A 112,440-nucleotide genomic window follows, 5' to 3' on the forward strand; every position below is an offset into this window, starting at 1 on the left:
GTGACGAAGTGGCAAGGATCTGTGACGCACGCGACCGAGGCCGAGAAGGCCTGGGCGCGCGTGCGGACGTCCCTGCGCGAGTCGGCCGGCACGCGACTGTTCGAGCAGTGGCTGAAACCGATCGAGCTGATCCCAGGCGAGGACCGCGACACGATCCGTCTGGCGCTGCCATCCGCGTTCATGACGAATTGGGTCCGCAATCACTACGCCGACCGACTCGTGCTCGAATTCAAACAGATCCTGCCCAACGTCCGCACCGTCCAGATCGAGACCCGGGCGCCGGGTCGCGCGCCGGTCGTGCTCGCGATCGAGACCGTGCCGGTTCCGGCGGACGTCGTCGCGGCGTTGGCGGTCGAGCCCGCTCCGCAGCCCGTCCAGACGTCGATGAAGTTCGGTGTCGATCCGTCGTTGAAGCCTGCGCCGGCGGTGGTCGCCGCGCCAGCGCCCGTGCCGGTCGGCGTGCCAGCCGAACGGCCGCCGCTCGATCCGCGCTATACCTTTGCGCGATTCGTCGTCGATCCGTCGAACAAGGTCGCGTTCAACGCGGCCAAGGTCCTCGCCGAGCCTGGCCCGGTCCGGTTCAGCCCGCTGTTCCTCCACAGCGGCACGGGGCAGGGCAAGACCCACCTCATGCACGCGATCGGCCATGCGTTCCTCGAGCACAACCCGCACGCGATCGTGCTGTGCATGTCCGCCGAGCGCTTCATGTATGATTTCGTCGCGTCGATGCGCGCGCGCGATACGCATGCCTTCAAGCAGCGACTGCGCGGCGCCGACCTGCTGTTGATCGACGACCTCCAGTTCATCGCCGGCAAGGACGCGACGCAGGAAGAATTCTTCCACACCGTCAACGAGATCATGGCGGCGGGCAAGCGGCTGGTGATCTCCGCCGATCGCTGCCCCCAGGCGCTGGAAGGCGTCGAGGCGCGGATCGTCAGCCGGATGTCGGTGGGGCTCGTCGCGGACATCAAGGCACCGGATCTGGTGCTGCGCCGGACGATCCTCGACCGGAAGCTGGTCGACCTGCCCGATATGCGCGTGCCGACCGATGTGCTCGATCTGCTCGCGAGCCGTATCCATGCGAACATCCGCGAGCTCGAAGGCGCGCTGAACCGCGTCGTGGCCTATGCCCAGCTGACCGGCGATACGATCGATCTCGACTTCGCGGTGGCGACGTTGGGTGAGGTTCTCCGCGGGGCGCAGAAGCGTGTGACGATCGACGAGATCCAGAAGCTGGTATCGGCGCATTTCGAGCTGAAGCCGCTCGACCTGATCTCGGCGCGGCGGGCTCGGGCGGTGGCACGGCCGCGGCAGATCGCGATGTATCTGGCAAAGCGCCTGACGACGCGGTCGTTGCCGGAGATCGGACGGAAGTTCGGCGGGCGTGATCACTCGACGGTGATCCATGCGGTGCGGAAGATCGAGGAGCTGCGCGACTCGGATCGTGACATCGATGCCGCGGTGCGCGTGCTGATGCGCGAGCTGGAAGGCTAGGCGGGCTCTCCCTTCCATGTTCTCCCGCGAAGGCGGGAGCCCAGACTGGACCCCCGCCTTCGCGGGGGAACAAGCTTTCTAGCTGAAACACACCCCCAAACCTTCATCCCCGTGGAAGCTGGGAACTTTCCGTTCGGCAGGTTCAGCGTGCAACGAGAGAGACCCTAGCTCAGCTGGGGTGACGGTAAGTCTACGCGTGGCGATGCGTGGAGCAGATCTCCGTCATGCCGGGCTTGTTCCGGCATCCAGGCTTCCGCAAAATCGAGAGACGTGAGATCGCGGAACGGTGGACCCCGGAACACGTCCGGGGTGACGGAGCGGCAGGCGGCTTAAACCTGCAACCCCATCGCGTCCTGCGTCTGCTTCAACACCGGTGCAGCCAGCGCACGCGCCTTCTCGGCCCCCGCCTGCAACACCGCGGTCACCGCGCCGCGGTCATCCAGCAACCGCACCATCTCGTCGCGAATCGGGCCCAGCTTCGCCACCGCCAGATCGGCCAGCGCAGGCTTGAACGCGCCGAAACCCTTGCCGCCAAACTCGCCCAGCACCGTCGCCACATCGCTGTCCGCCAGTGCCGCATAGATCGTCAGCAAATTACGCGCTTCCACCCGATCGCCCAGCTCCTCGACCGTCGCGGGCAACACGTCGGGATCGGTCTTCGCTTTGCGGAACTTGTCGGCGATGGTGTCGTCGCTGTCGATCAGCTTGACCACCGACTGCTCGGACGGGTTCGACTTCGACATCTTCGCCGACGCATCGCGCAGCGACATGATCCGCGGCGCGGCCTTGCTGATCAACGGGGCCGGCAGCGTGAACAGGTCGACCGCGTAGTCGCCGTTGAACTTGGTAGCGATGTCGCGCGCGAGTTCGAGGTGCTGCTTCTGGTCCTCGCCGACCGGCACGTGTGTCGCGTTGTAGAGCAGCACGTCGGCGGCCATCAGCACGGGGTAGTCGTACAACCCGACGCTCGCGCCTTCGCGGTTCTTGCCCGCCTTGTCCTTGAACTGCGTCATCCGGTTCAGCCAGCCAACGCGGGCGACGGTGTTGAGCAGCCACGCCATCTCGCTGTGCGCCGGCACGCGCGCCTGATTGAACAGGATCGACTTCGCCGGATCGATCCCCGCGGCGATCATCGTCGCGGCGACCTCGATCGTGTGCGACGACAGCTCGGCGGGCGCGATCCACTCGGTCGGCGCGTGGAGATCGGCGATGAAGAACATCGACTCGCCACCCTGTGCGGCGACGTCGTCCTGTAGCGTCACCCACTGCTTCACCGCCCCCAGGTAATTGCCGAGATGGAGATTACCGGTGGGCTTGATGCCGGAGACGACGCGCATAGTGAAACCTATCTGGAACGACGCAGAAGCGTGGAAATGTCGCCCAGCCGGAACGCGCCGGTGAGCAATGTCGCGATCGCATAGACCACGCCGCCGGTTGTCGCCAGCACCAGCATGGCGCCCCAACGCTGGACGCTGGTGCCGGTCACGAACGGCTGGAACAGGTCGTTCAGAAAATACATCACGACGCCCATGATCAGCGCGGCGATCAGCAGCCGCCACGTCCGCCGGCGAAGGCGCGCGTCTGCGACGAAATGTCCCCGTCGGGCGAGCGTTCGGTACAGCATCGCGACGTTGACGGTGCTTGCGATCGCGGTGGCGAGCGGTGGGCCCATGTGACCGAGCGGCTTGATGAAGGCGAGGTTGAGGACGAGGTTCACGACCATCGACATCGTCGCATAGCGCACCGGCGTGCGCGTGTCAGAGCGCGCGTAATAGCCCGGCGTCAGGACCTTCACGAGGATATACGACGGCAGGCCGATCGAGAAGGCGGCCAAGGCCTGCGCGGTCAGCACGCTGTCGTCGAGCGCGAACTTGCCGTGCTGGAACAGTGCACCGACGATCGGCACCCCGCACACGATCAGCGCGACCGTCGCGGGCAGCGTCAGGAACAGCGCGAGCTCCATGCCGCGGTTCTGAGTCACCATCGCCTCGGCATCCTCGCCGCGGCCGAGCTGACGCGAGATGGTCGGAAGCAGGACGGTACCGAGACCGATGCCGATCAGCCCGAGGGGAAGCTGGTTCAGTCGGTCGGCGAAATAGATGTACGAGACCGAGCCCGCTGGGAGCAATGCGGCGGCGAGCGCGGTCGAGACGACGAGGTTGATCTGCACCGCGCCTGCCCCGGCGGCGGCGGGCCAGATCAGCGACATGAGTTTCTTTACGTCGGGATTGAGTTGCGGACGCTTCAGCCGGAGCTTCACGCCGGACGCGCGGCATGCCCAGATCAGCCACAGAAGCTGCAACGCACCCGAGACCGTCACCGCGATCGCCTGGTTGCGCGCGGTCAGCAGCGGCTGGTGCTCGTGGAACAGCAGCAGTGCCGCGATCAGCGTCGCGTTAAGCAGGATCGGCGCCGCGGCGTTGATCCAGAACTTGTGCAGCGAATTGAGGATGCCACCGAGCAGCGACACGAGGCTGATCAGCAGCAGATAGGGCAGCGTGATCCGCGAGAGGTGGACGACATAGTCGAACCGCTCAGCGCTCGCGCCGTTGAACCCGAACGTCAGCAGCCACGTCATCGGCCACGCCGCGAGTTCGAAGATGGCGGTCATCAGGATCAGCGTCGGCAGCAGCACCGACAGCGCATCCTCGGCGAACGCGATCCCGTCCGGCAGCCCGCGGCCTTCCTTGTCGCCGACCTTTCGATTGAACATCGGGATGAACGCGGCGGAGAACGCGCCCTCCGCGAAGAGGGCGCGAAACATGTTGGGGAGGCGGAACGCGATCAGGAACGCGTCCGACGCGAACCCGGCGCCGACGAACCGCGCGAACAGCGAGTCGCGCACCAACCCCAGGATACGGCTGGCGAGCGTCAGCCCGCCGACCGATCCCAGCGCCTTGGCAAGGTTCATCTATTCCGCCCCCCGCGTCCTTCGATCAGGCCTGACCGAAATCGCCGACGTTCGGCTGGATGTCCTGCTGCTCCGACTGCTGGATATAGAGCTGCGAGAAATCGATCGGCTCGAGCAGCAGCGGCGGGAAACCACCGTCACGCACTGCATCCGACAGCACGCGGCGCGCGAACGGGAACAGCAGGCGGGGTGCCTCGCCCAGCAAAAACGGCTGGACATGCTCCGCCGGGATGTTGCGGAGCCCGAACAGGCCTGCGTACGACAGGTCGACGATGAACGCGACCTGGCCGTCGGTCTCGGCGCGGACGTCGATCTTCAGTACGACTTCGTGAACCTCGTCGCCGACCTGCGCCGCGCCGATGTTGAACTGCACGTCGATCGCGGGTGGGGTCTGGTTCTGGTAGACGGCGGGGGCGTTCGGGTTCTCGAACGACAGATCCTTGACGTATTGCGAGATCAGGCCGGCGGCCGGGATCGTATCCTCGCCGTTCGCGAGCGGCTGGTCGCCAAACTGGCCGGGGGCCGTCACGCCATTGTCCTGGTCATCCATTCGTCATGTCCTTGAAGATATACGTAAGGGGAAGATTAGCGCAAAGAGGGGACCGAAGCGGAACGCTCGCGCGTTCTGGTTGGTCGAGGCGGTGCGATTAGCAGTGCCGACGGGGCGTTTCAACGGGCGCGGGTTTGAATAAGCGCAGCTTTGGCCTATGTTAGCCCGAAGATCGGAGGCACGGTTGTTTTACGTAGTTCTTCTCGCGATGGTGGCAGGCTTTCTCGCCATGCGCCTGTACAGCGTGCTCGGTAAGCGGACCGGCCATGAACAGCCGTTGCCGCGCGCGGCCGAAGACCGCCCCGCGCTTGCCGTCGTTCCACGAACGGTCGACGCCGTCGCCGAACCGCGCGAGGTCGCCAACCGCAACATCGAGCCTCAGGCGGAGGCAGGGCTTCGTGCCATCGTTGCGGGCGAACCCGGTTTCGACGTCGGTCGTTTCCTCGAAGGCTCGCATGCGGCCTATCGCATGATCCTCGAAGCCTTTTGGAAGGGTGACGAAGACGCGCTGGCCGATCTCGCGGTCGACGACGTTCGTGCCGCGTTCGTCGAGGCGATTGTCGCCCGCCGCGAGGCTGGCGAAGTGCTCGACAACCGTCTGGTATCGATCGAGCGCGCGATCATCGCCGATGCGAGCGTGTCGGGTCGCGATGCGCGGATCACCGTGCGCTTCGATGCCGACATTGCTGCCGTGACGCGTGACGCAGAGGGCAACGTCCTCGCTGGCTCGCTGACCGACGCGGTCGAAACGCACGACGTGTGGACCTTCGCCCGGACGCTCAAGAGCAGCGATCCGAACTGGAAGCTTGCGGACACCGACGAAGCCTGATGCGGCAGTTCAGGGGGGCAGGGCTTGGCGGCGTAGGGCTCGCGCTGCTGTTGAGCGCGTGTGTCGGCGGCGTCGAGCCACCACGTAGCGGTCCGGCACCGATCGATCGCGACACGCGTCCGGCTGAGCCGGTGCGCGTGCATCCGTCGCGGGATACCGGTGCCTCTCCCAACATCCGCGGCATTCAGGCGCCCGCTCGCATCGTTGGCGCGGTGCCTTTGCTGCCCGCGCCGGTGGTGCCTGCGATCGAGCCCTTGAATGCGGCGGCGGCCGGCGTGATCCCTGGGCCGTCGCTAGCGAGTCTGCCGATCGACGATGCGCAGGCTCAAGCCGCGCTTACCGCTTTCGTGACAAGTTGCCCTTCCCTAGTGCGCCGGACCGATACGTCGGGCCTCACTCGCGGCACGGATTGGCAGCCCGCGTGCACGGCGGCGGCCTCGACCGATCGCCGCGATGCGCGCACGTTCTTCGCGCAGTGGTTCGAGACGGCGCAGATCGGCGACGGCAAGGCGTTCGCGACGGGCTATTACGAGCCGGAGATCGCCGGCTCGATCGAGCGTCGCGACGGGTATGCGCCGATCTATGGCCGGCCGAACGACCTGATCGACGTCGACCTGGGCGCGTTCTCGACGGCGCTCAAGGGCAAGAAGGTGCGCGGGCGGGTCGATCGCAGCAACCTCGTTCCCTATTACGACCGGACCGCGATCGAGCAGGGTGCGCTGTCGGGCAAGGCGCCGATCCTCGCCTGGGCACGCGATCCGATCGAGCTGTTCTTCCTGCAGATCCAGGGTTCGGGGCGGCTGCGGCTGCCCGATGGCGAGATCCTGCGGATCGGCTACGCGACGCAGAACGGCCGCGACTACACGGGTATCGGGGCGCTGATGAAGTCGCGCGGATTGCTGCAGCCGGGGCAAACCTCGATGCAGGGCATCGTCGCCTGGCTCCATGCGCATCCCACCGAAGGGCAGGCGATCATGCGCGAGAACAAGAGCTTCGTGTTCTTCCGCGAACTGGAGGGAGCACCCTTGGGCGCACTGGGGTTGCCGGTTACCGGCCAAGTCAGCGCAGCGGCGGATGTCAAATTCGTGCCGCTCGGCGCGCCCGTGTTTCTGTCGCTCGATCGCCAGGATGCGAGTGGGCTATGGGTCGCCCAGGATACCGGCGGCGCGATCAAGGGTAGCAACCGCTTCGACACCTTCTGGGGTGCGGGTGCTGCGGCTGAGGCGACGGCCGGTGGCATGGCCGGGCGCGGCACCGCGTATCTTCTGCTGCCGATCGGTACCGTGGCTCGTCTAAGTGGAGCGCGATATGGCGGGCCGTCCGCTCAACCCTGACGAGGCGCAACTCTGGGCGCGCGTGATGGCGAGCGTCCGGCCGATGCGCACAGTCGCGGTCCGCATCCCCGAGCGCGCGCCGCCGCTGCCGCCCCCGCCCAAGCCGGTGATCGGTCCCAACGGAAAGGCCGTTCCGCCTCCCCCTGCGCCGATGGGACGCGTGAAGCCGCTCGTCCGCACCGTCATCACGCCCTTCGCCAGTCGACCGGGTGCGAAACCGGTGGCACCGCCACGGCCGGTGGCAAAGCCGATTACCGCCAACACGCTCGACGGCGGCTGGGACAAGAGGCTGACGCGCGGTGTAGTCAGTCCCGACAGTTCGATCGATCTGCACGGGCATACGCTGGCATCGGCGCATACGATGCTCGACCTGGGCCTGGGACGGGCGATCGCACGCGGCGACCGCGTGCTGCTGCTGGTGACAGGCAAGCCGCCGCGCCCCGAAAGCGAACGCCCGCACGCGCGCGGCGCGATCCGGTCTGCGGTGACGGACTGGCTGGCCGGGTCGCGACACGCGGACTCGATCGCGGCGGTGCGCGGCGCGCATCCGCGGCATGGCGGGCTGGGGGCGTTGTATATCGTCTTGCGGCGTGGGCGGGATGGGTAACCGGTTCAACCGTTCGTCCCGAGTAGCGATCGAGTAGATCCAACGGAGCGGATCGAGACGGCGTATCGAGGGATGGGTCGGTGCAGAGGACCTGTACCTCGATACGAGCTTGATACGTCCGAATGGGCTACTTGGCCTCTACTTGGCACGAACGGGGGGATGGGGGAGAAGGGGACCCTGTCCAACTTCCCCCGTCATCCCAGCGAAAGCTGGGATATCACGCGGTCCCGCGCGCCGCCCGCCAAACGGGGATACCCCAGCTTTCGCTGGGGTGACGAATTTGGACGGACGTGCAGATTTGGACGGGTCGGAAATTTTAGATGAGTTGTCGGACGTGTGTTGGAATGCGCTGGCGGACGCAGCGCTGCCGTATCTACCTCAGCGCGCGCTCGATCACGTCGGCATAGATATCCGCCAGCGTCAGCAGGTCCTCGACCGCGACCGCCTCGTCGACCTTGTGCATCGTCGCGTTGATCAGGCCGAACTCGACCACTGGGCACAGCTTCGACAGGAAGCGCGCATCCGATGTGCCGCCGGTGGTCGACAGTTCGGGCACGATCCCGGTTGCCGCATGGATGGCGTCCGACAGCAGCGTCGAGAACGCACCCGGCTCCGTCAGGAACGCTTCGCCCGAAACCTTGCCCATCACGATCGCCCCAGCGTCGTGACGTCCGGCGATCGTCCGGATACGCTCGATCAACGCGGCGCCCCGGTGCTGGTCGTTGAAGCGGATGCTCAGCCGCGCCGACGCCCGGGCCGGGATCACATTGTGCGCAGGGTTGCCGACCGCGATGTCGGTCACCTCGATGTTCGAGGGCTGGAACCAGTCGGTCCCCTCGTCCAGCACGACCGTCTCGATCTCCGCGAGGATCGCGATCAGCCGCGGGATCGGGTTGTCGGCCAGATGCGGGTAGGCGACGTGACCCTGCCGCCCCGGCACGTCGATCCATATGTTCACCGAACCGCGCCGGCCGATCTTTACCATATCGCCTAGCCGCGCGGTCGAGGTCGGCTCACCGACCAGGCACAAATCCGGCACGATCCCGCGCGCGGCCATCCGCTCCATCAACGCGACGGTGCCGTAGGTCGCAGGCCCTTCCTCGTCGCCGGTGATGATCAGCGACACCGTCCCCGCATCGCTCCGGCTGGCGGCAGCGACGAACGCGGCCACCGCGCCCTTCATGTCGACTGCACCGCGCCCATAGAGCAATGCGTCGCGCAGCTCGCCAGACCATGGCGATCCGGTCCAGCCCTCACCCGGTGGAACGACGTCCAGATGTCCGGCGAAGACGAGATGGCGTGGACCCGCGCCGCGCGTCGCCAGCAGATTCTCGACCGGACCGTCGGGCACCTCGCCGACAGTGAACCGGTCGACGGCGAAGCCGATCGGCACCAGAGCTGCCTCCAGCACGTCGAACACAGTGCCACGCGCAGGCGTTACGCTGTCGGCTTGGAGCAGCGCCTGCGCCAGCGCGACCGGATCGATTCCTTCACTCATGCAGGCGTTACGACCGGCTGCTCATATTGCTCGAGCACCCATTCCTCTTCCTGTGCCGCGGCGATCCAGTCCTGCATGAACGGATGTTCGAACATCGCCTGCATATAGCCCGCCGCAAAGCGTGCGATCGGCAGCTGGTAGGTGACGATCCGCGTGACGACCGGCGCGAACATGATGTCCGCCGCGCCGAACTGGCCGAACAGGAAATCGCCACCGCCGCCGAAGCGCGCGCGCGCCTGTGCCCAGATTTCCATGATCCGCTGTAGCTCGGCGAGCACGTCGTCGTCGGGCGTCCGTGCGGGGAACACTTGGCGGACGTTCATGCTGTGCTTGCGGCGCAGCGCCTGGAAACTCGAATGCATCTCCGCCGCCATCGAGCGCGCCATCGCGCGTGCCGCGTTGTCCTCGGGCCAGAACCGGTCGCGTCCGACCTTGTCGGCGAGGTAGTCGACGATGGCGAGGCTGTCCCACACCACCGCATCGCCGTCCCACAGGATCGGCACCTTACCCGACGACGGCGCGAACTCGTCGCCCGAGCGGCGCTTTTCCCAATCGGCGTCGTACATCGGCACGACCACCTCCTCGAACGGCAGCCCCGACTGCTTGCAGGCGAGCCAGCCGCGCAGCGACCAGGAGGAATAGGCCTTGTTGCCGATGATCAGTTTCATGACGCGAGGACTAGCGGTGTGCGTGCGCTGCGGCAACGCCACTTATCTCGCGCGGCATGATCCGGTGCAGCGTGGCGATCGCCCCCAGCGCGACCATCGTGCCGAGCAGGATGTCGATCAGGTAATGCGTACCCTCCACCGGCGTCGACAACAGCATCGCGGCGTTCATCGCGAGTACCGGCCAGCGCAGTCGCGGCATCCGCCAGGCGGCATTGATGTAGAGCGTCGCGGCGGCGGCATGGAAGCTCGGCGCCGACACGATCCCGCGCAGATGGCCGAGATCGACCACCCGGACGCTATGGTCGCGCAGCGCGGGGATCAGTCCCTGCTGCCATTGTTCGCTCTCCGGCATGTAGGCGATCGGATGGTGCCACAGATACGAGAACGGGCCGACCGCCGGCATGAAGGTATAGAGGATCAACGTACCGACAGCGGTCAGCCAGAAGATTGCGAGAAAGCGGTGCGCTGCTACCCGGTCGCCCGTGAAGGCGAAGATCGCGAACAGGATGGCCGGGGTCAGGTAGATGCTCCGATAGGCGGCGAGGCCCAGCGTCTGGAGCACCGGGGTCGCCGCGACGAGCCGGTACCAGGCGAGCCAGTCGAAATGCAGCATCAGGTCGATCCGCTGAAGCGCGGCATCGTGGAAGCCCGCGGTCATCGCAGCGATCGGGTAGCTCGCAATGGCACCCATCAGCGCGAGCATCGTGAAGACGCCGTAATATTCCGCGCAGTCGGCAACCGCACGTGCATGACGCCACGGTCGGTTTCGCAGGCCGAACCGCAGCGCCAGCAGGATCACGCCGGCAACGTAGAACGGCGTGACGTCCACGTTCGTCGGATCGATCGACAGACCCGCGACACGCATCAGCAGCGCCAGTGCGGCAAGGCTCGCGATCATGCCGCCACCGATCCACCAGCCATAATCGGGCAGGACGGCGTGCGCGGTTTCGCGGTGGACATCAGCGATTGGTGGGCGCGCTGTACTCGAAACGTCAATCATGGTCGGGGTTGGCGCATCACACTGTAGGAAACAATCCGGGGTCGTCGGCCGAACCGGCTTTCGCTGAGCTGAACGGTGGGGCGCTACGCCTTTGGTCGCCATATCCGATAAGACGACCGTGGCGTTGGCCGTATCATCTCGCGAAGGCGGGAGCTCGGTCTCAATTCCTGCAGATGCGGGAAACGCATAGAGACGCGCCGCCCTTCACCTAGAACGATCCGGGGACCATCCGCTGAGCCGTACTTGGTGCTGCGGGCATCAGCAGGTCCTGGCGCACCACTGCAGTCCGCGCCAGTTGCGCGCTCGCCGTCCCGCCGATCGCGGTGCACGAACGCCCCGCCAGGAAGTCCAACGCCTGGCGCGTGGAGGCCTCGCGAGGATCGCCGAGCGGATAACCGATATCGTCATTGGCCCGGCAGCTCGCCTCGACCGTGGTCGCCAAACCGTCGAAATACGCGCCCTGCCGCGCCGCGTTCTGCGTTGCAAAGGCGATCACCCGCAGGCGATCGTCGCATTCGGCCTTGTCGAGCGCGATCTGACCGACCGGCTTGCCGTAGGTGTTGGTGCCGATCAACGCCGCGTTGGTATGCAAATACGGGATGAAGGCGTTGATCACGAACTCGCTGGCGGATGCAGTGCCGCCGGTGCCGATGAACGCGATCTTGGTCGGTGCGATCGATTCGGGCTGCGGCGCGAAATAGCGCGTGGTGTTGTTCGATGACTTTTCGGTGCGGAACGTCGTGTAGTCGACCACCTCCGAGGTAGACCGGTTCGCCCCCATCAAATCGCTCATCAGTTCGGCGGTCGCGACCAGCCCGCCGCCATTGTAGCGCAGATCGACGATGACGTTGGTGATGCCCTGCGCACGGAATCGCGCGAACGCCTGGCGCAATGCCGGGTCGGCGGTCGAGATGAAGGTGCGGAGGTTGACATAGCCGACGCTGCGCCCGCCGTCGTTGATGATCTGCGCACCATAGCGCGGCGAGATCGGCTGCAGCGTGAAGTCGGACTTGGCGACTGTCACGGTGCGCGTGCCGGTGGCATCGGCGATCTGGAAAACACGCGCCGTGCCGACGGTATCCGGCCCCAGCGCGGTGGTCAGGCCGGCATTGCCTTCCGCCGAAATGATCGCGCTGATCGTCCGCAGGTTCGAGGAGGTGGTGCCGACCGCGACGATCTCAGTTCCGCGATCGAGCCCGGCCGCCAGCGCCGGTGCCCCCTCGAACGACTCGATCACATACAGGCGATTGGTCGAATCGATCCCGAGGCGGAAGCCGAAGCCCGCGCTCGATCCGGAGTTATAATACGCGTTCTCTTCCTTGATCGACGTCAGATAGGTGAAATACCGATCGCGCCGCTGCGATCGTGCGGTGGCGGTCAGCGCGTCGATATAGCCATCGACCGTCGTGAACGGCGTGGGGTCGAGGCTGGGGGGCAGCGTCTCGGGGAACAGATACCATTCGCGCAGCTGCGCGGCGGCCCAGTCCTGGCGACTGCGCAGCGAACAGGCCGCGGTCGGGGTAGGCGTGGTGGAAGGGGTGGGGGTCGGCGTTCCGGAGAACCCGCCATCGCTGTCGCTGCCGCCGCACGCCGACAGCATGGCCGCCACGCTCAACATCGCTCCCAGACGCGTACGCTTCATTGTGGCTCTCCCCCGTTTGTAGCGAGGGTAGATCGAGATGATCGAGCTGTCAGCCGCAATCGCCCGACTTCGGCGCAATCTACATCAAGCTTGGGAACGGCACGCCCGTTCAGCTCACCGCTTCGACCACCGCCGCGCGGAGTTCGGGGATGCCCATGCCGTATTCGCTCGACGTGACGAGGATATCTGGATGCGCAGCAGGACGCTTGCGCGCCTCGATCGCGGTACGTTCGGTGACTTCGACCAGTTCGGACGCCTTGATCTTGTCCGCCTTGGTCAGGACCATGCGGTAGCTGACCGCGGCCTTGTCGAGCATCTCGAGGATCTCGCGGTCGACGTCCTTGATGCCATGCCGCGAGTCGATCAGCACGAGCGCGCGCTTGAGAACATCACGGCCGCGCAGGAAATCGTTGATCAGGAAACGCCATTTCTTGACCACGTCCTTGGGCGCCTTGGCGAACCCGTAGCCGGGCATGTCGACGAGCCGGAACGCGAGCGGCGCCCCGACGTCGAAGAAGTTCAGTTCCTGCGTACGGCCCGGCGTGTTCGACGTGCGTGCCATCGAGTTGCGCCCGGTGAGTGCGTTCAACAGCGACGACTTGCCGACGTTCGAGCGGCCGGCAAACGCCACTTCCGGCACCGACGCGTCGGGCAGGAACTCCAGCGTCGGTGCCGACTTCAGGAAGCCGACATGCCCGGCGAACAGCTTGCGCGCATGCTCGAGCATCTCGGGCGTGAACGGCGCGTCGGTCTGCTCGAGATCTGGACCTAAGTTAGGGACGTCGTTCACTTGGTCACCGGCACTTTCAGGCCCGGATGGCGGGCGTACAACAGCTTCTGCTGGATGATCGTCAGGCAGTTCGACGTGATCCAGTACACCTGGAGGCCAACCGCGAACGGCGCCATCACGAACATCAGCACCCATGGCAGCAGCTTGAAGACCTGCTTCTGCGTGTCGTCCATCGGCGTCGGGTTCAGCTTGAACTGGAAGTACATGCTGATGCCCAGGATGATCGGCACGACGCCGATCGCGATCATGTGCGGCGGCGTGAACGGCAGCAGGCCGAACAGGTTGAGCGGCGTCAGCGGATCGGGCGCGGACAGATCCTTGATCCACGCGACGAATGGCTGGTGACGCATCTCGATCGTCAGCATCAGCACCTTGTACAGAGCGTACATGATCGGGATCTGGAGCAGCGTCGGTGCGCAACCGGCGAGCGGATTGACGCCCTCGGCCTTGTACAGCGCCATGGTCTCCTGCTGCAGGCGGACCTTGTCGTCCTTGTGCTTTTCCTGGAGCAGCTTCGCCTTGGGCTGGACCGCGCGCATCGCCGCCATCGACTTGAACTGGCGCTGGGCGATCGGGAACAGCAGGCCGCGGATCGTTACCGTCAGCAGGATGATCGCGACGCCGAAGTTGCCGATCACACGGAACAGCCAGTCGAGATAATAGAAGATCGGCTTCTCGACGATCCGGAACCAGCCCCAGTCGATCGCATAATCGAGCTTGGCTACGCCGCCGGCCTGATCGGTGTAGCGATCGAGCAGGCGGACTTCCTTGGCGCCGGCGAAGAAGCGCGAGACCTGGGTGATCGCCTGGCCGGGCGCGACCTGCTTGGGCTGGAGCGCGTAGTCGGCCTGGTACGCCTTGTTGGCGCCGGCGCGGAACTGGCCGTCGAACGTCTGGCCCTGGTCCGGGATGATCGCGGTCAGCCAATATTTGTCGGTGAAGCCGAGCCAGCCGCCGGTGGTCGTAAACTTCTGCGCGGCCTCGTCGATGTCCTTGTAGTTTGGACGGTAATGCGCGCCGCCATTGTCGACCGACATCGGCCCGACATGGATCGTCATCGACGACGGATCCTTCGAGATCCCGACCCGGTTGACGAGGCCATAGGTGGCGACGGGGACGGGTGCGGTGCCGGCGTTGAGGACGGTCTGGCGGACCGTGAACATGTAATCCTGGTCGACCGCGATCTGGATGCGGAAGCGCTGGCCGGTGGCGTTGGTCGCGTCGAGCGTGACCGGCGTGGTCGGCGTCAGCGTGGTCGCGCCCGAGGGCGTCCAGACGGCGTCGGCGGCGGGCGGGGCCAAGCCCTGCGCGCGCCAGCCGAAGCTCGCGAAATACGCGTCGGGCGCACCGGCGGGCGAGAGCAGGCGGATCGGCGGCGAGTTCTTCGCGACGGTCTCGTCATAACCCTTGAGCACGAGATCATCGATCCGCGCGCCCTTCAGGTTGATCGAACCGGACACGCGGGGGGTCTCGATGCGGATGCGCGGGGTGCTGGCGATCACCGCGTTGCGATCGCCGACTGCGGCGGCACCGTCGGCGGCGGGATCGGCTGCGGGGTTCGCCACTGCCGTGGTCTTGCCGCCTTGGATCTTCGTGACCGGTGGATTCGCGGTCGGGAAGAACTTGCCCTGGATCAGCGGCCATCCGAACAGGATCAGCGCCGCGATCACCGCGAACAGCACGAAATTCTGCTTGTCGTCTTTCACAGGGCGGCGTCTTTCAATTTCTTGTCGATATCTGGGACCGGATCGGGGCCGTACCCGCCCCACGGATGGCAACGCGCGATACGCTTCGCCGCCAACCAGCCCCCCTTGAGCGCGCCATAGCGCCCAACGGCCTCTATTGCATAGGCTGAACAGGAAGGATCGTAGCGGCAACTCGATGGCAGGACGAGCGAGGGCCCGAGTTGCCAGCCGCGTGCGAGAAGGATGAGGAAGCGGGCTAGCATGATGCAGCCGAGCCTCGGAGACCCTTAGATTGTTTCCCCGCGAAGGCGGGGACCCAGACTGGGCTCTCGCCTTCGCGGGAGAACAAGGGGGAAGAGAACCGCTTCGAGTGAGACATTTCCACCCCGGCGAAGGCCGGGGCCCAATTGGGGAACAGAGGTAACGAGCCGCAGCCAGTCATCACGGCCGCTTTCCCAATTGGGCCCCGGCCTTCGCCGGGGTGGTGGCCTGTGCTGGGGTGGTGGTTTCTGCTGAGGTGTTAGAAGCAGCTTGCGGCGTGACCTTGCGGAACGCCTTACCAAGCTCGCTCCGCAACAAAGCGAAATCCCGCTCGACCCCGCCATTACGCCCGATCAAAACATGGTCGGCCCCGGCAACGCCGCGCTCCGCCAACAGCTCACGCGCCAACGCTCGCAACCGCCGTTTCATGCGGTTCCGGACGACGGCGTTGCCGATCTTCTTGGTGACGGTGAAGCCGATTCGCATCGTCTCGTCACCGTCATCGCGGGGGCGCATGAGCAGGACGAATCCCGGCATCGGTGCACGCTTCCCCGCATTCGCCGCGAGAAAATCGCGGCGTTTGTCGAGTATGGTTAGGCCGACAGCTTCTTGCGACCGCGGGCGCGGCGTGCGTGGATCACTGCCCGGCCGCCGACCGTCGCCATCCGTGCGCGGAAGCCGTGACGGCGTGCGCGTACCAGGTTGCTCGGCTGAAAGGTCCGCTTCATTGGTCATTCCCTAGGTCATCAAATAGAAAACGGCCGCCACGGGGACGGCCTTGATGGCTGGGCGCTTACGGAAAGGGCGGCGGTAAGTCAATTCGCACCCGTCGCGACGGGCGCGTTTTTGGCGACCTTGGCGCGCTCATGCCGACGCATGGCACTCTGCCGCCGCATCATCCGATCGACGAAATGCCCCGTTCTCGGCCAGCGCCGCTTCAACCGAGCCCATTTCAGCCGCGCCCACCGCGAGTTGCGAAGGATCAGCACCATCCCGCCAGCGAACAAGAAGATTCCCGCCGGCCCCGGGAGCGGCGCGAGGAGCGGCGCGGCAATGACCAACAGCACACCGATCACCAACTGACCGATACGGAGGAGGGGGGAGCGGACTGCTTTCACGGAAGGCATGTGGGTCCGGTGTATTAGGTTGGCAAGACGGCGATCTGCCGCTTGCCATTGCAGGCATGGCAAATCGGGTATGAATAAGGCGTGACGTCGTGTCGCGGGGGAGCGGGCATGGCGGCGATCGTTGCGACGGTGGCGTATCTCGGGCTGGAAGCGCGCGCGGTCGAGGTGCAAGTCCAACTGATTCCAGGACTTCCCGCATTCAACGTGGTCGGACTGGCGGACAAGGCGGTCGGCGAAAGCCGCGAACGCGTGCGCGGTGCAATTGCCGGCATGGGACTTTCTTTGCCGCCGAAACGCATCGCAGTGAACCTGTCGCCGGCCGATCTTCCGAAAGAAGGATCGCATTTCGATCTTCCTATCGCGCTGGCGTTGCTGGCGGCGATGGGGGTGGTCGATGCCGAAGCGTTGGCGGACTATGTGATCGTCGGCGAACTCGGGCTCGACGCGCGGATCACTGCGTCGCCGGGCGTCCTGTTGGCGGCGCTGCATGCGTCGGAAATAGGGAAGGGGCTCGTCTGCCCGGCGGCGCAGGGCTCGGAGGCGGCCTGGGCCGGCGAGATCGAGGTCATCGCCGCGCCCGACCTGCTGTCGCTGCTCAACCACTTCAAAGGCCACGGCCTGCTCAGCCCACCCAAGCCTGGCATAGCGGACCAGGCCGAGCACGGTCCCGATCTGCGTCAGGTGAAAGGCCAAGAGACGGCGAAGCGCGCGCTCGAGATTGCCGCGGCGGGCGCGCATAATCTGCTGATGGTCGGCCCTCCCGGCTCCGGAAAGTCGCTGATGGCCTCATGCCTGCCCGGCATCCTGCCTCCGCTCGACCCGGCCGAGGCGCTGGAAGTATCGATGGTCCAGTCGGTCGCCGGCACGCTCTCGGGCGGTCGCATGACCCGCACGCGCCCGTTCCGCGCCCCGCATCACTCGGCATCGATGGCGGCGCTGACCGGCGGCGGTCTCAAGGTCAAGCCCGGCGAAGTCAGTCTCGCGCATCTCGGCGTGCTGTTCCTCGACGAACTCCCCGAGTTCCAGCGTGCCGTCCTCGATTCGCTGCGCCAGCCGTTGGAGACAGGCACGGTCAGCGTCGCCCGTGCCAACGCGCACGTCACGTTCCCTGCGCGCGTGCAGTTGATCGCCGCGATGAACCCGTGTCGCTGCGGCCATCTCGGCGATGCGAGCTTGGCGTGTGCGAGAGCCCCAAAATGCGCCGCCGATTATCAGGCAAAGGTCTCCGGCCCGCTACTCGACCGTAAAGAGCACCTTTCAAGCATTTTTACCGTACTCGTGCTGCGTAGGGCGTTGGGGTAAAACCCGGCAGGAAATACCGAAAACCCCCAGAATTAGCGTCACAGCGCGCTAGAATTGAGGATCACATGGTATTTCACAACGCCCTTGTAGCGATCGTGAAAAGCGTACCTCCAGAGCGTCGATACCACGCGGCGATGTTCGCGATTGCCGTTATCGGGCTTCCAACGCTCGCGAGTTGCATCGTGATGGTCGTAAGAGCGATCTAGCCGCGAAGTTTCCTCTATAAGCGTTTCCACTGCCGTTCATCTCGACCATAATTCGGGAAGGATGGCAGTGAAGGCGTTGGTCGTATCCACTTTGGCCTCCCGCCGCAGGCTGAACATCGCAAGTATCCGGGCAGGCATTCCGCCGCCATATTCTTACGCTTAAAGTAGCACCATCGCGCCAGCACGAGCCGATGTACGACCCCCTTACGACCACACCCGGAGCATGTGCATTCGAGGTTAGCTTCGTGAGTAGTGTAGTCGCCAAGAGTTTTAAAACGAACGTTGCCCATCTGGTTAGAGAGAACATGAGGAGAACAAAAGCAATCTGATTCGTGATCGTTTTGCGAGGCATGCGCTCAGAACTGGGCCGTTTGCGGTAGTTTAAACCGTCCGTAAATAATTTTCCGTTCCCGACTCGTTCTCTTGCAAAGCTTGCACCCCGCTAAGGTCCACGCGTCGTCAATTAGGCGTTCGGCCAACCACGGCGTAAACGCGACGAACTGAGTCCCTTGAGGACCTTGCGTCACTCGGGGATTTGGCACAATCTCTTGGGGTTGCATTCGGGGGCGGACCCAATCGCTGGTTGATAAACCCTCGATGTGACTTCCGTGAAAGCGGAGACGGTAGGAAGGGCCTTGCAAGGGGCACAGCGGTATCGACTACCACGATGCGCGCATGTCTTGGGTGTGGAGCCTCACCCTTCCTACCGTCGTAAGTTGTAGTCCCGAATTCTGGAAAACGGCAAGCGGGATTTTCAACGAATACGACCTAACGCGATGGTCACTTTCTGTTCTCCCGTTAGAAGCGGCCATCTGTCAGGAAACTCAGGAAGGGCCTCGCAAGCGGCAAAGCGGCATCGATTACCACGATGCGCGCATGTTAGGGGTACAGCCCCGCCCTTCCGATTTCGTATCCGCTCTAGTCGTATATTCCGCGCTCACGCATCGCCTGCGCTAAGGCATCCAACCAAGGTACGCCGGGAACGCCGTCACTGGCCAGATACGCAGTCCGGATGGCTTTATCCGACATAGTTGCGATCCGTTCTTGGAAATCCAACGCCGTGGCTTCGGTCTCGTGGTCGTCCATCGCGGTTCCTCTATGATTGGGAACGACGCTTATCGATCTGTTGGGTTCCGAACCAAGGAACATCAACGCCGCCACCATTCCAGATTTAAAGTTCGTCATCATAGCCGGTATTTATCACCGGCTATAAGTTGGCGTGGTCCCGGTTACGAAGGTTTGTACGGACGGTTGTTCGTAGTCTGGTGATATACGAACCAATCCACACCCGCCGCGTTTGGACCCTTCGCCGTTTCAGCAACAAGTTTCTGTTGGAAGCGCTGTTCCGCCAACGTCACCGCGTTATCAAGATCGGTACCGGTCATCCCCATATCCTTGAGTAGGGCAGGACCCGCAAGAATCTGATCCATAGCTTGACCGTCGCGGGACTTGGTTGCGCCACCGCTGGTGAACGTATCCCGACTTGGTGCGGGATGTGCCGCCGCTACCGCTGCGAAGTCCTGCGGCAAGCTTGCCACGTTTCCGCCAGCCGCCTTAATCTCGGCAACACGCCAGTAGGGTGTCAGATAATCCGCATCACCGGCTATGTTGATCAGCGCGCCAGCCGTGACGCGTCCAACGATACGCTTGCGATGCATGGCCAAAAGCCATTCAATTACCGCCTTCGTTTTCGCCGTAGAACCCTTCAAGGCGTCGATGAAGCCAATCTTACTCGCAGCGTGAAGCGCGCTCAACCAATATCCGCTGTAGAAGTCGTGGCAGTGAACGCCGTCTTCCGTCAACTGAACCGGACCGAAGCGCGATGCGCCCGCGAAGACCGCCAATCGCTGATCGATATCACCACCCTGCATGATGTTTGCTGGCGGGTTCAAGAACCCCGGTGTCGCGTCATACCAAAGGTCGTAGAACCGTTCGAAGTCGAACGTGATGAAGTCCATCACTTCCGCACGGCTGTACAGACGATCAGAATTGGCCGATGCCGTCTTCCACGCCATGGCCGTTTGGAAGAACTTCCAAGCCGCGCCGCGCTCATAAAACTCGCTGTTCGAATCGTCCTTACCAAGGATCGCGTTGTCGTAAAGTTTGACCTGATCGAAGAACCGGTGACCCAAGAACGCAAACTCTGGCGTCTGGAACAGCAATGAACCCCAGTGTGGCAACTGGTGACCATGGGCTTCATCGATCATGTTGGTACCGAAGATCGGGCGATCCGAAGTCAGACCGAAGCCGGGAACCTTGACGCGCAACGGGCTGTTCGATTGCTGCCACTCATATGCGCGGCCACCTTGGACGTAATACGCTTGGCTTGCTGGCGTAGCTGCCTGTCCCGGTCCATAATAATGGTTTCGGGCCGTGATGTTGCGGCGCATGTTACCTTTGTAAAGCGGGCGGTTGCGTCCGTTCTCGAAGGTATGAAACGGATCGCTTACATAGCCGGTCAAGTAATCCAGCGCGATCTTCTTCATTGATAGGCCATCATGCGGACGCGTTGTGGCTACGTCGCGCGCATACTGTGCGACCATTTCCGGCATGATCTGGCGATCGTCACGAGTGCCGCCCGGTCCGGTGATTGGCGAACGACCCATTTGGTTGAACGGGGTGTAGCGCAACCAGATACCCGCGTTGGGGGATGCGCCTGAGTCGTTGTAGACGCCACCCTTCCAAGGGTCCTTCGTTGCTGAACCCTGTGCGATAATGTCGGTGTAGGTCGTAGGCTCGTAAGACATGACGCGGTAATTAGCGAAGCCGTTCGCCTGTCCATCACCGAACACACGAGCATCGCCACCGTTGACCGAGAACCCGGTCTTGGAAGCGAAGGGGACGCGCATGTCGTAAACCGGTACGTTGGCGTAAATTTGCGCCTGAGAGTAAGCAACCGGATCGTGGCTACGCCAGATGATACCCGAACGAGTTGTTCCGAACGGATGCCACTGGTTCGTGGCGGTGATGATCGCCACGCCACGACCGTCGTACGAACCCAGCGAAACGACTGGTTTCGATGTCGAGTTGAGCGGTTCACCGTTCGGCTTCTCGATACGCGCAAGGACCGTCCCCGCGCTGTCTTCGATGCGCCATTTGTGTGGGACCATGTACGAATCTTTGTTGGTCGGATCGCCAAACGGATTATTTGGCATCGTTGCAGCGTCCCAGTCGTAGCCGAACTGAAACTGGACATAAGTCCCGATACGAATGCCTTCGCAATAATAGTTGATGCCACCGATGTTTGGCACGGGACCTTGCGGAAGGACTTCCGTCCATGTCGCCTGTGATGCGTAAAGGCTTGCGTCTTCAAACTTACAGTTTTGCGCGCTTGGCTTGGTCATCACCAGATGGTTTGGATGTTCAACAGCGCTACCGCTGCTCCATTGCTACAAGCTTGAGAGACGACCGGGACACCCGATCATTTCTATTTAAGCTTGGGCAACGATTTCGATCGGATCGGAGTTCAGACATGGAAAAGGGGACAGCGTTTCCGCCATCCCCTCGGGTAAATTATTGAGTGCTAGAAGCGCACTGTTTGGCTGCTTCGGCAAACTCTTTGCCATGGAAGCTGCTAACCATCGATCCCGTACCTTGAGCCTTTATCAGGATCATAGACCGGCTTGCGGCATTTCCCGGATAGTTGATGTAGGTTTCGGTCGCGGTCTTGTAGACCTGTGGTCTACTATCAATGCCGGATTCGAATAGTACACATCGTTCTACGTCAGCAACCGTTCTTTGACTGGTAATCGTTGCTTCGGCTCCATCGTTAAGCGTCCTCTGTAGGAACGTTGGTCCGATCAAGAGTAGGGCCGCTGCGAGGATCATGCGCCTTTGGCCGCTTTCCGCGCTTCGATCGATTGGGCGAATTTGGCGCGACGTTCTTCGCTCCAACCCTTACCACCGCCAGCCGACGCAGTGCGTGGAGTCTTGATCTTCACCGTGTGGCCGCTTGTCGTCTCGCTGGACAACTCTTTGTCAAACTCACCCGCGTTGACCGCTTCGATCATGTGATTGATGAACGTCACGAAATGCTCGCTCGGGATGAAGAGCGTGGTCTGGCCGTTCACGACCAAGGGGGCGGAGTCCTTGCGTACCGGCGAAAACGAAACCACGCCATTGGCCAGCCGCCACCACTTCGCCCCACCACCGCGAGTGCTCTCCGTGGCGGAAAATTGCGTCTTGGTCGTTTCTAGCCGACCGACAACCCACGCGCGATCGCGGGCGGGGTCATATTCTTTGCGGTCAAACGTCTCTTTCAACTTTGGATCGATCAACGCGTTCAGCTTTTCGAGAAACGACATTCCGACTACCTTTCTAAAAAGTGGTAGGTCCGCCCCTGATCGGGAACTTAAAGCTTGTCAAATGGAACTTAACCGTCATCTTCATCGGAGGTTAGCTCCGCTGCAACAATAGCCGCCGCCGTCGTTGCACCTACAATCGCAATGCCAGTGGAATCATCGTCCCCATCTTGGTCACAATGATGATGGTGATGGTGATGATGAACCACGTCTTGTGTACGTGTCGTTCTTCCACGCATCGATAGCGAGGGCGGTCTTCCGAGGTTCAGCGGCTTATTCGGCTTCCCCATACTCCAGCGCATCAGCCGGTAAATCAAGATGATTGGCCACGCGATAACGCCAACCACAATGGCAACGCAGAAGATGGCGAGTAGAACGACGATCGCGTGCCAGATGAACCATAGAATGGTTGTCACTGAAAGAATCTCCTTGCAACCGGTATCGCAGCCCCACCACATACCAACAATGATAAATTAATGTGATTAGGGCAATGGGACCCAATGATTCTCGCTCTGTTACTGCAATCCGCTTCGGTCGCCGTTATGCCCGCCGATCGCCCCGGCTACCTATCCGCCGCCCTAAATCGATGTGAAGACGACCCGAGAGTCCGCGCTGCGAGTATCGCGGAATTGCCCGAGCGGGACCGTCCCGTTGTGACGATGCTTTGTGAGGCCTACGACGCCGGTTCACGTTCCAAGGAACTAGACCACGCGGTAGACATGATGAACGCGGCTGCGGACGGAGTACAGGAAGCAGTTGATTGCAAAATTCGCGATTTTGACAGCAGTCAGAAACCGTAAAGCCGCGCCTCGGCTGCACGACGACGGGTAAGGCCGGGAAGGGCTCGACCAGCAGCCTTGTTCCAACGTGCGAACTCAGCTTTCGCCGCTACGGTCTGGCCAGAAAGGTGTTTCTTCAACAACGTGGACGATTGAAGATTTCCAAGGCCGACGTTGTACGCGAACGACACTAGCGCATCAAACTGGCTTTGCGTTGTCGGTGCTTTCACGATCAGCGCACGGACACCAAGCGCGAAGCTTGCAATATCCTGTTTCAACCGGGCATCGGCCTGCGCGAGGGTCCAAACGACGCCTCGCTTGATATCCTTGCCGGTCGAGCCGTAGCCGATGGTCCATGGATCGCCACCGGAGCCGGGATCGGGATAGGCCTTGAGGGATAGGCCCTCGAAGGATTTGATTAGGTCGTAGCAGGCTTGCGAGGGGATTAATGGTGTGGATGATTGCGTCATCACTATTTAATCAAAGACGATTTTGCCGATCGGTAGGTTGGTTACAATGAACTTGTGGTTCGCTGTGGTTAGTTTCGCTGTTCTTGCATTAAAACAACAGTCCGGTTAACAGTCGTACTAAGGAGACTGATTAATGTTAACCGACCAAGAAATAGAAGCGGCCAAGCTTCGGTTGAAGCCCACTGCTGACATATTTCACGAGCACAATGACTGCATTCGGCTCGCGTATGAATGGCTCGATGCGCAAAAAACGATCGCGTCGCCGAACGGGAAATTTCGCGCACTTAAGCACATCATTGAGAAATGGGCCGGGCGCTACGTTAGTCAGTCTGATGTCGAAGTTGCAGCTATTCTGCATCCCCGTATCTCTGGTAAGTATGCAGACTTCAACTTAAGCGCTCGGTTGGTTCTGCCGAACGATCGCCGCTTGGCGGGCATTGGCGAGGCGCTGACGCAAGGTCAGCGCGACCGCATCGACCTGAGCGTCTATGGTGACGTGGAAAAGTAGATTGCTACACCGGGAAGGTCGTATCACTACGATCTTCCCGGCGCTGTCCATCTATCCGCCTATCGACGGTTAGTCGTCGAGATGCTTTGCGCAGTAGCCGCACATCTCGGCAGCGCTATTTTCCTCGAACTCCTCATTAATGATAGCGGAGAATTCGGCGCGGTCGAACATGCCAAGGTCTATATCGCCTTGGGTGATCTTGTAGTTGCCAAGCTTGTAAGCCCCTTCGACATCGCCGTTGCCTTCGAAGAGGTCTCCGTGAATAGGACACGACTTCAGTGCGCCAGACTGAACAAGAATTCCACGGGCCACGCCCGCCAAGTCCTCACGTTCCATCATCATTCTCTTTGCGCCGCCCATAAAAAACCCTTTGTGCAAAAATTTTAGTGAACAAATGCAGATGGCGATGCTCGAAAACATTTCAAGCTCGTCAGTATGATTAAAACTGGGTGGCAGGCGACACCGGGTTGCGGTAGCCTCTGGCCTCAACCGTAAGGAACGCACCTATGTTCATCGTCGGCACCGGGTATCAGCTTACGTTCGGCAACGATCAGGACGCTGAATACAAATACGGATACGTGAAAAGCTACAACCATCCGCTCATTCTCTTCCTCGACAACCACTCCCGGAAAGAGGTCATCTACAATCTTGGATCGTCCTACTTTCTGAAGGCGGAGGTTTGGAATGGTTGAACGTATCGTGGCATCCGTTACCCATTCGGGGCAAGGGCGTTAAAATGAGAGTAGATTGGGATGCGGTAAGCACGGAATTGTCCACTGCGCAGGTTGAGTCCGCCTATTCGCCGGTAGGGCGCTTCGTTCTAATTCACACTCAGTTTGATTTACTTATTGGGCGGCTGGTGACCGCATTTTCGGGGTTGGGTGACAATCAGGTTGCTCAGCACTTAGTCCATGCTTTGGATGCTATCACAAAAAAGAAAATCGTTGAAAGTGTCGCCAGTATATATGGAAGTGACCCCAACGGATTGGTCCCCGACTACAAACCCATGCCGGAACTTCGAGCGCGCCTGAAAAAAGTGGCGCAGGCTTTCAACGATGCTTCCAAAATTCGGAACGTTCTTGCGCATGGTACTTTGGGACGGCTGGATGAACGTGTTTTCATAGGCTCGATGTCCGCCGCATCGTTCTTCAAGAACACTGGTGGCGCGGAGTCATGGGTTTTTATCGACGCGATTGATGATCATGTTTTGAAAATGCTGTCTGCGATGGATGAAGGTCGCGATATGCAACGCGACTTTAAACGTGCCCATGCACTCGCTGTGGCAGGCCAAGAGCAAGATAGGTAAATTGAGTGCCAATCTGCTTTAGTTTGTATTCGTAAGATGGAGGTTTAATCGATATTTTATTGAGATGCGTAGTTTACCAGATTATGTGGACGAAATGACGGCCATGCTTGGCCTGACGCTTGAACTCTTTAATGTGTTCGTCAACCAACTTGGAAATACGTTCTTCTTTGGCCCAAAAGTTTGTGCGCTGTTTCAGATTCGCTAACATAACCATGGGGTCATCATCGAAGCACGACGCTGCAAACCGACACCAAGCATTGTCGGCGACGATCTGGTCGCGGCCATAGCGATCGGACTCTCTCAAATCACTCACCTCGTTGGTAAGGCGGTCGAGGTAAGTTTGTGCGGTGATAATCTCATTTGTCATGATCAACCTACGATCCTCCAACCATGCTGGTTCTAAGCCCTGATCAGCGACGTGAGGGGGCAAGGGTGGGCAACCGCCGCGATGGGTCCTATCGTGACTTAAGAAGCTCGGGGGCGCTAATGGATTTTCCTGAATTTACCGATCTAGGCGCGCTGGCGGACGAACTGGCCAAGCGAGGGGATGTCAAGCTTCGCGCATTTATGACGCAAGCTTGGCGGGTTCAGTCATGCCTTGGGGACATTCGGCAGGCTATCGATTGCATGGACGCCTTAACGGCGCTGGTTGACCGCCCGAAAAGTGAGGATACGGCGGCGCGATTGGCAACTGAACGCGCTCTGATGACTACGATAATCATGCTCTACGCGCGTGCCACCTCGACAAGCACTAGCAAAGGCGAACGTGGGTCCATCCAACTAGATAAGGACCGGCTTAGTGAATCTGAGTGGGCGGACCATACGGCAATCGTAGATGTGCGGAATCAAGCGATGGCACACGTTTACACCTCGCGCTCACTGAGCGACCACGATTGGCACCGTGAGAAGTTTTTTGCGATCCACATTGGCGGCGGTGTTTGGAAGCCCGCATCGGCGACCAACCAAACTGGATACCATCAAGCCACCGCCGACCGTCTGTCGCGGATGTTGCCAATTGCCCAGCGCGAATTGAAGGCGAAGTTCGATAAGCGAATGAATGCCGTATCTAAATTGATCAACGACGACGTGAAAGGCGGGGCGTTGTTCAAACACGTGTTCAACCCTGTCCCCGTGTTCGGTAGTGAAGAGGGTGTTCGATTGGTTCTTGGCGGTGCGCCGCAGGGGGAGTCTGCGTTCTGGATCAATGAAGGGGATCGACGGGCGGGATAGGTTTGGCCGTGGATGCGGAATATCATGGCGTCGCGGGGCTCCGGGGGGGTGCGATTTGGGGTGGTTAGGTGACGTCGAATGGGCGGCGTGGGCTCAGGCGGGGGCGGCGCTCGTTGCGTTAAGTTTCGGTCCGACAGCGCTGCAATCTATCTGGAACCGGTTCTACTACAGTTTCACGGCGGTATCGAAACCGCTGGATATCAAGGTAAAGGACGGCGCTGATCGATGGACAATTACGATCCGCAATCGATCCGAGCGAATGCGCTCACTGGAAACTTTGATCTATCCAAGGCGTCCCGGTAATCTCATTGCCTATGCCGCAGTAGAAACCGGGAACGACGGCGGGCTGCAAATAGATAGCGCGGTGTTGGAGAGCGGGGCGTTGCGCCTCAAGACATCGAGGTTTGGGCCTAAGCGCGAAATAGGAATCGTGATAACATTCGTCGGCGCGGACATTCCCCGGTTTGACCAGAAGCCGGGAATGCTCAAGGCCAAGCTCGACGTAATAACCTATCGCGGACGGGCTGAGAAAAGCGGCGTCGTTCTCTTGGGGCATACCCGCTTGATGATGTTGATGATGAATTTCATTGCCGCAACGGCCATCGTCGTTGGGCATATGATCTACGTTGAATTGTTCGGCTGACCGGGCTTCCGGCTCCGAGCTTCGTGCAGTGCCAATGCGGTCTTGAGGGTTGCGCGGGAGGTGTTGCGCGGTATCGTGATCTGTCGAGGGCAGGGGAGGCACCATGACTGGTAAAAAGCTATTTTGGATCATATTCGGGGCGATCGTTGCTGCGCAACTGTTCGTTGCGGTCGTATCAGCCGGGGTCACGATGCTTTTCGCCAAGGGCATAATCAACATTGACGAAACGCGACCATCCAGCATCGAAGCGCCACGGTTCAGGTCTGAACAGGCTGCGCCAAACAATTGAATAGGAATGGGGGAAATTGTGGAAAGCTACATTCTCGTAAGCGCGGTTATCAGCATCATATTGGCGATCTGCGTCATTGCCACTGCGACAAACACGTCCAGAACGAACGATTACCTAAAGGCCATTCTTGAGGAGTTGCGCAAGCGGCCAATGTAACTGGCGCGGACCGGGATCACAGTCCCGGTCCATTCTCCCGAGCAAACCGCTTCACCGACGACAGCGATATGTCGAAGTGCTGCGCAGTGTCCGCGATCGACGCATGGTTGGCCTTGCGCCACGCCACGACTGCCGCCCCATCGGTCTCGGATGGCCGTCCAAGCGATGCCTTGCCACGATGGGTCTTACCGGTCTTCTCAAGGCTTTCCTTGGCCAGTGCACGACCACCGGCCGCACGAGCGATGATACGGTTCCGCTCCATCTGCGCAAACTGCGCGAGCAACGTGAGGATAAGCTCGCCAGTCTCACCCTCGGTATAGCCCAGACCGTGGACGTAGAGGCGTACACCTTTCGTTTTGAAGTGATCCCGGTAGGTTTGCTGAACATCGATGCTGTCACGTCCAAGGCGGTCAATGGCGGTCACATAGACCGTATCCCCCTCACGCATAAACTCCACCATCTTGGCAAAGCCGGGACGCTTGGTGGCGATCACCGAGCCCGACGTGGCCGCGTCGTGGTACTCCCGATCGAACGTCTGTCCGAGCGTATGGCGTTGAGATTCGATCGATTGATCTGCCGTGCTAACCCTGAAGTATGCGATGTTGGCCATGATGGTCCCCTTGGTCTATAAGTTACAGGGGTATTTATGCGCCATGGTCCAAAACCATGTCAACTATCTTATGAACCATGCGGGGCGATCGTAATCGGCATGGTCCACAACTAGTAAGTTTTAGACCAACGCGCACCAGCTTCACCGGCAACGCCAGCGATACCGCTGTCTTTACGGTCACCCTTTGGTCCTTGGATGCCATCGGGGCCGGTAGGTCCACGATCACCACGAGGTCCGATTTCACCCCGGTCACCACGTGGGCCGGTGTCACCAGTACGGCCATCACTACCCGGAAGGCCACGATCGCCGGTCGGACCGATCAGACCTTGGATACCGATGTCGCCCTTCGGTCCCTCGGTACCCGGCAAACCGTCTAGGCCACGGTCGCCCGCATCACCCTTCGGTCCAATCGGACCAATAGGTCCGGCATCGCCTTCAACGCCGTCGAGACCGGGAAGACCGTCCAGACCGTTGCGACCGTCTAGGCCGGGAGGTCCCATCGGTCCCGTGTCGCCACGATCGCCTTTGTCACCCTTCACACCGATGGTGGACGGCTGCGCTTCCAAGATCAGGACGTTGGGGAGGGGAGGGGTTACGAAGAACACGTCATCCGTGTTGTCGGACGCGCTCACTTGGGTTCACCCTTGTAGCCGTCCCGCTGGATCGCTCCACGCTTCAACACAGTCGGAAGGCCGGTTTCGTCCACAAGCGCGAACTGAGATGGCACGGTCGGAAGCTTTTCAACGTCCGAGCGCGTCAATGTCAGACGCAATGACGTTGCTTCGATTGGATCGGCAGGAAGTAGGAGGCGCAAGCCTGCGGCGGGTACTTCGAAGTAAACCGTGGCGGCAGAAAGATCGATGATCGATCCGTCCACGATAGATTTGATCAGCGCGGAATATCCCTCGCGACCATGAATTGTGATGTTGGTGTCCATCCGTTATTTATGACGGGGGACGAACCAGCCATCCGCTTGGCACGATGGTGGCGTAGGTCGGTTTTAAGCCCGTACAGCGCGTCAATTGCGTGCCGTGCCACGTCCATGCCCTCCGGGGGTATGTTAGCGCCTGCGGCGAGCATTCATGGCGGTTTGAAATCGATTTCATTCGGTTGGTGGAGCCGAAGGCGATGGAGATCGATCCAACATTAAGTTTTCGATATGGCTACCACTTCACCGAAGCCATCGAAGATATCGCTGCGCGATCTATTCGCCGCCATCGGTTCGTGAAGAAAACGATTCATCTTGTTGGCAGCGCACTCCCGCAGGTCGCTTGCAACCATCAATCTGGAATCGCTTTCTTGATTTGGAATTCCTTTTCGGATTGAAAAACGAAGTCGAGAAACGCGTAACACGACACCTATTATAGATTTCTATTGTTACGGGATTAAACCGGCACGGCACGGGTTAAAATCGGCGGGAAACTGCCATTCTTAAACTGCACGAGATCAAAACCGTGGCGATCTTATCGCGGCGGGTTTGGTCGATTGCCCGTGGGCGCTTGCCGCACGCGGATGACACTTTCAAAGATATTGACACGGATTGTACGACTATGACTAAATACCCGTAACAAGAGTTAAACGAACCTTGTATCAACTGTTACGGAGAAACATGCGGATTCAATATTACACAGCGCCTTGCGGGGCAGGAAAGAGTTTTCAAGCTGCCCAACGTATGATCAATTGTTCGGGGCGCTATCTTGTCGTTCGGGACCGTGTTGCGGCTATCGGGGAATACGCTGGTCTACTGTCCAACATGGCAGCGAATGCCGGTGTGTCGATCCCCATCGCGGTCATCACCAACAAGCGTGGCGCGAGCGTACGGCTACAGGTCGAGGATATTCCGAACGACTACGGTTGCTTGGATCATGTCATCGTCCTGATCACCCATCGCGCCATGATGATGTCTGATTTTACCGGGTTTGCCGGGTGGTCCATCATCATCGATGAAACTCCAGTCGTCTTGGATCGCCAAGATTTGCAGACCAGCCAATCGAGCGCGTTCTTCGAGCGCAACTACGATTTGGAACCTATCCACAAGTCGTGGGCAAGCGTGACGTTGAGCCGGGAGGGATGGGAGACCACACCAGCGGATTTGGAGCGTGATGATTGCTTCCGTCTGTTGCGCACGTTCCACGAACGCGTCACCGCTGCCACTGCGCTGCCCGAAGACTGCAACCAGTCCATGGTACGTCGATCGCACAAGCATGAACCGAGCCGTCGAGCCGTGGTTGGCAATCTCATGGACTGGAGTGAGATGGAAGATGGTCGGCGTTGGACGTGGTGGTCGTTGTGGTCGCCCCATCAACTGGACGCCTTTTCGACTGTCGAGTTCATGGCGAACGGGTTTGACCAGAGCCTTACGTTCCAGATGCTGCGTAATCTGAATCCGGACATCCAGTGGGTAGAGGTCCCCCTGACATCATCGCGGACGTTTGCCGAGCGCACGGTCCGTATCGAGTTCTTCGCGAAACAGCACGAGGCGTCACAGTCGCTGTTCGATACCGAGGAAGGCAAGGCCAACCTGAACGCCATCGCAAAGTATCTTCGGAACCGTGACCAAGTGTGGATGTGCAACGATCGCCATGCATCCGATCTGATTGGAACCGGTGGCGTAAAGCTTAGTCCGCTACAGGCTGGATCGAACCAGTACGCGGGATACCACGCCGCCACGATGCTGTATTGCGCGAAGCCCAACGCCGAAGCGCGATCGGTGATGAACTTGCTTGGCGTCAACTCGGACGTGTGGACGCACTCCAACGAGTACGAACCCATCCTTCAATTCGCGTGTCGCACGAGCGTCCGTGATCCAGCGTCCACGGAAACCGTCACGTTGACCGTCTATGACAGTGGCCAAGCCGACTATCTGGCCAACTACTTCGCTGCCCAGCCTCATTGCGTGGTCGAGATGGAGTACGTTGACCTTGGCATCACGGACGAAGAGCGGAACCGTGGGCCGAAGGCCGTGGACCTGTCTGTCGAGGAAGCCGACGCCAAGGCGGTGGCGGACCGGGCCAAGCGTGCTGCTGCTGCTGTTGCCCGTCGCGCCAAAGAGCGTGCCGAACGTGAAGCCAAGGGTGATGTTAGGAAGCCGGGTCGTCCGAAGGCGGTGAAGTGATGGCGCGCTTCACCAACACGTTCCCGGTCAATCCCGCGTATGTCCTGATCCCTATCCATCCTCTGAAGCCGATATTCACCGGGATCATGGCCACCGCGCTCGCCCATCTCGGGATATCCTCCACGAAGTACGAATTGACGATCGACGCAGATGGTACGCCGCAATTGTCGATGAAGCGCATCTCGGACGTGGTGCGGGTTGCGTCGTATCTGCACAACCATGATGCGAGGAAGCGCCGGAAGCGATGATCAGTACGATGACCATCAGCACGATCACCGCAATCGTCGTACCGAACGCGTTGCCGAATACGCCGCAACGAGTTGCCGACCAGTCAACGTATTAGCCAACGAGTTGTTGAAGGAGTAGCCGCAGACCAAGCCGAACCTTTGCCAACCAACTTGCACCATGTAAGCAACCTTCACGCAACATCATGCAACGTCCTCGCAACGCCAACGAAAAGTAGGATGAAGCCGCCAATAATACGCGCAGAGCGAATTGACGCAGCGTTTAAACGCAGTTGTTACGAACGCAGTTTGACAGTCGAACGGACTGTTTTGTTTCCGACTAAGGCGGAAAAGCGCGTCATAGTTGACGCGACGGTCAACAAAAAACACTGCCACCATGGCAGTTCTTGCACTTTACGCTTGCGGTCGGTCCGGTTTGGGAGGTAGGTGGACTAATCCGGGGCCGGTTAAACCGAAACCCCGGATCGTCGGAGGGTAGGGCTGCAACCCGATCCCCTCGATGTTCAATCTTTATACCACGGGCCGTGGAGAAAGAGAGAAACCCATGTGGCAAGCCGCCTTATTAGTCGGTGCCGGATGACTGGCCTATAAGCAAGGTGGAGGCGTGCGTCTAGTAATAGATTGCACGCCTTCATTCGTTTTCACGGTCAACGATAGAAACATATGGCCTTAACTGTTGCCGATCCTGTATAAATAGAATGTGCGCGGTTGATGTTCTCCTAACCCGTCCTGCGCGCTGATCGACCCAAAGGGTTGATGTCGAAGCCCGGTTGTGCCGGGACGTGGCCACACTCTTGTCCAGCCTATCCACCCCGGCTTCCCGCAATCTTCCAAAGAAAAAGTGGTAGAAGATTCTTCTTGTACCGGTCATAGAATCGTGTAGAAGCGGCGTTGCAAGTTCGGCGCGCTTCGGTCGAACTTTTTATGGGGCGCTCTCTGAGCGTGTACGAAAAGCAAGCGTGGCCTGAAAGAATGGTCGACAAGCCGGGTAATCCCGGTGTGGGTTTTACCCGCCATGCTGAGCCGGACGCCGGGTATCGTCTTAGAAAGCCGTATGGCTTCTCGAAAATAGACGCGGGCGGATTTTTGATTTTTTCAGAAACCCGAACCCGAGGACCGTCCAGTGACCGAATTTCTGTACAACGATTTTATCACCGACCGCATTCTGGCTGTCGCCGAAGCCAATGTGAATGGCGGAGGCTTGCCGCATGATTGGTCGCTTCGCGTCAAGTTTGATCTTCCACGTTCGAGGAAGACGTTTTCCTTCGTTCGCGAAGACGCAAAGGTGACCGTGCTACTGGACTGGACCGATCCAGACCCGGCAACGCACAACTTTAAGTTCTCCAGTAATCTGCATGACCACGAGAAATCGTCATTTCAGGCGATGTTGTCGGAAGCTTTGCACGAAGATGCTGCCGAACCCGCGACCTTCGCCGGGGAGATGGACCAGTGACCGTCTCCACGGACCTTGCCGAGATGCTCCACACGGAGTTGGAGTATCTTCACGAGGATCGCGCGCGGACCGATGCCAAGATCGAAGCCATCACGCTGTTGTTGGACACCTATACCCGACCAACCACGACGTTCACCGCCGATGCTGCGCTTGAGCATGATGCCCGCAAGCATGACGCCGAGAACGTACCGTCCAAGCCACGGAAGGCACGATCGACGCGCAAGAGCCTTCGGGTTGGCCTGAGTGCTGCCGAACTGTCCATCATCCGGTCCAGAGCGGCGGAAGGGGAAAGCTACGAGGAACTTGCCGGGGAGTTCTCAGTGTCGAGGTCCACGATTGGAAACATTGTGACGCGGCAGGGGTGCTACTCATGAAGACGTACAGCGAAGACGTAGTGGTCAACACCATCGCGGAGTTGTCCGATTTCTCCGAACTGCAACAGGAAGAAATGGTCGCGACCACGATCATGATGCTGGTGAACGATCGGGAGAGAATGCGGGATTACGGCCATGCCGACTGTCTCGCTTGTCGCACCAAGCTTTCCGTGATCGACCAAACAATCAGCGAACTGAAAGCGATGTTTGAAGACGAGTAGTTCGGCAAGTTTCTTTCGGAAGGGTATTGCGGACAGGTAGTTTGGGGTTGATGTGGTGCGTGTCTCAAGGAGTTAGACATGTCCAAGTTTCCCCAAGCTACCCCCACCGAAGTATTCTATGAAGACTACCGGGAAATCTACGGTCCGCCTCTCATCGTGTTCAGCTTGCCCGATGGTCGTTCGTACCAGTGGTATCCGAAGCGTGGCGAGGAAACGCCCGCCGTCGTTCTCAACGTCTACGACGATGGGACACGGACGGCTTCCGAGCGGACGGTTTTGCGCGACTAAGAAAGGCCGAAAGTGGCAGTTATTCGAAAAGATTTGCCTATGTAACTTAAATATCATCGGAGGGCGTCACTATGACATTTCATGACAAAGCTGCTGCAACCGATTCTTTGCAGACCATCTACCAACCACGGTACCGAATTCGACCGCCTGTTGAAGGCCTTGGACGCTTCTATGGATGAAGTGAAGAAACAGGATGCCATACCCATTCCCGCCAAGCGTGGGATCGTTCGTTGGTTCCTGCGATGATGCCCGCATTCTTGGGCTTCCCGGACCAGCCCGACTACGATGACCCTAACGACGAAGGTCCCCACGAGTCTGCGGTACCGCGTTTGTTTTCAGAGTTGTGGAGTGAGGGAGACGACTAAGATCGCGAGTGGATCGATTCGTGTCTACGTGCTGCGAAGCGTGAGGCGGAACGTAATTTTGCTCGGGACCATCAACGCATGACGTTCGGTCACAGTCTGATTTTCACGACTTGGTAGGCTTCGTGGAAATGAGGGGATTGAAAAAGTTGATCAACTCTTCGGTTGATCGTCGCGCCCAGAATGGCGGGTAGGGGATGGCCAAGCCCGGATCGACATTGGAGTCTTTCCAATTGTACCCGTGATCAACGCCACGTCGCTCAAGTTCGGGTGGCGTGGCCATCATCGCTCTCCTCCAGACAAGCCGCCGCTGGTCGATAGGGTCTTTGACTTTCTCCCATCCACGGTTGGTTTCGAAGTCGCGCAACGCGTCGGCAAGTAGGTCGAGTTGGATATCTATCAGGGTCAAGGATTACTTATGCCAAGGCGCAAAATTCGTGGCATCATCATTTTTGGCTGTTTGGCGGTCTCCCCATCTTAATCGGCATCGACCGGAATACGGTAAGATCGCTGGCGTCAACGTTGCCCGTGAAGACGAAATGCCATCTCCCAAAATACGTCTTCATCGTTTCTTGATAGATGCGTAGTAAGTCGGAGGACTTTTCGACCCCTTCCGCAACTAATTCGATCAGACTATCAAGTAGGGAATCGAGCATGTTGGCATACGGTTCAATCTTATCGTGTTCCTCTTGGGTTAGATGGTGCGTCATTAGCGTACCGTTCGTTGAAGTAGGTGTCGGCATGAGTTCATAGAGCGCTTCATGTCTGATACGATATTCGTTCATAGCAAACTTGATCGAGTCATACCGCGCTAACGCATCCTGCAAATCCATCAGAATGCCCGCACCTTTAACCTTTATCAGAAGACTGATTTCACCCTGAGTAAGATATTCGGTCGGCCTATCCGGTATCCCGAGAGGACGGACGCGCGCAAACTTATGACTCATGAAGCTAACGTGGCCATCGTCCTCCAAGCTTTCCCTAAGATGCTTTGCGACGGTCGCTGTATCGTTGAAAACTTGCAGGGCTTTCCACCCGACCGTTTCCGCCGTTGTTTTCTCGCGTTCCTTCGCGTCCGCGATCCGTTGCCCATGGACGACCCAATAACCATAGAGAGCGGCAACTACCGCCGCAAAGGACATGGTTCCAGCGAACCAGTCCGCCCAACTCCCGGCATCTAGCGACAGGCCTAACAAGATGTAGTTGTGATCCATCAAACCCGTCTCTGACGTGACCGATGCCGCCATGAGTGGAGAGTCATGGTTAGCGGGCAGGCGGTTAACGAGGTGAAAGGGGGCGGCATTGCCGCCCCCTCCTTGGAACTATTTGTAACTCGACAGGACCTCGACGGCCAACATCGAGAAGAGGGCAGCGCCCACGAGGTAACAGAGATATCCAGTCAACATTCACATCACCTCCCTTCGAACGTCACTATTAGACCCGTGTAGTACCGCGAATGAAAGCCCCCCTTCGAGAGCGGAAGTCGTTTTTGTTCGGCGCGGTCGGTGCAGGAAGGCGTTCACTCCCGCACAGCACCATCAGGTCATCCGACGCTCCATGTATGCCCGGATGGTCTCTTTCTCGTCTGTAGAGGCGTTACGGAGCGCCGCGTCCACGTTTCCGCGCTGCACGTCCGCTCGTTCATAGAACATCGCTGGTCGCTCTGGTCCCCGGCCATATGGCTGTGGTGCCGGGATCATGACCATCCCAAGCCCTCGGATCAACTCCGCCCATACCGTACCGTCTTCGGGTTCGAATACGATCCGATCCAAGATATTCGCCAGCGCAAGCTTGACCATGGATCGCGCCTGATAGCGTTCTTCATCGTCATCGCTCTGCATCTGCTCCCGCAATTCTGAGACCCGTACGACATGCTCGGCAGGGGACGCTTGGCCCTTCGCATCAGCCAACGCGGACGAAGCTTCTCCTAACTCTTCTTTGGTCTTCGTGACGCGTTCGCGGGACCCGTGGTAAGCTTCCATCCCAATGTCGTCTCCGTCATCTCCCCCTATCGCGGCCAAGATGCGTTTGGATGCATTCTGTTGGTTGATAAGCTGGCGGGACAGGATGGCCACGCGGCCTTCCAGCCGTGCGGTTAGGTCATCATCGGTTTGGAAATATTGGTCATCCATCGCCCGCGTCATCAGCTTGTCGAGGATGGGCGTTTCGATCTTGGAATACGGCCATCCGCGTGCATTCGTGCAGGATGCTCCCTTCGAAAGTTTGTTGGTCTGGCAGTACAGGAAATAGTGCTGCGTCAAGGACCCATCCTTGCAGACCTTCGTCCGCGCCGATCCCATCGCAGCCATGATCCCGTTGCACGTTCCGCACCGTGCCAATGGACCCAAAAGGTTGGATACCGCACGCCCGCGACCTTGGACGCGCAACTGGTTGGTCAAACGTTTGTCGTTCGCCCGCGCAAATGTCTCGGCGGAAATGACTACCGGGAATACCTTTACGAGATCGCCAATCGGAGTCCGATCCTTCCCGCGTGGTGAATGCGAGAATTGAAGATATCCGGTAACCGCAGGGTCCTGCACGATCCGACCCACAGCGCTGACGGTCCACCGCTCCGGCTGTTTCTTGGTTGTTGACACCCACACCCGGTATTCGTCCTGTCCCTTCGCCGCACGTTCGTTGAACAGCTTCGTAATCGCTGCCTTCCCATGACCGGCGAGCCGCAGCCGAAACATTTCTTCTATTACCGCCACGCGCGCCGGGATGGGATCGAATCGCTTTTCCTCTGCATTCCAAGCCAGCCATTTCCGGCCACGCATCCGGGCAAGGGCGATTCCGTCCTCTTCATAACTGCGGCGACGCATCGCCCACGATCCGTTCCCACGTTCGCGCTGTTTTCTCGAAAACTCGTATGCGGAGAACGCCTGCGACATCAGCGTGACGAACCCACCGAAATCTTCGTTCATCATTTTGAGCGTGACGATTTGCCCGGTGTTCGCAATCGCTACCGTCAGCCCGGACGCCAGTAGCGGCATGATCCATGCGGACATTTCACCCGGTGGACGACGCGATAATCTGTCCAATTCCTCCACGACCAAGATTGTCTCAGATGGATCGATCGCGTTCGATAGCAGCCGTTTCGTTAGCTTTCCGAGTTCGCCCTTGGTCAGATTTTCACCGGTAAACGCAGACCGTCCGGAGTCGATTAGAGGCTTCCCGGCAACCTCCCAACCCTGACGATCGCAAAAGCCGGTGGTGGCGATGATCTGGCGTTCTTCGCTGGACCGATCGCTATTCCCTTGCTCCAAGGTGGACCAACGTGCGTAAATGATTGCCTTTTCCGTCATGATGCGCCTCGTAGCGGAAAGCTTGATTAATAACCACTACTAGACCGAATCGACCTCCACATCGATGTGCAGGCCGTTAGCGCCGCCGATCTGATCCTTCCGCCGCCAACCGAAGGTTCGGCGGAAGTCGCCGCCCGCGTCGCGGCAGCGCGTGCGATCCAGTCTGACCGCTACCGTGACTACCCGGCCCGCACCAACGCCGAGGCTGATGGTCCGCTACTGGACGCGGTTGCCACCCCGGACGAAATGGGACGAAAACTGATGGCCCAAGCAGCCGAAGCGATGCGCCTCACCGCCCGCGGCTACACGCGTATCCTTCGTGTGAGCCGCACCATCGCCGACCTCGCCAGCAGCGAAACCGTTGGCCGCATCCACATCGCTGAAGCGCTAAGCTACCGCCGCCAACCGCCACGGAACTGAACGGCCATAATTCCGCATCAAGCGGGCTTGCGGCGGACGAACGCTTCGTCTAGCCAACCCGCCGCTGCCCCTGTGGCGAAATTGGTAGACGCGACCGACTCAAAATCGGTTGCCGCAAGGCATGCTGGTTCGATTCCGGCCAGGGGCACCATATTTTTGAACGGCGTCAGTCGATCCGGTACTGGATCGGCTTGAAGCTCCCCCCGTTCGATTGCAGCGCCGAGCAGGCAGTCATCCCGATCACCAGGTCCATCGCCGCGCGGAACACGATCGTGTCGCCGGCCTTGCTCAGCGGCGGCTCGACGGTAAACGCACCCGTGGCGCCATCGATCGGCACGTTCATGAAGCAGTTGAACGCGACCGGAATCTGGTCCGGTTCGATGCCCCAGGGTGCCAGCGCCGCGGCAAGGTTGCCGAAACAGCCGCGATGCGGATCGGTGTCGCCATAGATGATTGCGAACGTTTCCTTCGAACACGGCGTCAGCAGGAAATCATGGCGGCCGACATCGTCCGCGACGATCTCCAGCATGACGTTGCTGCGGTTCGAATACAGTATGTCGCCCGTGGTGAGGTACAGCCGGCTCGCATAATCGAGCGTCCGCCCCGACGAGATCGCCTCGCGCACGTCGGCGCGGTTGTACGCAAGCAAATCCGATACCTGCCGCCCCTCGGGATCGATCACGGTCAGCGTCTGCCCCTTGTCGAGCGTGAAGCCGGCGCCCGAGCGTGGCGGGATCGTCTTGATATCAGCCACGTGCTTCACCTCGTTTGAAAGGACATTTCCAGGACTCGTCGACCGCGCGCCCACTGTACTGCCGCGCTTCGCTCGACTCACCATGCCGCGCGAGCATCGGATTCATCGAACCGGCATATTCCAGATCGCGTGCCAGGATCGACGAGCGCAGCTTGTCGTAGCGCTGCTGGGTACGGAGTACCTCGAACTGGTCGTGCAGGTTGAACACCATCGCGGGCGTTTCGAATTGCCTCGCCGGACGGCTCGCATTCGGATGAAGGCCCACCACGAAGAAAGCCTCGCCGGCAAAGCTCAACGAGAAATGCGGGTCGTCGGGATCGCTGCTGACGGAGGGATCGGGGCGGTAGCCGAGCCATTCGTCCTTGTCCGACAGCGACTGCGCGCGCGCCCAGAGATGCGCCTCGAACTGTTCCTCGGACAATAAGGCAGGTGCTTCGAACAGCACGATCAGCGTGCGGAATATGGCGCGATCGGCGCGGTATTTGCGGACCGTTTCGGCCAGCGCCGGCGAAATCCGCATGTCGTCCCATGCCGACCGTACGTCGCGCGCAACCAGGATATCCATCTGCCCGCGGGCCAGCGCGGATTTCGCGCCGACGCAGGGGAATTGGGGCGCCTGCACGGTCGCGATGAAATTGCGGGCCAGGGGGTGGTCGTTTTGGAATATGGGCTGGTACATGGTCGGGACGGAACCCACGAGCGCGCGCAATGTTTCGCTTGCGGTACGAGGTTTGATGTGGATCAGTACGAAAGCAGATCGGTTCTTCTACGCCCGTTGCGGAGCGGGATCGAACGGGGAAGAGACATGAATGATCTCGGGTAAATTTTTGCTGGGGCGCGGTCGCGACGAGCTGAGCGACGACGAAAAACAGGTCCTCGAAGACAGCATCGCATCGGTTCGGGCGGAACCGGCGCGCAAGCAGATCGTCCGCGCCGGTGAACGCGTCGAGATCAGCACGCTCCTGCTGGAGGGGTTCATCTGCCGCTATATGGATGACCGCGAGGGGCAGCGACAGCTTGTGGCGGTGCACGTACCCGGCGATTTCGTCGACCTGCACGCGTTCCCGATGAAGCGGCTCGATCACGACGTCGCCACCCTCGGCCCGGTCAAGATCGCGACCTTCGAACATCGCACGCTGCAGACGATTACCGAGCGTTTTCCGCACCTGACGCGGATGCTGTGGTTCAGCACGCTGCTCGATGCGGCAATGCACCGCGAATGGATTTTCCGTTTGGGTCGGTTGAGCGCGGAGGGGCGGATCGCGCATCTGTTCTGCGAACTCAACGCCCGGCTGGAGATGGTCGGTCTCGCTCAGGACGGCAGCTTCGCGTTGCCGATGACGCAGCCCGACATCGCCGAGACCAGCGGCTTGACGGGGGTCCATGTCAACCGCGTCCTGCGCGCGCTCCGCGAACGTAACCTGCTGACTTTCAAAGGAGGAATCGCGAAAATTCTGGATCCGAAAAGCCTTGCGGCCGTTGCAGAGTTCGAACCGCAATATCTGTACGGTACTCGCGACTGACGACGCGGTGGTCGTCGAGCGGTTGTACGGCACGGGTTTGGAAGGACGCATCATGGTAAAGCCGGAGACCATGCCGGGCACCGCGACAGCCGAATGCGGCCAGGTGACGCTCGACGGACCGAAGGACGTCGCGGTTGCGATGACCCCCGAAGCGGCGGAGGAAACCGGCCGTCGGCTGATCGCCGCCGCGGCCGAGGCACAGACGCAATCGCCGGAAGACCCGCCACTCGACGAGGGATGACAGCTGGCCATTGGCGGGCGCGCCGTTCGCTGCTTTAACACGCTCATGCGTAACCAAGTCCTGATGGCGCTTGCCGCCACGTCGCTCACCTCGCCCCTCGCTGCCGGGACACCGGCACGATCCTCCACGCCGCAACCAGCGATTCCTGGCCAGTCGAAGTCGACGCCATACGAGGCGGTCGATCCGTTCATCGGTACGGGTGGTGAGGGCCACACCTTCCCCGGTGCCAGCGCGCCGTTCGGGATGGTGCAACTCAGCCCCGACACCGATACGTCGTGCGAGATCCGCAAATGCTACGGCCATGCGGCGGGCTATCGCTATGACGATCCGACCATCCAAGGCTTCAGCCACACGCATTTTTCGGGGGCGGGGCATTCCGATCTGGGCGACATACTGGTGATGCCGGTGTCGGGGCCGAGCGTGTCGCTCGATCCGGGCGACGTGGCGCGGCCGGGCTCGGGTTATCGCTCGCGGTTCACGCATGCGACCGAGGTTGCGCATCCCGGCTATTATGCGGTGACGCTCGACGATGCGAAAGTCCGCGCGGAGATGACCGCAGGAGCGCGGATCGGCGTCCACCGCTACACGTTCGGCGCGGGAGCTGACGCGCATCTGGTTCTCGACCTGCGCAGTTCGCTGTACAACTATCCCGGCAAGATATCCTGGTCGTCGCTGCGGCTGATGCCCGACGGTACGCTTACGGGCATGCGCGAGACGCGGGGCTGGGCACCGGGGCGGAAGCTGTTCTTCGCGATGCGGTTCTCGTCGCCGATCACTGGCCACGCGTTCGTCAACCGTGAGACGGACGTGCCGTACAAGGGTTTCCAGGGACCCAGCCGGGGGTCGGATGCGGTCGCCGAGAAACTCGGCCGCGCGCTCGAGGCGCGGCTCGATTTCGGCAAGCTCGCCAAGCCGCTGGAGGTGCGCGTGGCGCTGTCGGGCGTCGACGAGGCGGGCGCGATCGCCAATCTGGCCAGCGAGCCGGGCGATTTCGACGCGGTTCGCGGGGCGACGCGGTCGGCGTGGGACACGGCGCTGGGCGCGGTCGCGATCGATGCCGCCAAGCCGATGCGGACGACCGTCTACACCGCGCTGTATCATACGCTGCTCGCGCCGAGCGTCTGGGGTGATGCCGATGGCCGGTTCCGCGGGCCCGACGACCAGGTGCACATGGCGGACGGTTATACCTTTCGCTCGACGTTCTCGCTGTGGGACACGTTCCGCGCCGAGCATCCGCTGCTGACGCTGATCCAGCCCGAGCGCACCACCGATGACGTCGTCCGCTCGCTCGTCGCCAGCCGGCAGTATAGCCCCTACGGCATCCTGCCGGTGTGGCAGTTCGCCGGGCGCGAGACGTGGACGATGATCGGCTATCACGCGGTGCCGGTGATCGCCGATGCGTATATGAAGGGCGTGCGGGGGTACGACGCGAACGCTGCGCTCGACGCGATGATCGCGAGTGCGGACTACAAGCCCTATGGCGGGCTCGGCGAGTATATCGCGCGTGGCTATGTGCCGATCGACAAGGAGCCGGAGGCGGCGTCGAAGACGGTCGAATACGCCTATGACGACTGGACGATCGCACGGATGGCGCGGTCGCTCGGGCGGATCGACGTCGCGGTGCGGTTCGAGAAGCGCGCGGCGAACTGGCGCAACAGCTTCGACGTGAAGACCGGTTTCCTGCGCGCGCGGAAGGCCGATGGCAGTTTCCGCGTGCCGTTCGATCCGACCGCGATCAACTATGGCTCGGATTATACCGAGGGCAATGCGTGGCAATATTCGTGGTTCATGCCGCACGACCAGGGCGGTCTGTTCCGTTTGCTCGGTGGCGATGCGAAGGTGGTCGCCAAGCTCGACGCGATGTTCGACTTCGACAATTCGAAGGTGGACTACAGCCATGCCGAGGACATTGCCGGGCTGATCGGGCAATATATCCACGGCAACGAGCCGAGCCACCACGTCGCGTATCTTTATGATTTCGCAGGCAAACCTTGGCGGACGCAGGAGCGGCTCAAGCAGATCGTCGATAGCCAGTATAAGCCGACCCCGGACGGCCTGTCGGGTAACGACGACCTCGGCCAGATGTCGGCGTGGCTCGTGTTCACGTCGCTCGGTTTCTATCCGGTCGCGCCGGGGACGGGCGAATATGTGATCGGCCGGCCGTTCGTCGACCGTGCTGCGATGACGTTGCCCAATGGGAAGGTTTTTACGGTGATTGCGGACGGGCTGTCGGACACCAATCGCTATGTCGGGCGGGTGACGCTGAACGGCGAGGCGCTGGCGAAGAGCGTCGTTACGCATGCGCAGATCCTCGGGGGTGGCGAACTGCGGTTTACGATGCAGGCGACCCCGAATACGCGTTGGGCGACGGGGAAGGCTGCGCGGCCGTATTCGATAACGCCGTATTGAGGGGGGTGCGTGCACGCTCTTGCACCACCCCGGCGGAGGCCGGGGCCCAATTGGGAAACGATTGTGGCTGCGGACGATCCTCCGTTACGTTGGCAACGCCAATTGGGCCCCGGCCTGCGCCGGGGTGGTGACTTGGATTGGGAGCCGTCCCGACACAGGGTTCCGCCACGCAACTTTATGTCTATGATGCGGGGCACATCGACCGGGAGTTCCATGTGCAATTTCATTACCTCGCCACCAGTGCAGCCGCGCTGATGGCGTCTACCTCGACCGCCGCGCAGACCGCACCCGCTGCGTCACCCGCCGTGTCACCCGCCGTGTCACCCGCCGTGTCACCCACCGCCAATCCATTGCTCGCCGACTGGACTGGCCCGCTGGGTGGCGTGCCGCCCTGGGACAAGGTTCGCCCCGAGCTGTTCCCGCAGGCGTTCGAGACGATGCTTGCCGAGCGCGCCGCGGAGTATCGTACGATCGCGGACAATCCGGCCAAGCCGAGTTTCGCCAATACGATCGTGCCGATGCAGTTGGCCGGCCAGCGTTTTGGCCGCGTTATGACGCTGTTCGGTGTGATGACCGGCAACATGAACACGCCGGCCTATCAGAAGCTCGATCGCGAATGGTCGCCGAAATTCTCGGCAGCGTCGGATGCAATCACGTTCGACAAGCCGCTGTTTGCCCGTATCCAGGCGATCTACGCGAGCCGCAATTCGAGTGGGCTGGACGCGCAGCAAATCCGGCTCGTAACGCGGATCTACGACAGCTATGTGCGTCAGGGCGCCAAGCTGAACGACGCGCAGAAGACGCAGCTTTCGCAATATAACCAGCAGCTTGCGACCGCGTTCTCGACCTTTGGCGAGAAATTACTGGCCGACGAGAGCAAGGCGATCTCGGTTACGGACGAAACCTATTTGGACGGTGTACCCGACACCGTGAAGGCGGTCGCCAAGGCCGCCGCCGTCGAGCGCAAGATGCCCGGCTGGGCGATCGTCAACACGCGTAGCGCGGTTGATCCGATCCTGACTTATGCCACCGATCGTGCGGTGCGCGAGAAGGTGTGGCGCGCGTTCGTCAATCGCGGCGACAATGGCGATGCGAACGACACGAACGCGACGATCGCGCAGATCGTGAAGCTACGCGCCGATCGCGCGCACCTGCTCGGGTTCAAGACGCATGCCGACTGGCGGATGCAGGATACGATGGCCAAGACGCCCGCCGCGGCGATGGACCTGATGATGCGCGTCTGGCCTGCCGCGAAGGCGCGCGTGGCCGAGGAAGTGGCGGACATGCAGAAGGTCGCCGGCACTTCGCTGACGATCGAGCCGTGGGATTACCGCTTCTACCAGGAAAAGGTCCGCAAAGCCCGGTACGACCTGGATCAGGCGCAGCTGAAGCCGTATTTCGAGCTCGGCAACATCATCCAGGGTTCGCTGTACGCCGCCAACCGGCTGTACGGGCTGAACTTCAAGGAGATCACCGGCACCGTTCCCGTGTTCGAGCCGAACATGCGGGTTTGGAGCGTGACGGACAAGACCGGCAAGGATGTCGGGCTGTTCTACAGGGATGACTTCGCGCGGACGGGTAAGCGGTCCGGCGCGTGGGCGAACACCTATCGTGGCCAGCGCGGCCTCGCGCCGGCACAGCTCGTGCTGTCGTCGAACAACAACAATTTCGCCAAGGGTGCGCCCGGCGAGCCGATCCTGATCAGCCTCGACGATGCGCAGACGCTGTTCCACGAGTTCGGCCATGCGATCCACGCGATGCTCCAGACCGTCTATTATCCGGGGCTCGCCGGCACGCCGCGCGACTTCGTGGAATATCCGAGCCAGGTGAACGAGCATTGGCTGCTCACCCGCGACGTGCTCGACAAATATGCGCGGCATTACCAGACCAAGGCCGCGATGCCGCAGGACCTGCTCGACAAGATCGAGAAGTCGCGGACCTTCAACCAGGGCTTCGCGACCACGGAGTATCTCTCGTCGGCGATCGTCGACATGAAGATCCACACAGTGCCCGACGGCGTGATCGATCCGGACAAGTTCGAGGCGGCGACGCTCGCCGAGATCGGCATGCCGAAGCAACTGGTGATGCGTCACCGCGTGCCGCAGTTCCAGCATCTGTTCGCGTCGGACAGCTATTCGGCGGGCTATTACAGTTATCTGTGGTCCGAGACGATGGACGCCGACACCTTCGCGGCCTTCGAGGAAGCCGGCAGCCCGTGGGACAAGGCGACCGCGGAAAAGTTCGCGCGCGTGCTCCTGTCGACGGGTAACGAGACCGATCGCGCCGAGGCGTATCGCGCCTTCCGCGGCCGCGATCCGGATGTGAACGCGCTGCTCAAGAAGCGCGGGTTTGCCACGACACCAGCGGCGCAGGGAGCTAAATGATGGCGAGCAGCACACTTCCGCCCGAGAAGAACCACCGCCTCAAATCCATCCTCGGCGGGTCGGCGGGCAACCTCGTCGAGTGGTTCGACTGGTACGTCTATTCGGCGTTCGGCCTGTATTTCGCACCGGTGTTCTTCCCCAAGGGCAATTCGACGGCGCAGTTGATGAGCGTCGCCGCGGTGTTCGCGGTCGGCTTCCTGATGCGGCCGATCGGCGCGTGGGTGATGGGCATCTATGCCGATCGCCACGGGCGCAAATCGGGGCTGACGCTGTCGGTGACGCTGATGTGCGCAGGTTCGTTCCTGATCGCGATCACGCCGGGCTTCGCGACGATCGGCTGGATCGCGCCGGCGTTGCTGATCCTCGCGCGCCTGATGCAGGGTCTCAGCGTCGGCGGCGAATATGGCGCCAGTGCGGTGTACCTGTCGGAAATGGCGGGCAAGTCGCGGCGTGGCTTCTTCTCCAGCTTCCAGTACGTCACGTTGATCGCGGGGCAGTTGCTCGCGCTCGGCGTGCTGCTGCTGTTGCAGTCGACGCTGGACACGGCCCAGCTCGACGCCTGGGGCTGGCGCATCCCGTTCGCGATCGGCGGCGTGCTCGCGCTGGTCGTGTTCCGCATCCGTCGCGGTCTGCTCGAGACCGAGAGCTATCAGAACGCCAAGGCCGACGGCACGCCGAAATCGAGCGGGTGGCTGTTGTTCAGCAAATACCCGCGCGAGGCGTTCACCGTGCTGCTGCTCACCGCCGGCGGTACGCTCGCCTTCTATGCGTACACCACGTACATGCAGAAGTTCCTGGTCAACACGAGCGGGTTCAGCCGGGAATCCGCGACGCTGATCATGACCGCGGCGCTGGCGTTGTACGCGGCGTTCCAACCGGCGGCGGGGGCGTTGTCGGATCGCATCGGGCGGAAACCGCTGATGGTCGGGTTCGGGATCGCCGGCGTGCTGTGCACGGTGCCGATCTTCACTGTCCTGGAAACCGCGACCAACCCCTATTTGGCGTTCGGCCTGGTGGTGGCGTCGCTGTTCATCGTGACCGGCTACACCGCGATCAACGCGGTGGTGAAGGCGGAACTGTTCCCCGCGCACGTCCGCGCGCTGGGCGTGGCGTTGCCGTATGCGCTGGCGAACACGATGTTCGGCGGGACGGCAGAGTATGTCGCGCTGTGGCTCAAGAACGAGGGCATGGAGCGCGGCTTCTATTGGTACGTGACCGCGATGATCGGCGTGTCGCTGATCGTCTACCTCCGCATGAAGGACACGCGCACGCACAGCCAGATCGTCGAGGACTGATCTGACTACTCCCTCTCCCCTGCGGGGAGAGGGCTAGGGTGAGGGGCTGCCAAGTAGCGCATCGCCCGGAACTGCCCCACCCCGACGCTCTTCCCGGAGGGGAAAGGGACCAGAACTAGCGCGGCAATTCGATGATCGCGTCGAGGCCGCCGCCAGCCTGATCGGACGGGGCACGATTAACCAGGCGGATCTCGCCGCCAGCCTCCCTCACGATCGCGCGCGCCAAGGCCAGCCCAAGCCCGATCCCTCCGGTCTCCCGGTTGCGCGAACTCTCCAGCCGCGTGAAGGCGTCGAAGACGTCGGTCATACGGTCCTCGGGAATGCCCGGGCCCTGATCGGCGACTATGATGGCCACGCAGCGCGCGTCCGCCTCGACGCGCACCTCTGCCGTCGACCCGTATTTCACCGCATTCTCGATCAGGTTGCGGACCGCGCGGCGGATCAGCGATGGGCGTAGCCGCATCCGCAACCGGTCCGCCTCGACGAAGGTCACGTTGCTGCCGATGTCGCGGAAATCCTCGACCACTGCGTCGACCAGTGCGGACAGATCCACGTCGGTAAGCGGTTCGCTCGGGCGACCGAGCCGCGCCAACGACAGGATGTCGTCGAGTGTCCGGTTCATCTCCGCCACGGTGTCGATCATCCGCGCACGATCCGTATCGTCATCGACCGACTCGATCCGGACGCGCAGTGCAGCGAGCGGCGTGCGCAGGTCATGGCCGATCGCGCCGAGCATCCGATCCTTCTCGTCGAGCATCGCTGTCACGCGCAGCCGGAGCGCATTGAACGCCACGATCAGCGCGACCACGTCGTCGGGGCCGTGCGGCGTCATCGGCGTACCCGGATCGCCCGGACGGAAGCTCTCGGCGGCCCGCCGCAGATCCTGCAGCGGGCGGGACATCCGCCGGACGATCCACAACACGGGGAGGAGCACGGCGATATACAGGATCGCGGTCTGGCTGAGCAGCGCGACGATCAGCCGCCAGCCGGGTTGCGGCCAGGGCGCGGTGATCACCAGCCAGCCACGGCCAGGCTGTTCGACCGCGATCAACAGCGTGCCTTCCTGCCGGTCGTCGCGGCGGCTCCGTTCGCGCCGATGCCCCCCGTCGTCATCCTCGATGGACGCGGGGCGCAGGCCGGTATCGATGCGTCCGACGGTCAGGCCCTGGTCGGTGAGTTGCCGACGCAGTTCGGTGACGACTTCGGGATGGCGTTCATAGCCCTTGGGCGGGATCGGATTGGCGGCCACGCGGCGGACTCGGCCGCGATCCGCCGTGAGCGGACGACCGGCGTGCGCCTCGCGTTCCAGTGCATCGGCGATCCGTGTCGCGACTGGCCGGGTCGCCTGGGCAAGCCGGAACTCCGCCCGGTCGCGGACGATCAGGCCGAAGTTGATCGCCTGCGCGACGAACAGCGCTAGCGCGATCAGCAACGCCATCTGGCCGGCGAGACTACGCGGCCAGGGGTGGAATCGCATCACAGGCGCCAGATCACAGACGGGTGACTTCGGCGGCCAGCGTATAGCCGCCGCCCCACACCGTCTTGATCAGTTCGGGCGTCTTTGCATCCGCCTCGATCTTCCGGCGCAGGCGGCTGACCTGATTGTCGATCGCGCGATCGAACGCGGCGGCTTCGCGGCCTTGTGTCAGATCCAGCAACTGGTCGCGCGTGAGAACCTGACGAGGGCGCGTCACGAGCGCGAGCAGCAGATTATACTCACCGGTCGACAGCGGTACCGACACGCCTTCCCGGTCGATGAGCGCTCGCTCTCCCGATTTCAGCACCCACCCGGCGAACCCGTAGGAACTGCTTTCCGGCGCATGCTGGCGCGATCCGCCCGAAGTTGCCCGCCGCAAGACTACTTTGACTCGCGTCGCCAGCTCGCGCGGCGAGAACGGTTTCACGACATAATCGTCGGCGCCCATTTCGAGACCGACGATCCGGTCGGTTTCCTCGGCGCGTGCGGTCAGCAGGATCACCGGTACGTCGCTGGTCGCCGCGATGTGGCGGCACAGCGACAGCCCGTCTTCGCCCGGCATCATGATGTCGAGGATGACGAGATCGATCGCATAGGCCGTCAGCCGCGTCCGCGCCGCCTCCGCATCGCCCGCCTGGGTGACGCGGAATCCCTGCTTGGTCAGGTACACGGCCAATGGCTCGCGGATCGAGCGCTCGTCGTCGACGAGCAGCAGATGCGGCATATCTCCCATGGGGGCGACGTCTAGCATGATGCGTGTCCGGGGGAAGCATGAGCTCCGTGCGTCCCCGCCTTCCGGTTATTGTGCGGGAGCGGGCGTAGCGGGAGCGGACGTCGTGCCCTCGCGGTGTTCGCGGCGTTCGACGTGGCGCATCTCGGCCCGGTTGGCGCGTTCGGTCGCGTCGATCACGCCGTCGTGATTGGCGTCGACCCGGTCGAAGCGGTCGCCGGCGCGGGTTTCGAACTCGGCCTTGCTCATGCTGGCTTTCGCGTGGCGCCTGTCATCGCCGTTGCCGCCACCGGAGGGCGGTGCATCGCCGCCGCGCGCGATCATGCGATCGTGGATCGCGGCGCGGTACTCCTGCATCTCGGTTGTGCTGATCAGGCCGTCGTGATTGGTATCGATCTGCGCGAACCGAACGTCGGCCTGCGCAATCGCCTGAGCACGAGTCTCCGAAGGTGCCACGGCCGGTGTGCCTTGGGCGTTGGCCGCAGCGGCGGTCAGCGCGCTTGCGGCGACGGCCAAGCTGAGGATGGTCTTGCGCATCGGGGGTCTCCGGTCGGTGAGGCATATCCCCACCCGATGCTGGCCTTGTCGACCCGACATGTCCTACGCGTTTGTCGGGCCACGGCAAAACTGTCGCAAAGTGTGTCGCATCAGGCGAAGATCGCAACGCTCTGCATCTGTTCGGCGATCGGCGTGCCGTCGGCGTTCCAGATCGCCATCTGCTGGCTCGAACTGCCGTCCTTCGTATAGTCGGTGGTCGCGCGAAGCAGCCACCAGCCGTCGCGCGTGACCGGCTGGGGCCCGAGGATGTTGAGCAGCCACGTCATCGAGCTGAGCGGGGCGGGGCCGCCGAGCAGCTTCAGCGCGGCCGGCGGCAGGCAATCGGCGACCGCCATGAGCTCGACCATCGGACCGAGGCCCTCGCGCTCGACCAGCCGGACCCAGCGCAGCCATTCCGCGGGACCGACGCGGTCGTCGCGGCGATCGAGCAGGTCGAAGTTCCGCGAGAACGCGACCGCGCTGTGGCCGCGGAAGGTCTGCGTCTCGGGCCCCGGCATGGGAAAGTCGGGCGCGGAGCCGGCCTGGTGATCGACGCGCGACGCGACCGCACCCATGAACACGAACGTCGCACGAAGCCCGAGCCCAGCCTCGCTCGTGACGTCGGCCTGGACGAACGCTGCGTTGCGCCCGCGCCGAAGCCGGCTCGCGCGGATCACGATTTCACCCGACAAAGGGCCGATGAACGAGACTTGGGCGGATCGCAGCGGCGGCAGGTCGGTATCGGACTTCTGCGCGGCATGGAGCGCGAGCGCGGCGGAAAAGCCGCCATACGCGGTGCGGCCCTGCAACCAGTTCTCCGGTACGCTCCCTCGCCAGCCGCCTTCGACCGGCTCGAGCGCGTCGATCGCCTGTTTGAGGCCGGTCATGCGCCGGTTCCCGTCAGACGCTCGCGCAGTTCGCGCTTGAGAACCTTGCCGATCGCACTGCGAGGCAGTTCGTCGGCGACGTGGAGCGCGGACAGGCGCTGGGTCTTGCCGAGCTGGGCGTTCACCCAGGCGAGGATCGCGGACGCATCGTCCGTTGTATCGGCGCGCGGCACGTAGAATCCGACCGGCGTCTCGCCCCACGCTTCTGACAGAGCGCCCACCACGGTGCAGTCCGCGACGGCCGGGTGCTGCGCCAATACCGCTTCCAGGTCGGAGGGGTAGATGTTGAAGCCGCCCGAGATGATCAAATCCTTCTTGCGGTCCATCAGCGTGAGGAAGCCGTCCTCGTCGAACCGTCCAACGTCGCCGTGGCGGATGTAGCGGTTGCCGTCTTCGTCATACCATTCGGCATCGCGCGTCGCCTCCGTACGGCCGTGATAGCCGTTCATCATCGCCGGGCTGCGGCCGACGACCTCGCCCATCTCGCCGGGTGCGACTTCGACGCCGTCGTCGTCGATCAGGCGAATCTCGTGACCCGGCATCGGCTGGCCGACGGTGTGGAGCTTGGTCGGGTTGGCGGTCGCGTTCAGCGCGCAGCTCGCGCCGCCTTCGGTCATGCCGTAGAATTCTACCAGCACGCCCGGCCAGCGCGCTACGACGTCGGCCTTCAGCGCCGCGGAGAAGGGGGCGCTGGTGCTGGTCTTGAAGCGGAAGGCCGACAGGTCGAAGCGGTCGAAGTCGGGCAGCGCCATGATCCGCTGATACTGGACTGGGACCAGCATGGTGTGCGTCGCGCGGTAGCGTTCGGCGAGTTCGAGATAGGCGCGCGCGTCGAACTTCTTCATCAGCACGACGGTGCCACCCCAGCCGAGCGTCGGCAGGAAGCTGACCAGCGTGGTGTTCGAATAGAGCGGGGTGGCGATCATCGTGACGGCGGTGTCGAACCCGGCGGCGGTGTTGCGCGCGATATGCGCCCAGCGCATCGCGTGGCTCTGGACGATGCCCTTCGGCGTGCCGGTCGTGCCGGAGGAGTAGATGATGTTGAAGGCGTCTTCGGGGGCGATTGCGACGCGGATTGATTTCGCATTGGGAGGGGCGAGCCACGTATCAAAAGATTGTTCCCCCGCGAAGGCGGGGGGCCAGTCTGGGCCCCCGCCTTCGCGGGGGAACATGACCACGCGGGCGGCAAGAGTTTGCCCTTCCAGCGTCCGCGCATTCTCGGCATCCAGGAACACAACAGGCGCGCCGCTATCCGCAATCATCGCAGCGATTGCCGCTGGCGTAGCGGACGGGGCGATCGGCGTTGCGACGCACCGCGCGCGTACCGCACCAAGGAATGCCGCCGCATAGTCGGTCGTCGGTGCTGCGACGATCGCCACCGCCGTACCCGGCGCCACCCCGTCACGCTGTAATGCCGCCGCGACCCGGTCCATCAGGCCGTCGAGCGTGGCATAGTCGATGCTGCCCTGCGCATCGGCCACCGCGACGCGGTCGCCACGCTCTCGGGCGTGCATGTGGATCAGGTCCGGCAAGGTGGCAAAGCCGGTGGCGAGCATCTCTGCGGCGGTCGTCATCCCGGCACCGCTAGGCGAACGCGATCCGCAATGCCATACGCGATATTCGAAAAGTCAGTCGAGGAGAGACCCGCTTGCTGTTCTACGATAGCGCGCTGCCCGCGCCGAACCCGCGCCGCGTCCGCATCTTCCTCGCGGAAAAGCATGTCCGGGTGCCAATGGCGCAGATCTCGATTCCCAAGGCCGAGCACAAGGCAGACCCGTTTCTCGCGGTCAATCCGCTCGGCCAGACCCCGGCGCTCGCGTTCGACGATGGTCGCGTGCTGACGGAAAGCGTTGCGATCTGTCGTTATTTCGAGGTGCTGCACCCCGAACCGCCGCTGTTCGGCCACGGCGCGCATAACATCGCCGAGATCGACATGTGGACGCGGCGGATCGAGTTGCGGCTGATGACCCCGCTGTCGATGGTGTGGCTGCACACGCATCCCTGGACCGCGCGGATCGTGAAGCCGCAATATACCGAGTTCGGCGAGAGCCAGCGCCCGCGCGTGCTGTCGGCGATGGCCGAGTTCGATCATGTGCTCGACGGTCGCGAATGGCTCGACGGCTAGCGCTTCACGATCGCCGACATCGTCCTGCTGACGACGATCGACTTCGCCACCTTCGTCGGCGTGCGGATGCCCGACGAACTGACGCACCTGAGGGCGTGGCACGCGCGCGCGTCGGCACGTCCGAGTGCGCAGGCATGAGCGCGGCTATGAATGGCGCGGTCGCGATCGTCACCGGCGGCGGCACCGGGATCGGCGCCGCGGTCGTCCGGCGGCTGGCGGCGCGCGGCGTATCGTGCGTCATCAACTACGCCAGCAGCCGTGACGAAGCCGAGGCGTTGGCCGCCGAGGTCGGGCGGGGCGCGATCGCGGTCCAGGCGGACATCGTCGACGACGCTGCCTGTCGCAAGCTCGCCGTGGTCGCCACCGACGCGTTCGGTCGGATCGACTTCCTCGTCAACAATGCCGGCCGGACGAAGTTCGCTGCGCACGAGGATCTCGACGCGCTCGATGCCGAGGATTTCATCGACATCTACCGCCTGAACACGGTCGCGCCGTTCCAGATGGTCCGCGCCTGTACGCCTGCGTTGCGTGCGAGCCCGTTCGGGGCGGTCGTCAACGTCGCCAGCGTCGCAGGCGTGTTCGGCATGGGATCGTCGGTCGCCTATGCCGCGTCGAAAGGCGCGCTGGTGACGATGACCAAGAGCCTGGCGCGAGTCCTTGCGCCGCAGATCCGCGTCAACGCGGTCGCGCCCGGCTATGTCGCGACGGGCTGGTACGAGAAGCGGCTGGGCGAAGAGGGGTTCGCCAAGCTCAACGCCAAGGTTGCGGCGTCGGTGCCGATGGGACTCGCCACCGGGCCCGACGACGTTGCTGGGCCGATCGAGATGCTGCTTGACCCAATCAGCCGCGCGATGACCGGCGAAGTGTTGCTGCTCGACGGTGGCGGCCACCTCGACGTGGCGATGTCGCGTCGGCCGGGTCGGGAGAGTTAACCACCTCGTTTCATGCAATAATCAGCACTGTACCCGTACCGCGACAGCAACAGGGGGTCGGCGAGGGCCGGACGTTCGCGGGGGTGGGATCGATGCGCAGACTGATCATAGCGGCGATGGCGTGCGTGCCGGGTGCGGCGTTCGCATCGGATGGGCTGGCCGGCGCGGAGCCCAGCGTACTCGTCCCGGCGCATACCGAAGTCGTGCTGCGGCTGAGCGAGGAGATCGGCTCCGATCGCGCGCGGCTGGGCCAGATCGTGCCGGTATCGGTGGCGCGCGACGTGATCGTCGATGGCGTGGTGCTGATCCCGCGCGGCACCGCCGGGACCGGCGAAGTCGTCTATCGCAGCGGCAAGGGCGCGTTCGGCAAGTCGGGCAAGGTCGATGTCGAACTACGATCGATCGACGTCGCCGGCCGCAGCGTACCCGTGGTCGGTCGGTATCACGCTGCCGGCGGCGGCCGGACCGGCGAGACGATCGGCACGATCATCGTCGGTGGCGTCATCGCCGGCGCGTTCGTCACCGGTCGTCACGCGGTGTTCGAGGAGGGCCACGAGTTCACCGCGTTTACCGGCGCCGCGACTCGGGTCGGTCGACCGACGGTGCGGATGGCGCGCTTCGTTCCGCCGGTAGCGACGGGCATGCCCGCCGGCGCACCGACGTTCGCCGCGACTACCGTCTCGTATCGGCCGCAGGGTGCGTATGTGGCGCGCCAAGCGTCGTCCGCGGTTCCCGCCTACACCGCGTCAGGCAGCTTCGAACACCGCCTCGCCGCCGCCCAGCCCGTCCGCGGTGGCGATCCGCGGCTGGGCTGGACGATCAGCGACTAATGACTAGCGACTAGGGGCCAGCGACTGGCGTTCGTCGACCGCTGATCAGCGTGTTGCCGCGGTCTGGCCGAACAGCGTCTTCTTCGCCTCGTCGGTCATCGGCACGCTTCTGTCATGGATCACCTTGCCCTTTTCGTACGCGGCGACGGTCGCCGGGCGCGCGGCGATCGCCTCGAACCAGCGCTTCACGTTCGGGAAGTCCTCGAGCCGCTGGTCTTGCGCCTCGTACGGCACGATCCAGGGATGGGCGGCCATGTCGGCGATCGAATAGTCGCCGGCAATGAAGTCCCGGCCCTCGAGCCGGCGATCCAGCACGCCGTACAGCCGGTTGGTTTCCTTCACGTACCGATCGATCGCATACGGGATCTGCTCGGGCGCAGAGCGATTGAAACGATGGTTCTGCCCCAGCATCGGGCCGAGCCCGCCCATCTGCCACATCAGCCCCTGGTTGACCGCGACCCGCCCGCAGATCGTCGCCGCCGAACCGTCCGGTCTTCTCCGCCAGATACAGCAGGATCGCGCCCGATTCGAGATCGTCACCGGCGTCCCGCCTTCGGCATTCGCGTGATCGACGATTGCCGGCATCCGGTTTTTGGGCGCGATCGCGAGGAATCAGGGCCGAACTGCTCGCCCTCGCCGATGTTTACAGGCTTGATCGTGTAGTCGAGCCCCGCCTCTTCGAGAAACAGCGTGATCTTGTGGTCGTTCGGCGTGGGCCAATAATACAGGTCGATCATGTGCCGGGTCTGCAGCGATCGTGTCGAGCGGTTGTACGGCGTCGGAAATGGGGCGGCGGCCGGGGGAGCAACCGGCAGCGATGGGATGACCGCGCGCTGGGCAACGCGCGATCAAACCGAAACAAGATGCTTTGCAATGTCGGCAAACTGTGCAAAAGGGCTGCCATACCGGACCTTCAGATGACGATCGAAGCGCCGGACCGAGTTTGGAGAGGGGATCAGGCGGGAGGCTGGCATATGGCCGGACCTTCCGCCATCCTTCCCAAACCGAGCCTATCTCCTCTCCCCACCATCCGACAGCATCGTCGATGCCCGAAATCCGTAGCGTTTTGCTACGCGTTACGTGCTTGACGACATCGTGCTCGAGGTATCTATTCGAATATACGGTACGGAGCCAAAGATGCTCCGGCCGAACAGGGAGAGAGATGTGGCCAAGCAGCGCTATTTTGCCGCGTGCGCGTTTTCCGTGCTCGCATTCGCGACGATTTCACCGGTCGCGGCTCAGAATACCAGTCCGAACGCAGCGCCGACGACGGGTACGCCTTCGACAGACGTTGGGCAGGGCGCAGTCGCCCCCGCGAACGCCGATCAGCAGACCGCCGATATCATCGTCACTGCGCAGGGCCGCGCGCAGGCGCTGTCCGACGTACCGGTCGCGATCTCCGCGGTGTCGGCCGAGACGCTGCAGAATTCGGGCGCGAACGACATCCGCCAGCTGAACCAGCTCGCACCGTCGCTGCTTGTTTCGTCGACCGGCTCGGAGGCGAACGGCTCCGCGCGTATCCGCGGCATCGGCACGGTCGGCGACAATCCCGGCCTGGAAAGCTCGGTCGCGGTGTTCATCGACGGAGTCTATCGCTCGCGCTCGGGCATCGGCCTGAACGAACTCGGCGAGATCGACCGGGTCGAGGTGTTGCGCGGACCGCAGGGGACGCTGGGCGGGCGCAACTCGTCCGCGGGCATGATCAGCATCTTCAGCAAGGCGCCGTCGTTCACCGAATTCAGCGGTGGCGCAGAGGCAAGCTACGGAAATTACGACTATTACCGGATCGCCGGCAACGTGAACGTGCCGCTGTCTTCGAATGTCGCGGCGCGTGTCGACGGCGTCTACGTCAAGCGCGACGGCTTCTACAACGATCCGACGAACAAGACCGACGTCAACGACCGCGACCGCTATTTCGTGCGTGGCCAGCTGCGGTTCGAGCCGACGTCGGACATCGATATCCGCCTGATCGGCGATTATACGCACCGCAACGAGAAGTGCTGCGCGGCGACCTATGTCGATCGTTCGGTCAATCCGGCGATCGGCAATTTGAATGAGCCGGCGACGCCGCTGACGACCGGGCTGGCGGGCGGCAACAACATCGTCAACGTGCTGCGCGATCTCGGCCAGCCGCTCGCGCTGCTCAACCGTCCCGGCTATTCGCGGACGATCTCGTCCAGCCCCGGCCGCAGCTTTGCCGGCGTTACGCGCGATTACGGGTTTTCCGGCCAGATCGACTGGAACCTCGGCGGTGCGAAGCTGACCTCGATCACCGCCTATCGCAACTACAAGGCGGACCAGGGATCGGATACCGACTACGGCGCGGTCGACGTCCTCTATCGCGCAGCCGACGGCAATTCGTCGCGCCAGTTCAAGACCTTCACGCAGGAATTGCGGCTGCAGGGCGACGCGTTCGGCGGCAAGCTCGATTGGCTGATCGGGGGATTCTACGCCGATGAGAAGCTGACGGTGCACGACAATCTGAGGTTCGGGTCGCAATATGGCCGCTTCGCCACGTGCCGAGTCATCTCGGGCGGCGGACTGGCCGGGCTCTATTCGCCGACCAGTCCCAGTTGCGTCATTCCGGGCGTCGGCCAGGCGACGCTTGCGGGCGCCAGCGGGGCAAGCGGTCCCGATATCGTCGCGGGCTTCGCGCGGCTCGATTCGCTCAACGATCTCGGCGTGACGCGTGATACCTATCATCAGAACAGCCGCAATTACGCGGTGTTCACGCACAACATCATCCACCTCGCCAGCACGCTCGATCTGACGCTGGGCGCGCGCTACACGCATGAGCGCAAGAAGTTCGATGCCACGTTCGGCAACGACAACACCGTCTGCACCGCGCTCGAGTCGACGCTGACGGACGATCTGGTCAGTCCGAACGCGACCGCGCGGGCGCTGGCTGCGGGACTGATCGGGCTCGGTTGCCAGGGCAATTCGACCGCCGAACTGAACGGGGTCAGCATCAACGACAGCCGCAAGGAGCATAAGGTCACCGGCACCGCGATCCTGTCGTGGAAGCCGGTCGACGACCTGCTGCTCTACGCAAGCTATTCGCGCGGGTACAAGGCGGGCGGGTTCAACCTCGATCGCTCGGCGTTGAAGCAGCCGATCACGGTGGTCGGTGGCGTACCCACCACCACGTTCGCGGCGGTCGGCGGCGCGCAGGCTCTGGCGCGCGGGCTGCAATTCGATCCGGAAACAGTCAATTCGTTCGAGATCGGCGCGAAATACGGCACCGGTCCGTTCTCGCTCAGCGTCGCGGCGTTCCGCCAGGACTTCAAGAACTTCCAGCTGAACACCTTCAACGGCACCGTCTTCCTGGTGCAGAACATCAACGGCTGCGATACGAGCCTGAGCGGTGGCGACCGCGATCAGAGCAAGTTCGCGGCGGCGCCCAACTATAGTGCGACGGCGGCCGCGACCGGTGCCTGTCCGTCGGGCGATGTCGGCTACGGCGTCCGCGCGCAGGGTGTCGAACTGGAGGCGAGCCTGGTCCCGGTGCGCGATTTCCGGGTCACGCTGGGCGCGACCTTCACCGATACCGGCTACCGCGACCAGCTTGTCGGCAACAGCACGGGCGCACCGCTCGACCAGGCATTGCGCAAGCTGCCCGGGCAGACGCTGTCGAACTCCGCCGATATCGTCACAACCGCGTCGATGGCGTTTACACCGCCGATCGGGGGCAGTGGCCTGTCCGCGCTGTTCTACGTCGATACGCGCATGACCAGCGACTATAACACCGGCTCGGACCTGTTCCCGCAAAAGGCGCAGGACGGCTTCGCGCTGTTCAATGCGCGCGTCGGGCTGCGCGGTAAGGACGAGCGCTGGGCGGTCGAGTTCTGGGGACAGAACCTGGCGAACAAGCAATATGCGCAGGTCGCGTTCAACTCGCCGTTCCAGGAGGGGGCCGCGACCGCGGCGTTCCAGGATCCGCAGTTTCCGGGTGGCCGCCAGCTGTTCTCGCAGTTCCTCGCCGAGCCACGGACGTACGGGGTGACGGTGCGGGGTAAGTTCTAAGGTAAAGGGGGCGGGGCGGGGCGCTAAAGTCCCCCGTCCCAACCCCACCACCACCCCGGCGAAAGCCGGGGCCCAATTGGGGGACGTTGCTGACGAACCGCAGCGCTTCATTACAACCGCCTCTCCAATTGGGCCCCAGCCTCCGCCGGGGTGGTAGTGCTGGATGAGTGGTGACTGGACAGTGCGAGGCCGCTCGCTTTACCCCACCAAACCACCGAACCGACCCTAAAACCTCTTGCCATCACCCCGCGCAGGGCCAGGCTTCCCTTGTCTGGTATGCGCCCGATACCGTAGCATGGCTTCAAATTAGACATCAGGGTATCGCCAATGGCCGCAACGCTTCAGTCTCACCCCGAAATCGCCGACACGTTGGCGATGAAGCGACGGGGCCTGACGCTGGCGCTGCTCACCTTCACCTATTTCTTCAGTTATATGGACCGCCAGATTCTCGCGATCCTGCTGGAGCGGATCAAGGCGGACCTGGTGCTGACCGACACGCAGCTTGGACTGCTTTCCGGGCTCGTCTTCGCGATCTTCTACGCGACGCTCGGCATCCCCGTCGCGCGGCTGGCGGACAGGACCAGCCGCCGCAACATCATCGCCGCCAGCCTGACAATCTGGAGCGCGATGACCGCGCTATGCGGCCTCGCGCAGAATTTCACCCAGTTGATGCTCTTCCGGATCGGCGTCGGCATTGGCGAGGCGGGGTCGAGCCCGCCCAGTCATTCGATCATCGCGGATCTCTATCCGCCCGAGAAGCGCGCAAGCGCAATGGCGGTGTATTCGCTGGGGGTGGTGCTCGGTGCGGGCTTCGGCACCCTGATCGGCGGCGTCGTCGCGCACAGCTATGGCTGGCGGATCGCGATGATGACCGTCGGTCTGCCGGGAATAGTCCTGGCGCTGCTGGTCCGTCTGTTCATGGTCGAGCCCCGCCGCGGCCTGTCCGACGCGGCTCGCGCGGTGGCGTCGCCGATGCCGAGCGTCGCGCAAGGGTTCGCGTCGATGTGGGCAAGCGCACCCGCGCGGCATCTGGTCGTCGGCGTCACGCTCACCTCGATGATCGGTTACGCACTGACCGGCTGGGGCCCGAGCTACATGCAGCGCTCGCTCGGCGTCTCGATGCTCGACATCTCGCGCTACGTCGCGCTGCCGGGCGCGCTGTTCGGCGCGATTTCCGCACTTGCGGGCGGCAAGATCGCGGATGTCCTGGCAAAGCGCCACGGCCTCCACGTCCAGGCCTGGGTGGTGTTGGTGATGAAGGGCCTGTCGCTTCCGTTCGCGCTGGCCTTTTACCTGATCGACGCGCCGGCGGTGGCGATCGGCAGCTATTTCGTTTCGCTGATCTTCGCGAACTCGTATCTCGGCCCCAGCTTCGCGCTGATCCAGCACCTCGCGCCGTTGCAGATCCGCGCGATGTGGGCGGCGATCACGCTGCTCGTCATCAATCTGGTCGGTCTCGGCCTCGGTCCGACGATGGTCGGCTGGCTCAGCGACGTGTTGAAGCCGAGTTTCGGCGAGGAATCGCTCCGCTATGCGCTGGTGATCATCTTCCTGATGACGCCGTGGGCGCTGTTTCATTACTGGCGCGCGGGCGTGCTGTTAAAGCGGGACGAGGATCTTGCCGCTCAGGCACGCACGTCGATAGTCTGACGCACGTAGCGATCGAGCCCGTCGGCGAGCAGCCATTCGAGCGCGCTCGCCCGGTTTTCGAACACCGCCATGTCGTCGCGTACCGCCGCGATCCGCTTGACCTGGAGCCGCGCGAGTTTGCCGTTGGTATAGAAGGCGACCTTGCGAGACTTCAACGTCAAGTTCAGCGCGAGTTCCTGCAGCGCGGTGATCACCTCCTGCGGCTGGATCGCGGCGCGCGAGAAATCGCATAGCAGCATGTGGCGCTTGCCGGTCGACAGCACGAGCCGCGCCTCGCGCTCCAGATCGCGCAGGAACGCCTGGATGTGCTCGACCGTCCAGAACCCCGACGCCTCGACATGGATGATCCCCGAAGCGAGATCCGTCTTGATAGTGTGCATGGCGTCCTCCGTTGAAGGACCGCTTCGGGCGTCGGGTTTTAACGCAAGGTAAGGAAACCGTAACGGGTGGCGATAGCGCGGAATCGCACCCGAATGTGGTTAGGCTTTCGCCAGTCCGTCGTCGAACAGCCCGAACATCAGGGTCGAGGCATACATCGCGATCGCCCGCTCGCGCGGCATGGTCGAGGCCCATTTGCGCATGTCGAACGCCGCGTTCTGCAGCGCCATCAACGCCTGCGCCGCGATCAGCGCATCGACCGCACGGATCGAGCCTTCGCCGATGCCGTCCATCATCATGCCCGCATAGCGCCGCGCGATGCCATTGGAGCGCTCGACCATCGCGTTGCGTACGCCCACCGGCAGGCCACTGAGCGCAGTGGTGCGCAGCAACGGCCCACGTTCGGCGAACTGCACGTCTAGCAGGGTCGCGACGGTGCTAGACAGCTTGTGCCAGAAGCTCCCGCCCTCGGCTTCGCCGCGGCTCTGTGCATCGGCGATCGTGTCGAAGCTGCGGCGGTAGCATGCGATGACGAGGTCGTCCTTCGCGTCGAGATGGTGATAGAAGCTGCCCTTGGTCACGTTCAGCTCGGACGCGATCTTCTGCACCGAGGCGCCGCGATAACCGAGCTCGTTGATCAGGCGGGTGGCGGCCAGCAGGAACGCCTCACGGCCCGGCTCCGCCTCGTCATGGCTCAGATCGAGCAGGGTGGGCGCCCATTTGGCACCCTTGCCGGCGATGCCGTGCGCGAACACGTCCATCAGTCGTTCCTCGACGCGACCATATTGATCGGGCTCGTACCGCGTCAGCCAGATCGGCAACCAGAACGTGTTCTCGAGCAGGACGTGCGCGCGCGCGCCGTTGAGATCGGTCTGCGCACGCGACGAGGTCGGGCCCCAAAGCAGGCGGGTACGGCGGAACACTTCGCGCCACCCGGTCATCAGGCGGCTGCGCATCGGATCCTCGGTCGCGCGCAGATCGGAGAGGACCGCGAACGCCTTCTCCTCGCCGCGCTGAATCCGCCCGAGCCGCGCCATGTTGAGCGCGAGATAGCGCCGCACGCGCTCTTCCGGCGTCGCCTCTTCCATCGCCACGTCGAGCATCGCGATCAGCGATTCCAGCGTGTGCTCGAACGCCGCCGCCGCGAGGTCTTCCTTGCGCTTGAAATAATAGGTAACGCTGGTCGTGTTGAGCCCGACGCGCCGCGCCACGTCTGCGAACGTCATGCCCTTGGCACTCTGTTCGTTGATCGCTTCTGCCGCCGCGGCGAGGATCGCGTCACGCTTCGCACGGAAGCGCTTGGTCCCCTGTTCGCTCTCGTCGCTGACGTCTGCCGGAACCTTCATCGAAACACCCTAACAGCTTCGATTTGAAGATACAGTGCTTTTTAGGCGCTTTCAGGGCGGACTTGAAAACATGCTTTCCGAGGTCCTCCACACGCTTTACCGAATACGCGGTATGGTCTAACCCGCCTCCAAAGCGATGATGAACGGAGAGCCCGCATGGATTTTACGCTGAGCGAACGAGAGACGTATTTCCGGGATCGGGTCCGCGATTTCATCGACCAGAATATCCGCCCGCGTCAGGCCGATTACGACCAGCAGGCGCATGAGGGCGAGCGCTGGAAGGTGATTCCGGTGATCGAGGAGATGAAGGAGAAGGCCAAGGCCGCCGGGCTCTGGAATTTCTTCATGCCGCCGCATTCGGGCCAGACGCATGTCGACGATTCGTTCGAGTTCGAAGGCACGCAGCTCACCAATCTCGAATATGCGTTATGCGCGGAGGAGATGGGCAAGGTCGGCTGGGCGAGCGAATGCTTCAACTGTTCGGCGCCCGATACTGGCAACATGGAGGTGTTTCACCGCTATGGCACGCGCGAGCAGAAGGACGCCTGGCTCGGGGCGCTGATGCGCGGCGAGATCCGCTCGGCGTTCCTGATGACCGAGCCTGCGGTGGCGTCTTCGGATGCGACCAACATTGAGACGAGTATGGTGCGCGACGGCGATCACTACGTCATCAACGGCACCAAATGGTGGTCGAGCGGCGTCGGCGATCCGCGATGCAAGATCGCGATCGTGATGGGGAAGACGAGCTTCGAGGGGTCGCGGCACCAGCAGCAGAGCCAGATCCTGGTGCCGATGGACACGCCGGGCGTGACGATCACGCGGATGTTGTCGGTGTATGGCTATGACCATGCGCCGCATGGGCATGGTGAGGTCGTGCTGGAGAACGTCCGCGTGCCGGTAGAGAACGTGCTGCTGGGCGAGGGGCGCGGGTTCGAGATCGCGCAGGGGCGGCTTGGGCCGGGCCGGATTCATCACTGCATGCGGACCATCGGTGTTGCGGAGACGGCGATCGAGGCGATGGCGCGGCGGCTGCTCGACCGTGTCGCGTTCGGGAAGCGGATTGCCGACTTCTCGGTGTGGGAGGAGCGGATCGCGACCGCGCGTATCGATATCGAGATGACGCGTTTGCTGTGCCTCAAGGCGGCGGACATGATGGACAAGGCTGGCAACAAGTCGGCGCAGATCGAGATTTCGATGATCAAGGTTGCGGCGCCGAATATGGCGCTGCGGATCTTGGACGATGCGATCCAGGCGCATGGCGGCGGCGGCGTGTCGGGCGATTTCCGGTTGGCGCATGACTGGGCGGCGATGCGGACGCTGCGCTTCGCGGATGGTCCGGATGAAGTCCACAACCGCTCGATCGCGCGGAACGAGTTCGGGAAATACGGCGACTTCCGGAAGGGTGGCGTGTCGAGCGGAGATGTCGGGGTGAGCCGGTAAACTCACCGCATTCCCCGTTCGTCCTGAGCGAAGTCGAAGGACCGGCTCGCTTGGGGCAATGTCCTTCGACTGCGCTCAGGACGAACGGAATTTTTGATTGTCCGCCCGCCAATTTTCGGAGCCTGACTACCCATGAAAGCCGCAGTCCTTTTCGAAGCAAACACCCCGCTCAGCATCGAGGACGTGACCGTCTCAAAGCCGACGGCCCATGAGGTTCTGATCCGCACGGTGGCGGTCGGCGTGTGCCGGTCCGACCTGCATTTCGTCGACGGCGCCTATCCGCACGCGATGCCGACGATCCCGGGGCACGAGGCTTGCGGCGTGGTAGAGGCGGTCGGCGACGAAGTACGCGGCGTGAAGGTCGGCGACCATGTCGTCACGTGTCTCTCGGCATTCTGCGGCCAATGCGAGTTCTGCGTCACCGGACGGATGTCGCTGTGCATCGACGCCAGCGTGCGCCGTCCCAAGGGCGCCGCGCCGCGCCTCATGCTCGGCGATCGGCCGATTGCGCAGATGCTCAACCTCAGCGCCTACGCGGAAATGATGCTAGTCCACGAACACGCTTGCGTGGCGATCGACCGCGACATGCCGATGGACCGCGCGGCGTTGCTCGGCTGTGCGATCACGACGGGGGCAGGGGCGGTGTTCAACACTACGGATGTGACGCCGGGCGAGACGGTCTGCGTGGTCGGCTGCGGCGGCATCGGGCTCGCCGCCGTGAACGCGGCCAAGATCGCAGGCGCGGGGAAGATCATCGCGCTCGATCCCGTGCCCGAGAAGCGCGCGATGGCAGAGAAGCTGGGCGCGACACACAGCATCGACGCGCTGTCCGACACGGCCGCGGACGAGGTCGTCGCGATCACCAAGGGCGGCGTTCACCACGCGATCGAGGCGGTCGGACGCGCGCAATCGGCGGCGACCGCGGTGAAGGTGCTGCGGCGCGGCGGTACCGCGACGATCTTGGGGATGATGCCGCTCGGCGAGAAGGTCGGGCTGTCCGCGCTCGATCTGCTTTCGGGCAAGCGGTTGCAGGGCGGGTTCATGGGGTCGAACCGATTCCCGGTCGACATCCCGCGGCTGGTCGATTTCTACATGCGCGGGCTGCTCGATCTCGACACGATCATCGCCGATCGGATGCCGCTGGAGCGGATCAATGACGCGTTCGACGAGCTTCGTCGCGGTGACACGACGCGTAGTGTGATCACCTTCTCGTGACGAGCGACGCGGCAACCAGCATGGTCGGCACGATCGAAGTCGGGGATAAGGACCGGCTCGACCTTGACACGCTTGGTGCGTGGATGACCGCCAATGTGCCGGGTTACACCGGCCCGCTGACCTACGCGAAGTTCGCCGGCGGCCAGTCGAACCCGACCTACCGCCTCGATACGCCGGAGCGCGCCTACGTGCTGCGCCGGAAACCGTTCGGGCCGATCCTGCCGAGCGCACATGCCGTTGACCGTGAATACCGCGTAATTGCGGGACTGCATCCCACCGGCTTCCCCGTCCCACGGCCCTACGGCCTTTGCGAAGACGCGGCCGTGATCGGCTCGGCGTTCTACGTCATGGAGATGGTCGAGGGGCGGACGATCTGGGACGGATCGATGCCCGGCGCGACTCCGCCCGAGCGCACCGCGCATTACGAGGCGATGGTCGACACGCTCGCCGCGCTCCACAACACCGATTACGCGGCGGCGGGGCTCGGCGAGTATGGCAAGCCTGGCAATTATTTCGAACGCCAGGTCGGCCGCTGGACCAAGCAATATCGTGCCGCCGAGACCGAGCATATGGAGTCGGTCGAGCGGCTGATCGAGTGGCTTCCGCGGACGTTGCCCGAGCAGACGCGGACCTCGATCGTCCACGGCGACTACCGCATCGACAACATGATCTTCGCGCCGTCCGAGCCGAAGGTGATCGCGGTGCTCGACTGGGAATTGTCGACGCTTGGCGATCCGTTGGCGGACTTCTCGTATCTGCTGATGAGTTGGGTGACCGAGCCCGAGGGCCGCTCGGGCGTGCTCGGCATGACTGGGCCCGAGACGGGCATCCCGACGATCGAGGAGGTCGTGGAGCGGTATTGCGCCGCTACCGGCCGTGACGGCGTCCCCGATCTCAACTGGTATTTCGCCTACAATCTCTTCCGCCTGACCGGGATCGTCCAGGGCATCAAGAAGCGCATCATCGACGGCACCGCCTCGAGCGCGCAGGCGGAGAAGACGGTGGCGAAGATCCACGGTCTGGCGGATGCGGCGTGGGGGTTTGCTGTGAAAGCGGGGGCCTGACTCATTCCCCTCCCGCATGCGGGAGGGGCTAGGGGTGGGCTCGCGCTCACCATGTCGTACACCGTGTGTGGAAGGCCGGGCGCCCACCCCCGGCCCCTCCCGCATGCGGGAGGGGAGAAGCAAGAATGTCGCAATTCGACCTGACCGGGATGGTCGCCATCGTCACCGGCTCCTCGCGCGGCATCGGCTTGGCCTCCGCGCGGGAACTTGCAGAACACGGCGCGAAGATCGTCATTTCCAGCCGCAAGCAGGACGCCTGCGACACCGTCGCCGCGGATCTGAACGCGAAGCACGGCGACGGTACCGCGATCGCCATCGCCGCGAGCATCTCCGACAAGGCCGCCCTCCAGCACCTCGTCGACCAGACCCGCGCCCAGCTCGGCCGCATCGACATCCTCGTCTGCAACGCCGCCTCGAACCCCTATTACGGCCCACAAGCCGGCATCGCCGACGACCAGTTCCGGAAGATCCTCGACAACAACATCGTCTCCAACCACTGGCTGATCCAGATGGTCGCGCCCGAGATGCTGGAGCGCCGGAGCGGCAGCATCGTCATCATCTCGTCGATCGGCGGGCTGCGCGGCTCGCCGGTGATCGGCGCGTACTGCATAAGCAAGGCCGCCGACATGCAACTCGCGCGCAACCTCGCGGTCGAGTTCGGCCCGTCCAACGTTCGCGTCAACTGCATCGCGCCGGGGCTGATCAAGACCGACTTCGCGCGGGCGCTTTGGGAGGACCCGCAGCGGATCGAGGCGGCGAACACAAGCGTGCCTCTCCGCCGCATCGGTGAACCTGAGGAGATCGCGGGCGCGGTCGTCTTCCTCGCGTCATCGGCCAGCAATTTCATGACCGGCCAGACGATGGTCATCGACGGCGGCGTCACGATCTAACCGAAGGACCATGCGATGCGCTTTACGGACAAATCGATCATTGTCACCGGCGCAGGCTCCGGCATAGGCCGCGCCGCCGCGCTACTGTTTGCAGCCGAGGGCGGCAACGTCATCGTTGCTGACAAAACCGAGGGGGCGGACGAGACCGCGCGGCTCATCGGCGAGGCTGGCGGCACCGCCAAGGCGATCCGCATGGACGCAGGGCTCGAAGACGACGTGATCCGCACGATCGCGCTGGCCTGCGACAGCTTCGGCGGGCTCGACATCATGTTCGCCAACGCCGGCATCTCCGGCGGCATGGCGAACCTGTTCGACACCGACGTCGCGCTGATCACCGAGGTGCTGCGGGTCAACCTGATCGGTCCGTTCCTAGCGATCAAGCACGCCGCGCCGCGCATCGCCGAGCGCGGGAAGGGCGCCATAGTCCTTACCGCCAGCGTCGCGGGGATCCGCTCCGGCGCAGGCTCGCCTGCCTATTCCGCGTCGAAGGCCGGGGTCATCAACCTCGCTGCCGTCTCGGCGCAGCAACTCACCGGCTCGAACGTCCGCGTCAACGCGATCTGTCCCGGGCTGACCGAGACCGGCATGACCAAGCCGGTGTTCGACTATGCGCGCGATGTCAACAAGATGGACCGCGTCGGCCGCCTCAACCCGCTCCACCGCGGCGCGCAGCCGGAGGAGCTCGCCAAAGTCGCGCTGTTCCTCGCCTCCGACGACGCCAGCTACGTCAACGGCCAGGCGATCGCGGTCGATGGCGGGCTGTCGTCGAGCCATCCCGTCACTCGCCAGGAGTATGGCAAGACCGCGGCGTGACTTGCAGCGGTCATGATCGTGCGGCACGATGCCCGTATCAGCGGCGGTATTTGCGGTTTGGAGGATACGCGATGGGTATGTCCCGGTTGGCCCTATCGATACTGATCGGCGGTCCCGCCGCGACCGCGTATGCGGTCGTTCCAGACACGCAGGTGCCGCCTATCGTCGTCGGCAGCGTCCCATCCGGCCCAAGGCTCTCTGCCGGAGCGCCGCAGTACCGGCAGGTCCTCGTGACATGGAATGCGCGCGAGGTGCGCTGCGCCGGCGTGCCGGTTGCGTTCGTTCGTCAGCCGGCGGTCATGCCGATCCTGAACTGGGCAGCGCCGACCTCCGCCATGAAGTCGGTCGAGTTTGGGTTCACGATCGATCCGGTCGGGCGTCCGATCGATATCAAGCGCTTGGCGATGGACTATGTGGCGACCGGTGGCGACCTAGCGCCTGCATTGGCGGTCGCGCAATTCGCTCCGAATAGTCCCCGAACCGCGTGCAGCCTGACGTATGTTCCGGACGCGCAGCCGATCGCGAGCGCCCCGATCGCCCTTTTGATGGCCTATACGATGTTTCCGCAGCAGCACCCAACGCCCGAAATCTGGGCGCGGGTGAAGCCGGCCGGCTCGACCTGTTTCGATCCGGTGCCGCAGGTCCGCAACCGGGCCTTTCCCGATTTCGACGCCCTGCCGCGACAGCCTGGGCGTCAGAGCTGGAGCATGATCGGCTTCGATATCGACGAGAACGGCACGCCGGTCCGCCTGAAGCCGGTGGCGGGCAACGGCAATGCGTCGCTGGACGCGGCATCGCTCAAGGCGGTCGCGGAGTCCCGCTTCGCTGCCGGCGCGAGAACAGGGTGCCAATACCCCTATTGGATCGGTGCGGGGACGGTCCCACCGCCGCCGATGCCGGAGGAGGCGAGCTTCAGGCCGGCCGACGCGACCTGTCCCGCACGGGCGGAATGGGCGGTCTCGCCGACGCTGACCTATCCCGACAATTTCCGCCGTCGCGGGATCGAGGGATGGGCGATGATCGGCTACGATGTCGCGCCCTGGGGGGCTACCGGCAACGTCCGTGTTCTCGCGACGCAACCATCCGACGAGTTCGGCGCGCAGGCGATACGGATCATCACGACGGCCAAGCGCGTGCCGTCGGCGACCGGCTATACCGGCTGCGTCGACCGCGTATTCTTCAAGATGGGCCCGACGCAGCGCAAGCCGGGCGGCCCGCCGGTGATCTTCGATCCGCCGCAGCCCGTCTATTGAGCGCTAGGCGGCTTTCATGTGGAGATCGACGAAACCGGTGAAATAGCCGCGCAGCATGGGGTCGTCGATCGGGGCGATCAAAGCGGCCATCGCCGCGGTGGAATCCCCCAAGGTCGCGTTTCCGCCGGCCTGATAGCCCATCGACCAGGACCCGAAGCTGCGTTCGGTGATCGTCTGCCGCGCGAGCGAGACCATCGCGAAATGCCGTGGGTCGCGCTGAATCCGGTCGAAGGTCTGCGCGACGGCGAGATCGGTGCCCTCGAGCACCTGCAGGAACCGCTTGCCGCCGACGATCAGCAGCCCGGTGACGCCTACGGCGGCGTTGTTGCGGCGGGAGACGCGGAGGATATCGTCGATCACATCCTGCGTGATGATCGCGCGGGCGGTGCTGATGTATAGAAGTCGTTGCATGTCGAATCTCTTACCGGTGTCGCAACCAACATAAATTAGGTGTGCGAACAGCGCGTTAATGATTGGCGGGCAGCGACGGTCGCGCAGCGCGGTGCAAGGCGGCTCGACAAAAACTGCCGACGGGTACGCTTGCGTAACGAGATGACGGGGAGCATTTGCGCTGTGCGGGCGTTGAGCGTCCGACCCCATAAAGGAGAAACCCCATGGCTTTCGAACTCCCACCGCTGCCTTACGCCTATGACGCGCTCGAGCCGGTGATCGACCAGGAAACGATGAAGTTTCATCACGACAAGCATCACGCGGCGTACACCGCGAAGCTGAACGAAGGCGTCGAGAAGGACTCTGCGCTCGCAGGCAAGTCGATCGAGGACATTCTCGGCATGATCTCGTCGCAGCCGCCGCTGGTGCGCAACAATGGCGGCGGCTTCTGGAACCACGACTTCTTCTGGAAGACGATGGCAGCCAAGAGCGGCCAGGCACCGTCGGGCAAGCTCGCCGAGGCGATCGATCGCGACTTCGGCAGCCTCGACAAGCTGAAGGACGAGTTCAACACCAAGGGTGCGGGGCAGTTCGGCTCGGGCTGGGCGTGGCTGATCGCGGACGACAGCGGCAAGCTGAAGGTGACCAGCACGCCGAACCAGGACAACCCGCTCATGGACGACGCCAAGGAGCCCGGCACGCCGCTGCTCGGCAACGACGTCTGGGAGCACGCCTATTACCTGACGTACAAGAACGATCGTCCGGGCTATCTGAAGGCTTGGTGGGACATCGTGAACTGGGACGTGGTCGGCGAGCGTTACGCGAAGGTCGCCGGCTGAGCTTTCGGTAGGATCCGTCACCCCAGCGAAAGCTGGGGTATCCCCGTTGGCGGTCGGCTCGGCTGAAACGGGGAGAGCCCAGCTTTCGCTGGGATGACGATTATAGAATTTATTCTTCGGGCGGCGGGTCGGTGACGGCCTTGTCGCCCGTTTGCAATCCGTGCTTCAGCAGCATCGGAATGTTGGCGAATGCGAAGATCAGCGTCAGCGGGATCGCGCCCCAGAGCTTGAAGCCGACCCAGAAATCCCAGCCGGCATCCTTGCCCCAATGTGCGAGCGTATAGCGCCAGACGAATTCGTTGAGCGCCGCCATGAAGATGAAGAAGACCACCCAGTTGCGCGTCAGCTTGTGCCAGCCTTCCGCGGTGAGCCCGGGATAGGCGCTTTCCAGCAGCGTCTGGAGCAAAGGACGGCCGGTCAGCAGTCCGAATAGCAGGATGGCGGCGAACATCGCGTAGATGATGGTCGGCTTCATCTGGATGAAGCGCTGGTCGTGGAAATAGATCGTCAGGCCTCCGAACACGACGATCAGCGCACCCGACAGCCACAGCATCGGCGAGATATGGCCGGTCTTGAGCTTCGACACGATCATCGCGGCGATGGTGGCGATGATGAACGCGGTAGTCGCGGTGATCACGCGGACGATCGGCAGGCCGGGTGTGAGGAAGTTCACCGCGAAGAAGATCGCGAGCGGGCCGTAGTCGATCGCCATGCGGAGACCGGGGGATAGGGGGGGCTTGGTGGGGGTCACGAGATCAATCCAGACTACCGTTCGTCCTGAGCGTAGTCGAAGGGCATGCCACAAACGGGCCGGTCCTTCGACTACGCTCAGGACGAACGGAAAAGAGGGGCGCAGGGCGAACGGAGGGAGAGATTACTTCCGAACGCTCTCCACACCCGCGATGATCCGGCTCACCTCGTTCGCGTCGAACGGGCGCAGATCCGTCATGCCCTCGCCGATGCCGATCGCGTGGATCGGCAGGCCGTATTTCTCGGCTGCTGCCACCAGAACGCCGCCGCGCGCGGTGCCGTCAAGCTTGGTCATCACCAGGCCGGTGACGCCCGCAACCTCCTTGAAGACCTCGATCTGCTGGAGCGCGTTCTGGCCGGTGGTGGCGTCGAGCACCAGGACGATGTCGTGCGGGCTCTCGGGGTTGATGCGGCCGAGGACGCGGCGGATCTTGGCCAGTTCGTCCATCAGCTCGCGCTTGTTCTGGAGGCGGCCGGCGGTGTCGACGATCAGCACGTCGATGCCGGTCTCGGTCGCCTTCTTGACCGCGTCCCACACCACGCCCGCCGCGTCGCCGCCCTCGGGACCGGTGACGATCGGCACGCCGACGCGCTCGGCCCAGGTGCGGAGCTGGCCGATCGCGGCGGCGCGGAAGGTGTCGCCGGCGGCCAGCATCACGCCGTAATCCTGCTCCATCAGCAGATGCGCGAGCTTGGCGATGGTGGTGGTCTTGCCCGAGCCGTTGACGCCGATGACCAGGATAACCTGCGGGCGCGGGAAGGCGTCGATCTCGATCGGCTTGGCGACCTTGGCGAGCACCTTCTCGACCTCTTCGGCGACGATCACGCGGATGCCGAGCTCCTCCATGTTGCGCTCGAAGCTGCCCTCGGAAAGACGGTGGCGAATGCGACCGGCGGTCTCGGGGCCCAGATCGGAGGCGATCAACGCCTCCTCGATGTCGTCGAGCGTCGCGTTGTCGAGCCGTGCGCCGCTGAGACCGGCGAGGTTGCCGACGAGCCGGTCGGAGGTGCGCTTGAAGCCGCCGATCAGCTTGTCGTGCCAGGTTGGGGTGGTGCTCATGATGGTTCTCGTGTTGCGCTGAGGCGGTCGGAGGTGGCGCCGGTGATCGTGATGCGGACGATGTCGCCGGGTATGGCGGGTTCGTCCAGTGCGACTTCGGCGAAATTGCCGATATGGCCGCGGTCGCCGGGGCGTTCGACGAGCACGTCTTGCGAAGTGCCGACCAGCTTTTGCAGCCACCGCGCGCGTGCCGTTTCGCCAGCCTCGCGGAGGAGGGCGGCGCGCTGGCGGCGGACTTCGGGCTCGACCTGCGGCATGCGGGCGGCGGGGGTGCCGGCGCGGGGTGAATAGGGGAAGATGTGCGGGTGGACGATGTGGCAGTCGTCGATCAGCGCGAGCGTGTTCGCGAACATCGCCGCATCCTCGGTCGGGAAACCGGCGATCAGGTCCGCGCCGATCGCGATGTCGGGGCGCGCGGTCTTGAGGCGGTCGACCAGCGCAACGCTTTCGGCACGCGAGTGGCGGCGCTTCATCCGTTTGAGGATCATGTCATCGCCGGCCTGGAGCGAGAGGTGAACGTGCGGCATGATGCGCGCTTCGGTCGTGAGCAGCGCGAAGAGGCGGTCGTCGATCTCGATGCCGTCGAGCGAGGACAGGCGCAGGCGTTCGAGCTTCGGGACGTGATGCAGGATGCGTTCCACGAGGTGGCCGAGCGTCGGTGCGCCGGGGAGGTCGGGCCCGTAACTGGTGAGGTCGACACCGGTGAGGACGATCTCGCGGTGGCCTGCGTCGACGAGGCCCGCGATACGATCGACGACCGCGCCGGCGGGGACCGAGCGACTGGGGCCGCGGCCGAACGGGATCGCGCAGAAGGTGCAGCGGTGGTCGCAGCCGTTCTGGACCTCGACGAACGCGCGGGCGTGCGCGGAAAAGCTGGCGGCGAGGTGAGGCGCGGTTTCCCGGACCTGCATGATGTCGGAGACGACGACCGGGGCGTCGGTCTGCCAGGCTTGCGACGTGAGCTTGTCGGCGTTGCCGATGACGCGGTCGACTTCGGGCATCGCGGCGAAGCTGGCCGGATCGATCTGCGCAGCGCATCCGGTGACGACGATCTGCGCGTTCGGCCGGTCGCGCTTGGCGCGGCGGATCGCGACGCGCGTGGCCTTCACGGCGGCGTTGGTGACCGCGCAACTGTTGACCACGACCATGTCCCGCCCGGCGACGAGCGCGCGGATGGTCTCGCTTTCGGCGATGTTGAGGCGGCAGCCGAGGCTGATGACCTCTGGCTGCGGGGCAGATGGCATGGGGCGCGATTTAGGAGGGGCTGGGGGGGAAGTCCACGGTTGGTGTTGCAGGGGGTGGTGCGTCCGATATCTTGTTTCCCCACAAAGGTGGGGGGGGGGGAAGAAGACCAACCGGAGCGCTGCTTGGTCCTGGGCTCCCGCGTTCGCGAGAGAACGGGGGTATTGTTGGTGCTCCGTATTTCATCGCACACCACCCCGGCGAAGGCCGGGGCCCAATTGGACCGGTCGCAGTAACCGCGGGCCGTCCGTAGTTAGCAACGTTCCCCAATTGGGCCCCGGCCTTCGCCGGGGTGGGGGGGGGGGCGGTAAGAACGTGCTCGCGGTTAGCCCGCCAACCGCGATGCAATCCCGCGGGGCGGTGGCACGTCGCGATCCGGCCGCTGCGCCAGCAATCGTTTCTCCGCGAGCAACCTCCGGACCTGCGCTGCACCCAGCGGTCGGCCGTACAGATAGCCTTGGCCCTTGGCGCACCCCATGCCGCGCAAGCGTTCCTCAATCGCGGCGTCCTCGATTCCCTCCGCGGTGGTCGGCAGGTTGAGACTGTCCCCCAGCCGCGCGATCGTGTTCACGATCGCCATGCTCTCCGGATTGTCCAGGATCGAGGTGACGAAGCTCTTGTCGATCTTGATCCGATCGAACGGCAGCGCCCGCAGATGCGCAAGGCTCGAATAACCGGTGCCGAAATCGTCGAGCGCGAGGCGGATGCCCTGGTTCTTCAGGCTCCCGACGATCGACTGGGCGAGCGGGAGATTGTCGAACAGCGCGCTCTCGGTGATCTCGATCTCGAGCCGGCTCGCGGGAAAGCCCGTCTCGACCAGCGTCTTGATGATCTTCTGCGCGAGCCACGCGTCGCGTAGCTGCAGCGGGGAGACGTTGACCGAGAGGGTGAGCCCGGCGTCCCAGTCCCGCGCTGCGGTGAACGCCTGGTGCATGATCGACAGCGAGAGGTCGCCGATCAGGCCGATTTCCTCGGCGATGGGGATGAACACGTCGGGTGCGATGATGCCCTTGGTCGGATGTTCCCAGCGCGCGAGGACCTCGAAGCCGGTGATCCGGCCGGTGGCCAGGTCGACCTGCTGTTCGAAATAGGGGACGACCTCGTGGTTCGGAATCGCGTTGCGCAGACCCGTCTCGAGTTCGCCGCGCAATTGCAGCGAGCGCTCCATCGAGCGATCGAACCACGCGTGGCGGCTGCGTCCGGCGGTCTTGGCGGCGTGGAGCGCGATATCGGCGTTGCGCAATAGTGTGTCGATCGAACCGCAGTCGCCATCGGAGCGCGCGATGCCAATCGACACGCTGGTGTGAATATCGGCGCCGTTGCTGCGGAACGGCAGTGCGAGCGCCGCGACCATCCGCTCAGCGATCCGATCGGCGACGTTCTTGTGCGCGGAATCGAATACGAACGCGCAGGCGAACTCGTCCTCGCCCAGGCGCGCGAGCAGGCTGGTGCCCGGTGCGATCGCCGCGATCGTCTCGGCGACATACGCGAGCAGCAGGTCGCCGACTGCATAGCCGTGCAGGTCGTTGACGCTCTTGAAGTGATCCACGTCGATCGTCAGCATGGCCATCGCCTTGCCGCGGCGGCGGGCGCTGGCGAACAACGTCGCGCCGTCCTCGGACAAGGTGCGGCGGTTGAGGAAGCCGGTGAGCGGATCGCGTTGCGCGAGAGCCTGTGCGCGGTGGCCGGCTTCGGTCAGGTCGCTCAATTCCTCGGCGAGCGCGCGGTAGCGGAACCAGCCGAACAGGATCAGCGCGACGTTCAGCAGCATCGCCGCGATCAGCGTGCGGTCGATGACCGCGGTGCTGCCGTGCAAATTTGCCAACGCCTTGACCAGGACCGTGCCGCCGGTGCCGACGAACAGCAGCATTGCGGCGCCGGTGACGGCGCCGGTCATGAATTCCCGACTGATGTTGCGGGGCGCGCGCGTCGCCACCGACTTTGCGGTCATGGGGGTGTCCGGTCGTTGATTGGCTGCCGGTGTGGCATGCGACAGGTGTAGGAGATGTTAAGGAGGCGTCGGCGCGGGGCAGGGAGTGGCACCGGTGCGATTGGTTGCGTACTCAGAATCGATAACAGCGTGTTTCCCCGCAAAGGCGGGGACCCAGTCTGGGCTCCCGTCTTTGCGGGAGAACAAGGAGGGGAGAGATACCGTCAGGTTGCTCCACTCGACCTATCTTGCATCTCTGGCCGCATTCCAGTAGGTGGCGCCCCACGTTCCGTTACGGAGCGCATTGGACGAGCATCCAAGGATGCACGCTGGCCGGTGAGGTTTCGCCCGCCGGCGCTTTTGCGTTTTGTCACGGTGATTTGGAGTATTTCGATGTTCGAAAGCCTGAGCGATCGACTTGGCGGCGTCTTCGACCGCCTTCGCGGCCGGGGTGCGCTGACCGAAGCGGACGTGCGCGCCGCTATGCGCGAAGTGCGCGTGGCGCTGCTCGAAGCCGACGTCGCGCTGCCTGTCGCACGCGAGTTCGTCGAGAAGGCGACTGAGAAGGCGATCGGCCAGAACGTCCTGCGCTCGGTCACGCCGGGGCAGCAGGTCGTCAAGATCGTCAGCGATGCGCTGGTTGAGATGCTTGGCTCGGATGCCGTTGAGCTCGAGCTGGGCGTCACGCCGCCGGCGGTCATCATGATGGTCGGCCTCCAGGGCTCGGGCAAGACGACCACCACCGCCAAGATCGCCAAGCGGCTTGCGGCAGGGCAGGCCAATTTCGGACAGGCCGGTCGCGAGCGCAAGAAGGTGCTGATGGCGTCGCTCGACGTCAATCGACCGAACGCGCAGGAGCAGCTGGCGACGCTCGGCACGCAGATCGACGTCGCTACGCTGCCGATCGTGCAGGGGCAGCAGCCGGTCGATATCGCTCGCCGCGCAATGCAGGCGGCCAAGCTCCAGGGCTATGATGTCCTGATGCTCGACACCGCGGGTCGACTCCATGTCGACCAGGCGTTGATGGACGAGATGAAGGCGGTCGCCGACGTCGCGAACCCGGCCGAGATCCTGCTTGTCGTCGACTCGCTGACCGGCCAGGATGCGGTCAACGTCGCGCAGAACTTCAGCGATCAGGTGCCGCTGACGGGTATCGTGCTGACCCGCATGGACGGCGATGCGCGCGGCGGCGCGGCGCTGTCGATGCGCGCGGTCACCGGCAAGCCGATCAAGTTCGCGGGTACCGGCGAGAAGCTCGATGCGCTCGAGGCGTTCCATCCGGAGCGCGTTGCCGGTCGCATCCTCGGCATGGGCGACGTCGTCAGCTTGGTCGAACGCGCTGCGGAGTCGATCCAGGCAGAAGACGCCGAGCGGATGGCCGCCAAGATGGCCAAGGGTCAGTTCGACATGAACGACCTGCGTGCCCAGCTCGCGCAGATGCAGCGGATGGGCGGGCTCGGCGCGCTGGCCGGGATGATCCCCGGCATGAAGAAGGCGCAGGGCGCGGTCGCGTCGGTCGGTGGCGAAAAGGTGCTGGTGCACATGGACGCGATGATCGGTTCGATGACGATCAAGGAGCGCAACAAGCCCGAACTGATCAACGCCAAGCGCAAGATCCGCATCGCCAAGGGATCCGGGACGACCGTCCAGGAGGTTAACAAGCTGCTGAAAATGCACCTCGAAATGTCGACCGCCATGAAGAAGATCAAGAAGATGGGCGGCATGAAGGGCATGATGGCAATGCTCGGCAAGGGCGGCATGGGCGGTGGTCTTGGCGGCATCGGCAACGCGATCGGCGGGCCGCAGATGGGCGACATGCTCAACAAGGCCGGTGCTGGCGGCCTGCCCGGCGGTGGCGGTGGTCTACCGGGGCTTGGTGGCCCCAAGATGCCGCAGATGCCTGCCGGTTTCGACGATTTTCTGAAGAAGAAATAACCTCTTTATCCAACCACGACACCTCGGCTTTCGCTCGGGGATCTATCTAGAAAACGAAGGAAAATATCATGGCAATCAACATTCGCCTCGCGCGCGGTGGCTCCAAGAAGCGTCCTTACTACAAGATCGTCGTTGCCGATGCGCGTTCGCCGCGTGACGGCCGCTTCATCGAGAAGATCGGCAACTACAACCCGCTCCTCGCCAAGGACAACGAGCAGCGCGTGCAGCTCGACGCCGATCGCGCGAAGCATTGGCTGAGCGTTGGCGCGCAGCCGACCGACCGCGTCGCGCGCTTCCTCGACCAGGCTGGCGTGCTCGAGCGTTCGGCGCGCAACAACCCGAACAAGGGCAAGCCCGGCGAGAAGGCCACCGAGCGCGCCGAAGAGCGTGCGACCAAGGCGGCTGAAGCTGCCGAGGCTGAAGCTGCTGCAAAGGCAGCACCTGCGACCGGTAGCAACGAAGAGACCGAGCAGGTCGCTGCTGCCGAAATCGAAGACGCAACCAGCGCTTCGTAAGATACGGGGGCGGGGCTTGATTGCTCCGCCCTTTCTTCGTCATGCCGGAGCAGGTCCGGCGTGACGACAGGCGGAAGGCATCTCCCGCGTCGATCCCGGGTCGCCAGCCGCACCCGATCGGCCGTTCATGCGTTCTCTTGTCGGTAACCCCGAACAGGAGCGCATGATGGCCCCCGAATCCGACCCCCGCACAGCCCCCGCACCCGAGGACATCGAAGATGCCACCAACAAAGGCGTCTCCGCCGAAGACCCCGCCGAAGGATCCGACGACACCCCCGGTCGCGACCCAGGCTCAGCCGAAGGCTGAGAAGGCGGTTCGGCGCAAGGATGAGGTGACGCTCGCGGTCGTCATCGGTGCGCACGGCATCGGTGGCGAAGTGCGGCTGAAGGTCTTTGCCGAGAATTTCGGGAGCTATAAGAGCTTCAACAACGGCGCGCTGTCGCTGAAATCCGCGCGTAACGGCAACAATGGCATGATCGCGCGGTTTGCCGAGGTTGCCGACCGGAATGCGGCCGAAGCGATGCGTGGCACCGAACTGACAGTGCCGCGGTCGTCGCTGCCGCCGTTGGCAGACGACGAATATTATCACACCGATCTGATCGGTCTCGACGTCGTTTCGACGAATGGCGAGGCGATTGGGCGCGTGGTCGCGATCGACAATTTCGGCGCGGGCGACGTGATCGAGATCGAACGCCTTTCGGTGGACGATAAGCCCGGCAAGCGCTTCATGGTGCCGATGCGCGTCGAAGCGGTGCCGGAGTGGAATGCCGAGCGGCTCGTCGTGGAAGCGTCTTTCACGATCGAGTAAACCTCAACTGACGTTTCCTTGTTCTCCCGCGAAGGCGGGAGCCCAGACTGGGTCCCCGCCTTTGCGGGGAAACAGGTTAAGTAGCGACTACCGACGTAAAGGGCGTTGCTCAGCAAGCATGTTGCGGATGGTGGTGGCCGCGACGCCTGCCTCGCCCATTGCGTGGCTGATTTGATCGAGACCTTTTATCACGTCTCCAGCCGCGAACAGGCCGGGGATCGACGTACGTTGATGCGAGTCGACCTCAAGGCAGCCATCGTCCGACGCGCGCGCACCCGCCGCGACCGCCAGTTCGGAGCGGATGACCGAGCCGAGCGCGGGATAGACGCTGTCGAACGCCAGCCGGCCCTCGACCGTGTCTAGGGCGAGCTTGCCGTCCTCGATCGCATAGGTGCCGCAGGGGCCTCCGATTCGGACTATGCCGGCATCGTCGAGTGCCGCTTCGCACGCGGGATCGAGGTCGTGGCCACCCTCGGGTGCGATCAGCGTCACATCCTTGGTGTAGCCTCGAAGAAACAGCGCCTCACGCATGCCGTGGTCGCCGGTACCGATGACGCCGACGCGCTTGTCGGTGACCTCATAGCCGTCGCAGATTGGGCAGTAGCGCAGTAATCCAGCCTCCAGCGCCTCGTCGTGAAGCGCATCCGGCATGTCGGGGCGGTTGTTCACGACTCCGGTGGCGAGCAATACGCTCCGTGCCCGCGCGCGACGATCGCCCAGCCGCACGGTGAAGCCGTCGTCATCCACCTCGATCGCGTCGACCCGCACACCCTCGCGCACCGCACCGTAAGTCTCGGCCTGCGCCAGCATCCGTGCGAGAAGATCGGTTCCGCGGATGCCTTCGGGATACCCTGCATGGTTATGCGTACACGGGATCAGCGCCGCGCGACTGCTGCCGCAATCGAACAGCCGGATCGAGAGGTGGAACCGCGCGAGATAGATCGCCGCGGTCAGTCCTGCCGGTCCGGCGCCGATGATGATGCAATCGTCCATGCCTCGCGAGCGTTTCGCAGGCGTAATTGTTCCTCATTCCGTTCTGGTATATACGGCATGTGCATACGGAGGCTGGAATGGGTAAGGAATATCGCGCGAAGGTCTTCAAGTCCGGCAACTCCGTCGCGCTGCGCTTGCCGAAAGCCCTTGGCATTGCGGAGGGCGCTGAAATGACCGTGCGCGAGGACAGCGGCAAGTTCATCGTCGAACCCTATTCCCCGTTGCCCAGAAAAATCGATCTCACGGGCATCTACGGCTCGATCCCCGGCCTCAAGCTCATCGACCGCGAGGATCGGGTTTTCGAACCCTCGCCGCGTCCCTGGGACGATCCGTCCTGGCCGGGACGGTCCGATGAGCTATGAAATATCTGCTCGATACCAATATCTGCATCCTGTTGCTCGGCGGTAACGTTCCGCGCCTCCGAAGCCGCGTCGAGCAATGCGACGAGGGCGAGCTGGGGATGTCCGCTGTCGTCTTCGCCGAACTGGCGATCGGTAGCTGGCAAGGCAAGCTGCCACCGATGTCCGCGATCGACGCGTTCAGCCGGTGGGTGCCCGTGCTGCCCTTCAATGAGCTGTCGGCCCGGCAGTATGCGCAGTTGCCCTTCAGGCGCGGAAGTTTCGATCGGCTGATTGCGGCCCACGCCCTGTCGCTCGATATGACCCTGATCACCAACAACGAACGCGACTTCGCCGACGTGCCCGGCCTTCGCATAGAGAATTGGACGCTGTGACTTTCGCTGCCACGATATTGACGCTGTATCCGGAGATGTTTCCGGGGCCGCTGGGGACGTCGCTTGCCGGCCGCGCGCTCGGGGAGGGGCGGTGGTCCTGCTCGCCGGTGCAGATCCGGGACTTTGCGACCGACAAGCACAAGTCGGTGGACGATACGCCGGCGGGGGGCGGGGCCGGGATGGTGCTCAGGGCCGACGTGGTGGCCTCCGCGATCGACAGCGTTGCGGATGGGCGGCCGGTGCTGGCGATGACGCCTCGGGGAAAGCCGCTGACCCAGGAGCGGGTTCGCGAACTCGCACAGGGCCCCGGCGTCACCATTCTTTGCGGCCGGTTCGAGGGGTTCGACGAACGCCTGTTCGAGGCGCGGGAGATCGAGGAAGTCTCGATCGGCGACTACATCCTGTCGGGTGGCGAGATGGGCGCGCTGGTGCTGCTCGATGCTTGCATTCGGCTGCTGCCCGGCGTAATGGGCGCGGCTTCTAGTGGGGATGACGAGAGCTTCGAAACGGGGCTGCTCGAATATCCGCACTATACCCGACCTCAGATATGGGAAGGGCGCGCGATCCCGCAGGTGCTGCGATCGGGGGATCACGCGAAGATCGCTGCATGGCGCAAACGCCGCGCGGAGATCGATACACGGTCACGGCGACCGGACCTTTGGGAGCGCCATGAGGGCGTTCGGGTCCAGTCGCCCTCTGGCGCGCAGCGACACGAGGACGAGACATGAACCTGTTGCAGACGATCGAAGCCGAGAACATCGCGAAGTTCCTGGCCAACAAGACGATCCCCGATTTCCGCCCCGGCGACACGCTGAAGGTTGGCGTGAAGGTCGTCGAAGGCGAGCGCACGCGTATTCAGAACTACGAGGGCGTGTGCATCGCGCGCTCGAACAAGGGCATGGGCTCGAACTTCACCGTGCGTAAGATGAGCTTCGGCGAGGGCGTCGAGCGCGTCTTCCCGCTCTACTCGCCGAACGTCGATTCGATCGAAGTCGTCCGCAAGGGCGCCGTGCGTCGCGCCAAACTGTATTACCTGCGTGGCCGCACCGGCAAGGCAGCGCGTATCGCCGAGCGTCGCGACATGCGCCCTGCCAAGGGCACCGCAGCCGCCGAGTAATCGGAGCCTGCTAGAGTTGAAAAAGGGCGCGGGGGCGATGGTCCCCGCGCCCTTTTTCGTTGTGCGCCTGAAATCAGTGTCTTGCGCCGATGCTGCAGTGCGGAAGTGCACGAAGTTCACAGTCTCACAGCGTTCTGCACATCGCCCGATATTGGGGGTCGATAGGGGCGTTTTGGGCCGAGGTGATGTATGCGGGATAGGCGGGGTTGGGCATCCGCTGAGGGTGCGCTCCGAGGCGCGTGTAGGACAGCGGATTAGCACGTCGGCCAGCGGCGGCCGTGGTGTCTGCGATCTCTCCGCCCTGGGCGTCGGAGGTGGTTGTCGGGTCGGACAGGCGCGCGCGTTCCTTCGCAGGCCGACTTCCGCGTCCTTGTTCTTGCGCTCCCGCTTCCTTGTTCTCCCGCGAAGGCGGGAGCCCAGTCTGGGTCCCCGCCTTCGCGGGGAAACACGTCTTGCTGGCGGATCGGGATGGTCTCTGTATGGACCGTACGAGGCTTTGCCACATGGAGCGCGCTCGCGTGGACATGCCCCACCCCGACCCTCCCCTGAAGGGGAGGGAGTTTTCGTCGGGCCACCATGCAATTTCGGCGCGTCACGCAACGCACTCCCCGCGCGGGCGGGGAACGCTATCCTCGGGACTTACGATCACATTGCGCCACGGAGCGTAGCTCAAAGAATGGATTCACGCGAAGGCGCTAAGGCGCGAAGAGAAGACCGGGCAAGTGCGCTAAATAAGCTGCTTCTCTTCGCGCCTTAGCGCCTTCGCGTGAACATGCCCTTCTCCGTCATCCTGACGAAAGTCAGGACCCAGGATCACGAACGCCGCGCTGCTTGGCTCTAGGTCCTGACTTTCGTCAGGATGACGGCGTGGGTGGGGAGGCCCTCAGCCTGTAATAATGAACGCTGCCCGTCTGATGGGCGTACCTCAGGAGCGTACGCGTCTCGGGTGGCCTGCAGACCGCCGCCAGCCCGCCTCAAGCATCCGTCAGGCGTCGCGCCACGTGCCGGGCTCCAGACCCGCCACGGTCCAGTCGCCGATGCTCCACCGGACCAGCCGCAGCGTGGGGTGGTCGATCGCGGCGGTCATGCGGCGGACTTGGCGGTTGCGGCCTTCGCGGATCGTTATCTTCAGCCAGCAATCGGGGATGCTCGCGCGGACCCGGATCGGCGGCACGCGCGGCCAGAGGTCGGGCGCGGCGATCCGCTCGACATCGGCGCGGGCAGGGCCGTCCTTCAGCACGACGCCGCTCCGCAACCGATCGAGCGCGTCCTCGCCGGCATCGCCCTCGACCTGCACGAGATAGGTCTTGGCCAGCTTGAACTTCGGGTCCGCGATCCGCGCCTGGAGGCGACCGTCGTCGGTCAGCAGCAACAGCCCTTCGCTATCGCGGTCGAGCCGCCCCGCCGGATAGACGCCCGGCACATCGACGAACTGCGACAGCGTCGCACGCGGGGTCGGGCTGTTCACGTCGGTGAACTGGCTGAGCACGTCGTACGGTTTGTTGAACAGGATCACGCGGGGCATGGCGGGGCTTTAGAGGGATTGTCGATCGGCTTCGATCGTAATCTTCCTAAGGAGCGGGCACCCAAAGGCGGAGCTTATAACGTGTTGACCCGCATTGTTGCCTAGCCCGGCTTGCCCGTTCCACTTGCTAAGGTTGCGATTAGAGCAGCGGGCGAGATAGCGGGTGGTCCATCTTCCTTCACCATTCCATCAGCGACCGGCCTAAAAATTACCGCCAACATAATTGCTCGATCTGCGTCGGTTGCGGCACCTTCTTTAGTAAGGGAAAGGTATGTCTCTGTCAGCGCGGACCGTCCTTTAGCATCAATCGCTAAATGATGCTCGGTCGTGTAAAGCCGGACCAACAGTCGCATCGTCCAAAGATACATAGTAAGATAGAGAAGTGTACCCGCTGATGCGAGGAGCAACTCGAAGTGGAAAGATGCGCGCATACCGTTGATATTAGAAAAGCTTCCATCTTTATTTGGAATGACAGCAGCGCTAAATACATGGTGAGCGCCTTCGAACGCCGCTAGCGCAACGCCACATGCCCCAACTAAGCCGATTGTACCGACCCCGATCATCCACCATTTCCGGGATGTAAGTGTCCTCTCATGAGTTGCTGCTCGCCCTTCCCAAAGTGCAACCGGTGCTTCCAACTGGCGTTGTTCCTTAAACGCCTTAAACCAGTTTTCGATTGTCTCTCGCGATGATAGCGTGAGGTCGTCTATCGCGGCGGCGGCTCGCGATGAAATGCTGCTGACCTTTTGATCAAGATCACTAAGCTGCGTATTTGTGCTAAACTCAGCTGCTCCGATTGTCGCCTCCAGTGCGGATAAGCGCTCCCGGCCGTTCGATTCTCCATGATTGGCCGCATTAGTCATCTGGGCGATCAGCCCCTCAACTTTGATCACGCTTTCGTGAACAAGTGAAAGGCGATCTTCGGCGTCCTTGGCTTTACTCTGAATTTGATAAATTGAGTTATCTGCGGTCGCTTCCAATATCTGATTGAGCGAGCGCTCGTATAAAAATACAGCATTCACTTGGTTGGTATCGGCCCAGTTAATACGTGTTCCTGATAGGCCAGCGACTGCCGCGGCCGCGAGAATTCCTTGAGCGCTGAGTTGTCTTGATGCCCAGCTTAAGGCAACGAACACTGGCGATTGATCGGCAATTAGTTCGTCAGAATCGCTGATTGTCAGCGCAACTGGCAGCCCTTTCTGATGGTTCGTTTTAAGGTCATCAGCAACCCTATCCCAAGCCGCGCGTGCTCTAGCAAACGGGTGATTCGGATCTGTGCTAATTATTTCGTGATATTCTTTGTCCCATGCCTCTCGCTGGCGCTGTGACCAAAGAACAGCTTCGGCAAGATCGTTGAACTCTTTTTTGCCGCCTCGTTCGGACGCAATCTCGAACTGGATCACGCTCATATAATGCATCCCCCGTTTTCACAGACTTAACTATATGATCAGTAGCAATTTGCTATGAGAGAATCTTATGTTTGGGCATGACTTATTGGAATCGCTGTCAACCAAATCTGAGGTTGATATGTCATATCGGAGGTGCTTAATTAAATAACAAAAAAGGGCCGCGGTGTTTCCACCGCGGCCCGTTCGTTCGATCAGAAATTCCGCGCCCCTTACTGGTCGAGGAAGCTCCGCATCTTCCGGCTACGCGACGGATGCTTCAGCTTCCGCAGCGCCTTCGCCTCGATCTGGCGGATGCGCTCGCGGGTCACCGAGAATTGCTGGCCGACTTCCTCGAGCGTGTGGTCGGTGTTCATGCCGATGCCGAAGCGCATGCGCAGCACGCGCTCTTCGCGTGGTGTCAAAGAAGCGAGCACCCGCGTGACCGTCTCCTTCAAGTTCGCCTGGATCGCGGCATCCACCGGGATGATCGCGTTCTTGTCCTCGATGAAGTCGCCGAGATGCGAATCCTCCTCGTCGCCGATCGGCGTTTCGAGGCTGATCGGTTCCTTGGCGATCTTCATCACCTTGCGCACCTTCTCCAGCGGCATGGAGAGGCGTTCGGCCATCTCCTCCGGGGTCGGTTCGCGGCCCTGCTCGTGGAGGAACTGGCGGCTGGTGCGGACCAGCTTGTTGATCGTCTCGATCATGTGGACCGGGATACGGATGGTCCGCGCCTGATCCGCGATCGAGCGGGTGATCGCCTGGCGAATCCACCACGTCGCATAGGTGCTGAACTTGTAGCCGCGGCGATACTCGAACTTGTCGACCGCCTTCATCAGGCCGATATTGCCCTCCTGGATGAGATCCAGGAACTGCAGGCCGCGGTTCGTGTATTTCTTGGCGATCGAGATCACCAGCCGCAGGTTCGCCTCGACCATCTCCTTCTTGGCGATACGCGCCTCGCGCTCGCCCTTCTGGACCATGTTGACGATCCGGCGGAACTCGGTGAGCGCCATACCGGTCTGCTGCGTGATGTCGGCGATCTCGGCGCGGATGCGCTCGACCGCCTCGCCCTCGTTGGCGACGAACGCGGTCCACTTCTTGTCGACCTTGTTGACCGTCGTCAGCCAGTTCTCGTCGATCTCGTGACCGATATAGCGATCGAGGAAGTCCTTGCGCGGCACCTTGTGGCGCTCGGCGAGGCGCAGCATCTGACCGCCCAGCGCGGTCAGGCGACGGTTATAGGCATAGAGCTGATCGACCAGATATTCGATCTTGGCATTGTGGAACTGGACGCTCTCTACTTCCGCCGTGAGTTCCTCGCGCAGCTTCTGATACTTGCGCTCGTCGGCCGCGGAGAAATCGCCGCCGATGCCCATCGCGTCGACGCGCGACTGCTGGATCTTGCTGAACTTCTTGTAGAGCGCGGTGATGCTGGCGAACCGCTCGAGCGCGATCGGCTTGAGCTGTTCCTCCATCTGCGCGAGGCTGAGGGTGTTGTCCTCCTCCTCGTCGTCCGATGCGCGCGGGGCACGGCGCTCGCCGTCCTCGTCCTCGTCGGCGGACGGCTCTTCGGGCTCGGCCTCTTCCTTGAACGACGGGCCGGCGTTCTTTTCGCTGATCTCGCCGTCGTCGGCCTCGCCGTCCTCCGCCATTGCTTCGGGGGCGGGGTCCTTCGACAGCATCGCGTCGAGATCCATGATCTCGCGCAGCTGCATCGTGCCCTCGTTCAGCGCGGTCGACCAGTCGATGATCGCGTTGAAGGTGATCGGCGATTCGCACAGGCCCAGGATCATCGTGTCGCGACCCGCCTCGATCCGCTTGGCGATCGCGATCTCGCCCTCGCGGCTGAGCAGCTCGACCGCACCCATCTCGCGCAGGTACATGCGGACCGGATCGTCGGTGCGATCGATGGTCTCTTTCTTCTTCTCGATCGCGGGGCCTGTGTCGGCATCCGCGTCGGCGGCCTCCGGCTCGTCCTCGTCGTCCTTGGCGGGCTCGGTCTCGCCGTCCTCGCCGGCTTCGTCGTTCTCGACGATGTTGATGCCCATCTCGCTCAGCGCGGCGCTGATGTCCTCGATCTGGTCTGACGACATCTCGCCCTGCGGCAGCGCTTCGTTGAGCTGCTCATAGGTGATGTAGCCGCGCTTCTTGGCGCGCGCGATGACCTTCTTGATCGACGCATCGTTCATGTCGATCAGCGGCGCATCGCCGGTTTCGTTCGTCTCGGCGGGTTCCGCCATGTTCGCCTTAGCCATCAATCGCCCTCGGTACCCAACGCTCGGGCGTCTTCGTTCGACTGTACAAGATTTGCAAGTCGGACTTCCAACGCCTGTTTCTCTCTTACCATAGCCACTTGTCGTTCGAACGCATCTTCGGTGAAGTGCGTCTGCATCGCCGCGGTCGCCTGCTTGAGTGCCGCGTCTACCTCAGGGCGGGCGACCATGATCGCGATCGCCTCGTCGAGGTCGGCACGGACGCGGGCTGGATCGGCCGTGGTCTGCGTGAACGAATAGGGCATCGTATCGGCTCTCAACAGGTCACTCGCGACTGAATTGAAACCGGACCTCGCCAATATGGTGAGCAAGCGCCCGCTATCAAGCTTCTGGTCCTCAAGTGCAACATCTACGACCGCTTCGAACAATCGCCCGAGCGCGCCGTCGATCATTTGGAGCGAGCCGAGCACCTCCATGTGACGCGCGATCTCGACCGGGTGGCGGATCAGGCCGGCGAGCACCGCCTTCGCCAGGACGCGGTCGATGCCGGTCGCGAGGAAGGCCTTCGCGTCTTCGGTGACGGGCGCGGCGGGGGGCTTCCAGCCGCCTTTCGGTTTCTCGCCGCGGGGCACGAAGGGGGCGCGGACGGGTTTGAAATGCTCATAGAAGCGGTTCTTGAACTCGGCGTGATATTGCTGCTTCACAGAGGGGTCGGCGATGCCTTCCGCAAGTTCGTGGAGGCGGCGCTTGAGGCCGGCGCGCTGTTCGGGGGTGTCGAGCGCCTCGGCGGCGACTTCGGATGCCCAGAGCCGGTCGACGAGCTGTTCGGGGGTTTTCAGCAACGCCTCGAACGCGGCGGGACCGCCGGCGCGGACGAGATCGTCGGGGTCCTGGCCTTGCGGGAGGGTGACGAAGGCGAGGCTGCGACCGGGCGCGAGTAGCGGGAGCGCGCGGTGGGCGGCCCGGAGCGACGCCTTCTGGCCGGCGCCGTCGCCGTCGAAGCAGAGCAGCGGCACGTCGACCATCCGCCACAGTCGTTCGAGTTGGGCTTCGGTGAGCGCCGTGCCGAGCGGGGCGACCGCTTCGCCGAAGCCAGCCTGGGCCAGCGCGATGACGTCCATATAGCCCTCGACCACCAGCACGCGGCCCGATTTGCGCGAGGCGGGGGCGGCCTTGTCGAGATTGTAGAGCGTGCGGCCCTTGTCGAAGAGCGGCGTGTCGGGGGAATTGAGGTATTTGGGCTCGCCGCCGTCGAGCACGCGCCCGCCGAACGCGATCGTCCGGCCGCGGGGGTCGCGGATCGGGATCATCAGGCGGCCGCGGAACCGGTCGTACGGGTCCTTGCCCTCGACATTGATGAGCATGCCGGACTCGACCAGCATCGGGTCGCCGTAGTCCTTCAGCGCGGTCTTGAGCTTGCCGCGGCTGTCGGGGGCGAACCCCATGCCGAACGCGCGCGCCGTCTCGGGCTTGATCCCGCGACGGTCGAGGAGCGCGCGGGCGTCGGTGCCGGGGAGGCCGTTGAGTTGTTCGACGAACCAGTCGGCGGCATCCGACATGACCTCGTGCAGGCCCTTGGCGCGCTCGGCCTTGGCGGCGGACTGGCGGTCCATCGCGGGCATGTCCATCCCGGCGGCCTGCGCGAGCTCCTTCACGGCATCCATGAAGGGGAGACCGCGCTGGTCGGTCATCCACTTGATCGCGTCGCCGTGCGCGGAGCAACCGAAGCAATGGTAGAAGCCTTTGTCGTCATTAACGTAGAATGATGGCGTCTTCTCATTATGGAACGGGCAGCAGCCCTTGTGCTCGCGCCCGGCCTTGGTGAGCTTGGTGGTCTTGCCGACGAGCGCGCTGAGCGAGGTGCGGGCGCGGAGTTCGTCGAGGAATTGCGGGGTTAGGGCCACTAGATCGCCCCGCGCACGACAGATCCCCCCCGCCCGCTTGCGGGAGGGGGCTGGGGGGTGGGCACGCGCTCGGTTCCGCTCGCAGCGCTCAGAATGGTCTCCAATACGCCGGCCATGTTCGAGGTCAGATCGTTGTTCCAGAAGCGAACGACGCGGTAGCCCGCGGCTTCGAGGTGCTTCGTGCGGGCGTCGTCATGAGGTTGGCCTTCGACATGCTGGCTGCCGTCTAGCTCCACGATCAGATTGTGCGAGCGGCATACGAAGTCCGCGAAATACCCGGCGATCGGCATCTGGCGGCTGAATTTGAGGTCCTGCAGCCTGGAACCTTTGAGTTGCCGCCACAGCATCTGCTCGGCGTTCGTCGCGTCGTTGCGAAGGTCGCGTGCCCTCTCTGTCGGTCGGTCCAGACGATGGCGCGGGCCCACCCCTCGGTCCCCTCCCGCTTGCGGGAGGGGAGGAAGAAGGGGGCCGCGCTCATCCATTTACGACAGCGCTGCCTTTACCAGACCGCTTGCCTTGCTCATGTCCAGCTCGCTGGCGTGGCGTGCCTTCAGCTCGGCCATCACGCGGCCCATGTCCTTCATGCCGGTCGCGCCGAGTTCCGCCTTGATCGCCTCGATCGCCGCCGATGTTTCCGCCTCGCTCATCTGCTGCGGCAGGAAGCGCTCAATCACGGCGACCTCCGCCGTCTCCGCATCGGCGAGCTCCTGGCGGCCGCCCTTCGAAAACATCTCGATCGACTCGCGGCGCTGCTTCACCATCTTTTGCAGCACTTCGACCACCAGCGCGTCGTCGCTCTCGGGCGCCTTGCCGGTGCGCGCCTCGATGTCGCGGTTCTTGATCGCGGCCTGGATCAACGAGATAGCGTTGCGGCTCTGCTTGTCGCCGGCCTTCATGGCGGTCAGCTGCGCAGCCTTGATGTCGTCGCGAATCATGTACTGGTCTTTCAGGTGGTTCGTGCGTAGCCCGACGGGATAGCGCGTCCGCCGCCCGTTTAACAGATTGACGCTGCGGCACGCCGGCCTTAGCGGACACCACTTAGCGACATCGTCAACGTAAAGAGAGTGCCCAGCCTGATGGCCGACGCCCAGCCTATAGCCATGCCTGCCGGTGCAACAGGCGTCCTCGTCCTCGCCAATGGCGACGTGATCTGGGGTCGCGGGTTCGGCGCAGAGGGCAGTGCGGTCGGCGAAGTGTGCTTCCACACCGCGATGACCGGCTACCAGGAGGTGCTGACCGACCCGTCGTTCGCCGGGCAGATGATTTGTTTCACCTTCCCGCATATCGGCAATGTCGGCGCGAACCCCGACGACGTCGAGGCGGACGACCCGCACGCGCTCGGCATCATCGTCCGCGAGGACGTGACGCAGCCGTCGAGCTTCCGCGCGGTCGAGGGCCTTGATGGCTGGATGAAGCGGCATGCGCGGATCGGCCTTTCGGGGGTCGACACGCGCGCGCTGACGCGGCGGATCCGGGTGGCGGGCGCGCCTAATGGCGTGATCGCGCATTCGGCGAGTGGCGAGTTCGACGTGGCGGCGTTGCTGGCGATGGCGCGCGCTTGGCCGGGGCTGGAGGGCATGGACCTCGCCAAGGACGTGTCGACCGAGATGCATTATGGCTGGGGCGAGGATGCGCCCGGCGGTGTCTGGAAGCTGGGCTTCGGCTACAGCGCGTCTTCCCCCCTCCCGCAAGCGGGAGGGGCCGGGGGTGGGCTCCCGGCTTCCTCGACAGATGACGGTGCGGTTGAGCATTCTTCCACCGTCCCCCCGATAGGAGAGCGCGAGCCCACCCCTCAATCCCCTCCCGCAAGCGGCAGGGGAGGCCAGAAGCCCCACGTCGTCGCGATCGATTACGGCAGCAAGCGCAACATCTTCCGCAACCTCGTCGAGGCCGGCGCGAAAGTGTCCGTCGTCTCCGCCACCGCCAGCTTCGACGAGGTGATGGCGCTCGCCCCCGACGGCATCTTCCTGTCGAACGGCCCCGGCGATCCCGCCGCGACCGCCGACTACGCCGTCCCGGTGATCCGCCAGCTGCTGGAGACGGGCAAGCCGCTGTTCGGCATCTGCCTCGGCCACCAGTTGCTCGGGCTCGCGGTCGGCGCGACCACGACCAAGATGTTCCAGGGCCACCGCGGTGCCAACCACCCGGTCAAGCGCCTGTCCGACGGCGCGGTCGAGATCACCAGCATGAACCACGGCTTCGCAGTCGAGCGCGACAGCCTGCCGGCCAACGTCCGCGAGACGCACGTGTCGCTGTTCGACGGGTCGAATGCGGGGCTGGAACTGACCGACAAACCGGCGTTTTCCGTGCAATATCATCCCGAGGCTAGCCCTGGACCTCAGGATAGCTTGTATCTGTTCGAACGGTTTGTCGGGTCAATAAGGTGAAGTTTTGGATCGTCGTCTTGATTGCAACAGCCGCGCTGATCTTGATCCTATCTAGCGTCGATTTTACGTCGACACAGGGCCATGAGCATAGCGACGCCGAACTTGCTAAAGGCTGCCATGTCTCCTTGAGCCAATTTGAAGCAGCAAAAGCGTCTAGCAAGTCGGGCCCAGAGAGAAAACTTCTCAAGATCGGTAGATGCTTCCTGTCGAAAAATGCCGACGGTCGTATTTCGCTTGGAACGATCACTGAACCGCCTGCGGAAAAGAAACACTAATGCCAAAACGCACCGACATCTCCTCGATCCTCGTCATCGGCGCAGGACCTATCGTCATCGGCCAGGCGTGCGAGTTCGATTATTCGGGCACGCAGGCGATCAAGGCGTTGAAGGAGGAGGGCTATCGTATCGTCCTCGTCAATTCGAACCCCGCCACGATCATGACCGATCCCGAGCTGGCCGACGCGACCTATGTCGAGCCGATTACGCCCGCGATCGTCGCCAAGATCATCGAGAAGGAGCGTCCGGACGCGATCCTGCCGACGATGGGCGGGCAGACCGCGCTGAATACCGCGCTCGCGCTGTTCCATGACGGGACGCTGGAGAAGTTCGGCGTGACGATGATCGGGGCGGATGCCGATGCGATCGACATGGCGGAGGACCGGCTGAAGTTCCGCGACGCGATGGACCGGATCGGGCTGGAAAGCGCGCGCTCGGCGATCGCGCATACTGTCGAGGAAGCGCTCGAAGGTCTCGAGAAGACGGGGCTTCCGTCGATCATCCGGCCGAGCTTCACGATGGGCGGCTCGGGCGGCGGCATCGCGTATAACCGCGAGGAATTCATCGCGATCGTCCGCAATGGGCTCGACCTGTCGCCGACCACCGAGGTGCTGATCGAGGAATCGCTGCTCGGCTGGAAAGAATACGAGATGGAGGTGGTGCGCGATCGCAACGACAACGCGATCATCATCTGCTCGATCGAGAACGTCGATCCGATGGGTGTCCATACCGGCGACTCGATCACGGTCGCGCCGGCGCTGACGCTGACCGACAAGGAATACCAGATCATGCGCAACGCATCGATTGCGGTGTTGCGCGAAATCGGTGTCGAAACAGGCGGTTCGAACGTCCAGTTCGCGGTCAATCCGAAGGACGGCCGGCTGGTCGTCATCGAGATGAACCCGCGTGTTTCGCGCTCGTCCGCGCTGGCATCCAAGGCGACCGGTTTCCCGATCGCGAAGGTCGCGGCGAAGCTGGCGGTCGGCTACACGCTCGACGAGATCGAGAACGACATTACTGGCGCTACGCCTGCCGCGTTCGAGCCGACGATCGATTACGTCGTGACGAAGATCCCGCGGTTCGCGTTCGAGAAGTTCAAGGGCGCGTCGAACACGCTCGGCACCGCGATGAAGTCGGTCGGCGAGGTGATGGCGATCGGTCGCAACATCCACGAATCGATGCAGAAGGCGTTGCGCGGGCTCGAGACAGGCTTGTCGGGGTTCAACCAGGTCGATCATCTGGTCGGTGCGCCGCGTGCGGAAATCGAGGCGGCGCTGGCCGTCGCGACGCCGGACCGGTTGCTGGTGGCGGCGCAGGCGCTGCGCGAGGGCTTCACGGTTGCCGAGGTGCACGCGATTGCCAAATATGATCCGTGGTTCCTGGAGCGGATCGCCGAGATCATCGCGGCCGAGGCCGAGGTGATGAAGGACGGCCTGCCGATCGACGCGCCCGGTATGCGCCGCCTGAAGAGCATGGGGTTCAGCGACAAGCGGCTCGCGTGGCTGGCGCTGCAATCCGCCAATCTGCGCGGCATGAACCGCGGGATCGCGCGCGGCTCGGGGCTGATCCACGAGGTCGTCAAGGCGATGACCGGCGGCGTGACCGAGGAGGAGGTGCGCCAGCATCGCCTGAAGCTCGGCGTGCGGCCGGTGTTCAAGCGGATCGATACGTGCGCGGCCGAATTCGATGCGAAGACGCCGTATATGTACTCGACCTACGAGGCGCCGAGCTTCGGCGAGCCCGAGAACGAGTCCGAGCCTACGGACCGGAAGAAGATCGTGATCCTGGGCGGCGGGCCGAACCGGATCGGGCAGGGGATCGAGTTCGATTATTGCTGCTGCCATGCGTGCTTCGCGCTGGCGGACGTGGGCTATGAGACGGTCATGGTCAACTGCAACCCGGAGACCGTGTCGACCGATTACGACACGTCGGACCGGCTGTACTTCGAGCCGCTGACCGCCGAAGACGTGCTGGAGATCCTGCATGTCGAGCAGCAGAACGGCACTTTGGTGGGCGTGATCGTGCAGTTCGGGGGGCAGACGCCGCTGAACCTCGCGCGCTCGCTTGAGGCTGCCGGGATCCCGATCCTGGGGACGACGCCGGACGCGATCGATCTGGCGGAGGACCGCGAACGGTTCGCGGCGCTGATCACCAAGCTCGGGCTGTTGCAGCCGGCCAATGGCCTGGCGCGGAGCCGGGACGAGGCGGTCGCGGCGGCGGAGCGGATCGGCTATCCGGTGCTGATGCGGCCTTCGTACGTGCTCGGCGGCCGGGCGATGGAGATCGTCGATACGATCGGGCAGCTCGAGCATTACATCGCGACCGCGGTGCAGGTGTCGGGCGACTCGCCGGTGCTGATCGACCAGTATCTGCGCGATGCGATCGAGGTCGATGTCGACGCGATCTGCGACGGCACCGACGTGGTGGTCGCGGGCGTGTTGCAACATATCGAGGAGGCGGGCGTCCATTCGGGCGATTCTGCGTGCTCGATCCCGCCTTATTCGCTGTCGGCGGAGATCATCGCCGAGATCGAGCGGCAGACGGTGGCGCTCGCGCATGCCTTATCGGTGGTCGGGCTGATGAACATCCAGTTCGCGGTGAAGGATGGGCTTGTCTACCTCATCGAGGTCAACCCGCGCGCGTCGCGCACCGTGCCGTTCGTCGCCAAGGCGATCGGCGCGCCCATCGCCAAGATCGCCGCGCGCGTGATGGCGGGCGAGAAGCTGGTCAACCTCCCGAAGATCGACCGGCATATCGACTATTATGCGGTGAAGGAGGCGGTGTTCCCCTTCAACAAGTTCCCCGGCGTCGATCCGGTGCTGTCACCGGAAATGAAGTCGACCGGCGAAGTCATGGGAATCGATCCCGATTTCACGATCGCGTTTGCGAAAGCTCAGCTTGGCGCGGGGACGATCCTGCCGACCAAGGGCAATGTCTTCGTCAGCGTGAAGGACGGCGACAAGGCGATGATCGTCGAGGCGGTGAAGGCGTTGGTCGACACCGGGTTCTCGATCGTCGCTACCGGCGGAACCGCGGATCATCTGGCGCGCGCCGGTTTGCCGGTCGAGAAGGTCAACAAGGTGGCGCAGGGTCGGCCGCATATCGTCGACCGGATCAAGGACGGCGATATCGCGCTGATCTTCAACACCACCGAGGGGTGGCAAAGCCTGAAGGACTCGCAGCCGATCCGTGCTTCGGCGCTCGGCCAGCGTATTCCGTACTTCACGACCGCGCCGGCTTCGCTCGAGGCGGCGAAGGCGATCGCCAAGCTTTCGACGCACAGCCTTGAAGTACGGCCGCTGCAATCCTATTATTCGCAGTCGCACGACTGATCCCGACATGAGAATGATGTGTGGGCGGGGCTGGTACAGGGCCTCGCGCGGGGAAATGGATTTGGGGACGAGATGATGGCGACCGTCGAAAAGATGCCGATGCTGCAGGAAGGCTATGAGACGCTCAGTGCGGATCTTAAGCGCCTGAAGGCCGAACGTCCGACGATCGTCGATGCGATCGAAGAGGCGCGCGCTCATGGCGATCTGTCGGAGAACGCGGAATATCATGCCGCGAAGGAGCGTCAGGGCCAGGTCGAGGCATCGATCTCCGACATCGAGGACAAGCTGTCGCGCGCGCAGATCATCGATCCGAAGGATTTGTCGGGTGATAAGGTCGTGTTCGGCGCGACGGTGACGTTGCTCGACGAGAACGACAAGCCGGTGAAGTATCAGATCGTTGGCCAGACCGAGGCTAACGCGAAGACGGGCCGCATCTCGTACAACTCGCCGCTGGGGCGTGGGTTGATCGGGCGGAAACTCGACGAAGAGGTCGAGGTCACGGTGCCGGCCGGCGAGCGGTATTACGTCGTCTCCAAGATCGAGTTCATCTGAGCCTTATGCAATTCTTCGAGACGCGGGCGACGGCGATCATCACGATCGTGACGGTCATCGTCTCGGGATTCCTGGTGCTGAGCGGGTCGCTTGGATACTGGGCGGTGAACGCCGGGTTTATTCCGTTGCGGATGACCGATCTCGGTATTCCGAGCGAGCATTTGTTCGTCGTGCCTGCCTGGGTGACGCCGCTGACGGCGACGTTGATCCATGGCGGCTGGGCGCATATTGCGCTGAACCTCGTGATGCTGGTGTATTGCGGACAGTTCGTCGAGCGGGCGCTCGGGACGGTCGGGTTGGTCGTGCTGTACGTCGTTGGCGCGTATGCCGCCGCCGCCGGGCATTGGGCGTTTGGGCCTGAATCTACTGCACCTATGATTGGCGCTAGCGGATCGATCTCGGCGGTCGTTGGAGCTTATGCGTTACTGTATGGCGAGCGGCGGGCGCAGGCGATCGGGCCGGTGCCGGCTGGGGTCGTGCATGTCGTTTGGCTGGCTGCCGCTTGGATCGGGATCCAGTTGTTGATTGGGCTGGCCGGGTTTGGGGCTTCGGTTGGGGCTAGCGGGCCGATTGCTATTGGCGCGCATATCGGCGGGTTCTTGGCGGGGCTGGTGCTGGCTCGGCCGTTGTTGCTCTGGCACTACCGGGCGGCTTGAGCGGCCTGTCCCTTACAAACGCTCGTTCCGCCCCACGCTGATCCACGCCCACGCCCACACCGTTCGTCCCGACTAGCTGCTGAGCTTGTCGAAGCGGCGTATCGAAGGATGGGTTGGGGCGCGGGGCTGTGCTTCGATACGAGCCCTCGATACGCTCCTTGCGGAGCTACTCGGTCTCTACTCAGCACGAACGGGGGTGGGGAGAGCGGCCTTGGCCGCGATCTGACGAGACCCGTTAGAGCTAGCGGCCTCAGTTCTGCTTATCGTGCCCTCACCCATCGCCGCCTTTGGCGTCTCTCCCTCTCCCCGGTGGGAGAGGGACGAGGGGGCCGTTTATGCAAGCTTGATCGTCAGACAGGTATCCCAGAACCGTCACCCCGCGGAGGCGGAGACCCATAGTCTATGTCGTTGCTATTAGATCGCTAAGGTAGCCAGCATGGGTTCCCGCCTTCGCGGGAATGACCAAAGGGAAGCCGTTACGCTACAGTCGCGCCCAGGTTCGGTTCGAGCATCCGGTGCAAGTGCACCACCACGAACTTCATCTCGGCATCGTCCACGGTACGCTGCGCCGCAGCACGCCAGGCCTTCTCGGCGCTGGCGTAGTCGGGGAATACGCCGACGAATTCGATTTTGCTCAGATCGTTGAAATCCAGGGTGCGCGGGTCGCTGACGCGGCCGCCGAATACGAGGTGGAGCTTGCTCATGCGCTTGCTTTCCTAGGGAGGGGGTTGCCGCCTCCCTAGCGTGTTCGACCCGCGGTTTGAACCCTTAGACGGCAGGCTTCTGCGAAACCGCCTTCGCACCTGCGGTACCAGCTGTCGTGACCGCCTTGACGATACCCTCGAGCAAGCCCTTCGCTTGGTCGCGCGCATTGTCCTTGGTCAGGCCGAGTTCGCCGAGTTCCGAACGGCCTGCATCCTTCGCAGCGGCGGTCGCCGCGACCAGCGTTTCGCTGAGACGCCTGCCGACGGGGGCGAGCAGTTCCTTTTCGCGGGCCGAACGCGGGATCAGCGCTCCGGCGAGGGCGCCTACGGCCAGACCGCCGACGAGGATGCCGAGTGGGTTGGATTCAAGGTTGTTGACGACGCGCTTGGTCTTCTCGCGCGAGACTTCGAGAACCTCGGAGGCCTTGTCGCCGGCGTCGTGATAGACCTTCGATGCGGTCTCGCGGACGGTGTCGAGGCCTTCGCGCAGGCGGCTCTCGGTCTCGTGGGCGGCTTCGTTTGCGGTGGTCTTTGCGTCGGTCATGGAAATGTCCTTCTGGTGGCAAGCTGCTCGCCGTTCAATGCAATGAGGGTTCAACGCGAGCCCGGACTTCTAGGTTTCAATATTGTGACCGTGGTCAGGGCGGTCACCGCCCGCGGCGGAAGAGTCCGACGATCCGGTGGCGCGCGAGGAACAGTCCGGCAACTGCGGCGAACCCCGCGGTCGGTCCCGGATTGCGCTTCACGGTCTCGACGCTGGCGTTGAGCGCGGCGGTGCCGGCATCGGCGACGTCGCGGCTGGCGTTCAGCGCGAGCTTCCGCGGATTGAGCCGGTCCTGCAACTGCCCGAGCGTCATCATGACGCGCTGGCGGGCGAGGGCCGATTCGATCTCTGCGGCGGCGACTTTGGCGGATGTCATGATACGGGCTCGCTCTTCGTCTGAAGCTTCGACTTGCCGATCATCGCCAGGATCGCCGCCACTGCGAGGACGGCCACCACGACGATGGCGGTCGCCCATCCTGGCCCCACCAGCGTCGCCACCGTCAAGATCGCACCGACCAGCAGTGCGATCAGTGCGGCCAAAGCCAGCACGCCGGCGACCGCGAAGAACATCGCGGCCGACTTGTACGCACTCGCCGTCTCGCCGAACTTCGCCTTGTAGACAGCGACTTCCGCAGTCGCGAGACTCTTCGTCTCGGTCGCGAGGCGACCGACGATCGACACGAGGCTCTCGTCCTCGCCGGTCGCGAACGTCAGTGGATCGGCCAAGACGTCAGACCTTCGAGTTGGCATCGACGCCCGACTGCACCAGTCGCGCGACGACGAAGCCGATGGCGGCTGCTGCACCCACCGCGATGGCTGGCGATTTCCGCACGAGTTCGCGCGCGTCGTCGAACAGCTCGTCGATGTCCTTGGCCTTCACCTGACCGGCAAAGCCCGAGACGCTGTCGGCGGCGCTGCGGGCGTAGCCGCCGTACTGCGAGCCGAGCTTTTCATCGACCTGGCCGGCGGCGTCGGTCAGCAACTGCGCGACCTGCTCCAACGCGCCGCTCGCGCGTGCCTTGCCGTCCTCGGCGAAGGTGCGGACCTTGTCGGTCGCCTGCGCGGTGTACTTGTTGGCGCCGTCCTTGATCGCCTGCTTGGCGTCGCCGGCCTTGGCCGAGACATCGCCGTTCTCGATCGTCTTGCTGAGCTCGGTCCCGACCTCGTTCGCGGTCGTTTTCAGGTCGTTGACGGTGTCGTTTACGCTGGAGTCGGCCATGACGGTCCCTTTCAGAATTGTTACGCTCTCAACACCGTCGTTGGAGCGCGGTTCCCGAACCGTCGCGCGATTGCACGACACTATTCTCGGATGTCCGCGCGATTGCCCGATATGGCGTGAGACGGTAGAGGCGGCGCGAACGACCCGGCACCGGGATTTGTAGGAGCATCGTTACGTGACCGCAATCATCGACCTTCATGCACGCCAGATCCTCGACAGCCGCGGCAATCCGACCGTCGAGGTCGACGTGCTGCTCGAAGACGGCAGCTTCGGCCGCGCCGCCGTGCCATCGGGCGCGTCGACCGGCGCACACGAGGCGGTCGAGCGCCGCGATGGCGACAAGACCCGTTGGGGGGGCAAGGGCGTCGATGGCGCGGTCGATGCGGTCAACGACGAGATCACCGACACCGTGCTCGGCATGGACGCGGAGGACCAGTCGGACCTCGATCGCGCGATGATCGAACTCGACGGCACCGAGAACAAGGGCAGGCTTGGCGCGAACGCGATCCTCGGCGTCAGCCTCGCCGTCGCCAAGGCCGCGGCCGAAGCGCGTGGCCTGCCGCTGTACCGCTATGTCGGCGGCGTGCAGGCGCATCTGCTGCCGGTGCCGATGATGAACATCATCAACGGCGGCGAGCATGCCGACAACCCGATCGATTTCCAGGAGTTCATGGTCGTCCCGGTCGGTGCGTCGAACATCCTCGAGGCGGTCCGCTGCGGCTCGGAGATCTTCCACACGCTGAAGAAGGGCCTGAGCGAGAAGGGCCTGTCGACCAGCGTAGGCGACGAGGGCGGCTTCGCGCCGAACATCGGCAGCACCACCGAGGCGCTCGACTTCATCATGTCGAGCATCGAGAAGGCGGGGTACAAGCCCGGCGAGGACGTCATGCTCGCGCTCGATTGCGCGGCGACCGAGTTCTATAAGAACGGCAAGTACGACATCTCGGGCGAGGGCCGGATCCTCGAGAGCGCCGAGATGGCGGAGTATCTCGCGGATCTGACGCGCCGCTACCCGATCTTCTCGATCGAGGACGGCATGGGTGAGGACGATTGGGAGGGCTGGAAGACGCTGACCGACCTGATCGGCGACAAGGTCCAGCTGGTCGGCGACGATCTGTTCGTGACCAACCCGAAGCGTCTCAAGCGCGGGATCGACCAGGGTATCGCGAATTCGCTGCTGGTGAAGGTCAACCAGATCGGCACGCTGACCGAGACGCTGGAGGCGGTGTCGATGGCGCAGCGCGCGAAGTACACCGCGGTGATGTCGCACCGTTCGGGCGAGACCGAGGACTCGACGATCGCCGATCTGGCGGTCGCGACCAATTGCGGTCAGATCAAGACGGGCAGCCTGGCGCGGTCGGACCGGTTGGCGAAGTACAATCAGCTGATCCGGATCGAGGAAGAGCTGGGCGATGCGGCGCGTTATGCTGGGCGCGACATCCTGATCGGGGGCTGATAGGTTCCAACCATACCCTCCGTCATGCCGGGCTTGTTCCGGCATCCAGGTTCCCGCATAATCTATAGGCGTGATTGTGCGGGACCGTGGACCCCGGAACTAGTCCGGGGTGACGGAGTGGGTGGTAGACGAGTTAGGGCGGGAGTACCGGAGGACGACATGGCACGCGTGACGACGAAGACCAGCAAGTTGCGGAAGACGATGCGCAAGGCCGCGTGGCCGGCGCTGGGGCTGACGCTGATGGCGTTCTTCGGCGCGTATGCCGTACTCGGGCCCAACGGGATGTTCGCGTATGGCGATTACAAGCGCCAGCTTGCGAAGCGCGAGCAGGACTATGCCGCGCTCGATCGCAAGCGTGAGGTTTTGAAGAACCGGGTGGCGCTGCTAAACCCGGATCATGCGAACCCGGATATGGTCGACGAGATGGTCCGCAAGGAGCTGAACGTCGCGCATCCGGACGAGGTTATCGTCCCGCTGGGGAACTAGTCATTTGATCCTCCCCCGCCAGGGGGAGGTGTCGTCGCAGGTGACGGAGGGGGAGGATACGGAACAGCGGTTTTGCTTACCTCCCCCTCCGTCAGGCAAGCGCCTGCCACCTCCCCCTTGCGGGGGAGGATTGAGAAATTACCGACCCAGGAAGGTCAGCAGGTCGTTGGTGAAGCGATCGCTCTCGGTGATCGTCAGGCCGTGCGGGGCGCCTTCATATTCGACCAGCTGCGAGTCCGCGATGCCCTTGGCGGCGGCGCGGCCGGTGGCGTCGATCGGCACCGTCTTGTCGCTCGTCCCGTGGACGACCAGCGTCGGTACGCGGAATGCCGCCAGATCCTGACGGAAGTCGGTGTGGCCGAACGCCTTGGCGCACTCCAGTGTCGGGTGAAGGCCCGCCTGCATCGCCAGACTCCAGACCCAGTCGACGACCTCGTCGCTGACCGGCGAGGTGATGAATCCGACGCCGAGGAATTGCTGGAGGAAGGTCTTGAAGAACGCCGGGCGGTCGTCCTCTATACCTGCGCCGATGCTGGCGAGCGTCTCTTCGGGAACGCCGTCGGGATTGTCATCGGTCTTTAGCATGTACGGCACGACCGACGAGATCAGCCCGGCGGCGACCACGCCCTTGCCCTCGTAGCGGCTCATGTAGCGCGCGATCTCGCCGCCACCCATCGAGAAGCCGACGATCGTCGCGTCGGTGTTCGCGCCGGTGGCTTCCATCACGTCGGCCAGATCGTCGGTGAGGGTGTCGTAGTTATAGCCGGTCCAGGGCTGGCCCGAACGACCGAACCCGCGACGGTCGTACGCGATCGCGCGGAAGCCGGCCTGTGCGAGCGCCATCGCCTGCGCGTCCCAGCTGTCGGCATTTAGCGGCCAGCCATGCGTAAGGATCACCGGGCGTCCCGTGCCCCAATCCTTGACGTAAATATCTGTGCCGTCACGGGTTTTTACATAGGGCATAAGGATTTCCAGTCTCTCGAAACATGTCCGGTATAAACGAGCCAGCGGTGGGGCCGTTCCCTCGGCCTCTCGCTCAGGACCTTCGGATCAACGTGCCTGTTGGGCTGGCTGTACGTCCTGCGTTTCTTCGGTCGGCGGGTTGCGGATCGAGGGGCGTAGGCGGCTCAGGCTGCACAGGCCGGCGACCAGCGCCAGGCCGGCAGCGACGAGGGGCGGCGTCATGCCTGCTCCGACGCCCATCGCCAGCAGGGCCGCGACGACGGTGGCGCCGGTCGTCTGGCCTACCAGCCGGACGGTCGAGACGAGCCCGCCCGCGGCAGCTGCACGCTCGCGCGGGGCGCTGCCGATGATGAGGCGCGCGTTCGGGGCCATGAACATCCCGAACCCCGACCCGCACAACGCCATCCGCCAGGCAATGTCGAAATAGCTCGGGTCGATCGGCATGAACGCGATCAGCAGCAGCGCACAGATCGAGATGCCCATGCCAATGCCGCCGAGCAGTCCGGCCGGATAGCGGTCCGACAACCAGCCGGACAGCGGCGCGACGACCATGTTCGCCAGCGGCCACGGCGCGATCGCGGCGCCGACCTCCGCCGCCGAAAAGCCGTAGGCGTGCGTCAGGCGGAACGGCGTCGAGAGCAGCAGCGTCATCTGGGCGATGAACGCGGTGTAGGCACCGATCGCCGACAGCGCGAGCACGGGCCGCGCGAGCAGGTCGATCGGCAGGATCGGTTTGGTCTCGCCCTGTTCGCGTTTCACGAAGAACCAGCCGATGACGACGCCGGTCAGGACGATCGCGGCGGACACGATGGGGCTGTCGCCGTGGACCGCACTCTCGGCGCCGCCGATGACAAGGCCGATCATCGCCGCACACATGACCGCGCCGAGCACATCGAAAGGCCGATCGTGCTTCTGCGGTGCGGGGAGGGCGCGGCCGAGCAGCAGGCTGGCGATCGCGAACGGGACGGCGCTGGCGAACACCCATGGCCAAGGGGCGATCGCGAGGACGAGTCCGCCGATCGTCGGGGCGAGGGCGGCCGAGCTGGAGACGACGACCGAATTGATGCCGAGCCCGCGACCGAGTTGCTTCGAGGGGTAGATCGAGCGGATCAGCGCGGAGGAAACGCTCAGCGCGGCGGCGGCACCAAGGGCTTGCGCGGCGCGGACAACCAGCAGGAACGGCAGGCTTTTCGCAAAGAAGCACAGCATCGTCGCGATGGTGAAGATCAGCTGGCCGTATTGGTACATGCGCTTCAGGCCGATGCGGTCGCCAAGGCCCGAGAAGGGGAGCAGCGCCATCGCCAGGATCAGCTGGTACACCGTCACGACCGTGACGACCGCACTGCTGCCTACGTTCAGGTCGCGTGCGATCGTCGGCAGCGCGACGGTCGCGACTCCGCCGTCGATGATCGTCAGCGCCGTACCCGCCGAAATCGCGGCGATGGCCATGAAGCGGCGGGGCTTGGGCAGGCCATCGCTCGCGGAGATCTGATCTGACTGCATTGCAGACCGCGATAGACCCCGGCATGAAGCCCGCCAAGCAAATCAGGGAGATACGGCAATGCGGGTTCTGGTATCGATGCTTGCTGCGACGATATTGAGCGGGACGGCCGGGCTTGCGGGCGCCGCCGCGCTTGCCCAAGTCGCACCGATGACCAAAACTGACACCGCCACCGATCCGTATATCTGGCTCGAGGACAAGGACGGCGCAAAGCCACTCGCTTGGGTCGAGGCCGAGAACGCGAAGACGTTGCCCCGCCTCCAGAACGATCCGCGCTACAAGACCTTCTATGCCGAAGCGCTGGCGATCGCGTCGGCGAAGGATCGCATTCCGATGCCGAACCAGATGTTCGGGCGGATCTACAATTTCTGGCGCGATGCCGAGCATCCGCACGGGTTGTGGCGCTGGACGAGTGCGGCGGATTACGCTTCGGCGACGCCGAAATGGACGACGGCGCTCGACCTGGATGCGCTGGGCAAGGCCGAGGGCAAACAGTGGGTGTGGAAGGGCTCCACCTGCCTCCAGCCCGAGGAGCGACTGTGTCTGGTCGCGCTGTCGGAGGGCGGCGAGGATGCGGTGACGTATCGCGAGTTCGATCTGTCGACCGGCGCGTTCGTCGAGGGCGGCTTCATGCTGCCGAAGTCTAAGCAGGATGCGAGCTGGGTCGACAAGGATACGCTGCTGGTCGCGCGCGACTGGGGGGCGGGGACGACGACGCAGTCGGGCTATGCGTTCGTGCTGAAGCAGGTGAAGCGCGGCGCTCCGCTGACCGCCGCGACCGAAGTGTATCGCGGCGCGGCGACCGACCAGGGGCCGACCGGCGCGGACGTGCTGACCGACGAGAAGGGCAACCGCCTGATCGTGATCCAGCGGCGCAAGACGTTCTTCGGCGCGGACAAGCTGGTATGGACGCCGGCCGGGACGCGGCCGCTCGCGCTGCCCGACCGGACGTTTCCGGTGGGGATGATCGACGGGCAGGTGATCTTCTCGACCAGCGATCCTTGGGGCAAGATCCCCGAGGGGGCGGTTGCTTCCGCGCCGCTTGCCGAGGTCGAGAAGGGCACGATCAACCCGACAATCGTGTTCGCACCGGGGCCGCGCCAGTCGGTCGACGGGATGGCGCTGACCAAGTCGAAGCTGCTGCTGGTGGTGTCGGACAATGTGCGGGGTCGCGCGTCGGTCTTTACGCACGGGGCAGGGGGCTGGACCGCCAAGCCGATCGCTTTGCCGGACAATGCCTCGATCGACGTGGCGAGCACGACGGATCGTAGCGACGATGCGTATCTAACGGTGACGGGGTTCCTGACGCCGACGTCGCTCTATTCGCTGGATGCGGCGACGGGTGCCGCGCCGAAGCCGATCAAGACCCTGCCGCCGAAGTTCGATGCGTCGAACGATGTCGTCGAGCAGTTCGAGGCGACGTCCACCGACGGTACGAAGGTGCCGTATTTCGTTGTTCACAAGAAGGGCATCGTGCTCGACGGTACGACGCCGACGATCATGACGGCCTATGGCGGTTTCCAGGTATCGATGACGCCGAGCTATTCGGGGAGCACCGGCAAGCTGTGGCTGGAGCGGGGCGGCTCGTATGTGCTCGCCAACATCCGGGGCGGCGGCGAGTTCGGGCCGAAATGGCATGACGCCGGGCGGAAGACCAAGCGGCAGGTAATCTATGACGACTTCGCCGCAGTCGCGAAGGACCTTTTCGCGCGCAAGCTCACGAGTCCGGCGAAGCTGGGCATCTATGGTGGGTCGAATGGCGGGCTGCTGATGGGCGTCGAGTTCAACCAGCATCCAGATCTGTGGAAGGCGGTGACGATCCAGGTGCCGCTGCTCGACATGATCCGGTACGAGGGGATCGCGGCGGGCGCGTCGTGGGTCGACGAATATGGCTCGGTGAGCGTGCCGGAGGAGAAGGCGTTCCTGGAGACGATCTCGCCCTATCAGAACATCAGGAAGGGCGTCGCGTATCCGGAGCCGTATATCTGGACGACCACCAAGGACGACCGCGTCGGGCCGCAGCATGCACGAAAGTTCGCGGCGCGGTTGAAGGAATATGGGCTGCCGTATCTGTACTATGAGGACACCGCCGGCGGGCATTCGGGCGATGCGGATATCGAGCAGGGTGCTCGGCTGCAGGCGTTGCAGATGACGTACTTCACGCAAAAGCTGGTCGGCCCGGCTAAGTAGGGGCGTTATCCTCCCCCGCCAGGGGGAGGTGACAGGCATAGCCTGACGGAGGGGGGGCGGGCAGACCGCTGTTCCGCATCCTCCCCCTCCGTCACCTTCGGCGACACCTCCCCCTGGCGGGGGGGGATCAGAGTCCGGTTCAGTTCAGCGGCAGCGGACCTGGCTGTTGTTCTGGTCCACCGCACGGCCCGCGAGACCACCGGCGGCTGCACCGAGCAGCGAGCCGACGATGCGCGAACGGCCGCCGTCGATGACGTTGCCGAGAATGCCGCCACCGGCCGCGCCGATAATCAGTCCGGTCGTGCCGTCGTTGCGCTTGCAGTAATATTTGCCGTCCTGCCCGGCATAGACGCGGTCGCTGGTCGCCAGCGTGCGTTCCTGATAGTTCGGACCGGCGCGATAATAGCGCGAGGGATCGTAATTCCCCTCGTCGCGCTCGTCGGGATACGCGTCCTGATAGCCGCCGCTGCGGTCCGGTGCCTGGCGATAGCCGCCCTGTGGCGCGTAGCCGCCACGATTGCCACGGGTCGACTGGTAGCGATCGAATTCCTGGCGGAAAATCTGCAGTTCGCTGTCGAGTCGCGCCTGCGCAGCGGCAAAGCGCGCGTCGTCGGCGTTGCTCTGCGCGACGGCTGGCGTGGCAGCGGACAGGCAAGTGGCTGCAATCAACGCAGCCGTGCCGAGAAAACGCTTCATGATCCGGATCCTTCTAGATGGTCACAACGAGAGCGGGCGGCAGCATCGCGCTACCGCCCGCTCGATATCAAGCGCTATCTCAACGGCAGATCTGCACGCGGCGATGATGGCGCCACTCGGTGCGGCAACGGCGATTGTTGTTCCAGTTGCGACGATCGTTGCCACGGCCGCGATAGCGGCGGTCGTCATGGCGGTCGCCGCGATGATCATTGCCGCGGAAATCGCGACGGTCGCCGCGGTGATCGCCACGATCGCCGTCGTGACGCTGCTGGCTATACCCGCGATCGCGCTGCGCTTCGGCAGGAGCGGCGGTGCCGAGGCCAAGCGTTGCGAAGGCCAACCCGGCCGCGATGAGATGCGTAAACTTCATGAGATGTCCTCTCGAACCCGATGATCGGGATGCGCCGTTGATACGGCTGTCGAGAGACATCGTTCCTGAACGAGGTTGTCGGCTGCGGTACATATTGTGAGGCAGCGTGTTGCTCGCTCGACCCTAGCATATCCTGCCGGCAGTGCGCTTTACGGTTACCTAACTTGCTCAAGCGGAGGCGCTGGTACCAGAAGTTCGACGGTGGATCGCTCAGCGGTACTTCAGAAGTTTTCGACGCGAGCCCAATATGAAAGGCGGTAGCAAAAAGCCATTGGGACCAAAACCCGCAAAATCCGGGGCCAACACCGGCGATTTCTCTGCATGGCTAACAACGAACGCCGTAGGCAGGGGGGACTTTGAAAAAAGCGTTTCATACGCAAATCGCGCGATAATATGATTGTACTTGCGGATTTTGGCCTCGTCCTTGGTCTGGACGTGCTTCAAGCCACGACTTCGGTACCTGTGACGATCAACGGTAGACCCTACCAGAACCGTTCGAGGGCTTATTGGAAAGAGAAACTCCTGGGGATGGTTAGCATCGAGCGGATAGGGAACCATCGTCTCGATCGTACCCGACTTAAAATAACAGACTGGGTTGTCGCTGGTAATTAGATCAATTGATGTCTCGTTGTGAGCTATCGTGTAACCGAAGCGTTCCAATGCAGGTCCAAGCTTTGCCATAAGCGAGACCATCGCATGAATAGATTGGTGAGGATCGATCGTAATCTGTATCTCATCCAACAAATTGGGAAATTCTAACGGCGGTTCCATTTTGCCTTCACCTTTGAGACGATCAAAGGCCTGCCGAGCATATCGCTCCATAGAATGCTCAATCGCGTCCCGGAACGCCGGTACTCGTACCCTTTGAAGGCCAACAAATCCTAGTAGAGACGATAGAATATGATTGGCGGGATTGCGGCTTTCTAAAGTTTTTGCGACAATGTCCCATTCGCTTTCAAGTTTTGAAAATATATCTTCCAGGGCGTTGTTATTCTGCGATCCGTTTTCGACCGGTTGGCTATAATAATATCGCCTGAAACCGGTTTCCGTGGGACGCGAGTATGTGAATGCGTCCGGTGCGTCCTTGCGAGTGACAACAACCATTCCTCTATCGTCGGCGAACCGCTCAAGATAAACCACAGGTACGATGTGATGTCGCTTTTTTTGGTTAGCCATCGAGCTACCCTATTGTCACGAAGCTATCCATCACCCGCTTTCGCCCAGACTGCTCGAAGTCGATCTCCAACTTGTTGCCTTCGATTTCGGCGATCGCGCCATAGCCGAACTTCTGGTGGAAAACGCGCATCCCAAGCGACAAGTCGTCGCGGCCTTTGTTGCCGAGGCTGACGGCGCTTGATCGGCTTTCCACCACGCGGGCGGGCTTGGTAGAGAATGTGCTGCCCGTGCCTGACGCGCGCTGCCAGCCGGGACCGCGGCCAGTGCCGCGGGCGACGTCGGCGAAGGGGTCGGCGCGGTCGGACCAGTTGGCTTGCCAGAGGCTCGCGCCGCCGGACATCGTGGTTTCGGTGTCGATGTGCTCGGCGGGGAGCTCGGCGACGAAGCGCGAGGGGATCGACGAGTTCCACTGGCCGTAGATGCGGCGGTTGGCGGCGTGGAGGATCACCGCCAAGCGCCGTGCGCGCGTGATCGCGACATAGGCTAGGCGGCGTTCCTCCTCGAGGCTCTTCACGCCGCCCTCGTCCAACGAGCGCTGCGACGGGAACAACCCTTCCTCCCAGCCGACCAAGAATACCGTGTCGTATTCGAGGCCCTTGGCGGCGTGAATGGTCATGATCGTGACCTGTGGATCCTGCGCGCCGCCCTCGTTGTCCATCACCAGCGAGACGTGTTCGAGGAATGCGCCGAGCGAGTCGTATTCCTCCATCGCGCGGACGAGTTCGCTGAGGTTCTCCAGGCGGCCGGTCGCCTCGACCGATTTCTCGGCCTGGTACATAGCGGTATAGCCGCTCTCGTCGAGCAACTGGCGCGCTAGCTCGGCGTGCGGCAGGCTGGTCGCCATGTCGCGCCAGCGGGCGATATCGCCGACCAGCCGGCCTAGCGACTTCTTTGCGGCGCCGGTCAGTTCGTCGGTGTCGAGGATACGCGCCGCGGCGGTGGTCAGCGGTGTGCCGGTGGCGCGCGCGAGTTGGTGGATGCGCGCGACCGCCTTGTCGCCGAGCCCGCGCTTGGGGACGTTGACGATGCGTTCGAAGGCGAGGTCGTCCGCGGGCTGGTTGACGACGCGGAGGTATGCCAGCGCGTCGCGGATCTCGGCGCGTTCGTAGAAGCGGAAGCCGCCGACGATCTTGTACGGCATGCCGATCGCGATGAAGCGGTCCTCAAACTCGCGCGTCTGGTGCTGCGCGCGGACCAGGATCGCGACCTCGTCTAGCGACTTGCCCGAGCGGCGGACGATGTCGATCTCCTCGCCGACCCGGCGCGCTTCTTCCGGGCCGTCCCACACGCCGATGACCTTGACCTTCTCCCCAACGTCGCGCTCGGTCCAGAGCTGCTTACCGAGGCGTCCGCCATTGTTCGCGATCACGCCCGACGCAGCGCCCAGAATATGCGGCGTACTCCGATAGTTCTGCTCCAGCCGGATGACCTTCGCCCCCGGAAAATCCCGCTCGAACTTAAGAATATTCTCGACCTGCGCGCCGCGCCACGAATAGATCGACTGGTCGTCGTCACCGACGCAGGCGATGTTCTTGCGCTCCTGCGCGAGCAGCCGCAGCCAGAGATATTGCGACGAGTTGGTGTCCTGATACTCGTCGACCATGATGTACTTGAAGCGCTGCTGGTACAGGCTCAGCACGTCGCGATGCGTCTTCAGGATGACGAGCATGTGGAGCAGCAGGTCGCCGAAATCGCACGCGTTAAGCGCGATCAGGCGAGCTTGGTATTGCTGGTACAGCTCGCCGCCGCGACCATTGGCGTAGCGCTCGCTCTCGCCCGCATCGATATCGGCGGGGACGAGGCCCTTGTTCTTCCACTGGTCGATCAACCCTGCGAGGCTGCGCGTCGGAAAGCGCTTCTCGTCGATGTCGGCAGCGAGGATCAGCTGCTTGAGCAACCGCAACTGGTCGTCGGTGTCGAGAATCGTGAAGTTCGATTGCAGCCCGACCAGTTCGGCGTGGCGCCGCAGCATCTTCGCTGCGATCGCATGGAAGGTGCCGAGCCACGGCATCCCCTCGACCGCATCGCCCACCAGCCGCCCCACGCGCTCGCGCATCTCACGTGCGGCCTTGTTGGTGAAGGTGACGCTCAGAATCTCCGAAGGCCAGGCCTTCTTCGTGAAGATCAGGTGCGCGAGCCGGGCGGTGAGCGCCGCGGTCTTGCCGGTGCCGGCGCCAGCGATGATCAGGACGGGGCCATCGGTGGTCAACACCGCCTCGCGCTGCGGCCGATTGAGGCCGCGGAGATAGGGAGGCTCTGCTTGCGGCGCGGACGTTTGGGCGATCTGGTTCACCGGTGAACAGGTAGGGAACGGGGGCCGGTGGGGCAAGCGGGTATGAGCGCCCGCGCTTCGGAGCAGGCGCCCCGGGAAGGTGGGCAGTTTCGAGGCGGCGTGCGGCGTCTGCATTTCTTCCGTAGCCGCCTGACCCAGGTTAAACCGTGGCTGTCATAAAAGCGTCACGCGGCTGCGCGATGGCGGGGCATCATGGCAACCAGCATAATTCCGGCGTCGATCGCGGTGTCCGAGTCGATCGCAAGCCTGCGTACTGCACCGTCGGGTCCCCGGCTCGACCATGCGGTGCATCCGTCGGGGCGGTGGATCTTCCTCGCGATCCTGGTCGGCGGGCTCGCATATGCGGGGTTCAGCATCGCCACCGATACCGCGCAGGTCGGCGAGACGCTGGCGGGCGGGGCGTTCGCGTTCCTGGCGCTCGCACTGCTGATCGCGCTCGGGTTCGAGTTCGTGAACGGGTTTCACGATACCGCCAACGCGGTCGCCACCGTCATCTACACGCATTCGATGCCCGCGCCGCTCGCGGTCGTCTGGTCCGGGTTCTTCAATTTTCTCGGTGTGATGCTGTCGTCGGGGGCGGTCGCCTATTCGATCATCACCTTGTTGCCGGTCGACCTGATCCTGCATGTCGGCAGCGCGGGCGGGTTCGCGATGATCTTCGCGCTGCTGCTCGCGGCGATCCTGTGGAACCTCGCGACCTGGGCGGTCGGGCTTCCCAATTCGTCGAGCCATGCGCTCATCGGCTCGATCCTGGGTGTCGGGCTCGCCAACCAGCTGATCAACGGTGGTGCGGACGGGACCTCGGGCGTCGACATGGGGCAGGTCTGGAAGGTGCTGTCCGCGCTGGCGTTCAGCCCGATCGTCGGTTTCGTCGGCGCGCTGTTGCTGCTGCTAGTGATGAAGCGGTTCCTGCGCGATCGGAAGCTGTACGAGGCCCCCGAGGGGCAGACGCCGCCACCGCGTGGTATTCGCGCGCTGCTGATCGGGACGTGCACCGCGGTCAGCTTCGCGCACGGCGGCAATGACGGACAGAAGGGGATGGGGCTGATCATGCTGATCCTGATCGGCTGCGCGCCGACCGCCTATGCGCTGAACCGGACGATGCCCGAGAGCGCGACACCGGCGTTCGTCCAGGCAGCGCAGGCCGCATCGGCGGCGTATGTCGCGCATGCCGATGGCGCCCCGGCCAGCGTCGATGCCGCGCGGACCGAAGTGACGCGGGCGCTGAAATCGAAGCGGGTGGCCGATCCGGTCGTCTACGGTGCGCTGGCGACGCTGTCGGACGACGTGTCGAGCCGGATCGCGGGCTATGGATCGCTCGGCAAGGTGCCTGCCGCGGCGACGCCCAACCTGCGCAACGACATGTACCTGGTGCTCGACACGACCAAGCTGATCGCTGCCGACAAGGGCGCGCAGGGGCGGTTCACCGCGCAGGAAATCACGACGCTGAAGGCCTATGGCGGCAAGCTGGAGCAGGGCACGCGCTATATTCCGACTTGGGTGAAGATCACGGTCGCGCTGGCGCTCGGGCTCGGCACGATGGTCGGGTGGAAGCGGATCGTCGTCACGGTCGGCGAGCGGATCGGCAAGACGCACCTGACCTACGGGATGGGAGCCTCCGCCGAACTGGTTGCGGCCGCGACGATCATGCTGGCGGAGCGGTACGGCCTGCCGGTGTCGACGACGCATATCCTGTCGTCGGGCGTCGCCGGCGCGAGTGTCGCCAACGGTGCCGGGTTGCAGCGCCGGACGGTCATGAACATGGCGCTGGCATGGCTGATGACTCTGCCGGTGGCGATGCTGCTGTCGGGCGGTCTGTACTGGCTGCTGCTGTCGCTGGCGCATACGCTGGGGTATTGAGGCGGAACCCGCCACGGTGCTGGGGGTTGCGCGGCTATGCAATTGCGGTGTTCGATCTGTGGGAACTGGGACTGGCTCGTGCGCGAGGACTGGTCGGAGTGTAGCCACTGCCGCTTGCTGGTGCGCGACGTTGCGGATGTCGACCGGCTGGCCGGCGAGATCGTTGCGCGCCTGAAGAGCGGCGGTATCGATCTGCAGTGCGATCCCGCCGAGGGTTGGAGGCTCGATCCGGCGGGGGCTCGCAACGCGGCCTGGCGGTTCGGGTTCGAGGTCGAGCCGGTGACGGTTGCTCCGGAGGGACTACGCTTTCCGGCCGACTATAGCCCCGCTCGCGTGGTTGCGACGCCGGCTGTAATCGTGTCGCATGAGGTCGGGTTGGGCGTCATGGCGCGGGCGGCGGACGAGGCGGATATCGTCGCTATCGCGACCGATCTGCGCGATGCGTTCGGCCGCATCGTCATATTACTGGATGGCACCGCGGACGAGGCCCGCGCGCTTGCGACGCAAGTGGCGTGGGTCGAGATTTGCGCGCACCCTCTCGAGGGCGACTTCGCGGCGCAGCGCAACCGGTTGCAGGACGTGATTCGGACGCGGTGGGTGTTGCAGATCGATACCGACGAGCGGCCCGATCCAGCGTCGCTAAGTGCGCTCGGCTGGCTGGTGGCGGCGGCGGACCGGGACGGGTTGCGGTCGCTGGGGTTGCCGCGGCGGAACATGGTCGATGGGGTACAGTCGGCGTCCTATCCCGACATTCAGTACCGGCTGAACCGCAGCGACATCCGCTTTGCCGGGCGCGTGCACGAGCGGCCGGTGGTGCCGTTCGACCAGAGTTCGTTGGCGCTCGCAGGGGCGCTCGAACACCGGCTTGATGGCAAGCGGGTGCGCGAGCGGACGCGGATCTATGAAGCGATGTCGACCGGGGCGGGGCGGCCCGAGGACGAGGCGTTGCTGCTCGCGCCGTATGATTCCGTGGCAGTGCGATAGGCGGCGATGGTTTGGCTGGCGAGCGTGTCGCGGGTGAACATGCCCGATGCGTTGCGACTGGCGGCGGCATAGTGCGCGCGTAACGCCGGGTCCTCGATCAGGCGCTGGATTTGGGTCGCGAGATCGTCGCCGGTACAGCGTTTTGCCAGCAGGCCCGCGCCGCTGTCGCCGATGAACAGGCGGGCACTAGGGTCTTCCGCGCAGGCGACAACGGGGCGGCCGAACATCATCGCCTCCTGATAGACGAGCCCGAAGCTCTCGTAGCGCGACGGTGCGACGATGACGTGCGCGGCGGCCATCAGATCGTGGAGCAGCGGTTCATCGACGCGGTGATGGCAGCGCAGGCGTGCGCGGGCGGATGCCGGCATTGCCTTCAGAACCTCGGCATGGACGCCGACGATGGTCAGGCGGAACTCTGGCATGCCGGCGTCGGCGCGGCGCGAGAGGATCTTCAGCGCGGCGATCAGCGCGTCGAAGCCCTTGCGGTGCTCGTCGCGTCCGACGAACAGCAGTTCGATAGGGGTGCCGGTGGGATAGGGTGCGGCCTGGCCGCGGGCGACGATCTCGGGTGACAGGCTGAGCCCGATCACCGCGTGGCGTCGGTCGTCGGCGGCGGGTGCCGGGACGCCGTACAACGCCGCGATCTTCTCGCCGTGAAGCTGCGTGTTCGAGATGAGCGCCTTGCCGCGCCGGGCCGAGAGGCGTTCGGCGAGCATCGCTGCCCGGCGATCGATCCGGTCGCGAAGAGACGTGACGGTGGCGGCAGAGGTCGCGGCCGGGGTCGAGTTGCGCGTCACCAGCGGGGCGGGGCCAGCGAGCGCGATCGCCAGGCCGGGCGCGTACCAGTTGGTCGCCTCGATTACGTCGAAGGGTTCGCGACGATGTTCGCAGGCGACGGCGCGGCGAAAGGCCAGCGGTGCGACGAGGTGGCCGATCGCGGCAATCTTGCGGATGCGTGCCTGCAGCGATCCTTCGCGCGGCGCACAGCCGATCACGTCGACCCGGCCGTCTCGGCCGTGCTCGCGGCGGTCCATCGTGAATACCGTAACGTGGTGGCCGGCGCCTGCCAGCGACTGCGCGATCTCACGCGCGGCGCGGGTAAGGCCGCTCTTTTCGGGCGGGTAGGCCCAGGTCAGCAGGCCGATTCTCACCGTATTACCGCTGCGCTGGCGAACTGACTAACCTGCATTAATATCAAGGATTTTGATGGCATGTGCCGGGAACCCCGCAACCCCGCAAGCGGTTCCGTTGTCTGAATCATAGATGAACGGGGGA

The 112,440-nt window shown here is 63.3% G+C and carries 113 protein-coding genes, 1 tRNA gene and 2 pseudogenes; 56 read left to right on the forward strand and 60 right to left on the reverse strand.

Going from position 1 to position 112,440, the window contains the following annotated elements:
- Entirely contained in the window at positions 1-1,494 is a 1,494-nt protein-coding gene (dnaA, locus tag AC3D24_RS00005; RefSeq protein ID WP_489027100.1) for a chromosomal replication initiator protein DnaA, read from the forward strand.
- Between the two features lie 329 nt (positions 1,495-1,823).
- On the opposite strand, the gene trpS is transcribed toward dnaA, so the two are convergent.
- The 3 genes from trpS to secB are packed head-to-tail and all read right to left on the reverse strand — an operon-like array spanning position 1,824 to position 4,955.
- Positions 1,824-2,831, reverse strand: coding sequence for a tryptophan--tRNA ligase (gene trpS, locus AC3D24_RS00010; protein WP_489027102.1), 1,008 nt, complete (start codon positions 2,829-2,831; stop codon positions 1,824-1,826).
- An 8-nt stretch (positions 2,832-2,839) separates the two neighbouring features.
- Positions 2,840-4,405, reverse strand: coding sequence for a murein biosynthesis integral membrane protein MurJ (murJ, locus tag AC3D24_RS00015; protein ID WP_489027104.1), 1,566 nt, complete (start codon positions 4,403-4,405; stop codon positions 2,840-2,842).
- A gap of 25 nt (positions 4,406-4,430) precedes the next feature.
- The gene (gene secB, locus AC3D24_RS00020) at positions 4,431-4,955 is read right to left on the reverse strand and encodes a protein-export chaperone SecB (protein WP_489027106.1); all 525 of its coding nucleotides are present in this window, start codon (positions 4,953-4,955) and stop codon (positions 4,431-4,433) included.
- A gap of 184 nt (positions 4,956-5,139) precedes the next feature.
- Here secB and AC3D24_RS00025 point away from each other — a divergent pair, with 184 nt between their 5' ends.
- From AC3D24_RS00025 to AC3D24_RS00035, 3 genes are read left to right on the forward strand one after another with little or no spacing between them, the layout of a single operon-like run.
- Positions 5,140-5,784, forward strand: a complete 645-nt coding sequence (locus AC3D24_RS00025) for a Tim44/TimA family putative adaptor protein (protein WP_489027108.1) — start codon at positions 5,140-5,142, stop codon at positions 5,782-5,784.
- The gene (gene mltA / locus AC3D24_RS00030) at positions 5,784-7,118 is read left to right on the forward strand and encodes a murein transglycosylase A (RefSeq protein ID WP_489027110.1); all 1,335 of its coding nucleotides are present in this window, start codon (positions 5,784-5,786) and stop codon (positions 7,116-7,118) included. Before AC3D24_RS00025 ends, mltA begins: the two co-directional genes overlap by 1 nt.
- Positions 7,093-7,725 carry a Smr/MutS family protein gene (locus AC3D24_RS00035; RefSeq protein WP_489027111.1) on the forward strand — a complete coding sequence of 211 codons (633 nt, stop codon included), beginning with the start codon at positions 7,093-7,095 and terminating at the stop codon, positions 7,723-7,725. Before mltA ends, AC3D24_RS00035 begins: the two co-directional genes overlap by 26 nt.
- A 373-nt stretch (positions 7,726-8,098) precedes the next feature.
- Here AC3D24_RS00035 and dapE read toward each other — a convergent pair whose 3' ends face one another.
- The 10 genes from dapE to AC3D24_RS00085 form a co-directional block, all read right to left on the reverse strand.
- Entirely contained in the window at positions 8,099-9,223 is a 1,125-nt protein-coding gene (dapE, locus tag AC3D24_RS00040; RefSeq protein WP_489027113.1) for a succinyl-diaminopimelate desuccinylase, read from the reverse strand.
- On the reverse strand, positions 9,220-9,891 hold the full coding sequence (locus AC3D24_RS00045) for a glutathione S-transferase (RefSeq protein ID WP_489027115.1): 672 nt from the start codon (positions 9,889-9,891) through the stop codon (positions 9,220-9,222). Before AC3D24_RS00045 ends, dapE begins: the two co-directional genes overlap by 4 nt.
- Before the next feature lie 10 nt (positions 9,892-9,901).
- The gene (locus AC3D24_RS00050) at positions 9,902-10,891 is read right to left on the reverse strand and encodes a phosphatase PAP2 family protein (protein WP_489027117.1); all 990 of its coding nucleotides are present in this window, start codon (positions 10,889-10,891) and stop codon (positions 9,902-9,904) included.
- 208 nt (positions 10,892-11,099) lie between these two features.
- Positions 11,100-12,533: a S41 family peptidase gene (locus tag AC3D24_RS00055; protein WP_489027119.1), complete on the reverse strand. Its 1,434-nt coding sequence runs from the start codon at positions 12,531-12,533 to the stop codon at positions 11,100-11,102.
- Positions 12,534-12,642: 109 nt separating this feature from the next.
- The gene (gene yihA / locus AC3D24_RS00060; protein WP_056052878.1) at positions 12,643-13,260 is read right to left on the reverse strand and encodes a ribosome biogenesis GTP-binding protein YihA/YsxC; all 618 of its coding nucleotides are present in this window, start codon (positions 13,258-13,260) and stop codon (positions 12,643-12,645) included.
- 59 nt (positions 13,261-13,319) lie between these two features.
- Positions 13,320-15,029 (reverse strand): membrane protein insertase YidC, encoded by a 1,710-nt coding sequence (gene yidC / locus AC3D24_RS00065; protein WP_489027121.1) that lies wholly within the window; start codon positions 15,027-15,029, stop codon positions 13,320-13,322.
- Positions 15,026-15,271: a membrane protein insertion efficiency factor YidD gene (yidD, locus tag AC3D24_RS00070; RefSeq protein WP_489027123.1), complete on the reverse strand. Its 246-nt coding sequence runs from the start codon at positions 15,269-15,271 to the stop codon at positions 15,026-15,028. Before yidD ends, yidC begins: the two co-directional genes overlap by 4 nt.
- 178 nt (positions 15,272-15,449) lie before the next feature.
- Positions 15,450-15,806, reverse strand: coding sequence for a ribonuclease P protein component (gene rnpA / locus AC3D24_RS00075; protein WP_489027125.1), 357 nt, complete (start codon positions 15,804-15,806; stop codon positions 15,450-15,452).
- Positions 15,807-15,862: 56 nt separating this feature from the next.
- Positions 15,863-15,997, reverse strand: a complete 135-nt coding sequence (gene rpmH / locus AC3D24_RS00080) for a 50S ribosomal protein L34 (protein ID WP_031393806.1) — start codon at positions 15,995-15,997, stop codon at positions 15,863-15,865.
- An 87-nt stretch (positions 15,998-16,084) separates the two neighbouring features.
- The gene (locus AC3D24_RS00085) at positions 16,085-16,396 is read right to left on the reverse strand and encodes a hypothetical protein (protein WP_489027127.1); all 312 of its coding nucleotides are present in this window, start codon (positions 16,394-16,396) and stop codon (positions 16,085-16,087) included.
- A gap of 108 nt (positions 16,397-16,504) precedes the next feature.
- On the opposite strand from AC3D24_RS00085, the pseudogene AC3D24_RS00090 reads away from it, so the two are divergent.
- Positions 16,505-17,641 (forward strand): annotated as a pseudogene (locus AC3D24_RS00090) (YifB family Mg chelatase-like AAA ATPase); the annotation flags it as partial.
- Between the two features lie 1,181 nt (positions 17,642-18,822).
- Here the strand turns inward: AC3D24_RS00090 and AC3D24_RS00095 are convergent.
- The 5 genes from AC3D24_RS00095 to AC3D24_RS00115 all read right to left on the reverse strand — a co-directional run bounded on the left by AC3D24_RS00095 (position 18,823) and on the right by AC3D24_RS00115 (position 23,454).
- On the reverse strand, positions 18,823-18,990 hold the full coding sequence (locus AC3D24_RS00095; RefSeq protein WP_489027129.1) for a hypothetical protein: 168 nt from the start codon (positions 18,988-18,990) through the stop codon (positions 18,823-18,825).
- Between the two features lie 143 nt (positions 18,991-19,133).
- On the reverse strand, positions 19,134-21,248 hold the full coding sequence (locus tag AC3D24_RS00100) for a hypothetical protein (protein WP_489027131.1): 2,115 nt from the start codon (positions 21,246-21,248) through the stop codon (positions 19,134-19,136).
- Positions 21,249-21,728: 480 nt separating this feature from the next.
- Positions 21,729-22,208 carry a hypothetical protein gene (locus AC3D24_RS00105; protein ID WP_489027133.1) on the reverse strand — a complete coding sequence of 160 codons (480 nt, stop codon included), beginning with the start codon at positions 22,206-22,208 and terminating at the stop codon, positions 21,729-21,731.
- A gap of 68 nt (positions 22,209-22,276) precedes the next feature.
- Positions 22,277-22,621, reverse strand: a complete 345-nt coding sequence (locus AC3D24_RS00110) for a hypothetical protein (protein ID WP_489027135.1) — start codon at positions 22,619-22,621, stop codon at positions 22,277-22,279.
- A 371-nt stretch (positions 22,622-22,992) separates the two neighbouring features.
- A complete protein-coding gene (locus AC3D24_RS00115; protein ID WP_489027137.1) occupies positions 22,993-23,454 on the reverse strand; it encodes a lysozyme in 462 nt (153 codons plus the stop codon).
- A gap of 133 nt (positions 23,455-23,587) precedes the next feature.
- Between AC3D24_RS00115 and AC3D24_RS00120 the strand changes: the two genes are divergently transcribed.
- Complete coding sequence (locus AC3D24_RS00120; protein WP_489027139.1) at positions 23,588-23,962, forward strand: hypothetical protein; 375 nt, start codon at positions 23,588-23,590, stop codon at positions 23,960-23,962.
- 69 nt (positions 23,963-24,031) lie between these two features.
- On the opposite strand, the gene AC3D24_RS00125 is transcribed toward AC3D24_RS00120, so the two are convergent.
- A complete protein-coding gene (locus AC3D24_RS00125; protein ID WP_489027140.1) occupies positions 24,032-24,382 on the reverse strand; it encodes a hypothetical protein in 351 nt (116 codons plus the stop codon).
- An 86-nt stretch (positions 24,383-24,468) separates the two neighbouring features.
- Here AC3D24_RS00125 and AC3D24_RS00130 point away from each other — a divergent pair, with 86 nt between their 5' ends.
- A complete protein-coding gene (locus AC3D24_RS00130) occupies positions 24,469-24,654 on the forward strand; it encodes a hypothetical protein (RefSeq protein WP_489027142.1) in 186 nt (61 codons plus the stop codon).
- Between the two features lie 44 nt (positions 24,655-24,698).
- Positions 24,699-25,268: a hypothetical protein gene (locus tag AC3D24_RS00135; protein WP_489027144.1), complete on the forward strand. Its 570-nt coding sequence runs from the start codon at positions 24,699-24,701 to the stop codon at positions 25,266-25,268.
- 73 nt (positions 25,269-25,341) lie between these two features.
- On the opposite strand, the gene AC3D24_RS00140 is transcribed toward AC3D24_RS00135, so the two are convergent.
- On the reverse strand, positions 25,342-25,635 hold the full coding sequence (locus AC3D24_RS00140) for a hypothetical protein (protein ID WP_489027146.1): 294 nt from the start codon (positions 25,633-25,635) through the stop codon (positions 25,342-25,344).
- Positions 25,636-25,754: 119 nt separating this feature from the next.
- Here AC3D24_RS00140 and AC3D24_RS00145 point away from each other — a divergent pair, with 119 nt between their 5' ends.
- The 3 genes from AC3D24_RS00145 to AC3D24_RS00155 all read left to right on the forward strand — a co-directional run bounded on the left by AC3D24_RS00145 (position 25,755) and on the right by AC3D24_RS00155 (position 27,430).
- Positions 25,755-26,498: a hypothetical protein gene (locus AC3D24_RS00145; protein ID WP_489027148.1), complete on the forward strand. Its 744-nt coding sequence runs from the start codon at positions 25,755-25,757 to the stop codon at positions 26,496-26,498.
- A gap of 55 nt (positions 26,499-26,553) precedes the next feature.
- Entirely contained in the window at positions 26,554-27,141 is a 588-nt protein-coding gene (locus tag AC3D24_RS00150; protein WP_489027149.1) for a hypothetical protein, read from the forward strand.
- Positions 27,142-27,244: 103 nt separating this feature from the next.
- Entirely contained in the window at positions 27,245-27,430 is a 186-nt protein-coding gene (locus tag AC3D24_RS00155) for a hypothetical protein (protein ID WP_489027151.1), read from the forward strand.
- A gap of 172 nt (positions 27,431-27,602) precedes the next feature.
- Here AC3D24_RS00155 and AC3D24_RS00160 read toward each other — a convergent pair whose 3' ends face one another.
- A complete protein-coding gene (locus tag AC3D24_RS00160; RefSeq protein WP_489027153.1) occupies positions 27,603-28,196 on the reverse strand; it encodes a recombinase family protein in 594 nt (197 codons plus the stop codon).
- Positions 28,197-28,824: 628 nt separating this feature from the next.
- A complete protein-coding gene (locus tag AC3D24_RS00165) occupies positions 28,825-29,133 on the reverse strand; it encodes a hypothetical protein (RefSeq protein WP_489027155.1) in 309 nt (102 codons plus the stop codon).
- A 191-nt stretch (positions 29,134-29,324) separates the two neighbouring features.
- Here AC3D24_RS00165 and AC3D24_RS00170 point away from each other — a divergent pair, with 191 nt between their 5' ends.
- From AC3D24_RS00170 to AC3D24_RS00205, 8 genes are all read left to right on the forward strand, one after another.
- Positions 29,325-29,522, forward strand: a complete 198-nt coding sequence (locus AC3D24_RS00170; protein WP_489027157.1) for a hypothetical protein — start codon at positions 29,325-29,327, stop codon at positions 29,520-29,522.
- Positions 29,523-29,805: 283 nt separating this feature from the next.
- On the forward strand, positions 29,806-31,311 hold the full coding sequence (locus tag AC3D24_RS00175; protein ID WP_489027158.1) for a hypothetical protein: 1,506 nt from the start codon (positions 29,806-29,808) through the stop codon (positions 31,309-31,311).
- Positions 31,311-31,559: a hypothetical protein gene (locus tag AC3D24_RS00180; protein ID WP_489027160.1), complete on the forward strand. Its 249-nt coding sequence runs from the start codon at positions 31,311-31,313 to the stop codon at positions 31,557-31,559. Before AC3D24_RS00175 ends, AC3D24_RS00180 begins: the two co-directional genes overlap by 1 nt.
- A gap of 1,120 nt (positions 31,560-32,679) precedes the next feature.
- Positions 32,680-33,009, forward strand: coding sequence for a hypothetical protein (locus AC3D24_RS00185; RefSeq protein WP_489027162.1), 330 nt, complete (start codon positions 32,680-32,682; stop codon positions 33,007-33,009).
- Positions 33,006-33,383, forward strand: a complete 378-nt coding sequence (locus AC3D24_RS00190) for a hypothetical protein (protein ID WP_489027163.1) — start codon at positions 33,006-33,008, stop codon at positions 33,381-33,383. The genes AC3D24_RS00185 and AC3D24_RS00190 overlap by 4 nt, the downstream gene beginning before the upstream one ends.
- Positions 33,380-33,604 (forward strand): hypothetical protein, encoded by a 225-nt coding sequence (locus AC3D24_RS00195; RefSeq protein WP_489027164.1) that lies wholly within the window; start codon positions 33,380-33,382, stop codon positions 33,602-33,604. The genes AC3D24_RS00190 and AC3D24_RS00195 overlap by 4 nt, the downstream gene beginning before the upstream one ends.
- Positions 33,605-33,682: 78 nt before the next feature.
- Positions 33,683-33,892 carry a hypothetical protein gene (locus tag AC3D24_RS00200; RefSeq protein WP_489027165.1) on the forward strand — a complete coding sequence of 70 codons (210 nt, stop codon included), beginning with the start codon at positions 33,683-33,685 and terminating at the stop codon, positions 33,890-33,892.
- Between the two features lie 81 nt (positions 33,893-33,973).
- Complete coding sequence (locus AC3D24_RS00205) at positions 33,974-34,138, forward strand: hypothetical protein (protein ID WP_489027166.1); 165 nt, start codon at positions 33,974-33,976, stop codon at positions 34,136-34,138.
- 222 nt (positions 34,139-34,360) lie between these two features.
- Here the strand turns inward: AC3D24_RS00205 and AC3D24_RS00210 are convergent, their stop codons facing one another.
- The 3 genes from AC3D24_RS00210 to AC3D24_RS00220 all read right to left on the reverse strand — a co-directional run bounded on the left by AC3D24_RS00210 (position 34,361) and on the right by AC3D24_RS00220 (position 37,559).
- Complete coding sequence (locus AC3D24_RS00210) at positions 34,361-34,663, reverse strand: hypothetical protein (RefSeq protein ID WP_489027168.1); 303 nt, start codon at positions 34,661-34,663, stop codon at positions 34,361-34,363.
- Positions 34,664-34,700: 37 nt separating this feature from the next.
- The gene (locus AC3D24_RS00215) at positions 34,701-35,468 is read right to left on the reverse strand and encodes a hypothetical protein (protein ID WP_489027169.1); all 768 of its coding nucleotides are present in this window, start codon (positions 35,466-35,468) and stop codon (positions 34,701-34,703) included.
- Positions 35,469-35,792: 324 nt separating this feature from the next.
- A complete protein-coding gene (locus AC3D24_RS00220; RefSeq protein WP_489027171.1) occupies positions 35,793-37,559 on the reverse strand; it encodes a recombinase family protein in 1,767 nt (588 codons plus the stop codon).
- Between the two features lie 33 nt (positions 37,560-37,592).
- Between AC3D24_RS00220 and AC3D24_RS00225 the strand changes: the two are divergent.
- Positions 37,593-37,979 (forward strand): annotated as a pseudogene (locus AC3D24_RS00225) (magnesium chelatase subunit ChlI family protein); the annotation flags it as partial.
- Positions 37,980-38,045: 66 nt separating this feature from the next.
- Positions 38,046-38,130, forward strand: a tRNA-Leu gene (locus tag AC3D24_RS00230).
- A gap of 15 nt (positions 38,131-38,145) precedes the next feature.
- Here the strand turns inward: AC3D24_RS00230 and AC3D24_RS00235 are convergent.
- The gene (locus tag AC3D24_RS00235; RefSeq protein ID WP_489027172.1) at positions 38,146-38,733 is read right to left on the reverse strand and encodes a DUF1989 domain-containing protein; all 588 of its coding nucleotides are present in this window, start codon (positions 38,731-38,733) and stop codon (positions 38,146-38,148) included.
- Positions 38,726-39,412, reverse strand: coding sequence for a guanitoxin biosynthesis heme-dependent pre-guanitoxin N-hydroxylase GntA (gene gntA / locus AC3D24_RS00240; RefSeq protein ID WP_489032981.1), 687 nt, complete (start codon positions 39,410-39,412; stop codon positions 38,726-38,728). Before gntA ends, AC3D24_RS00235 begins: the two co-directional genes overlap by 8 nt.
- A gap of 130 nt (positions 39,413-39,542) precedes the next feature.
- Here gntA and AC3D24_RS00245 point away from each other — a divergent pair, with 130 nt between their 5' ends.
- The 5 genes from AC3D24_RS00245 (at position 39,543) to AC3D24_RS00265 (ending at position 46,585) form a co-directional block, all read left to right on the forward strand.
- Positions 39,543-40,256 carry a Crp/Fnr family transcriptional regulator gene (locus AC3D24_RS00245; RefSeq protein WP_489027173.1) on the forward strand — a complete coding sequence of 238 codons (714 nt, stop codon included), beginning with the start codon at positions 39,543-39,545 and terminating at the stop codon, positions 40,254-40,256.
- A gap of 52 nt (positions 40,257-40,308) precedes the next feature.
- Complete coding sequence (locus AC3D24_RS00250) at positions 40,309-40,497, forward strand: hypothetical protein (protein WP_489027174.1); 189 nt, start codon at positions 40,309-40,311, stop codon at positions 40,495-40,497.
- Between the two features lie 45 nt (positions 40,498-40,542).
- Positions 40,543-42,906 carry a GH92 family glycosyl hydrolase gene (locus AC3D24_RS00255; RefSeq protein WP_489027176.1) on the forward strand — a complete coding sequence of 788 codons (2,364 nt, stop codon included), beginning with the start codon at positions 40,543-40,545 and terminating at the stop codon, positions 42,904-42,906.
- 215 nt (positions 42,907-43,121) lie between these two features.
- On the forward strand, positions 43,122-45,290 hold the full coding sequence (locus tag AC3D24_RS00260; RefSeq protein ID WP_489027177.1) for a M3 family metallopeptidase: 2,169 nt from the start codon (positions 43,122-43,124) through the stop codon (positions 45,288-45,290).
- On the forward strand, positions 45,290-46,585 hold the full coding sequence (locus AC3D24_RS00265) for an MFS transporter (RefSeq protein WP_489027178.1): 1,296 nt from the start codon (positions 45,290-45,292) through the stop codon (positions 46,583-46,585). The genes AC3D24_RS00260 and AC3D24_RS00265 overlap by 1 nt, the downstream gene beginning before the upstream one ends.
- Positions 46,586-46,700: 115 nt before the next feature.
- On the opposite strand, the gene AC3D24_RS00270 is transcribed toward AC3D24_RS00265, so the two are convergent.
- From AC3D24_RS00270 to AC3D24_RS00290, 5 genes are all read right to left on the reverse strand, one after another.
- Positions 46,701-48,062: a sensor histidine kinase gene (locus AC3D24_RS00270; protein WP_489027180.1), complete on the reverse strand. Its 1,362-nt coding sequence runs from the start codon at positions 48,060-48,062 to the stop codon at positions 46,701-46,703.
- A gap of 13 nt (positions 48,063-48,075) precedes the next feature.
- On the reverse strand, positions 48,076-48,795 hold the full coding sequence (locus AC3D24_RS00275; RefSeq protein WP_489032983.1) for a response regulator: 720 nt from the start codon (positions 48,793-48,795) through the stop codon (positions 48,076-48,078).
- A gap of 66 nt (positions 48,796-48,861) precedes the next feature.
- Positions 48,862-49,329 carry an EF-hand domain-containing protein gene (locus AC3D24_RS00280; protein ID WP_489027181.1) on the reverse strand — a complete coding sequence of 156 codons (468 nt, stop codon included), beginning with the start codon at positions 49,327-49,329 and terminating at the stop codon, positions 48,862-48,864.
- 110 nt (positions 49,330-49,439) lie between these two features.
- A complete protein-coding gene (locus AC3D24_RS00285) occupies positions 49,440-50,216 on the reverse strand; it encodes a thioesterase family protein (protein WP_489027182.1) in 777 nt (258 codons plus the stop codon).
- Positions 50,213-51,790 (reverse strand): class I adenylate-forming enzyme family protein, encoded by a 1,578-nt coding sequence (locus tag AC3D24_RS00290; protein ID WP_489027184.1) that lies wholly within the window; start codon positions 51,788-51,790, stop codon positions 50,213-50,215. Before AC3D24_RS00290 ends, AC3D24_RS00285 begins: the two co-directional genes overlap by 4 nt.
- Before the next feature lie 74 nt (positions 51,791-51,864).
- On the opposite strand from AC3D24_RS00290, the gene AC3D24_RS00295 reads away from it, so the two are divergent.
- From AC3D24_RS00295 to AC3D24_RS00310, 4 genes are all read left to right on the forward strand, one after another.
- Positions 51,865-52,341 carry a glutathione S-transferase N-terminal domain-containing protein gene (locus AC3D24_RS00295; RefSeq protein ID WP_489027186.1) on the forward strand — a complete coding sequence of 159 codons (477 nt, stop codon included), beginning with the start codon at positions 51,865-51,867 and terminating at the stop codon, positions 52,339-52,341.
- A 9-nt stretch (positions 52,342-52,350) separates the two neighbouring features.
- Positions 52,351-52,479, forward strand: coding sequence for a hypothetical protein (locus AC3D24_RS00300; protein ID WP_489032985.1), 129 nt, complete (start codon positions 52,351-52,353; stop codon positions 52,477-52,479).
- Complete coding sequence (locus tag AC3D24_RS00305) at positions 52,476-53,273, forward strand: SDR family NAD(P)-dependent oxidoreductase (RefSeq protein ID WP_489027188.1); 798 nt, start codon at positions 52,476-52,478, stop codon at positions 53,271-53,273. Before AC3D24_RS00300 ends, AC3D24_RS00305 begins: the two co-directional genes overlap by 4 nt.
- 92 nt (positions 53,274-53,365) lie before the next feature.
- A complete protein-coding gene (locus tag AC3D24_RS00310; RefSeq protein WP_489027190.1) occupies positions 53,366-54,103 on the forward strand; it encodes a hypothetical protein in 738 nt (245 codons plus the stop codon).
- Between the two features lie 45 nt (positions 54,104-54,148).
- Here the strand turns inward: AC3D24_RS00310 and AC3D24_RS00315 are convergent, their stop codons facing one another.
- Complete coding sequence (locus AC3D24_RS00315) at positions 54,149-54,643, reverse strand: glutathione binding-like protein (RefSeq protein WP_489027192.1); 495 nt, start codon at positions 54,641-54,643, stop codon at positions 54,149-54,151.
- Positions 54,640-54,840, reverse strand: a complete 201-nt coding sequence (locus AC3D24_RS00320) for a thioredoxin domain-containing protein (RefSeq protein ID WP_489027194.1) — start codon at positions 54,838-54,840, stop codon at positions 54,640-54,642. The genes AC3D24_RS00315 and AC3D24_RS00320 overlap by 4 nt, the downstream gene beginning before the upstream one ends.
- A 400-nt stretch (positions 54,841-55,240) precedes the next feature.
- On the opposite strand from AC3D24_RS00320, the gene AC3D24_RS00325 reads away from it, so the two are divergent.
- On the forward strand, positions 55,241-58,126 hold the full coding sequence (locus AC3D24_RS00325) for a TonB-dependent receptor (RefSeq protein ID WP_489027196.1): 2,886 nt from the start codon (positions 55,241-55,243) through the stop codon (positions 58,124-58,126).
- Positions 58,127-58,453: 327 nt separating this feature from the next.
- Complete coding sequence (locus AC3D24_RS00330) at positions 58,454-59,776, forward strand: spinster family MFS transporter (RefSeq protein ID WP_489027197.1); 1,323 nt, start codon at positions 58,454-58,456, stop codon at positions 59,774-59,776.
- On the opposite strand, the gene AC3D24_RS00335 is transcribed toward AC3D24_RS00330, so the two are convergent.
- Positions 59,752-60,156 carry a hypothetical protein gene (locus tag AC3D24_RS00335; protein WP_489027199.1) on the reverse strand — a complete coding sequence of 135 codons (405 nt, stop codon included), beginning with the start codon at positions 60,154-60,156 and terminating at the stop codon, positions 59,752-59,754. The two genes, AC3D24_RS00330 and AC3D24_RS00335, sit on opposite strands and share 25 nt — an antisense overlap.
- A gap of 99 nt (positions 60,157-60,255) precedes the next feature.
- Positions 60,256-61,500 (reverse strand): TetR/AcrR family transcriptional regulator, encoded by a 1,245-nt coding sequence (locus AC3D24_RS00340; RefSeq protein ID WP_489027200.1) that lies wholly within the window; start codon positions 61,498-61,500, stop codon positions 60,256-60,258.
- Between the two features lie 156 nt (positions 61,501-61,656).
- On the opposite strand from AC3D24_RS00340, the gene AC3D24_RS00345 reads away from it, so the two are divergent.
- The 6 genes from AC3D24_RS00345 (at position 61,657) to AC3D24_RS00370 (ending at position 68,175) form a co-directional block, all read left to right on the forward strand.
- The gene (locus tag AC3D24_RS00345; protein ID WP_489027201.1) at positions 61,657-62,940 is read left to right on the forward strand and encodes an acyl-CoA dehydrogenase family protein; all 1,284 of its coding nucleotides are present in this window, start codon (positions 61,657-61,659) and stop codon (positions 62,938-62,940) included.
- A 132-nt stretch (positions 62,941-63,072) separates the two neighbouring features.
- Positions 63,073-64,155: a Zn-dependent alcohol dehydrogenase gene (locus AC3D24_RS00350; protein ID WP_489027202.1), complete on the forward strand. Its 1,083-nt coding sequence runs from the start codon at positions 63,073-63,075 to the stop codon at positions 64,153-64,155.
- A 20-nt stretch (positions 64,156-64,175) separates the two neighbouring features.
- Complete coding sequence (locus AC3D24_RS00355) at positions 64,176-65,219, forward strand: phosphotransferase family protein (protein ID WP_489032987.1); 1,044 nt, start codon at positions 64,176-64,178, stop codon at positions 65,217-65,219.
- A 125-nt stretch (positions 65,220-65,344) separates the two neighbouring features.
- Complete coding sequence (locus AC3D24_RS00360; protein ID WP_489027203.1) at positions 65,345-66,109, forward strand: SDR family oxidoreductase; 765 nt, start codon at positions 65,345-65,347, stop codon at positions 66,107-66,109.
- Positions 66,110-66,124: 15 nt separating this feature from the next.
- Entirely contained in the window at positions 66,125-66,922 is a 798-nt protein-coding gene (locus AC3D24_RS00365) for an SDR family NAD(P)-dependent oxidoreductase (RefSeq protein ID WP_489027205.1), read from the forward strand.
- A gap of 71 nt (positions 66,923-66,993) precedes the next feature.
- Entirely contained in the window at positions 66,994-68,175 is a 1,182-nt protein-coding gene (locus tag AC3D24_RS00370) for an energy transducer TonB (protein WP_489027207.1), read from the forward strand.
- A 3-nt stretch (positions 68,176-68,178) separates the two neighbouring features.
- Here the strand turns inward: AC3D24_RS00370 and AC3D24_RS00375 are convergent, their stop codons facing one another.
- Complete coding sequence (locus AC3D24_RS00375) at positions 68,179-68,586, reverse strand: BLUF domain-containing protein (RefSeq protein WP_489027209.1); 408 nt, start codon at positions 68,584-68,586, stop codon at positions 68,179-68,181.
- 203 nt (positions 68,587-68,789) lie between these two features.
- On the opposite strand from AC3D24_RS00375, the gene AC3D24_RS00380 reads away from it, so the two are divergent.
- On the forward strand, positions 68,790-69,404 hold the full coding sequence (locus AC3D24_RS00380) for a superoxide dismutase (protein ID WP_489027211.1): 615 nt from the start codon (positions 68,790-68,792) through the stop codon (positions 69,402-69,404).
- Positions 69,405-69,513: 109 nt separating this feature from the next.
- On the opposite strand, the gene ispZ is transcribed toward AC3D24_RS00380, so the two are convergent.
- The 4 genes from ispZ to AC3D24_RS00400 all read right to left on the reverse strand — a co-directional run bounded on the left by ispZ (position 69,514) and on the right by AC3D24_RS00400 (position 74,407).
- On the reverse strand, positions 69,514-70,116 hold the full coding sequence (gene ispZ, locus AC3D24_RS00385) for a septation protein IspZ (RefSeq protein ID WP_489027213.1): 603 nt from the start codon (positions 70,114-70,116) through the stop codon (positions 69,514-69,516).
- A 162-nt stretch (positions 70,117-70,278) separates the two neighbouring features.
- A complete protein-coding gene (gene ftsY / locus AC3D24_RS00390) occupies positions 70,279-71,214 on the reverse strand; it encodes a signal recognition particle-docking protein FtsY (protein ID WP_489027215.1) in 936 nt (311 codons plus the stop codon).
- Positions 71,211-72,458, reverse strand: a complete 1,248-nt coding sequence (mtaB, locus tag AC3D24_RS00395; protein ID WP_489027217.1) for a tRNA (N(6)-L-threonylcarbamoyladenosine(37)-C(2))-methylthiotransferase MtaB — start codon at positions 72,456-72,458, stop codon at positions 71,211-71,213. The genes ftsY and mtaB overlap by 4 nt, the downstream gene beginning before the upstream one ends.
- Positions 72,459-72,781: 323 nt before the next feature.
- Positions 72,782-74,407, reverse strand: a complete 1,626-nt coding sequence (locus AC3D24_RS00400) for a putative bifunctional diguanylate cyclase/phosphodiesterase (protein WP_489027219.1) — start codon at positions 74,405-74,407, stop codon at positions 72,782-72,784.
- A gap of 372 nt (positions 74,408-74,779) precedes the next feature.
- Between AC3D24_RS00400 and ffh the strand changes: the two genes are divergently transcribed.
- The 3 genes from ffh to rimM all read left to right on the forward strand — a co-directional run bounded on the left by ffh (position 74,780) and on the right by rimM (position 77,645).
- On the forward strand, positions 74,780-76,321 hold the full coding sequence (ffh, locus tag AC3D24_RS00405; RefSeq protein WP_489027221.1) for a signal recognition particle protein: 1,542 nt from the start codon (positions 74,780-74,782) through the stop codon (positions 76,319-76,321).
- 68 nt (positions 76,322-76,389) lie between these two features.
- On the forward strand, positions 76,390-76,836 hold the full coding sequence (gene rpsP, locus AC3D24_RS00410) for a 30S ribosomal protein S16 (RefSeq protein WP_187504196.1): 447 nt from the start codon (positions 76,390-76,392) through the stop codon (positions 76,834-76,836).
- Between the two features lie 218 nt (positions 76,837-77,054).
- Positions 77,055-77,645 carry a ribosome maturation factor RimM gene (rimM, locus tag AC3D24_RS00415; RefSeq protein ID WP_489027224.1) on the forward strand — a complete coding sequence of 197 codons (591 nt, stop codon included), beginning with the start codon at positions 77,055-77,057 and terminating at the stop codon, positions 77,643-77,645.
- 87 nt (positions 77,646-77,732) lie between these two features.
- Here rimM and AC3D24_RS00420 read toward each other — a convergent pair whose 3' ends face one another.
- The gene (locus tag AC3D24_RS00420) at positions 77,733-78,638 is read right to left on the reverse strand and encodes an NAD(P)/FAD-dependent oxidoreductase (protein ID WP_489027226.1); all 906 of its coding nucleotides are present in this window, start codon (positions 78,636-78,638) and stop codon (positions 77,733-77,735) included.
- Between the two features lie 77 nt (positions 78,639-78,715).
- On the opposite strand from AC3D24_RS00420, the gene AC3D24_RS00425 reads away from it, so the two are divergent.
- Genes AC3D24_RS00425 through rplS form a run of 4 tightly spaced genes read left to right on the forward strand, consistent with a single transcriptional unit; the run spans position 78,716 to position 80,488 of the window.
- Positions 78,716-79,000 carry an AbrB/MazE/SpoVT family DNA-binding domain-containing protein gene (locus AC3D24_RS00425; protein ID WP_489027228.1) on the forward strand — a complete coding sequence of 95 codons (285 nt, stop codon included), beginning with the start codon at positions 78,716-78,718 and terminating at the stop codon, positions 78,998-79,000.
- Complete coding sequence (locus AC3D24_RS00430) at positions 78,997-79,371, forward strand: type II toxin-antitoxin system VapC family toxin (protein WP_489027230.1); 375 nt, start codon at positions 78,997-78,999, stop codon at positions 79,369-79,371. The genes AC3D24_RS00425 and AC3D24_RS00430 overlap by 4 nt, the downstream gene beginning before the upstream one ends.
- Positions 79,368-80,099: a tRNA (guanosine(37)-N1)-methyltransferase TrmD gene (trmD, locus tag AC3D24_RS00435; RefSeq protein ID WP_426280847.1), complete on the forward strand. Its 732-nt coding sequence runs from the start codon at positions 79,368-79,370 to the stop codon at positions 80,097-80,099. The genes AC3D24_RS00430 and trmD overlap by 4 nt, the downstream gene beginning before the upstream one ends.
- Positions 80,096-80,488, forward strand: coding sequence for a 50S ribosomal protein L19 (rplS, locus tag AC3D24_RS00440; protein WP_031395442.1), 393 nt, complete (start codon positions 80,096-80,098; stop codon positions 80,486-80,488). The genes trmD and rplS overlap by 4 nt, the downstream gene beginning before the upstream one ends.
- A 985-nt stretch (positions 80,489-81,473) precedes the next feature.
- Here the strand turns inward: rplS and AC3D24_RS00445 are convergent.
- The 6 genes from AC3D24_RS00445 to AC3D24_RS00470 form a co-directional block, all read right to left on the reverse strand.
- Positions 81,474-82,013, reverse strand: a complete 540-nt coding sequence (locus AC3D24_RS00445) for a pseudouridine synthase (RefSeq protein WP_489027233.1) — start codon at positions 82,011-82,013, stop codon at positions 81,474-81,476.
- A 101-nt stretch (positions 82,014-82,114) separates the two neighbouring features.
- Positions 82,115-83,422 (reverse strand): DUF6161 domain-containing protein, encoded by a 1,308-nt coding sequence (locus tag AC3D24_RS00450; protein WP_489027234.1) that lies wholly within the window; start codon positions 83,420-83,422, stop codon positions 82,115-82,117.
- A 209-nt stretch (positions 83,423-83,631) separates the two neighbouring features.
- On the reverse strand, positions 83,632-85,659 hold the full coding sequence (gene rpoD, locus AC3D24_RS00455; protein WP_056051057.1) for an RNA polymerase sigma factor RpoD: 2,028 nt from the start codon (positions 85,657-85,659) through the stop codon (positions 83,632-83,634).
- Positions 85,659-87,521, reverse strand: coding sequence for a DNA primase (dnaG, locus tag AC3D24_RS00460; protein WP_489027236.1), 1,863 nt, complete (start codon positions 87,519-87,521; stop codon positions 85,659-85,661). The genes rpoD and dnaG overlap by 1 nt, the downstream gene beginning before the upstream one ends.
- A complete protein-coding gene (locus AC3D24_RS00465; RefSeq protein WP_489027238.1) occupies positions 87,521-87,946 on the reverse strand; it encodes an endonuclease domain-containing protein in 426 nt (141 codons plus the stop codon). Before AC3D24_RS00465 ends, dnaG begins: the two co-directional genes overlap by 1 nt.
- A 57-nt stretch (positions 87,947-88,003) precedes the next feature.
- Complete coding sequence (locus AC3D24_RS00470; RefSeq protein ID WP_107952276.1) at positions 88,004-88,456, reverse strand: GatB/YqeY domain-containing protein; 453 nt, start codon at positions 88,454-88,456, stop codon at positions 88,004-88,006.
- Positions 88,457-88,597: 141 nt separating this feature from the next.
- Between AC3D24_RS00470 and AC3D24_RS00475 the strand changes: the two genes are divergently transcribed.
- From AC3D24_RS00475 to AC3D24_RS00495, 5 genes are all read left to right on the forward strand, one after another.
- Positions 88,598-89,908: a carbamoyl phosphate synthase small subunit gene (locus AC3D24_RS00475; RefSeq protein WP_489027240.1), complete on the forward strand. Its 1,311-nt coding sequence runs from the start codon at positions 88,598-88,600 to the stop codon at positions 89,906-89,908.
- Positions 89,905-90,183 carry a hypothetical protein gene (locus AC3D24_RS00480; RefSeq protein WP_489027242.1) on the forward strand — a complete coding sequence of 93 codons (279 nt, stop codon included), beginning with the start codon at positions 89,905-89,907 and terminating at the stop codon, positions 90,181-90,183. Before AC3D24_RS00475 ends, AC3D24_RS00480 begins: the two co-directional genes overlap by 4 nt.
- Positions 90,183-93,515, forward strand: a complete 3,333-nt coding sequence (gene carB, locus AC3D24_RS00485; protein WP_489027244.1) for a carbamoyl-phosphate synthase large subunit — start codon at positions 90,183-90,185, stop codon at positions 93,513-93,515. The genes AC3D24_RS00480 and carB overlap by 1 nt, the downstream gene beginning before the upstream one ends.
- Before the next feature lie 75 nt (positions 93,516-93,590).
- Entirely contained in the window at positions 93,591-94,067 is a 477-nt protein-coding gene (gene greA, locus AC3D24_RS00490; RefSeq protein ID WP_056052861.1) for a transcription elongation factor GreA, read from the forward strand.
- Positions 94,068-94,072: 5 nt separating this feature from the next.
- Positions 94,073-94,723, forward strand: coding sequence for a rhomboid family intramembrane serine protease (locus AC3D24_RS00495; RefSeq protein WP_489027247.1), 651 nt, complete (start codon positions 94,073-94,075; stop codon positions 94,721-94,723).
- A gap of 476 nt (positions 94,724-95,199) precedes the next feature.
- On the opposite strand, the gene AC3D24_RS00500 is transcribed toward AC3D24_RS00495, so the two are convergent.
- The 5 genes from AC3D24_RS00500 to AC3D24_RS00520 all read right to left on the reverse strand — a co-directional run bounded on the left by AC3D24_RS00500 (position 95,200) and on the right by AC3D24_RS00520 (position 97,190).
- The gene (locus AC3D24_RS00500; RefSeq protein ID WP_056051043.1) at positions 95,200-95,427 is read right to left on the reverse strand and encodes a DUF4170 domain-containing protein; all 228 of its coding nucleotides are present in this window, start codon (positions 95,425-95,427) and stop codon (positions 95,200-95,202) included.
- A gap of 64 nt (positions 95,428-95,491) precedes the next feature.
- Entirely contained in the window at positions 95,492-95,971 is a 480-nt protein-coding gene (locus AC3D24_RS00505) for a hypothetical protein (protein ID WP_489027249.1), read from the reverse strand.
- A gap of 103 nt (positions 95,972-96,074) precedes the next feature.
- On the reverse strand, positions 96,075-96,347 hold the full coding sequence (locus tag AC3D24_RS00510) for a DUF3618 domain-containing protein (RefSeq protein ID WP_489027251.1): 273 nt from the start codon (positions 96,345-96,347) through the stop codon (positions 96,075-96,077).
- A complete protein-coding gene (locus AC3D24_RS00515) occupies positions 96,344-96,697 on the reverse strand; it encodes a phage holin family protein (RefSeq protein ID WP_489027253.1) in 354 nt (117 codons plus the stop codon). The genes AC3D24_RS00510 and AC3D24_RS00515 overlap by 4 nt, the downstream gene beginning before the upstream one ends.
- Positions 96,698-96,701: 4 nt before the next feature.
- Entirely contained in the window at positions 96,702-97,190 is a 489-nt protein-coding gene (locus tag AC3D24_RS00520; RefSeq protein WP_489027255.1) for a hypothetical protein, read from the reverse strand.
- Positions 97,191-97,365: 175 nt separating this feature from the next.
- Between AC3D24_RS00520 and eno the strand changes: the two genes are divergently transcribed.
- Together eno and AC3D24_RS00530 are read left to right on the forward strand one after the other, a co-directional pair.
- Positions 97,366-98,646: a phosphopyruvate hydratase gene (eno, locus tag AC3D24_RS00525; RefSeq protein WP_121884554.1), complete on the forward strand. Its 1,281-nt coding sequence runs from the start codon at positions 97,366-97,368 to the stop codon at positions 98,644-98,646.
- Positions 98,647-98,805: 159 nt separating this feature from the next.
- On the forward strand, positions 98,806-99,132 hold the full coding sequence (locus AC3D24_RS00530; RefSeq protein ID WP_055878455.1) for an FtsB family cell division protein: 327 nt from the start codon (positions 98,806-98,808) through the stop codon (positions 99,130-99,132).
- Between the two features lie 138 nt (positions 99,133-99,270).
- On the opposite strand, the gene AC3D24_RS00535 is transcribed toward AC3D24_RS00530, so the two are convergent.
- Positions 99,271-100,095: an alpha/beta fold hydrolase gene (locus AC3D24_RS00535; RefSeq protein ID WP_489027258.1), complete on the reverse strand. Its 825-nt coding sequence runs from the start codon at positions 100,093-100,095 to the stop codon at positions 99,271-99,273.
- 87 nt (positions 100,096-100,182) lie between these two features.
- Entirely contained in the window at positions 100,183-101,598 is a 1,416-nt protein-coding gene (locus tag AC3D24_RS00540; protein ID WP_489027259.1) for an MFS transporter, read from the reverse strand.
- Between the two features lie 58 nt (positions 101,599-101,656).
- Here AC3D24_RS00540 and AC3D24_RS00545 point away from each other — a divergent pair, with 58 nt between their 5' ends.
- Positions 101,657-103,786 carry a prolyl oligopeptidase family serine peptidase gene (locus AC3D24_RS00545; protein WP_489027261.1) on the forward strand — a complete coding sequence of 710 codons (2,130 nt, stop codon included), beginning with the start codon at positions 101,657-101,659 and terminating at the stop codon, positions 103,784-103,786.
- A 144-nt stretch (positions 103,787-103,930) separates the two neighbouring features.
- Here AC3D24_RS00545 and AC3D24_RS00550 read toward each other — a convergent pair whose 3' ends face one another.
- The 4 genes from AC3D24_RS00550 to AC3D24_RS00565 all read right to left on the reverse strand — a co-directional run bounded on the left by AC3D24_RS00550 (position 103,931) and on the right by AC3D24_RS00565 (position 108,312).
- On the reverse strand, positions 103,931-104,482 hold the full coding sequence (locus tag AC3D24_RS00550; protein ID WP_489027263.1) for a glycine zipper 2TM domain-containing protein: 552 nt from the start codon (positions 104,480-104,482) through the stop codon (positions 103,931-103,933).
- A gap of 79 nt (positions 104,483-104,561) precedes the next feature.
- On the reverse strand, positions 104,562-104,852 hold the full coding sequence (locus tag AC3D24_RS00555; protein ID WP_489027264.1) for a hypothetical protein: 291 nt from the start codon (positions 104,850-104,852) through the stop codon (positions 104,562-104,564).
- A gap of 210 nt (positions 104,853-105,062) precedes the next feature.
- A complete protein-coding gene (locus tag AC3D24_RS00560) occupies positions 105,063-106,028 on the reverse strand; it encodes a DUF4238 domain-containing protein (RefSeq protein WP_489027265.1) in 966 nt (321 codons plus the stop codon).
- Positions 106,029-106,032: 4 nt separating this feature from the next.
- Positions 106,033-108,312 carry an ATP-dependent helicase gene (locus AC3D24_RS00565; RefSeq protein WP_489032989.1) on the reverse strand — a complete coding sequence of 760 codons (2,280 nt, stop codon included), beginning with the start codon at positions 108,310-108,312 and terminating at the stop codon, positions 106,033-106,035.
- Between the two features lie 201 nt (positions 108,313-108,513).
- Between AC3D24_RS00565 and AC3D24_RS00570 the strand changes: the two genes are divergently transcribed.
- Entirely contained in the window at positions 108,514-110,181 is a 1,668-nt protein-coding gene (locus AC3D24_RS00570) for an inorganic phosphate transporter (RefSeq protein ID WP_489027267.1), read from the forward strand.
- A 78-nt stretch (positions 110,182-110,259) separates the two neighbouring features.
- Positions 110,260-111,165, forward strand: coding sequence for a glycosyltransferase family protein (locus AC3D24_RS00575; protein WP_489027269.1), 906 nt, complete (start codon positions 110,260-110,262; stop codon positions 111,163-111,165).
- Here the strand turns inward: AC3D24_RS00575 and AC3D24_RS00580 are convergent.
- Positions 111,081-112,316: a glycosyltransferase family 4 protein gene (locus AC3D24_RS00580; RefSeq protein ID WP_489027271.1), complete on the reverse strand. Its 1,236-nt coding sequence runs from the start codon at positions 112,314-112,316 to the stop codon at positions 111,081-111,083. The genes AC3D24_RS00575 and AC3D24_RS00580 overlap by 85 nt on opposite strands.
- Positions 112,317-112,440 lie beyond the last annotated feature (124 nt).

The organism is Sphingomonas sp. SL1004 (genome assembly GCF_057815015.1).

Excerpts from the sequence above, each read along its gene's own strand:
- trpS (WP_489027102.1), bottom strand. The coding sequence starts at position 2,831 with ATGCGCGTCGTCTCCGGCATCAAGCCCACCGGTAATCTCCATCTCGGC.
- murJ (WP_489027104.1), bottom strand. The coding sequence starts at position 4,405 with ATGAACCTTGCCAAGGCGCTGGGATCGGTCGGCGGGCTGACGCTCGCC.
- secB (WP_489027106.1), bottom strand. The coding sequence starts at position 4,955 with ATGGATGACCAGGACAATGGCGTGACGGCCCCCGGCCAGTTTGGCGAC.
- mltA (WP_489027110.1), top strand. The coding sequence starts at position 5,784 with ATGCGGCAGTTCAGGGGGGCAGGGCTTGGCGGCGTAGGGCTCGCGCTG.
- AC3D24_RS00035 (WP_489027111.1), top strand. The coding sequence starts at position 7,093 with ATGGCGGGCCGTCCGCTCAACCCTGACGAGGCGCAACTCTGGGCGCGC.
- dapE (WP_489027113.1), bottom strand. The coding sequence starts at position 9,223 with ATGAGTGAAGGAATCGATCCGGTCGCGCTGGCGCAGGCGCTGCTCCAA.
- AC3D24_RS00045 (WP_489027115.1), bottom strand. The coding sequence starts at position 9,891 with ATGAAACTGATCATCGGCAACAAGGCCTATTCCTCCTGGTCGCTGCGC.
- AC3D24_RS00050 (WP_489027117.1), bottom strand. The coding sequence starts at position 10,891 with ATGATTGACGTTTCGAGTACAGCGCGCCCACCAATCGCTGATGTCCAC.
- AC3D24_RS00055 (WP_489027119.1), bottom strand. The coding sequence starts at position 12,533 with ATGAAGCGTACGCGTCTGGGAGCGATGTTGAGCGTGGCGGCCATGCTG.
- yihA (WP_056052878.1), bottom strand. The coding sequence starts at position 13,260 with ATGCTCGAGCATGCGCGCAAGCTGTTCGCCGGGCATGTCGGCTTCCTG.
- yidD (WP_489027123.1), bottom strand. The coding sequence starts at position 15,271 with ATGCTAGCCCGCTTCCTCATCCTTCTCGCACGCGGCTGGCAACTCGGG.
- rnpA (WP_489027125.1), bottom strand. The coding sequence starts at position 15,806 with ATGCCGGGATTCGTCCTGCTCATGCGCCCCCGCGATGACGGTGACGAG.
- rpmH (WP_031393806.1), bottom strand. The coding sequence starts at position 15,997 with ATGAAGCGGACCTTTCAGCCGAGCAACCTGGTACGCGCACGCCGTCAC.
- AC3D24_RS00085 (WP_489027127.1), bottom strand. The coding sequence starts at position 16,396 with ATGCCTTCCGTGAAAGCAGTCCGCTCCCCCCTCCTCCGTATCGGTCAG.
- AC3D24_RS00095 (WP_489027129.1), bottom strand. The coding sequence starts at position 18,990 with ATGGACGACCACGAGACCGAAGCCACGGCGTTGGATTTCCAAGAACGG.
- AC3D24_RS00100 (WP_489027131.1), bottom strand. The coding sequence starts at position 21,248 with ATGACCAAGCCAAGCGCGCAAAACTGTAAGTTTGAAGACGCAAGCCTT.
- AC3D24_RS00105 (WP_489027133.1), bottom strand. The coding sequence starts at position 22,208 with ATGTCGTTTCTCGAAAAGCTGAACGCGTTGATCGATCCAAAGTTGAAA.
- AC3D24_RS00115 (WP_489027137.1), bottom strand. The coding sequence starts at position 23,454 with ATGACGCAATCATCCACACCATTAATCCCCTCGCAAGCCTGCTACGAC.
- AC3D24_RS00120 (WP_489027139.1), top strand. The coding sequence starts at position 23,588 with ATGTTAACCGACCAAGAAATAGAAGCGGCCAAGCTTCGGTTGAAGCCC.
- AC3D24_RS00125 (WP_489027140.1), bottom strand. The coding sequence starts at position 24,382 with ATGTTTTCGAGCATCGCCATCTGCATTTGTTCACTAAAATTTTTGCAC.
- AC3D24_RS00130 (WP_489027142.1), top strand. The coding sequence starts at position 24,469 with ATGTTCATCGTCGGCACCGGGTATCAGCTTACGTTCGGCAACGATCAG.
- AC3D24_RS00135 (WP_489027144.1), top strand. The coding sequence starts at position 24,699 with ATGAGAGTAGATTGGGATGCGGTAAGCACGGAATTGTCCACTGCGCAG.
- AC3D24_RS00140 (WP_489027146.1), bottom strand. The coding sequence starts at position 25,635 with ATGACAAATGAGATTATCACCGCACAAACTTACCTCGACCGCCTTACC.
- AC3D24_RS00145 (WP_489027148.1), top strand. The coding sequence starts at position 25,755 with ATGGATTTTCCTGAATTTACCGATCTAGGCGCGCTGGCGGACGAACTG.
- AC3D24_RS00155 (WP_489027151.1), top strand. The coding sequence starts at position 27,245 with ATGACTGGTAAAAAGCTATTTTGGATCATATTCGGGGCGATCGTTGCT.
- AC3D24_RS00160 (WP_489027153.1), bottom strand. The coding sequence starts at position 28,196 with ATGGCCAACATCGCATACTTCAGGGTTAGCACGGCAGATCAATCGATC.
- AC3D24_RS00165 (WP_489027155.1), bottom strand. The coding sequence starts at position 29,133 with ATGGACACCAACATCACAATTCATGGTCGCGAGGGATATTCCGCGCTG.
- AC3D24_RS00170 (WP_489027157.1), top strand. The coding sequence starts at position 29,325 with ATGGAGATCGATCCAACATTAAGTTTTCGATATGGCTACCACTTCACC.
- AC3D24_RS00175 (WP_489027158.1), top strand. The coding sequence starts at position 29,806 with ATGCGGATTCAATATTACACAGCGCCTTGCGGGGCAGGAAAGAGTTTT.
- AC3D24_RS00180 (WP_489027160.1), top strand. The coding sequence starts at position 31,311 with ATGGCGCGCTTCACCAACACGTTCCCGGTCAATCCCGCGTATGTCCTG.
- AC3D24_RS00195 (WP_489027164.1), top strand. The coding sequence starts at position 33,380 with ATGAAGACGTACAGCGAAGACGTAGTGGTCAACACCATCGCGGAGTTG.
- AC3D24_RS00200 (WP_489027165.1), top strand. The coding sequence starts at position 33,683 with ATGTCCAAGTTTCCCCAAGCTACCCCCACCGAAGTATTCTATGAAGAC.
- AC3D24_RS00205 (WP_489027166.1), top strand. The coding sequence starts at position 33,974 with ATGACAAAGCTGCTGCAACCGATTCTTTGCAGACCATCTACCAACCAC.
- AC3D24_RS00215 (WP_489027169.1), bottom strand. The coding sequence starts at position 35,468 with ATGGATCACAACTACATCTTGTTAGGCCTGTCGCTAGATGCCGGGAGT.
- AC3D24_RS00220 (WP_489027171.1), bottom strand. The coding sequence starts at position 37,559 with ATGACGGAAAAGGCAATCATTTACGCACGTTGGTCCACCTTGGAGCAA.
- gntA (WP_489032981.1), bottom strand. The coding sequence starts at position 39,412 with ATGTACCAGCCCATATTCCAAAACGACCACCCCCTGGCCCGCAATTTC.
- AC3D24_RS00245 (WP_489027173.1), top strand. The coding sequence starts at position 39,543 with ATGATCTCGGGTAAATTTTTGCTGGGGCGCGGTCGCGACGAGCTGAGC.
- AC3D24_RS00250 (WP_489027174.1), top strand. The coding sequence starts at position 40,309 with ATGGTAAAGCCGGAGACCATGCCGGGCACCGCGACAGCCGAATGCGGC.
- AC3D24_RS00255 (WP_489027176.1), top strand. The coding sequence starts at position 40,543 with ATGCGTAACCAAGTCCTGATGGCGCTTGCCGCCACGTCGCTCACCTCG.
- AC3D24_RS00265 (WP_489027178.1), top strand. The coding sequence starts at position 45,290 with ATGGCGAGCAGCACACTTCCGCCCGAGAAGAACCACCGCCTCAAATCC.
- AC3D24_RS00270 (WP_489027180.1), bottom strand. The coding sequence starts at position 48,062 with ATGCGATTCCACCCCTGGCCGCGTAGTCTCGCCGGCCAGATGGCGTTG.
- AC3D24_RS00275 (WP_489032983.1), bottom strand. The coding sequence starts at position 48,795 with ATGGGAGATATGCCGCATCTGCTGCTCGTCGACGACGAGCGCTCGATC.
- AC3D24_RS00280 (WP_489027181.1), bottom strand. The coding sequence starts at position 49,329 with ATGCGCAAGACCATCCTCAGCTTGGCCGTCGCCGCAAGCGCGCTGACC.
- AC3D24_RS00285 (WP_489027182.1), bottom strand. The coding sequence starts at position 50,216 with ATGACCGGCCTCAAACAGGCGATCGACGCGCTCGAGCCGGTCGAAGGC.
- AC3D24_RS00290 (WP_489027184.1), bottom strand. The coding sequence starts at position 51,790 with ATGACGACCGCCGCAGAGATGCTCGCCACCGGCTTTGCCACCTTGCCG.
- AC3D24_RS00305 (WP_489027188.1), top strand. The coding sequence starts at position 52,476 with ATGAGCGCGGCTATGAATGGCGCGGTCGCGATCGTCACCGGCGGCGGC.
- AC3D24_RS00310 (WP_489027190.1), top strand. The coding sequence starts at position 53,366 with ATGCGCAGACTGATCATAGCGGCGATGGCGTGCGTGCCGGGTGCGGCG.
- AC3D24_RS00320 (WP_489027194.1), bottom strand. The coding sequence starts at position 54,840 with ATGATCGACCTGTATTATTGGCCCACGCCGAACGACCACAAGATCACG.
- AC3D24_RS00325 (WP_489027196.1), top strand. The coding sequence starts at position 55,241 with ATGCTCCGGCCGAACAGGGAGAGAGATGTGGCCAAGCAGCGCTATTTT.
- AC3D24_RS00330 (WP_489027197.1), top strand. The coding sequence starts at position 58,454 with ATGGCCGCAACGCTTCAGTCTCACCCCGAAATCGCCGACACGTTGGCG.
- AC3D24_RS00335 (WP_489027199.1), bottom strand. The coding sequence starts at position 60,156 with ATGCACACTATCAAGACGGATCTCGCTTCGGGGATCATCCATGTCGAG.
- AC3D24_RS00340 (WP_489027200.1), bottom strand. The coding sequence starts at position 61,500 with ATGAAGGTTCCGGCAGACGTCAGCGACGAGAGCGAACAGGGGACCAAG.
- AC3D24_RS00345 (WP_489027201.1), top strand. The coding sequence starts at position 61,657 with ATGGATTTTACGCTGAGCGAACGAGAGACGTATTTCCGGGATCGGGTC.
- AC3D24_RS00350 (WP_489027202.1), top strand. The coding sequence starts at position 63,073 with ATGAAAGCCGCAGTCCTTTTCGAAGCAAACACCCCGCTCAGCATCGAG.
- AC3D24_RS00355 (WP_489032987.1), top strand. The coding sequence starts at position 64,176 with ATGGTCGGCACGATCGAAGTCGGGGATAAGGACCGGCTCGACCTTGAC.
- AC3D24_RS00360 (WP_489027203.1), top strand. The coding sequence starts at position 65,345 with ATGTCGCAATTCGACCTGACCGGGATGGTCGCCATCGTCACCGGCTCC.
- AC3D24_RS00365 (WP_489027205.1), top strand. The coding sequence starts at position 66,125 with ATGCGCTTTACGGACAAATCGATCATTGTCACCGGCGCAGGCTCCGGC.
- AC3D24_RS00370 (WP_489027207.1), top strand. The coding sequence starts at position 66,994 with ATGGGTATGTCCCGGTTGGCCCTATCGATACTGATCGGCGGTCCCGCC.
- AC3D24_RS00375 (WP_489027209.1), bottom strand. The coding sequence starts at position 68,586 with ATGCAACGACTTCTATACATCAGCACCGCCCGCGCGATCATCACGCAG.
- AC3D24_RS00380 (WP_489027211.1), top strand. The coding sequence starts at position 68,790 with ATGGCTTTCGAACTCCCACCGCTGCCTTACGCCTATGACGCGCTCGAG.
- ispZ (WP_489027213.1), bottom strand. The coding sequence starts at position 70,116 with ATGGCGATCGACTACGGCCCGCTCGCGATCTTCTTCGCGGTGAACTTC.
- ftsY (WP_489027215.1), bottom strand. The coding sequence starts at position 71,214 with ATGAGCACCACCCCAACCTGGCACGACAAGCTGATCGGCGGCTTCAAG.
- mtaB (WP_489027217.1), bottom strand. The coding sequence starts at position 72,458 with ATGCCATCTGCCCCGCAGCCAGAGGTCATCAGCCTCGGCTGCCGCCTC.
- AC3D24_RS00400 (WP_489027219.1), bottom strand. The coding sequence starts at position 74,407 with ATGACCGCAAAGTCGGTGGCGACGCGCGCGCCCCGCAACATCAGTCGG.
- ffh (WP_489027221.1), top strand. The coding sequence starts at position 74,780 with ATGTTCGAAAGCCTGAGCGATCGACTTGGCGGCGTCTTCGACCGCCTT.
- rpsP (WP_187504196.1), top strand. The coding sequence starts at position 76,390 with ATGGCAATCAACATTCGCCTCGCGCGCGGTGGCTCCAAGAAGCGTCCT.
- rimM (WP_489027224.1), top strand. The coding sequence starts at position 77,055 with ATGCCACCAACAAAGGCGTCTCCGCCGAAGACCCCGCCGAAGGATCCG.
- AC3D24_RS00420 (WP_489027226.1), bottom strand. The coding sequence starts at position 78,638 with ATGGACGATTGCATCATCATCGGCGCCGGACCGGCAGGACTGACCGCG.
- AC3D24_RS00425 (WP_489027228.1), top strand. The coding sequence starts at position 78,716 with ATGGGTAAGGAATATCGCGCGAAGGTCTTCAAGTCCGGCAACTCCGTC.
- AC3D24_RS00430 (WP_489027230.1), top strand. The coding sequence starts at position 78,997 with ATGAAATATCTGCTCGATACCAATATCTGCATCCTGTTGCTCGGCGGT.
- rplS (WP_031395442.1), top strand. The coding sequence starts at position 80,096 with ATGAACCTGTTGCAGACGATCGAAGCCGAGAACATCGCGAAGTTCCTG.
- AC3D24_RS00445 (WP_489027233.1), bottom strand. The coding sequence starts at position 82,013 with ATGCCCCGCGTGATCCTGTTCAACAAACCGTACGACGTGCTCAGCCAG.
- AC3D24_RS00450 (WP_489027234.1), bottom strand. The coding sequence starts at position 83,422 with ATGAGCGTGATCCAGTTCGAGATTGCGTCCGAACGAGGCGGCAAAAAA.
- rpoD (WP_056051057.1), bottom strand. The coding sequence starts at position 85,659 with ATGGCTAAGGCGAACATGGCGGAACCCGCCGAGACGAACGAAACCGGC.
- AC3D24_RS00470 (WP_107952276.1), bottom strand. The coding sequence starts at position 88,456 with ATGATTCGCGACGACATCAAGGCTGCGCAGCTGACCGCCATGAAGGCC.
- AC3D24_RS00475 (WP_489027240.1), top strand. The coding sequence starts at position 88,598 with ATGGCCGACGCCCAGCCTATAGCCATGCCTGCCGGTGCAACAGGCGTC.
- carB (WP_489027244.1), top strand. The coding sequence starts at position 90,183 with ATGCCAAAACGCACCGACATCTCCTCGATCCTCGTCATCGGCGCAGGA.
- greA (WP_056052861.1), top strand. The coding sequence starts at position 93,591 with ATGGCGACCGTCGAAAAGATGCCGATGCTGCAGGAAGGCTATGAGACG.
- AC3D24_RS00495 (WP_489027247.1), top strand. The coding sequence starts at position 94,073 with ATGCAATTCTTCGAGACGCGGGCGACGGCGATCATCACGATCGTGACG.
- AC3D24_RS00500 (WP_056051043.1), bottom strand. The coding sequence starts at position 95,427 with ATGAGCAAGCTCCACCTCGTATTCGGCGGCCGCGTCAGCGACCCGCGC.
- AC3D24_RS00505 (WP_489027249.1), bottom strand. The coding sequence starts at position 95,971 with ATGACCGACGCAAAGACCACCGCAAACGAAGCCGCCCACGAGACCGAG.
- AC3D24_RS00510 (WP_489027251.1), bottom strand. The coding sequence starts at position 96,347 with ATGACATCCGCCAAAGTCGCCGCCGCAGAGATCGAATCGGCCCTCGCC.
- AC3D24_RS00520 (WP_489027255.1), bottom strand. The coding sequence starts at position 97,190 with ATGGCCGACTCCAGCGTAAACGACACCGTCAACGACCTGAAAACGACC.
- AC3D24_RS00530 (WP_055878455.1), top strand. The coding sequence starts at position 98,806 with ATGGCACGCGTGACGACGAAGACCAGCAAGTTGCGGAAGACGATGCGC.
- AC3D24_RS00535 (WP_489027258.1), bottom strand. The coding sequence starts at position 100,095 with ATGCCCTATGTAAAAACCCGTGACGGCACAGATATTTACGTCAAGGAT.
- AC3D24_RS00540 (WP_489027259.1), bottom strand. The coding sequence starts at position 101,598 with ATGCAGTCAGATCAGATCTCCGCGAGCGATGGCCTGCCCAAGCCCCGC.
- AC3D24_RS00545 (WP_489027261.1), top strand. The coding sequence starts at position 101,657 with ATGCGGGTTCTGGTATCGATGCTTGCTGCGACGATATTGAGCGGGACG.
- AC3D24_RS00550 (WP_489027263.1), bottom strand. The coding sequence starts at position 104,482 with ATGAAGCGTTTTCTCGGCACGGCTGCGTTGATTGCAGCCACTTGCCTG.
- AC3D24_RS00555 (WP_489027264.1), bottom strand. The coding sequence starts at position 104,852 with ATGAAGTTTACGCATCTCATCGCGGCCGGGTTGGCCTTCGCAACGCTT.
- AC3D24_RS00560 (WP_489027265.1), bottom strand. The coding sequence starts at position 106,028 with ATGGCTAACCAAAAAAAGCGACATCACATCGTACCTGTGGTTTATCTT.
- AC3D24_RS00570 (WP_489027267.1), top strand. The coding sequence starts at position 108,514 with ATGGCAACCAGCATAATTCCGGCGTCGATCGCGGTGTCCGAGTCGATC.